The organism is Deltaproteobacteria bacterium HGW-Deltaproteobacteria-4, from assembly GCA_002841765.1.
Taxonomy (GTDB): domain Bacteria; phylum Desulfobacterota; class Desulfuromonadia; order Desulfuromonadales; family UBA2197; genus UBA2197.
In genome coordinates this window covers 42,304-156,797 of record PHAV01000011.1, presented here as the reverse complement: position 1 = coordinate 156,797, position 114,494 = coordinate 42,304, and the positions used below count along the sequence as shown (strand labels likewise).

General features: G+C 58.5%; 97 protein-coding genes, 1 tRNA gene and 2 pseudogenes (1 of these 100 running past the window's edge). 43 read left to right on the top strand and 57 right to left on the bottom strand.

Annotated features, from left to right (window positions below):
• Nucleotides 1-167: 167 nt before the first annotated feature.
• Together CVU69_09445 and CVU69_09440 are read right to left on the bottom strand one after the other, a co-directional pair.
• A complete protein-coding gene (locus tag CVU69_09445) occupies nt 168-1,490 on the bottom strand; it encodes a site-specific integrase (GenBank protein ID PKN12151.1) in 1,323 nt (440 codons plus the stop codon).
• 147 nt (nt 1,491-1,637) lie between these two features.
• Nucleotides 1,638-2,102, bottom strand: coding sequence for a single-stranded DNA-binding protein (locus CVU69_09440; protein ID PKN12150.1), 465 nt, complete (start codon nt 2,100-2,102; stop codon nt 1,638-1,640).
• A gap of 167 nt (nt 2,103-2,269) precedes the next feature.
• On the opposite strand from CVU69_09440, the gene CVU69_09435 reads away from it, so the two are divergent.
• From CVU69_09435 to CVU69_09425, 3 genes are all read left to right on the top strand, one after another.
• Nucleotides 2,270-2,740, top strand: coding sequence for an Lrp/AsnC family transcriptional regulator (locus tag CVU69_09435; protein ID PKN12162.1), 471 nt, complete (start codon nt 2,270-2,272; stop codon nt 2,738-2,740).
• 66 nt (nt 2,741-2,806) lie between these two features.
• A complete protein-coding gene (locus CVU69_09430) occupies nt 2,807-4,072 on the top strand; it encodes a diaminopimelate decarboxylase (protein PKN12149.1) in 1,266 nt (421 codons plus the stop codon).
• A gap of 123 nt (nt 4,073-4,195) precedes the next feature.
• The gene (locus tag CVU69_09425; protein ID PKN12148.1) at nt 4,196-5,896 is read left to right on the top strand and encodes a hypothetical protein; all 1,701 of its coding nucleotides are present in this window, start codon (nt 4,196-4,198) and stop codon (nt 5,894-5,896) included.
• Nucleotides 5,897-5,984: 88 nt separating this feature from the next.
• On the opposite strand, the gene CVU69_09420 is transcribed toward CVU69_09425, so the two are convergent.
• The gene (locus CVU69_09420; GenBank protein ID PKN12147.1) at nt 5,985-6,689 is read right to left on the bottom strand and encodes a hypothetical protein; all 705 of its coding nucleotides are present in this window, start codon (nt 6,687-6,689) and stop codon (nt 5,985-5,987) included.
• Between the two features lie 156 nt (nt 6,690-6,845).
• On the opposite strand from CVU69_09420, the gene CVU69_09415 reads away from it, so the two are divergent.
• The gene (locus CVU69_09415) at nt 6,846-9,260 is read left to right on the top strand and encodes a glycoside hydrolase (protein ID PKN12146.1); all 2,415 of its coding nucleotides are present in this window, start codon (nt 6,846-6,848) and stop codon (nt 9,258-9,260) included.
• 75 nt (nt 9,261-9,335) lie between these two features.
• Here the strand turns inward: CVU69_09415 and CVU69_09410 are convergent, their stop codons facing one another.
• Complete coding sequence (locus tag CVU69_09410; GenBank protein ID PKN12145.1) at nt 9,336-9,536, bottom strand: cold-shock protein; 201 nt, start codon at nt 9,534-9,536, stop codon at nt 9,336-9,338.
• A 389-nt stretch (nt 9,537-9,925) separates the two neighbouring features.
• On the opposite strand from CVU69_09410, the gene CVU69_09405 reads away from it, so the two are divergent.
• The 7 genes from CVU69_09405 (at nt 9,926) to CVU69_09375 (ending at nt 15,180) form a co-directional block, all read left to right on the top strand.
• Nucleotides 9,926-11,428: a leucyl aminopeptidase gene (locus tag CVU69_09405; protein ID PKN12144.1), complete on the top strand. Its 1,503-nt coding sequence runs from the start codon at nt 9,926-9,928 to the stop codon at nt 11,426-11,428.
• A gap of 3 nt (nt 11,429-11,431) precedes the next feature.
• Nucleotides 11,432-11,881: an EamA-like transporter family protein gene (locus CVU69_09400; protein PKN12143.1), complete on the top strand. Its 450-nt coding sequence runs from the start codon at nt 11,432-11,434 to the stop codon at nt 11,879-11,881.
• A gap of 73 nt (nt 11,882-11,954) precedes the next feature.
• Nucleotides 11,955-12,335: a phosphoribosyl-AMP cyclohydrolase gene (locus CVU69_09395; protein ID PKN12142.1), complete on the top strand. Its 381-nt coding sequence runs from the start codon at nt 11,955-11,957 to the stop codon at nt 12,333-12,335.
• A 37-nt stretch (nt 12,336-12,372) separates the two neighbouring features.
• Nucleotides 12,373-13,248, top strand: a complete 876-nt coding sequence (locus tag CVU69_09390; GenBank protein ID PKN12141.1) for an ATP phosphoribosyltransferase — start codon at nt 12,373-12,375, stop codon at nt 13,246-13,248.
• 11 nt (nt 13,249-13,259) lie between these two features.
• Entirely contained in the window at nt 13,260-13,568 is a 309-nt protein-coding gene (locus CVU69_09385; protein PKN12140.1) for a DUF2288 domain-containing protein, read from the top strand.
• On the top strand, nt 13,568-14,296 hold the full coding sequence (locus tag CVU69_09380; protein PKN12139.1) for a hypothetical protein: 729 nt from the start codon (nt 13,568-13,570) through the stop codon (nt 14,294-14,296). Before CVU69_09385 ends, CVU69_09380 begins: the two co-directional genes overlap by 1 nt.
• Nucleotides 14,296-15,180, top strand: a complete 885-nt coding sequence (locus CVU69_09375; protein PKN12138.1) for a hypothetical protein — start codon at nt 14,296-14,298, stop codon at nt 15,178-15,180. Before CVU69_09380 ends, CVU69_09375 begins: the two co-directional genes overlap by 1 nt.
• A 42-nt stretch (nt 15,181-15,222) precedes the next feature.
• Here CVU69_09375 and CVU69_09370 read toward each other — a convergent pair whose 3' ends face one another.
• From CVU69_09370 to CVU69_09325, 10 genes are all read right to left on the bottom strand, one after another.
• Complete coding sequence (locus CVU69_09370) at nt 15,223-16,578, bottom strand: 16S rRNA (cytosine(967)-C(5))-methyltransferase RsmB (protein ID PKN12137.1); 1,356 nt, start codon at nt 16,576-16,578, stop codon at nt 15,223-15,225.
• The gene (locus CVU69_09365) at nt 16,565-17,356 is read right to left on the bottom strand and encodes a hypothetical protein (protein ID PKN12161.1); all 792 of its coding nucleotides are present in this window, start codon (nt 17,354-17,356) and stop codon (nt 16,565-16,567) included. The genes CVU69_09370 and CVU69_09365 overlap by 14 nt, the downstream gene beginning before the upstream one ends.
• Nucleotides 17,357-17,386: 30 nt before the next feature.
• Nucleotides 17,387-18,298 carry a methionyl-tRNA formyltransferase gene (locus CVU69_09360; protein PKN12160.1) on the bottom strand — a complete coding sequence of 304 codons (912 nt, stop codon included), beginning with the start codon at nt 18,296-18,298 and terminating at the stop codon, nt 17,387-17,389.
• A 29-nt stretch (nt 18,299-18,327) separates the two neighbouring features.
• Nucleotides 18,328-18,846, bottom strand: coding sequence for a peptide deformylase (def, locus tag CVU69_09355; GenBank protein PKN12136.1), 519 nt, complete (start codon nt 18,844-18,846; stop codon nt 18,328-18,330).
• 24 nt (nt 18,847-18,870) lie between these two features.
• Nucleotides 18,871-20,457, bottom strand: coding sequence for a peptide chain release factor 3 (locus CVU69_09350; protein ID PKN12159.1), 1,587 nt, complete (start codon nt 20,455-20,457; stop codon nt 18,871-18,873).
• Nucleotides 20,458-20,619: 162 nt separating this feature from the next.
• Nucleotides 20,620-22,344, bottom strand: a complete 1,725-nt coding sequence (locus tag CVU69_09345) for a hypothetical protein (protein PKN12135.1) — start codon at nt 22,342-22,344, stop codon at nt 20,620-20,622.
• A complete protein-coding gene (locus tag CVU69_09340; GenBank protein ID PKN12134.1) occupies nt 22,344-22,595 on the bottom strand; it encodes a sulfurtransferase TusA family protein in 252 nt (83 codons plus the stop codon). Before CVU69_09340 ends, CVU69_09345 begins: the two co-directional genes overlap by 1 nt.
• Nucleotides 22,588-23,724 (bottom strand): hypothetical protein, encoded by a 1,137-nt coding sequence (locus tag CVU69_09335; GenBank protein ID PKN12133.1) that lies wholly within the window; start codon nt 23,722-23,724, stop codon nt 22,588-22,590. The genes CVU69_09340 and CVU69_09335 overlap by 8 nt, the downstream gene beginning before the upstream one ends.
• 128 nt (nt 23,725-23,852) lie before the next feature.
• The gene (locus CVU69_09330) at nt 23,853-24,956 is read right to left on the bottom strand and encodes a cobyrinic acid a,c-diamide synthase (GenBank protein PKN12132.1); all 1,104 of its coding nucleotides are present in this window, start codon (nt 24,954-24,956) and stop codon (nt 23,853-23,855) included.
• A gap of 33 nt (nt 24,957-24,989) precedes the next feature.
• Nucleotides 24,990-26,855 carry an excinuclease ABC subunit C gene (locus tag CVU69_09325; protein ID PKN12158.1) on the bottom strand — a complete coding sequence of 622 codons (1,866 nt, stop codon included), beginning with the start codon at nt 26,853-26,855 and terminating at the stop codon, nt 24,990-24,992.
• Between the two features lie 139 nt (nt 26,856-26,994).
• Between CVU69_09325 and hypC the strand changes: the two genes are divergently transcribed.
• The 4 genes from hypC (at nt 26,995) to nth (ending at nt 30,168) form a co-directional block, all read left to right on the top strand.
• Nucleotides 26,995-27,225, top strand: coding sequence for a HypC/HybG/HupF family hydrogenase formation chaperone (hypC, locus tag CVU69_09320; GenBank protein PKN12131.1), 231 nt, complete (start codon nt 26,995-26,997; stop codon nt 27,223-27,225).
• Nucleotides 27,222-28,319: a hydrogenase formation protein HypD gene (locus CVU69_09315; protein ID PKN12130.1), complete on the top strand. Its 1,098-nt coding sequence runs from the start codon at nt 27,222-27,224 to the stop codon at nt 28,317-28,319. The genes hypC and CVU69_09315 overlap by 4 nt, the downstream gene beginning before the upstream one ends.
• A gap of 180 nt (nt 28,320-28,499) precedes the next feature.
• Nucleotides 28,500-29,516: a hydrogenase expression/formation protein HypE gene (gene hypE, locus CVU69_09310; protein PKN12129.1), complete on the top strand. Its 1,017-nt coding sequence runs from the start codon at nt 28,500-28,502 to the stop codon at nt 29,514-29,516.
• A gap of 16 nt (nt 29,517-29,532) precedes the next feature.
• Complete coding sequence (gene nth, locus CVU69_09305; GenBank protein PKN12128.1) at nt 29,533-30,168, top strand: endonuclease III; 636 nt, start codon at nt 29,533-29,535, stop codon at nt 30,166-30,168.
• A gap of 156 nt (nt 30,169-30,324) precedes the next feature.
• Here the strand turns inward: nth and CVU69_09300 are convergent, their stop codons facing one another.
• Nucleotides 30,325-32,724 carry a penicillin-binding protein gene (locus CVU69_09300; GenBank protein ID PKN12127.1) on the bottom strand — a complete coding sequence of 800 codons (2,400 nt, stop codon included), beginning with the start codon at nt 32,722-32,724 and terminating at the stop codon, nt 30,325-30,327.
• Between the two features lie 134 nt (nt 32,725-32,858).
• Here CVU69_09300 and CVU69_09295 point away from each other — a divergent pair, with 134 nt between their 5' ends.
• Genes CVU69_09295 through CVU69_09280 form a run of 4 tightly spaced genes read left to right on the top strand, consistent with a single transcriptional unit; the run spans nt 32,859 to nt 35,391 of the window.
• On the top strand, nt 32,859-33,185 hold the full coding sequence (locus tag CVU69_09295; protein PKN12126.1) for a cytochrome C: 327 nt from the start codon (nt 32,859-32,861) through the stop codon (nt 33,183-33,185).
• Between the two features lie 20 nt (nt 33,186-33,205).
• Complete coding sequence (gene queC / locus CVU69_09290) at nt 33,206-33,898, top strand: 7-cyano-7-deazaguanine synthase QueC (protein ID PKN12125.1); 693 nt, start codon at nt 33,206-33,208, stop codon at nt 33,896-33,898.
• Nucleotides 33,899-33,900: 2 nt separating this feature from the next.
• On the top strand, nt 33,901-34,674 hold the full coding sequence (locus CVU69_09285; protein ID PKN12124.1) for a GTP cyclohydrolase I FolE2: 774 nt from the start codon (nt 33,901-33,903) through the stop codon (nt 34,672-34,674).
• 3 nt (nt 34,675-34,677) lie between these two features.
• Nucleotides 34,678-35,391, top strand: a complete 714-nt coding sequence (locus CVU69_09280; GenBank protein PKN12123.1) for a hypothetical protein — start codon at nt 34,678-34,680, stop codon at nt 35,389-35,391.
• On the opposite strand, the gene CVU69_09275 is transcribed toward CVU69_09280, so the two are convergent.
• The 4 genes from CVU69_09275 to CVU69_09260 form a co-directional block, all read right to left on the bottom strand.
• Entirely contained in the window at nt 35,373-36,035 is a 663-nt protein-coding gene (locus CVU69_09275; GenBank protein ID PKN12122.1) for a hypothetical protein, read from the bottom strand. The two genes, CVU69_09280 and CVU69_09275, sit on opposite strands and share 19 nt — an antisense overlap.
• Before the next feature lie 117 nt (nt 36,036-36,152).
• Nucleotides 36,153-37,073, bottom strand: coding sequence for a diguanylate cyclase response regulator (locus CVU69_09270; GenBank protein ID PKN12121.1), 921 nt, complete (start codon nt 37,071-37,073; stop codon nt 36,153-36,155).
• A gap of 150 nt (nt 37,074-37,223) precedes the next feature.
• Nucleotides 37,224-38,486: a (Fe-S)-binding protein gene (locus tag CVU69_09265; GenBank protein ID PKN12120.1), complete on the bottom strand. Its 1,263-nt coding sequence runs from the start codon at nt 38,484-38,486 to the stop codon at nt 37,224-37,226.
• Nucleotides 38,487-38,554: 68 nt separating this feature from the next.
• Nucleotides 38,555-39,934 carry a glycolate oxidase subunit GlcD gene (locus CVU69_09260; GenBank protein PKN12119.1) on the bottom strand — a complete coding sequence of 460 codons (1,380 nt, stop codon included), beginning with the start codon at nt 39,932-39,934 and terminating at the stop codon, nt 38,555-38,557.
• A 161-nt stretch (nt 39,935-40,095) separates the two neighbouring features.
• Between CVU69_09260 and CVU69_09255 the strand changes: the two genes are divergently transcribed.
• Nucleotides 40,096-40,788, top strand: coding sequence for a DNA-binding response regulator (locus CVU69_09255; GenBank protein PKN12118.1), 693 nt, complete (start codon nt 40,096-40,098; stop codon nt 40,786-40,788).
• Complete coding sequence (locus CVU69_09250) at nt 40,788-42,545, top strand: PAS domain-containing sensor histidine kinase (GenBank protein PKN12117.1); 1,758 nt, start codon at nt 40,788-40,790, stop codon at nt 42,543-42,545. Before CVU69_09255 ends, CVU69_09250 begins: the two co-directional genes overlap by 1 nt.
• On the opposite strand, the gene CVU69_09245 is transcribed toward CVU69_09250, so the two are convergent.
• The 7 genes and pseudogenes from CVU69_09245 to CVU69_09215 form a co-directional block, all read right to left on the bottom strand.
• Nucleotides 42,546-42,893, bottom strand: a complete 348-nt coding sequence (locus CVU69_09245) for a stress response translation initiation inhibitor YciH (protein PKN12116.1) — start codon at nt 42,891-42,893, stop codon at nt 42,546-42,548.
• A gap of 52 nt (nt 42,894-42,945) precedes the next feature.
• Entirely contained in the window at nt 42,946-43,194 is a 249-nt protein-coding gene (locus CVU69_09240; protein PKN12115.1) for a hypothetical protein, read from the bottom strand.
• A gap of 150 nt (nt 43,195-43,344) precedes the next feature.
• On the bottom strand, nt 43,345-43,677 hold the full coding sequence (locus CVU69_09235) for a transcriptional regulator (protein ID PKN12157.1): 333 nt from the start codon (nt 43,675-43,677) through the stop codon (nt 43,345-43,347).
• A 63-nt stretch (nt 43,678-43,740) separates the two neighbouring features.
• Nucleotides 43,741-44,151, bottom strand: coding sequence for a putative toxin-antitoxin system toxin component, PIN family (locus CVU69_09230; GenBank protein PKN12114.1), 411 nt, complete (start codon nt 44,149-44,151; stop codon nt 43,741-43,743).
• Entirely contained in the window at nt 44,148-44,411 is a 264-nt protein-coding gene (locus CVU69_09225; protein PKN12113.1) for an AbrB family transcriptional regulator, read from the bottom strand. The genes CVU69_09230 and CVU69_09225 overlap by 4 nt, the downstream gene beginning before the upstream one ends.
• 104 nt (nt 44,412-44,515) lie before the next feature.
• The gene (locus CVU69_09220) at nt 44,516-45,412 is read right to left on the bottom strand and encodes a hypothetical protein (protein PKN12112.1); all 897 of its coding nucleotides are present in this window, start codon (nt 45,410-45,412) and stop codon (nt 44,516-44,518) included.
• A gap of 64 nt (nt 45,413-45,476) precedes the next feature.
• A pseudogene (locus tag CVU69_09215) lies at nt 45,477-48,946 on the bottom strand (SAM-dependent methyltransferase).
• A 250-nt stretch (nt 48,947-49,196) separates the two neighbouring features.
• Here CVU69_09215 and CVU69_09210 point away from each other — a divergent pair.
• The 7 genes from CVU69_09210 (at nt 49,197) to CVU69_09180 (ending at nt 54,685) form a co-directional block, all read left to right on the top strand.
• A complete protein-coding gene (locus CVU69_09210; protein PKN12111.1) occupies nt 49,197-49,511 on the top strand; it encodes a hypothetical protein in 315 nt (104 codons plus the stop codon).
• A 130-nt stretch (nt 49,512-49,641) separates the two neighbouring features.
• Entirely contained in the window at nt 49,642-50,640 is a 999-nt protein-coding gene (locus CVU69_09205) for a protein sphX (GenBank protein ID PKN12110.1), read from the top strand.
• A 108-nt stretch (nt 50,641-50,748) separates the two neighbouring features.
• Nucleotides 50,749-51,651 (top strand): phosphate ABC transporter permease subunit PstC, encoded by a 903-nt coding sequence (gene pstC, locus CVU69_09200; GenBank protein ID PKN12109.1) that lies wholly within the window; start codon nt 50,749-50,751, stop codon nt 51,649-51,651.
• A 2-nt stretch (nt 51,652-51,653) separates the two neighbouring features.
• A complete protein-coding gene (gene pstA / locus CVU69_09195; protein ID PKN12108.1) occupies nt 51,654-52,568 on the top strand; it encodes a phosphate ABC transporter, permease protein PstA in 915 nt (304 codons plus the stop codon).
• 58 nt (nt 52,569-52,626) lie between these two features.
• Nucleotides 52,627-53,415 carry a phosphate ABC transporter ATP-binding protein gene (pstB, locus tag CVU69_09190; protein ID PKN12107.1) on the top strand — a complete coding sequence of 263 codons (789 nt, stop codon included), beginning with the start codon at nt 52,627-52,629 and terminating at the stop codon, nt 53,413-53,415.
• Nucleotides 53,416-53,478: 63 nt separating this feature from the next.
• Entirely contained in the window at nt 53,479-54,147 is a 669-nt protein-coding gene (gene phoU / locus CVU69_09185; protein PKN12106.1) for a phosphate transport system regulatory protein PhoU, read from the top strand.
• A gap of 118 nt (nt 54,148-54,265) precedes the next feature.
• The gene (locus tag CVU69_09180; protein ID PKN12105.1) at nt 54,266-54,685 is read left to right on the top strand and encodes an Rrf2 family transcriptional regulator; all 420 of its coding nucleotides are present in this window, start codon (nt 54,266-54,268) and stop codon (nt 54,683-54,685) included.
• Between the two features lie 2 nt (nt 54,686-54,687).
• Here the strand turns inward: CVU69_09180 and CVU69_09175 are convergent, their stop codons facing one another.
• The 16 genes from CVU69_09175 to proC form a co-directional block, all read right to left on the bottom strand.
• Entirely contained in the window at nt 54,688-55,008 is a 321-nt protein-coding gene (locus tag CVU69_09175; GenBank protein PKN12104.1) for a hypothetical protein, read from the bottom strand.
• A gap of 82 nt (nt 55,009-55,090) precedes the next feature.
• On the bottom strand, nt 55,091-55,972 hold the full coding sequence (locus CVU69_09170) for an EamA family transporter (protein PKN12103.1): 882 nt from the start codon (nt 55,970-55,972) through the stop codon (nt 55,091-55,093).
• Entirely contained in the window at nt 55,959-56,852 is an 894-nt protein-coding gene (locus CVU69_09165; protein PKN12156.1) for an EamA family transporter, read from the bottom strand. Before CVU69_09165 ends, CVU69_09170 begins: the two co-directional genes overlap by 14 nt.
• The gene (locus tag CVU69_09160) at nt 56,852-58,180 is read right to left on the bottom strand and encodes a hypothetical protein (GenBank protein ID PKN12102.1); all 1,329 of its coding nucleotides are present in this window, start codon (nt 58,178-58,180) and stop codon (nt 56,852-56,854) included. Before CVU69_09160 ends, CVU69_09165 begins: the two co-directional genes overlap by 1 nt.
• Before the next feature lie 54 nt (nt 58,181-58,234).
• Nucleotides 58,235-59,143 carry a glycyl-radical enzyme activating protein gene (locus CVU69_09155; protein ID PKN12101.1) on the bottom strand — a complete coding sequence of 303 codons (909 nt, stop codon included), beginning with the start codon at nt 59,141-59,143 and terminating at the stop codon, nt 58,235-58,237.
• A 2-nt stretch (nt 59,144-59,145) separates the two neighbouring features.
• Complete coding sequence (locus CVU69_09150; protein ID PKN12100.1) at nt 59,146-61,542, bottom strand: formate C-acetyltransferase/glycerol dehydratase family glycyl radical enzyme; 2,397 nt, start codon at nt 61,540-61,542, stop codon at nt 59,146-59,148.
• Between the two features lie 36 nt (nt 61,543-61,578).
• The gene (locus CVU69_09145) at nt 61,579-62,385 is read right to left on the bottom strand and encodes a universal stress protein (GenBank protein ID PKN12099.1); all 807 of its coding nucleotides are present in this window, start codon (nt 62,383-62,385) and stop codon (nt 61,579-61,581) included.
• Nucleotides 62,386-62,400: 15 nt separating this feature from the next.
• The gene (locus tag CVU69_09140) at nt 62,401-63,117 is read right to left on the bottom strand and encodes an ABC transporter ATP-binding protein (protein ID PKN12098.1); all 717 of its coding nucleotides are present in this window, start codon (nt 63,115-63,117) and stop codon (nt 62,401-62,403) included.
• On the bottom strand, nt 63,110-63,886 hold the full coding sequence (locus CVU69_09135) for an ABC transporter ATP-binding protein (protein ID PKN12097.1): 777 nt from the start codon (nt 63,884-63,886) through the stop codon (nt 63,110-63,112). Before CVU69_09135 ends, CVU69_09140 begins: the two co-directional genes overlap by 8 nt.
• Nucleotides 63,883-64,824: a branched-chain amino acid ABC transporter permease gene (locus CVU69_09130; GenBank protein PKN12096.1), complete on the bottom strand. Its 942-nt coding sequence runs from the start codon at nt 64,822-64,824 to the stop codon at nt 63,883-63,885. Before CVU69_09130 ends, CVU69_09135 begins: the two co-directional genes overlap by 4 nt.
• Before the next feature lie 4 nt (nt 64,825-64,828).
• Entirely contained in the window at nt 64,829-65,734 is a 906-nt protein-coding gene (locus tag CVU69_09125; GenBank protein PKN12095.1) for a branched-chain amino acid ABC transporter permease, read from the bottom strand.
• Between the two features lie 123 nt (nt 65,735-65,857).
• Nucleotides 65,858-66,988 carry a branched-chain amino acid ABC transporter substrate-binding protein gene (locus CVU69_09120; GenBank protein ID PKN12094.1) on the bottom strand — a complete coding sequence of 377 codons (1,131 nt, stop codon included), beginning with the start codon at nt 66,986-66,988 and terminating at the stop codon, nt 65,858-65,860.
• A gap of 125 nt (nt 66,989-67,113) precedes the next feature.
• On the bottom strand, nt 67,114-68,025 hold the full coding sequence (locus CVU69_09115; GenBank protein PKN12093.1) for a proline dehydrogenase: 912 nt from the start codon (nt 68,023-68,025) through the stop codon (nt 67,114-67,116).
• An 86-nt stretch (nt 68,026-68,111) separates the two neighbouring features.
• Nucleotides 68,112-69,755 (bottom strand): 1-pyrroline-5-carboxylate dehydrogenase, encoded by a 1,644-nt coding sequence (gene pruA / locus CVU69_09110; GenBank protein ID PKN12092.1) that lies wholly within the window; start codon nt 69,753-69,755, stop codon nt 68,112-68,114.
• 261 nt (nt 69,756-70,016) lie between these two features.
• The gene (locus CVU69_09105) at nt 70,017-71,453 is read right to left on the bottom strand and encodes a Fis family transcriptional regulator (GenBank protein ID PKN12091.1); all 1,437 of its coding nucleotides are present in this window, start codon (nt 71,451-71,453) and stop codon (nt 70,017-70,019) included.
• Between the two features lie 178 nt (nt 71,454-71,631).
• Entirely contained in the window at nt 71,632-72,447 is an 816-nt protein-coding gene (gene proC / locus CVU69_09100; protein PKN12155.1) for a pyrroline-5-carboxylate reductase, read from the bottom strand.
• A 295-nt stretch (nt 72,448-72,742) separates the two neighbouring features.
• Here proC and CVU69_09095 point away from each other — a divergent pair, with 295 nt between their 5' ends.
• The 10 genes from CVU69_09095 to CVU69_09050 all read left to right on the top strand — a co-directional run bounded on the left by CVU69_09095 (nt 72,743) and on the right by CVU69_09050 (nt 87,161).
• Nucleotides 72,743-74,215 (top strand): DNA-binding response regulator, encoded by a 1,473-nt coding sequence (locus tag CVU69_09095; protein ID PKN12090.1) that lies wholly within the window; start codon nt 72,743-72,745, stop codon nt 74,213-74,215.
• A gap of 22 nt (nt 74,216-74,237) precedes the next feature.
• A complete protein-coding gene (locus CVU69_09090; protein ID PKN12089.1) occupies nt 74,238-75,434 on the top strand; it encodes a cytochrome C in 1,197 nt (398 codons plus the stop codon).
• 378 nt (nt 75,435-75,812) lie between these two features.
• Nucleotides 75,813-76,532, top strand: a complete 720-nt coding sequence (locus CVU69_09085) for a hypothetical protein (GenBank protein ID PKN12088.1) — start codon at nt 75,813-75,815, stop codon at nt 76,530-76,532.
• A 403-nt stretch (nt 76,533-76,935) separates the two neighbouring features.
• Nucleotides 76,936-78,048, top strand: a complete 1,113-nt coding sequence (locus tag CVU69_09080) for a hypothetical protein (protein PKN12087.1) — start codon at nt 76,936-76,938, stop codon at nt 78,046-78,048.
• A complete protein-coding gene (locus tag CVU69_09075; GenBank protein PKN12086.1) occupies nt 78,045-78,644 on the top strand; it encodes a cytochrome C in 600 nt (199 codons plus the stop codon). The genes CVU69_09080 and CVU69_09075 overlap by 4 nt, the downstream gene beginning before the upstream one ends.
• 14 nt (nt 78,645-78,658) lie before the next feature.
• A complete protein-coding gene (locus CVU69_09070; GenBank protein ID PKN12085.1) occupies nt 78,659-80,626 on the top strand; it encodes a hypothetical protein in 1,968 nt (655 codons plus the stop codon).
• The gene (locus CVU69_09065) at nt 80,626-81,657 is read left to right on the top strand and encodes a 6-bladed beta-propeller (protein PKN12084.1); all 1,032 of its coding nucleotides are present in this window, start codon (nt 80,626-80,628) and stop codon (nt 81,655-81,657) included. The genes CVU69_09070 and CVU69_09065 overlap by 1 nt, the downstream gene beginning before the upstream one ends.
• On the top strand, nt 81,657-83,333 hold the full coding sequence (locus CVU69_09060) for a cytochrome C (protein ID PKN12083.1): 1,677 nt from the start codon (nt 81,657-81,659) through the stop codon (nt 83,331-83,333). Before CVU69_09065 ends, CVU69_09060 begins: the two co-directional genes overlap by 1 nt.
• 384 nt (nt 83,334-83,717) lie before the next feature.
• Nucleotides 83,718-84,116, top strand: a complete 399-nt coding sequence (locus CVU69_09055) for a cytochrome C (GenBank protein ID PKN12082.1) — start codon at nt 83,718-83,720, stop codon at nt 84,114-84,116.
• Between the two features lie 18 nt (nt 84,117-84,134).
• Entirely contained in the window at nt 84,135-87,161 is a 3,027-nt protein-coding gene (locus CVU69_09050; GenBank protein PKN12081.1) for a hypothetical protein, read from the top strand.
• A gap of 535 nt (nt 87,162-87,696) precedes the next feature.
• On the opposite strand, the gene CVU69_09045 is transcribed toward CVU69_09050, so the two are convergent.
• Both CVU69_09045 and CVU69_09040 read right to left on the bottom strand, forming a co-directional pair.
• Nucleotides 87,697-88,371: a DNA-binding response regulator gene (locus tag CVU69_09045; protein PKN12080.1), complete on the bottom strand. Its 675-nt coding sequence runs from the start codon at nt 88,369-88,371 to the stop codon at nt 87,697-87,699.
• Nucleotides 88,372-88,373: 2 nt separating this feature from the next.
• Nucleotides 88,374-89,768: a histidine kinase gene (locus CVU69_09040; GenBank protein ID PKN12079.1), complete on the bottom strand. Its 1,395-nt coding sequence runs from the start codon at nt 89,766-89,768 to the stop codon at nt 88,374-88,376.
• Nucleotides 89,769-90,343: 575 nt separating this feature from the next.
• Here CVU69_09040 and CVU69_09035 point away from each other — a divergent pair.
• The 3 genes from CVU69_09035 to CVU69_09025 all read left to right on the top strand — a co-directional run bounded on the left by CVU69_09035 (nt 90,344) and on the right by CVU69_09025 (nt 95,366).
• The gene (locus tag CVU69_09035) at nt 90,344-90,808 is read left to right on the top strand and encodes a hypothetical protein (protein PKN12078.1); all 465 of its coding nucleotides are present in this window, start codon (nt 90,344-90,346) and stop codon (nt 90,806-90,808) included.
• Between the two features lie 69 nt (nt 90,809-90,877).
• The gene (locus tag CVU69_09030; protein ID PKN12077.1) at nt 90,878-94,183 is read left to right on the top strand and encodes a hypothetical protein; all 3,306 of its coding nucleotides are present in this window, start codon (nt 90,878-90,880) and stop codon (nt 94,181-94,183) included.
• A 169-nt stretch (nt 94,184-94,352) separates the two neighbouring features.
• A complete protein-coding gene (locus CVU69_09025; GenBank protein PKN12076.1) occupies nt 94,353-95,366 on the top strand; it encodes a hypothetical protein in 1,014 nt (337 codons plus the stop codon).
• A 147-nt stretch (nt 95,367-95,513) separates the two neighbouring features.
• Here CVU69_09025 and CVU69_09020 read toward each other — a convergent pair whose 3' ends face one another.
• Nucleotides 95,514-97,757 (bottom strand): tetratricopeptide repeat-containing protein, encoded by a 2,244-nt coding sequence (locus tag CVU69_09020; GenBank protein ID PKN12075.1) that lies wholly within the window; start codon nt 97,755-97,757, stop codon nt 95,514-95,516.
• Nucleotides 97,758-98,161: 404 nt separating this feature from the next.
• Between CVU69_09020 and CVU69_09015 the strand changes: the two genes are divergently transcribed.
• Nucleotides 98,162-100,015 carry a hypothetical protein gene (locus CVU69_09015; GenBank protein ID PKN12074.1) on the top strand — a complete coding sequence of 618 codons (1,854 nt, stop codon included), beginning with the start codon at nt 98,162-98,164 and terminating at the stop codon, nt 100,013-100,015.
• Nucleotides 100,016-100,113: 98 nt separating this feature from the next.
• Here CVU69_09015 and CVU69_09010 read toward each other — a convergent pair whose 3' ends face one another.
• The 9 genes from CVU69_09010 to CVU69_08970 all read right to left on the bottom strand — a co-directional run bounded on the left by CVU69_09010 (nt 100,114) and on the right by CVU69_08970 (nt 107,818).
• Entirely contained in the window at nt 100,114-100,752 is a 639-nt protein-coding gene (locus CVU69_09010) for a hypothetical protein (GenBank protein PKN12073.1), read from the bottom strand.
• A gap of 110 nt (nt 100,753-100,862) precedes the next feature.
• On the bottom strand, nt 100,863-101,573 hold the full coding sequence (locus tag CVU69_09005; GenBank protein PKN12072.1) for a hypothetical protein: 711 nt from the start codon (nt 101,571-101,573) through the stop codon (nt 100,863-100,865).
• A 108-nt stretch (nt 101,574-101,681) separates the two neighbouring features.
• Nucleotides 101,682-102,734 (bottom strand): selenide, water dikinase SelD, encoded by a 1,053-nt coding sequence (gene selD / locus CVU69_09000; GenBank protein PKN12071.1) that lies wholly within the window; start codon nt 102,732-102,734, stop codon nt 101,682-101,684.
• Between the two features lie 198 nt (nt 102,735-102,932).
• Nucleotides 102,933-104,849: a selenocysteine-specific translation elongation factor gene (gene selB / locus CVU69_08995; GenBank protein PKN12070.1), complete on the bottom strand. Its 1,917-nt coding sequence runs from the start codon at nt 104,847-104,849 to the stop codon at nt 102,933-102,935.
• Between the two features lie 25 nt (nt 104,850-104,874).
• Complete coding sequence (locus tag CVU69_08990) at nt 104,875-106,278, bottom strand: L-seryl-tRNA(Sec) selenium transferase (protein ID PKN12069.1); 1,404 nt, start codon at nt 106,276-106,278, stop codon at nt 104,875-104,877.
• 27 nt (nt 106,279-106,305) lie between these two features.
• Nucleotides 106,306-106,400, bottom strand: a tRNA-Sec gene (locus tag CVU69_08985).
• A 40-nt stretch (nt 106,401-106,440) separates the two neighbouring features.
• Nucleotides 106,441-107,022: a sulfurtransferase-like selenium metabolism protein YedF gene (gene yedF, locus CVU69_08980; GenBank protein PKN12068.1), complete on the bottom strand. Its 582-nt coding sequence runs from the start codon at nt 107,020-107,022 to the stop codon at nt 106,441-106,443.
• Nucleotides 107,023-107,168: 146 nt separating this feature from the next.
• A complete protein-coding gene (locus CVU69_08975; protein ID PKN12067.1) occupies nt 107,169-107,576 on the bottom strand; it encodes a VapC toxin family PIN domain ribonuclease in 408 nt (135 codons plus the stop codon).
• On the bottom strand, nt 107,573-107,818 hold the full coding sequence (locus tag CVU69_08970) for a CopG family transcriptional regulator (GenBank protein PKN12066.1): 246 nt from the start codon (nt 107,816-107,818) through the stop codon (nt 107,573-107,575). Before CVU69_08970 ends, CVU69_08975 begins: the two co-directional genes overlap by 4 nt.
• Nucleotides 107,819-108,020: 202 nt before the next feature.
• Here CVU69_08970 and CVU69_08965 point away from each other — a divergent pair, with 202 nt between their 5' ends.
• Nucleotides 108,021-110,693, top strand: coding sequence for a DNA polymerase I (locus CVU69_08965; GenBank protein PKN12065.1), 2,673 nt, complete (start codon nt 108,021-108,023; stop codon nt 110,691-110,693).
• Nucleotides 110,694-110,807: 114 nt separating this feature from the next.
• Here the strand turns inward: CVU69_08965 and CVU69_08960 are convergent, their stop codons facing one another.
• The 3 genes and pseudogenes from CVU69_08960 to CVU69_08950 all read right to left on the bottom strand — a co-directional run.
• Nucleotides 110,808-112,502, bottom strand: a complete 1,695-nt coding sequence (locus CVU69_08960; protein PKN12064.1) for a hypothetical protein — start codon at nt 112,500-112,502, stop codon at nt 110,808-110,810.
• A gap of 113 nt (nt 112,503-112,615) precedes the next feature.
• A complete protein-coding gene (locus CVU69_08955; protein ID PKN12063.1) occupies nt 112,616-113,563 on the bottom strand; it encodes an AEC family transporter in 948 nt (315 codons plus the stop codon).
• A 73-nt stretch (nt 113,564-113,636) separates the two neighbouring features.
• Nucleotides 113,637-114,494 (bottom strand): annotated as a pseudogene (locus CVU69_08950) (C4-dicarboxylate ABC transporter permease) (it continues 267 nt past the right edge of the window).

The following is a 114,494-nucleotide window of genomic DNA, read 5'->3' as shown; positions in this document are numbered from 1 at the left end:
GGAAATCGGCACTCAATCAGTTTACGATCATCTTCGGCGACAGGATGCCGACTTATTAACCGACAAACCCATTTACACAAAATCCTTTACAGGCCCACCACTATAAGAACTCAGTATAGCGGTAACTTTGTTACTGAAGTTCGGCGCAATTGAATTAGCGAGGTTGTTCATTTCTTGGCTTTCCTTATAATAGCACTTTGTTCTTCCATGTCTTGCCTCATTAACTTGTCTGCCTCTTCTTTAATAAACCTCATATTATAGTTTTGAGCAGTTTTTTCATCTACCCATCCATTTAAATACATTCTTACCTGATTCTGTTTTTTTTCGTCCATATGAGTTACTTCTTGGTCTGTTTTTGCTTTTATATTGTTTTCTACGAAACGTTGAGACAGTTTATAGTTGAAGTTATGTCGAAAACCATGTCTTCTTATTTCTTTCACAAGATCTTCTTCATCATAAGTGTCAGCAAGTTCCGCAGTTTTTCTTACGGCGGCTGTCAAAAACTCAATAAAACCTCTAATAGAAAGCGGATCTCCGAGGTGATCACCTTTGCGGTGGGTAATAAAAATATATGGATGCCGATCCGCTCCGGGGGTTAAGGCGCGCTCTTTATCTATGTACTCACGAATCTGCGAGTGAAGTTCACGGGATATGGGGATATCACGCTCTACTGTCTTTGGCACAGGTTGGTAGTGCCTTGGGTCCTCAGGGTCATCGTGCCTTCTTATGACCTTAGCTACATAAGCGTGACGGGGGATGTCATCAAGTTTCATGGCTAATATCTCGCCCCCGCGCATGCCCGTCGAATTCATGAGGTTGAGCATCAACCAGTTACGTCTTTTTGCTGCTTTGTTTTTATACGGATTGTCAGGCGAGTCGAGCTGAACTACATTGAGAAAGGCATCGAAAATCTCTGGTGGCGGTGCTTTGTCGTCGGGATTGAAGGTGCTCTTTTTTCTACTGCCCTTTGGTTTGTCTTTGAGCAGCATTTTCTTCATCTCAGTAATCTGCTTGTTGATCTCTTCGACATTGGGGCGGGTGCGGAGCATCGATGTCGCTATAAAAGCCAAATACTCCACCATGCGGGTGTATCTCGTCCTCGCGGTAGACCCTTCAACCCTTTCAAGGGTCCTCGGCGCCGAGGGGAAGTCATCAATCAGTCTGCGTACTTTAGTCGACTGAGCTTTCTTGCTCCATTTTCTGGCGTCTTCAGTTTTTAAGAGGAAAAAATCTCTGAGTGAGATGGCATCGACAGCAGCTAGGAACTTTCTTTGTCGAAACTCGGAGAAAACGTTCCTTCCTTTTATCTTCTCCCAAAGTAAAAAATGCCTAATGGCGCTAATGTAACTACTAATAGTGTTTTGGCCGCCATTGGGTCGCACGATGACAGTAATAAAGAGCGTTACCCAGAAATCAGGTAGGCCTTCGTCATCCAGGAGGATGGGGTATCTTTCGCCGTCAAAAAATTTAAGTTGCTCGACTTTGGACATCTCAAACCTCCTTTTTTATTTCTACAGAAATATTACTACCAAAATCTGAATATCTTGTCAATCTTTATTTCAACAAAAAAAAGCCCCAACTGCCAGATATTACTGGGATTGGGGCTTCTATTTAAACAAATTATAAATTACTGACGGTCAGAAGGGAATTTCGTCATCCGCATTAAAAGGAGGTTCTTCCTCGTAACTCTGCGAGACACGTGCTGGCGCGGAGGAAGCGGTCTCGGTCGCAGGACGTTTTTGCTGATAGTCACTTCCACGCCCCTCGCCTTCACCCTTATTCCCCATCATCTGCATCTGGTCGGCGACAATTTCCGTGATATAGCGCTTGTTGCCATCACGGTCATCGTAAGAGCGCGACTGAATCTTTCCTTCGAGATAAACCTGTTTTCCCTTGTGTAAAAATTTTCCACAAATTTCAGCTAGTTGCCGCCAAACGACAATGTTGTGCCATTCGGTTTTTTCCTGCATCTGGCCATCCCGACCCTTGAATCGCTCGGAAGTCGCCAATGTGAAAGTAGCAACGGCATCTCCAGACGGGGTGTAACGTAACTCTGGATCTTTACCAAGATGACCGACGAGTATAACTTTATTGACCGCCATAAAGGGCCTCCGCAGGGGGATGATTAAGCTCAAGCACTTTAGCGAAAAGGGTCGGGAGAGTAAAGTTTTTTCCTGAAACGGGGAGACGAAAGGATAGAGCAGGAGTAACAATTCTTGACAATCACGATACAAATGGATATAATTCTGTCCATATGCATACTTTAAGAATAAACGACGAAATAGACCTGCAAATACTGTGCATTCTTCAAGATAAGGCAAGAATTCCCAATGCCGAGGTCGCCCGCCAGGTGGGGATGGCGCCATCGGCGGTCCTTGAGCGTATTCGCAAGCTTGAAGAGCGCGGTATCATTGAGGGCTACGAGGTTCGGCTCAATCCCCATCCTTTCGGCCAGGGATTGGCCGCCTTCATGTTTGTTGAAGTCGATCCAACCGCCAACGGCACTCTCGGTAAACGCCTGGCCGCTCTCCCCGGTGTGCAGGAGGTCCATCAGGTTGCCGGCCCTGACGGCTACCTGGTCAAGCTGCGCGCCGCCCATCCCCGCGCGCTTGGCCTAATCATTCGCGATCAGGTGCAGACCCTCCCCGGCGTCCGTACCACCCGCACCCAGGTTGTCCTCGACACGATTAAAGAGACGCGGCGGATTGCCCTTGAAAGTCCAGTTGACCAAGTTATTTAAAATCGTGCTAAATAATTTCACACAAATAACAAATAAAATCTAACCAAGTTAAAGGAGCCAACCGCCATGCCGATGTCCCAATCCTTCAAAGATCGCCTCTTCCCGATCCTGCCGCAGCTTGCCGAACATTACGGCACCCCTTTTCATATTTATGATGAAGTCGGCATTCACGCCACGGCCGATCGCATTAATCGCGCCTTTGCCGGCATCCCCGGTTTTCGCGAGTATTACGCGGTCAAGGCCCTCCCCAATATCCATATCCAGCAGCTGATGTTCGACCTCGGCTTCGGCTTCGACTGTTCGTCGATTCCCGAGCTCATCACTTCCCGTCAGGTCGGCGCCCGCGGTGAAGATATTATTTTTACCTCCAACAATACCAGTCGGGAAGAGTACCTCTTTGCCGAAGCTGACGGCGGCTGCATCCTCAATCTTGACGATATGAGCTTCATCCCCAAGGTGCCGAATTTTCCGGAACTGATCTGTTTCCGCTACAATCCAGGGCCACGACGAACTGGCAACATCATCATCGGCAATCCGGTGGAAGCAAAGTACGGTGTTGCCCATGAGCAGCTGGTTGACGCTTATCGTCAGGCCCGGGAGCGCGGAGCATCACGTTTTGGCCTGCATACCATGGTCGCCTCGAACGAGCGCGATTATACCTACATGGTCGAGACGGCGCGGATGCTCCTTGAACTGACGGCGCTACTGAAGAGCGAACTCGGCATCGAGCTCGAATTCGTCAATATCGGCGGCGGTCTCGGCATCCCTTATCGCCCGGAACAGGAAGGGCTCAACCTTGAAGCGATGGCGGCGGAGATTACTGAACTCTTCAGCACTTTCCGGCAAAAAAACGGCTTTGCTCCGAAGATGCTGATGGAGAGCGGCCGTTTCATTACCGGCCCGCACGGCGCCCTAGTAACAACGGCGATCAATGCCAAAGAGACCTACCGTCACTACGTCGGCGTTGATGCCTGCATGTCGGCGCTGATGCGGCCGGCTCTTTACGAAGCTTATCACCACATCGACGTCCTCGGGAAAGAGGATCTCCCCAAGAGTGAGATCTACGACGTCGTCGGTTCCCTTTGTGAAAATAACGACAAGTTTGCCGTGCAGCGCGAGTTGCCGCCGATCGTTGACGGCGATCTCCTCGTTATTCACGACACCGGTGCGCACGGGCATGCCATGGGCTTTCAGTACAACGGCCGACTGCGCCCCAAGGAGCTCCTGCTGCGGACCGACGGCAGCGTCGCCTTAATCCGCCGCGCCGAGACGGTGGAGGATTATTTCACCACCTACAACTTCACCCCGGATGTCTTCACCGCCAAGGGGTAGAGACTAAAGAGGGACGGCAAAAGCCGTCCCTCTTTGTTGGCGGTCGTATCGGCTTGGTGGTACAAATTTAAAACTATTCTTTCCCTGCACAACACCAGAAACAACAAGGAGTTTTTCCCACCAATGATCCGCATCTTACGCCCTGCTGCCAGCTATCGTGGCGATTTAATTCTGGATGAACGCAACAAACCGCTAACGTCACGCGATCTCAATCTTCTCCCCTTTGCTGAGCGTCTCAATCTCATTCAGGCGACGCGCGGTCGGCAAAAACACCTGTTGCTCCTGGATGCGCCCGACCCGGAAGCTTTAGTGCCGCAGTTGGCGGTACAGGACTTTTATCTATTGGTGCGCGAGGTCGGCATCGAGGATCTTGAAGAGATCGTCGCCCTGGCGACGACGGAACAGCTTACAGCCCTCATCGACTTTGACGGCTGGCCCGGCGATCAGCTCAATGGCCCGGCGGCACTGCGCTGGCTGGAACTCCTTCTCAATGTCGGCGACGAAAAGTTTTTAGCGACGCTGCATGAGATCGATCTCGACCTGCTGATCCTGATGCTCGCCAAGCAGTTCACTATCCTGCACGCACCAGGTGATATCGATGATGAAGATCTGAATTTCGAGGTGACGCGCGGGAATGGCGGGTATGTTTTGGATTACGTCAACGAGGAAGAGAGCAAGGCGGTGACGCTCTTGCTCGACACCCTTTATCGTCTCGATGCGTCCCACTTCTATCTGGTCATGGAAGGAATTCGCTGGGAGACAGAAGCCCAACTCGAAGAGGATGTTTATAACGCCCGCTGCGGCCGACTGCTTGATCTCGGCTTTAGCGTGCCCCACACCGCTCTCGCTGTTTACGCCCGCATCGATTGCAAGAACTTCCCGGCAGTGGCGGCGCGGCGCACACCAGCGACGAACTATGACGACGCGCCGGTACAGGCTCTCCGCCTCCTCGAATCGGCGGCACCGGGTGGACTCCTTGCCGCAGTCATGGAACAGGGAATCCGTGAAGATGTCGCCAATGATCTGGTACTGCTGATCAACAAGGTCATCAGTGCCGACCGCATTAATCCGGGTGAGGACAAAGAACTGCGCTCCGCGACCGAGCGGGTCTACGCTATCCTCAATCTGGCGCTGGAGAACCGCTGCGGCCAGGATGTCGCGGCAGCCGCGCAACTTCTCGCCGAGCACTACCCCGAAGATCTCTTTCGTTACGGTTTTTCACTCACCTTGGCATTGCAGCAGCAGGCCAAAGCCCTGACCACTTCCCCCATCGCCCCGTTCCTCGATGGCCCATTCCGCGCCGGAGTGGAGATCCTACGCCGCGATCGCCCCGGTTTTTATGAAGGGATCAGCAAGATAGACCGCACCGGTGAGCGCTTCTTTGCTTCTCAGGCCGATCTAGATGTCGCGCAAAGGTGGCTGGCCGGCATCGAAGCCCAGCAGCACTTCTTCCTGGCGGTCGCCCCCTTTACCTTGCCGGCCACCGAAAGCTTCGATCTCAGTGGTTGTGAGCCGGAAACGTTAGCCGACCTGACCTTGAGCGATCTCTTTCTCACATCGTTGGCCAACCTTCTTCTCGGCAACGCCTTTGCCCCGGAGCCACTGCCGGCAGATTCCTTGCCGACGCTGCACCAGCGCATCACCGTAGACGGGCATCTGGATGCAACTCTGCGGACCGATACGACCCACCGTTTTGACGAGAAGGTGCCCGGACTTGGAGCCTTTGTCAATTGGTGTCTTGATCTCTGGGCCGAAGGCTTCTGCACCGTGGACGTTGAAGACCTCGACCCGCGCTATGTCGAAGGTCTGATCGTCAGAAGGTAAACGAAAAAGGTGGGTTTCCGCTATTGGAAATCCACCTTTTTTGCCCCTGATCCTGCTGTCTCTATTTCACGATGATCTCCCTGGTAATTTATTGCACCTCGGTAATGGCAATATTATCAAAAAAGACCTGTTTTTCACCGTCCATATTGCCGTCGCGATACAAGATCAGATGGATCATCCCGGCCTGGGGCGAGGTGGTAAAACTGAAGGAATAATTTTGCCAGTCAAGCCGGCTCTTCACTCCTTTACCGGGGAAAGAACCGCTCTGATACTTCTTGCTCAACACCTCGGTGAATTGCTCACCGATCCAAAGAAATTCCGTGTATTCCAGAACGCTGATCCCGGCGCCTCCCCCCTTGGGCAACTCGCCTTTAAAATCGAAACTGACATGGTAACGGGTCGCCGGCTTGACGGCAAGGGGAGCAAAGAAAGAAATCGAACTCATTTCCTTGATTCCGTGAATAACCCAGCCATGGCTATTGTCGCGGCCACTCTCAGGGCGCATTCCCGAGGTCCGCTGAATGTGGTCGATATCGGTCGTCCAGACGCCAAGGGACTCACTGTCGTCATCTGTTGGACGGTAAGCACCCACGCGGGCAAAGAGACTGAATTGCGGTTCCCTTTCAAAGGTTTCGGTGACCGGAATGGCAGGCGGGGTCGGCTCCGCCTCCGCCCTGGCTGCTTCCGGAACCTTGACAGCAGCCGGTGACAGCTCTACAGCTTTCTCCTCAGATTTACAGGCTAAACAGGAGAGACATAAGACGATGGTGACTGCCGTGACGATAGAACGCATAAAAAAGTGACCCCTAGGAGATAATGCCGGCGATTATAAAGAAGATGAATTTAAACTTCCAGAAAAACCCTTTGCGGTGCTGCCGCAGGGCACAACTGGCCAAAATCAAAAGAAGAGTGTAAAGTTTACAGCAAGATTTTAAAAAGAGAGCTGAACATGAAGAATTTTATCTGCATCCATGGGCATTTTTATCAGCCCCCCCGTGAAAATCCCTGGCTGGAAGCGATCGAGGTGCAAAGGAGCGCCGCCCCGTTTCACGACTGGAATGACCGCATAGCCGCAGAGTGCTATGCGCCAAACCGGGCCGCACGCCTCCTTGACAACAAAGGGAAGATCACTTCTCTCATCGATAATTATCGACATATCAGCTTCAACTTCGGCCCGACCCTCCTTTTGTGGCTAGAGCGCGAAGACCCGGCAACCTACGCCGCCATCCTTGCTGCCGACGCTGCCAGCTTTCAACTTCATAAAGGTCATGGCGCCGCCATCGCTCAGGCCTGGGGGCACATCATCCTCCCCCTGGCCAATCAGCGCGATAAAATGACGCAGATTCGCTGGGGTATCTCCGATTTTACGACACGCTTTGCGCGTCCCCCCGAAGGGATGTGGCTACCGGAAGCAGCAGTCGATATCGAATCTCTGGAATATATGGCTGCGGCCGGAATCGCCTTTACCATCCTCTCCCCCTTTCAGGCCCGTCGGGTCCGGAGGCTCGCCGAAGCGGCTTGGCAGCAGGTTGACAATGGAACAATCGATTCACGCTATCCATATCTTTGCCCCCTCCCTTCAGGACGATCAATTGCTATCTTCTTCTACGATGGATCCCTCGCCCGGGCGGTCGCCTTTGGTGGTTTATTGAACAGTGGCGAAGCCTTCGCCGCGGCGCTCAAGGCCGGACTTCACCCTGCAAAGAGCGAACAGCTTGTTCACCTGGCCACCGATGGCGAAAGCTATGGACACCACCACAAATTCGGCGAAATGGCCTTGGCGCGGGCTATTGACCACATTCATAACGACAGATCCGCAGAACTCACCGTCTATGGGGCTTTCCTGGCCGCGCATCCGCCGCAAATGGAGGTGGAAATCCTGCCGATGAGTTCGTGGAGCTGCGCCCATGGCGTTGAACGCTGGCGCAGTGACTGCGGCTGCCATATCGGTACCGATCCAACCTGGAATCAAAAGTGGCGTGCCCCTCTGCGCGACGCTTTCGACCATCTGCGCGATCAACTCATTCCCCTTTTCGAGAAGTGCGCCGCCGAGATTTTTGCCGATCCCTGGGCCACGCGCGACGCATATATTGATGTTATTCTTGACCGCTCCACCGCTCATGTCAAAAGCTTTCTCGACAAAGCTGCCAAACATGAACTCACGCCCCGGCAAGAGCAGCAGGGGCTCGAACTCCTGGAAATGCAGCATCATACCATGCAGATGTACACGAGCTGCGGCTGGTTCTTCGACGAAGTCTCCGGTATCGAGACCGTTCAACTCCTCACCTATGCCGCCCGGGCCATTGATCTGGCCCGGGCGGCCTGTGGCGTCGACCTGGAAGAAGCATTCCGCGAAATGTTGCGCCAGGTCCCCAGCAACCTGCAACGCTGGCGTGATGCCGAGGCCATTTATGCGGAAGTCGTCATGCCGCAGCGTATCGATCTGCGCCAAGTGGCGGCCAACTATGCGATTGCCGTTCTCCTTGGCGGCAATCCGGCAGAAGAACTCTATTGCTACACGCTCCACTGCGAACATCAGCGGCAAAGTAATGGCCACCGGCTGCACATGGTGACCGGCAGGATCAAGATCCACTCCCGAATCACCTGGGAAGAGAAAGAATTCACTTTCGCCGCCCTGCACTTTGGCGACCTGAATATTCTTGCCGGGGTACGGGATGATGCTCTGTTATCGGAGCCGCAAGAGAAAGCCGTTCTTCAACGCCTTCTTGATCATGGCGATCAGCAGGAAGCTGCGGTCGAGTTGAAAAGCCTCTTCGGTGCGCACCTCTACTCTCTGACCGATCTCTTTATCGATGAACGGCAGCGGACCGTCTACCAGATGATCGGCGTCCAGGTCGGAAAGATTCTTGAAGAGTTCAGACATATTTACCGCGATCACCTCAGCCTCCTGCACTTTTTGCACGAGAATGCCCTGCCGGTACCGCCGCCCCTCTCCGCAGCTGCAGAACAGTGTCTCAATGAAGGGATCCTCCACTATCTTGGAAGTGACGAGCCATTTTCCGGACGAATCCGTGAAAAGGTCGAGAACGCCAAAACCTTTGACCTGAAACTTGATCAAGCGTTGCTGACCCATGCTGCAAGTCGGCGCAGTCACTTGCTGCTCCTTGCGCTGGCCGCAGCCCCGAATGATCAACAACGCCTGACGCAAGCGATCAAGGATCTCGATGAACTGCTCACCCTGCCATGGCCCATCGATTTATGGCAGGCGCAGAATATTTATTTTGATATTCGCCAGCAGGCCGTGCCGGCCAAACCTACCGAGGTGAAAGAGAATATTGCAGCCGAAGAAAACTGGTTGAAACAATTCGAGAAACTTGGCGACATCATCGGCATCAGCCCCTGAAACTTCTCTGTGCAGACTAAAAAAGCCCCGCAACCTGGTGGTTGCGGGGCTTTCTGCTTCAAAACCTGGTGCTGATCAGATTTTACGGACGTTGGCGGCCTGCGGGCCTTTCTGTCCTTGGGTGACGTCAAAAGCAACGCGCTCACCTTCAGCCAGAGACTTGAAACCGTCAGAACCAATGGAGGAGAAGTGCACGAAAACATCCGGGCCCCCATCCTGCTGAATAAACCCAAACCCCTTAGCATCATTGAACCACTTAACTGTACCTTCAGCCATTTTCTACTCCTTTAGTCCTTCGGTGGAACCGTTCTTGAGACCTTGTCCGCAGACCCCGACTTGTTTTCGAAAACCGGATCCTTATATCCGGCTCCATCCATCGGCCAACCTGAGGCTTTAGCCTAGTTGTGTTATGTTATAAAACATAAACAAAACAAAAAAACAAGTCCTTAATTATCGACTCTGCATTTTTTGCAATCTCTGCCAACAAACGAAAATTGTTACCTATAACATAGTTTTTTTATTTTACCAGATACGTTCCTGTTTTTTGAAAATGGGGAAAATCAGGGTTGCCGCAACGAAAAAAGCGATGACTTCCCGTGTTGTCAATCTTTGCTTTTGCCATTACAATGGGCAACCTTTTTTAAATGTAAACACAGGAGCTCTCCATGAAGATTTTCACCGAGGCAGCGCAGCTACTCAGCATCAACACTCCGATTTTAGTTATCGGCCTCCATGAAGAGAAGAGTCTCTCTCTCCGGCATCAGGAAATCAACGCAGCTCTCGACGATGTTCTGGGTCAGGCAATCCGTGAGCAGGAATTTTCCGGCAAGCTCGGCGAAACCCTTCTGTTACACAGTGGCAAACGCCTGGCCGCCCGGCGCATCCTCTGCGTCGGGCTCGGTCAGGAGAAAAATTATGACACAGCGCAAGCACGACAAGCGATCGCCAGCGCCGCCGAATTGGCTCAGAAAAAAAGGATCCTGACCCTTGCCCTTGATCTCGACAGCTTCGTGAACGCATCCGTCGCTCTCACCCAGGCGGCGGCGGCGGCCACCGAAGGAATCGCCCTGAGTGCTTATCGCTATGACGATTTCCGGCGCGACAGCGCCAAGGATCTTGCCCCCTTGTTGAGTGAAGCCCTCCTGATCTGTGCCAGCGCCGACGAGCAAAACGATGTTCAAGCGGCCATCACCGCGACGCAGATTATCTGCGCCAGTGTCTGTCTTGCCCGCGATCTCGTCAATGCCCCGGGGAACGTCAAATCACCACAAGATCTTGCCGAACGCTGCCGCACAGAAGGAGAAGCCGCCGGCTGCACCTGCACCATCCTCCATCGTCAGGCCCTGGAGGAAGAAGGGATGGGAGCGCTCCTCGGTGTCGCCCAAGGGAGCATGCGCGAGCCCTGCCTGATCATCCTCGAATATCGCGGCGCCGGCGCTAAAGCGCCGCTGGCCCTGGTCGGTAAGGCGGTCGTCTTCGACAGCGGCGGTATTTCCCTGAAACCGGCGGAAAAGATGGATGAGATGAAGATGGATATGGCGGGAGGGGCCGCGGTTCTTGGCACCATTACCGCAGCGGCGCGTTTGCGCCTGCCGATCAATCTCGTGGCACTGATCCCGGCGGTGGAGAATCTCCCTTCCGGACACGCCATTCGTCCCGGCGACATCCTGACCTCCCTGGCCAAAAAGACCATCGAAGTTCTTAACACCGACGCCGAGGGCCGGCTGATCCTCGCCGATGCCATCACCTATGCGCAACGCTACCAGCCCGAGGCCCTTATCGACGTCGCCACCCTGACCGGTGCCGCCATCGTCGCCCTTGGCCACCACGCCAGCGCCATTCTCGGTACCGATCAGCCGCTGATCGACGCCCTTATTGCGGCCGGAGACCGCAGTGGTGAGCGCCTCTGGCAGCTCCCCCTCTGGGACGTTTACGACCAACTCCTCAAGAGCGATGTCGCCGACATCAAGAATAGCGGCGGCCGGCCGGCCGGCACCATTACCGGCGCCGCCTTTCTCAAGGCCTTTGCCGGCGAAAAACCCTGGGCCCACCTCGACATTGCCGGTACTGCCTGGGAAGAGAAAGGGCGGCCCGGTACCCCCAAAGGGGGGAGTGGCGTCGGTGTCCGCTTGCTGATCGACTTTTTACGGATGCGGGCGGAGCAATAGGAGATGAAGGCCAGCCTGTTCGCTGCCATTCTCGCTGTTCTGGCCGGCATCGGTCTACCGACCCAAGCCGGGATCAACGCCCAACTCAGCCTCTGGACGCGTTCTTCGATTACCGCCGCCCTCATCTCCTTTGCGGTCGGCACCCTGGCGCTAGGCATAGCCACCGTGGTCACAATAACTCCCCTCCCCCTCTGGTCCAGTGCCGCTGCGCTACCGTGGTGGATCTGGAGCGGCGGCGTGATGGGGGCCTTCTTTGTCGCGGCTTCGACCTTTATCGCTCCCCAGCTTGGCGCGACCACCATGCTCGCCCTGATCCTCGCCGGCCAGATTGTCGCCTCGGTCCTCTTTGATCATTTCGGTGTCCTCGGTTACCCGCTCCACCCCCTGAATCTGCAGCGCAGCCTCGGCTTGCTCCTGCTCATTGCCGGCGTGGTCCTGATTCGCAACTCCTGAATAGACGGATTGACAGCACTTTGTCCCTGTGCCATAAAAACAGACTCATATTTTAAACAACGGAGGTCAGCTTGTGATTAAAATCGATTTTGCCAAAATGGGGGGATTGATCCCCGCGATTATCCAGGATTACGAAAACGGCGAAGTCCTGATGGTCGCCTTTATGGATGAAAAGACCCTGGAATATACCATCCGTGATCAGAAGACCTGGTTCTTCAGCCGCACCCGCAACAAATACTGGATGAAGGGGGAGGAGTCGGGGAATACCCAGGATGTCATTGAAATCCTCACCGATTGCGATGCCGACACCGTCGTCATCAAGGTTCGCCAGAACGGTCCGGCCGCCTGTCACACTGGCAATCGCAGCTGTTTCTATGTGCGCTGGGAAAATGGAGAATGGGTCGAGCACAGCAAGCCGCTCTTTGATCCGAATGAAGTCTATAAAAAAGCCTGAATTTTCTGATCATCATTTCACTCTAAGGATTTCAAATATGTCCAACATTCTCAAGTTTGGTATCCCCAAAGGGAGCCTCGAAGAAGCGACCGTCGATCTCTTTAAACAGGCCGGCTGGAGTCTCGGCATCTCTTCGCGCAGCTACTTCCCGACCATCGACGACGAAGAGATGAAGTGCAGCCTGATTCGTCCGCAGGAGATGGGGCGCTACGTCGAACGCGGCACGATCGACGTCGGCATTGCCGGCCGTGACTGGGTCAGGGAGAATAACTCGAACGTGGTCGAAGTCTGCGAAATGGTTTACTCCAAGGTGTCGCGACGGCCGGTACGCTGGGTGCTGGTGGTCGGGCCGGACTCCAAGGTCGAACGTCCCGAAGACCTCGCCGGCTGCACCATCTCCACCGAATTGGTCGAATTCACCAAACGTTACTTTTCCGAGCGCAATATCCCGGTGACCGTCGAATTCTCCTGGGGGGCCACCGAAGCCAAGGTCGTCGAAGGGCTGTGCGACGCCATCGTCGAAGTCACCGAAACCGGCTCGACGATTCGCGCCAACAACCTGCGCATCGTCTGCGACCTGATGTCGTCCGTGCCGGTGATGATTGCCAATCGCGACGCTTGGATCGATCCGTGGAAGCGGACAAAGATCGAAGAGATCGCCACCATGCTGCAATCGGCTCTGAGCGCGGAAGGGATGGTCGGTCTGAAGATGAACGCGCCGGCCAATCGCATCGATGAGATTATCGCGATCCTCCCCAGCCTGAAGAATCCGACGGTTTCCCACCTCTACAAATCCGACTGGGTCTCGATCGAAAGTATCCTTCCCGAAAAACAGGTAAGGCAGATCATCCCGGCGCTGATGAAGATCGGGGCGCAAGGGATCGTCGAATACCCCCTGAGCAAGATTATCTGAGCGAAGACGTGATGACAGAGTATACCGAAAATTCACCTCTGGGGGTTGAACTCGTGGCCTGGCACTGGGTGCGGCCGCATCAGCAGCGCGACGCCCTCTGGGTGGTGACAGCAGGACTGGATCTGGAAATCGTCGGCGCAGCCCTGACGCGAGATAATGCGGCAGCGGTGCGGGCCTGGCTGGCGGACGGTTCTTTATGCAAACCGGACAAGGAACAGCTTGAACGTTGGGAGAACAATCCCCTCCACACCTTGGCGATGCTGATTGTGCAACCCTTTGTGCTGGTCCAGGAAAGAACCGTAAACCAAGGAGAAGTGTGATGGACGACAAGAAGAGTTTTTCCTGCACCAGTTGTAACGCCATCCGCGAAAAGACCGGGACAACACATTGCTGGAGTGACCCGGCGAAACGGGGAAACGCACCGGCCTACTGCCCTTCGACCAATGAAGGGGAAGTGATCGCCGATTCCTTTGCCCGTTATCAGGGTGACGATGACGATGCCCGCCTGGCACGGGTGGCGGCGATCGTCGAAGGTCTTTGCTACCAGCCGATCCCCGGTTCCGAGACCGTCAATGCCCGCTGGACAAGGGTCGAGGACACTATTGCCCTGATCCGCCTGATGGGCTGGTCGCGGATCGGCATCGCCACCTGCATCGGCCTTCTCGAAGAGAGCTCCCGCCTGACGGAGATCCTTATTGCCCAGGGGTTTACTCCGGTCTCCCTGTGCTGCAAGTCCGGGAGCATCGATAAGCTCGAACTCGGCATCGGAGAAGAACACAAAGTTCGTCCCGGCACCTTCGAGCCGGCCTGCAACCCCATTGCCCAGGCCCGTCTCCTCAACGAAGCCCAGACCGATATGAATATCATCGTCGGCCTCTGCGTCGGCCACGACATGCTCTTTGCCAAATACTCCACAGCCCCGGTGACAACACTGGTAGTCAAGGACCGCGTCACCGGCCATAATCCGGCGGCGGTCCTCTATGGGCAGAGTTTCTACTACAAGCGCCTGCAGAAAGAGAAGCTGATTCTCCCCGCCGGGCTGGAATAATGGCGGAGATCCCGCCTTATCCACAAAGTCGCCCCTTGATTTTAGCTGATAAAGAGCGCTTCGATCGGCTCTTTGGCCAGCTGCAACCGCGCATTTCCGAGCTGACCTTTGCCGGGCTCTACCTCTTTCGTCATGCCCACACTTACCGGCTGACGATGGTCAATGACGCCCTCGTTATCCTTGGCCGCAGCTATGATGGTACTCCCTTCTTCTTTCCTCCTCTGGGCGGCGATATCGCCGCCGCCCTCGACCGCCTCTTTGCCGATCAACCTTTCCTCTACGGGGCAGATGAATCCTTTGTCGCTTCCTATCTGACCGGTCGCCCCTGCGAAGTGGTGGCCGACCGCGACAACTCCGACTACCTGTACCGGCGCGAAGATCTCGCCGAACTGCAAGGGAAGCGTTATCACAAAAAGAAAAACCGGCTGAACGTCTTTCTCAACCACTACGAATACACGGTTGTTCCCTACAGCTATGAATATCGGGAAGGTTGCCGGGCACTACTGGCAGCGTGGCGGGAAGCGCGGATGCTGGAAGGTGAGAATCTTTCCCTGGAACGGGAGGCGCAGGCAACGGCCGAAGCCCTCGAATATGCCGGGGAACTCGGATTGGCGGGATTAGTCGTGCTGGTGGAGGGGGAAGTGAAGGGCTTTGTCCTCGGGGAACGATTGAATCAGGGTACGTCGGTCTGTCACTTCGAAAAAGCCGACCCGCAGATGGAAGGATTATCACAACTGTTAGACCGCGAGTTTAACCGCCTCCTCTTCACCGACTGCACCTATGTCAACCGCGAACAGGACCTCGGCGACGAAGGACTGCGGATGGCCAAGAGCTCGTATCATCCGGTTGAACTGATTGCAAAGTATCGGGCTACCCCCCTGTAACCACGGTGCCAAATCTTCGTTTTCCCCCCTCCCCTCACGCTCTTACCCCACCCGCCGCAAGCGCACCGCCCAGAAGGCATCCATGCCCTTATGACGCTGCGGGAAGGTCGCCAGCGCCCCCTGCTCGTCAAAGAGTTCGCTCCACTCCGGAAAGAAGCTGCGCAGATCGTCACGGGCAAACTCGGGATGTTCAGATAGGAAGGGCGCAATAACGTCCTGCGTCTCTTCCGGGGTCAAGGTGCAGACCGAATAGAGGAGAATCCCGCCGACCTTGACCATCTTCGCGCAGCTGCGCAGTAAGCGCCCCTGTTCGGCGGCCATCTCGCTGATCGACTCGGGGCTGCGCCGCCAGCGGATCTCGGGATTGCGGCGCAGGACGCCGAGGCCGCTGCACGGGGCATCGAGGAGGACGCGGTCGAAACGGCTGGCAGCGAGATCTTTGGGGGGGGCGGTGAGATCACAGGCGCGGGTGGTAATTCCCTGCGCGTCGAGCCGTCGCGCGCCGCCGGCGACCATCTGCACCCGCTGCGGATGGAGATCACAGGCGAGGATGGTGGCGCGGTTGGCGGTCAGGGCGGCGATGTGCGTCGTCTTTCCGCCCGGCGCGGAACAGGCATCGAGGATCTCATCGCCGGCCCGGGGGTCGAGAAGGCGGGCGATCAGCTGACTCGCTTCATCCTGTGGCTGGAACCACCCTTCATTATGCCCGGAAAGGGGAGAGGTGCCGCGCTCGCGGATAATCACCCCGTCGGGACTGTAGGTGCAGGCCTCGGCCCCATGCCCGTCCTCGGCCAGGGCAGCAAGGAATTCAGCGCGGCTGATCAGCAGGGTGTTGACCCGCACCGTAAAGGGGGCGGGAGCAAGCATCGCTGCAGCGAGTTCGATGGCTCCTTCCGCCTCGTACTCGGCCAGCCAGCGCGCGGCCAGCCACTCGGGGAGAGAGAGGACGTCGATGAGATGACGCAACGGCTCGTGCTCCGGATCCGGCCAGGGGATCTCCCCCTGCGTCCGGCCCAAAGAACGGAGGATACCGTTGATGAAGCCGGTGGCCCGTTCGAGCTGCGCGGCCCGCGCCAGTTCGACCGCAGTATTCACCGCCGCCGAGACCGGGACGCGTTCGAGTTGCAGCATCTGGTAAGCGCCGATGCGCAGGATGTTGCGGATCTTCGATTCGATCTTTTCGAAGGGCTGATGACAAAGGCGGCCCAAGGCAAAATCGAGCCGGCCGCGCTGGCGGAGGACACCATAGACGAGTTCCGTTGCCAGCCCCTTGTCACGGGGATCAAGGTGAGTGAGGCGGGTCAAAGCAGCATCAAGGGCGAGATCGGCATAAGCGCCCTGGTCGACGCGGGTCAAAACATCGAGGGCGATAGTACGGGCGTCACTATTGGTTTTCATGAGGAAAGACACAATCCGGGGAAGGAGGGGAGCAAAGGAGATACTCATCAAGGGTGGCTTCAAGCTCGGCGAGCACGACCCGGGTATTGATACAAGGGCCGTTCGGACGCTGATTCAGGACGCCGATCACCGGCAGCGGATAAGCATCGCGAATGCCGGTGGTGAGGTCGCGCTCGCAGGCCACGGCGATAATCAGTTGCGGTCGGCGCTCTACGATGATTTTGCGCGCCAGGGTGCCGCCACTGGCAACAGCGATATCGATCCTCCGGGCCTGAGCCAGTCCGGTCAGTTCACTGACAGCACAACGACCGCAGCGCTGGCATTTATCGACATCACCGGTAATTTTGATCGCACAATCGAAGAGTTGAATGCAGTGCGGCAGAAGCAACAGGGTCCGGCTCGCCGGCACCCGCAGCTTCTTGGCCTGGATCAGCTGATTGTTCAGGGCGATGAACGATTGTTGCAGGGTGTCACGGCGGATACCGAGGAGGCGGCCAAAAGCGATGATGGCCGGAAAGAGATAACGCACAACGATCTGCCGCAAGGTCTGTGAGAAAAAGAGATCGCGACCGGTGAGAAGGGTGAGGATTAAAAGGAGAAGGCCGCCAATGAGGAGGCCGGTCAGGGTCACTACAACGACCGTAAGGAGAATCGGCAGCAAAGGGTGGAGATTGAGCAGTCCGCCGCTCGGCACCCACAGGGCCAGACCGGCAGCGACGACAACCAGCACCGCAACCAGAGACAACAGGCCAATAAAGAGCCGCTTGCGCGGACGCATCGTGACGCTGCTGATGTTCGAATCGTTCAACTATGACCCCAGACGACTTCCCACCGGCAACGGACAGCCCCGGAGAAAATCGGCGGCCGCCAAACGCTTCTTGCCGGGGAGTTGCAGCTCCCGCACCGCCAGAACACCACTGCCGCAAGCGATGCGCACGGCATCGGCCGCCGGCGCAAGGATTGTCCCGGCTTCACCTTCTCCGGCTTCGACCCGGGTCAAAAAGAGCTTGAGGGGTTCACCGTTTAACTCGGTATAGGTCCCCGGCCAAGGGGACAGACCACGGATACGGTTATGAATCTGCTGCGCGCTCTGGCTCCAGTCGATGCAGCCATCCTCCTTCTTGAGCATCGCTGCATAGCAGGTTTGACTGTCATCCTGCACTTCGGGATGGAGTTCGCCGCGCAGTAGCAGCTGCAGGGTCGCCGCCATCGTTTCACCGCCAAGCATGCAAAGACGATCGTGCAGTTCGCCGGCAGTTTCATCCGGGCCGATGGCCAGGGAGCGCTTGAGGAGCATCGGCCCGGTATCGAGGCCGACATCCATGAGCATGGTCGTGATCCCGGTCTCGGTTTCGCCGTCGATAATCGCTTGATTGATCGGGGCGGCACCGCGATATTTGGGGAGGAGGGAGGCGTGGACATTAATGCAGCCGTAGCGGGGAATCTCCAACACGCTCTTGGGGAGGATCTGCCCGAAAGCGACGACGACGATCAGGTCGGGAGCAAGCACTCGCAACCCTTCCACCACCTCGGGGGCCCGCAGCTTCTGCGGCTGAAAGACCGGAATTCCGTGGCGCAGTGCCATCTCTTTCACCGGCGGCGCCGCCAAAGCCTGCCCCCGCCCCTTGGGGCGATCGGGCTGGGTGTAGACGCCGACAAGGTTGAGACCGGCCTTGAGCAAAACATCGAGGGTCGGGACGGCAAAGGCCGGAGTCCCCATGAAGACGGTACGAATCGTCGCAGGATCGATCACAACTGCTCCTCTTGCTGTTCCATGATTTTGCGGTATTTACGGCGGAAGATGCCGCGTTTGAGCGGGGAGAGGTGGTCAACAAAGAGAATGCCGTCAAGATGGTCGATCTCGTGCTGAAAAGCGACGGCCAGGAGCCCTTCGGTGGCCAATTCACAGCGCTCACCTTGCAGGTTCTGGAAGGTCACGGTGATCGCTTCGCTGCGCGGCACGTTGGCGTAATAACCGGGGACAGAGAGGCACCCCTCCTCTTCGCAACGCTCGCCACTACGGGCAATGATCTCGGGGTTGATGGCAGCGATAAGGCGCGGCGCTTCATCCTTGGGGGAGCAGTCGATGACAATGATCCGCTGGCTGATGCCGACCTGCGGCGCCGCCAGGCCGATGCCGGGAGCGGCGTACATGGTTTCGGCCATATCCTTGACCAGTTGCTGCAAGTCCGCGTCGAAGGTCGCCACCGGCTTGGCCGGCACCTTCAGAATCGGTTCGGGGTAGTGATAGATGCGCATGAGTGACATGATTATTCCCTAAACAAGTGGCGGCTAATTGTGTTCGCGGGTCTTATGGAAGACGACATCCGGCCACTGTTCGGTGACATAACCGAGGCGCCATTCTGACGGAGCGAGATAGGTCAGATTCCCCTCGGCGTCGTGGGCAAGGTTGGCCTGACACTTCTTTTCAAAGTCGGCGAGCTTCTTCTTGTCGCTGCATTCGATCCAGCGGGCGGTGGCAAAGTCGATCCCTTCATAGATGGCGTCGACGCCATACTCCGCCTTGAGTCGCGCCACCGTCACATCGAATTGCAGGACTCCGACGGCACCGAGGATATAGTCGTTGCCGAGGAGGGGACGAAAGACCTGCACCGCCCCTTCTTCGGAGAGTTGCAGCAGCCCCTTATCCAGCTGTTTGGCCTTAAGGGGATTCTTCAGCCGCACGCGGCGGAAGTGTTCCGGAGCAAAGTTGGGGATGCCGGTGAACTTGAGGAGTTCCTTGTCGGTAAAGGTATCACCAATCTTGATGGTGCCGTGGTTGTGCAGGCCGATAATATCGCCGGCCCAGGCCTCTTCGACATTGGCGCGATCCTGCGCCATAAAGATGGTGGCGTTGCTGAGGATGACATCCTTGGCAATTCGGTGATGGCGCACCTTCATCCCCCGGCTGAACTTGCCGGAACAGATGCGCAGAAAGGCGATGCGGTCACGGTGCATCGGATCCATATTTGCCTGGATCTTGAAGACGAAACCGGAGAAAGCTTCCTCTTCCGGAGCCACGATTCGCGTCGTTGTCGGCCGCGGGATCGGTGCCGGCGCAATCTCGACGAGAGCATCAAGGAGCTCCTCAATGCCGAAGTTATTGATACCGCTGCCGAAGAAGACCGGCGTCTGGTTCCCCTTGAGATATTCCTCATGATTAAAAGGATTGGCCGCGCCTTCAAGAAGTTCGATATCGGCGCGCAGCTCATCAGCCTGAAAGCCGAGAAGTTCATCGACCTTCGGATCGCTGAGGTCGCTGATCACCACTGCTTCATGATACCGGGTATCGGTGCCGGGGCTGAAGAGGCGCAGCTCCTTGCGATAAAGATTGTAGACCCCCTTGAAACGCTTGCCCATGCCGATCGGCCAGGACATCGGCGCGCATTCGATCTGCAGCGTTTCTTCAATGTCGTGGAGGAGATCGAGGGCGTCGCGCCCTTCGCGGTCCATCTTGTTGATAAAGGTGATCACCGGCGTGTTACGCATGCGACAGACCGTCATCAACTTCTCGGTCTGGGTCTCAACCCCTTTGGCGCTGTCAATGACCATCAGGGCACTGTCGACGGCGGTGAGGACACGATAGGTATCTTCCGAGAAATCCTGGTGGCCGGGAGTGTCAAGGAGGTTGATCTCACAATCGCGATGGGTGAACTTCATCACTGAAGTCGTCACCGAGATACCGCGCTCCTGCTCGATGCTCATCCAGTCACTGGTGGCGTGGCGGGCAGCCTTGCGAGCCTTGACCGCGCCGGCCATCTGGATGGCGCCGCCGAAGAGGAGGAGTTTTTCGGTGAGAGTGGTCTTGCCGGCGTCCGGGTGGGAGATAATGCCGAAGGTGCGACGCTTTTGAACTTCTTGCTGCTGGCTGCTCACGATGATGGCGATCCTGGAAAACGAAAGGCGAAACGACAAAAAAAGCGGGCCGGCAATCGGCCCACGAAACAAGCTGGATAATAACGGAAAAGCAGGGGTGCGGTCAAGAAATAGACGGGAATTGCGGATTAAACATCTCGGGCACGCCACCTGGCTTCTCCCCCCTCAGGAATCGCCTTCCCCGACAAGAGGCAGAGTAAAACTGACCATCGTCCCTTGACCGGGGGCGCTCTTGACCGAAATCTCGCTGCCGTGACTCGCAATCAGCTCCTTGACGATCGTCATCCCCAATCCGACCCCCTGCACGGCGGTCATAGAAGCATCGACGCGATAAAATTTATCAAAAATCCGCTCGATCTGCTCTACGCTCATACCGATCCCTTCGTCACTGATGGAGACGGTACAGTGCTCTGCGCCGGATTCAAGACGAACGGTGATAGTGCCGCCCCTGGGGGAATATTTGACAGCATTACTGAGGAGATTGTCTAAAACCTGGCCGATGCGACGCTGATCAGCATAAACGACAATCGGCGTGGCAGACATGTTCAGTTTGAATTGATGCCGCGGCGAACTATGGCGGAAGAAATTAAGACTGGTCTCGACCAAAGGACCAAGAGACAGCGCCTGTTGCACCAGGTGGATGACCTGCCCGGCTTCGATTCGACTGATGTCCAAAAGCTCATCGATGAGTTCCGAGAGCTTCTCGGCTTTATTATGAATCAGCGCCACAAACTCACTCCGCTCTCGGTTTGAAAAGGCTTGCGCATCAAGGAGGAGTTCAGAAAAACCCAGGATCGAGGTGAGGGGCGTGCGCAGTTCATGGGCGGCGGTAGAGACAAACTCACTCTTCATCTGCTCCAGTTCCCGTTCGACGGTGACATCACGTAACGTCACAACGCTGCCACGCACCGAGTCATCAGCCGTGTGCAATAACGCCAACCGGGCCTGGTAGCGGCGGGAAGTTTCCCCTTCCTCCTTTCCCAGGATACAATCGAAGGATCTTCCCGCTTCATTGCGCTGCACCGCCGCTTCCCAGCGCGCCACCAACTCATTACCAGGAAAGAGTTGCTGCAACGTTTGCCCAAGGACCTCTTCAGCGGGGCGATGCAGCATCTTCAGGGCGGCCGGATTGGCAAGAAGGAGGGTGCCGAGCGTGTCGGTCACCAGCATCCCTTCGTACACCGAACTGACAATGGCTTCGATATTTTGCTGGGCCTCGACCGCCTGGATGAGAGCGTGGCTAAGTTCCTCTTCACCCCGCTTCCGCTCTGTCACTTCGTGGTAAACGATCACCACCTGCTCGACATCCCCATGCCGGTCTTTGACCGGCATGCCGACGACATCGAAATAGCGCTGATCAAAAGCCCATTCCCGGGTGCGTTCACTCTGTCCCGTGGCCATGACCTTGGCAAAGACGCAACCGGGAGCAGGGACTTTATCCTGGCACATCAACGAAACACAGGTGTGGTTGATGATCCTCCGCTTACGCGAGAAGAAGAGTTCTTTCTGGCGCCGATTACAGGAGATAATCCGTCTTTCCCGATCGAGGACGACGATACCGGCGCCAACGGCATTGTAGATCGCGGCAATTTCATCACGCGCCAAACGGAGGTGATCGTTCGTTTCCTGCAGGGTTTGCAGAATCTGCGCAAAGCTGTCACTAACAATACCGATCGGATCAAAGGCAATGAGTCCGGCATCATCCAGCTCTTCAGCGCGCAATGGCAAGGTACCGATAACCCCCATGAGTTGATCGACTTTGCTGCGCAGATAATGGACCAGATCACTATCGCGCTGACTGAGCGCAGCATTCTCGCCACACAAGCGCTCAACTTCCGCGCCCAGTTCCGCGCTGCTTTGTGCTGGCTTCTCCTGCCCTGTGGCCAGCATCAGGATTTTCTAGCACAAACCTGAATCAGATAACCTTCCTCCTCCTTGCGAACCATGGCGTCAAACCCCATATTACGCACCGCATTAGGGATGGTCGCAGTCGCGAAGCGGTTATCGGTACGGATGTCAAGTTGCATGTCGCCGCGATGAAGTTCATCCTGTAAACGGTTCACTTCGCGCAAAGCCAGCAACAGCGTGGAAGGACAAACCTGTCCATAGACATCGAACTTTTCTATCTTGACTTTATTCATGTATCATCTCCTTAGATTTTTCCGGTAAAACCCAGCGGACCAGCAATCTCCCCCCCAGCCACGCCCCCGGCAAGAGTCCTAACAAAAAAAGATAACTCTGCACGGAAAAGACCGGCAAGCCTCCCCATAGATGCCAGATATTGCACCCCGTCGCCAGTCGCGCTGCCAACCCCATGAGAATGCCACCCAACAGAGCAGAAACTGTCTGCGGCCACGGCGCCCCCCGCGACCAGCGCCATTCGTCCAGATGCCAGGCCGAAACGGCCGAGCCAAGAATGATGCCGAGAATCAAGGGATACTGGAGCACGGCAATGCCGTCAAAGCTCGGACCGGGACCCGCAGACAAGGTTCCCGGCACAAAAGGAAAGACAATCGGCATCTGCGTCTGAAAGAACGGTGTGGCAGACAAATGCCCCGGTACCAGCAGCAACTCAAGGTATGCGGCAGCCTTGGCATAAGACGTCGTCACCCCCAGGGGCTTTCCATAAAGGATGACTGACAGCGTCCCTACCCCGGCCAGCGCCAACGCGGCATAAGGGGGAGGAATATAACCGTCCAGCTCCCGCCAGCCAGGAAGCGGAGCAAAGGCCTTGGGCCATCGCCAAAGGAGAGTACCGGTCACCAGCACCAGTACCAGAATAAAGGGCCAGAGAGGGAGTCCGCTCCATTGCGGCAAAGTCACCGCCTGCTGCCCGAGGGTGGCCATCCCCTTTAAATCACTCCAGAAAGGGTGAATTTCCGCATACAGGGCGCTACCGGCAATCATTCCGACCAAGGCCCAAAGCGCCAAACGCGACCCGGCACCGAGGCGATAAAGAGTGCCGACAACACAGCCGCCGGCCAGCACCATCCCGATGCCGAAAATCCCCCCACCGAAAACGGTGACCAGCGACGGCACACCAAACGCCGGCAGGGCAAAGGGCTGGGCACCGGTCAAAAGCCGGACGAGCTCAAAGAGGACGGCACTGACAGTGACCAGAAGCAACAGCGCCGACAGCATGGTTGTACTGCGAAAAAGGAAAAAATCACGAAATGCCGCCGTCATGCAGAAGTCGCTACGCTGCATGATCGCCCCGGCGATCATGCCGAGGAAGAGACCGAAGATCATTGTCACCAAAACAGGGATCATTGGCTGCTCATGCTCAACAAAGAAATACCCTCCTTAAATAATGTAGAATACTATTATTTCATCACGCTGACAAGACCTTAAAATAAACACATAAAGAAAAAAATCACCACATCTGATTCGGGGAGAATCTATGTCGACGTCATTTGCTTCAGGATCGTCTGCAGATCAAAACGCTTCGGAGCCATGGTACGGATCAAGGAAATCTTCTCAACATCTTCGCCACTGAGCTTGGAGACGAATTCATGCAGCGTCAAAAAGAGTTCCGACATTTTCTTCGAGACCCGCAGATAAGGCAGGCCACTCTCGGCGAGGATCAACTGGGTGATCGGTGCAATCCCGGAGATACCGGTGATGATCAGACCAACGAGACGATCGCGATATTCCGGGCGATGCTGATAAAGGTTGGCAAGGGTGACAATCAACTCGTTGCGCGAATTGGTCACAAGCAGGAGAGTATTCGCCTTGATCTGATCGACCATGCGCTGCGTCGAGCCGGCCCCCAGATCGACATGATGGATAATGCGTGTCAAAGCAATCTGGTCACCGTGCACTTGGGCGTTAAGGAGCTTGGAGACCCGTTTCAGGGTCGGATTGGCCAGGGTCGGCAGGTAATCGAAACCGCCAACGACAGTGAAATCAGCAGCGACAAAGGCAAGCCGGAGATATTCGAGGCTCGTTTCACGATGACTGATATGGAGTTTGTTGGCGACCAGCATCCTTACCCGGGCCCCGCATTCGCGATAAAGAGCGAGATTGAGAGTCACCGCATCGACGACACTGCCGATGCCGCCGCCGGTGATCATCAGCACCGGAGCATCGAGGAGGGCCGCCACCCGGGCGTTGCTCAGACCGAGGACAGCGCCGACGCCGCTATGTCCGGCCCCTTCGATCACCAGCAGGTCGCACTGCGCTTCGAGCTGTGCCACCGCTGACAAGATCGCATCTTCCAGAGCGGCGACCGGAAGTTCTCCACGGATGGCCCGCTGCGTCATCCCTGGCGTGACTACGACCGGGCACATCAACTCCAGCTGCGCCTCGAGAGCAAAGACCTGGGCAACCGTCAGCGCATCTTTATCGATCTGACCGCCGGAATAATCGACCGGTTTCGGTCCGACCGGCTTGATAAATGCGATCCGCATGCCGGCGTTACGGGCCAGATGCAGCAGCGCAATACTGGTCGTTGTTTTGCCGGCATTCTGATCTGTGGCCGAAATGTAGATCTTTTGAGCCATCGCAACACGTCCTTTGCCAGAGGTAAATAGATCTCAAGCTTGAAATACGACTCCTTCATGACCGCCGGCGGGGTGCAAACCGTCATAAATACGCCGGGCCGATTTGACGCCGATCCCCGGAGCAGCCGCAAGTTCTTCGATGGTCGCGGCGCGCAACTGGCGCAGGCTGCCAAAAAAGCGCAGGAGCTCAAGACGGGTCTTGGGGCCGACACCGGGGATCTGCTCCAGCTGCGAGCCCAGCAACCTCGCCTTGCGCTTTTGCCGGTGATAGGTAATGGCAAAGCGATGCGCTTCATCGCGCAATCGCTGTAACATGCGCAGGGCCGCCGAACCGGAAGGAAAGAGGATCGGCATCTGGCTGCCAGGGCGAAAGAAGCGCTCCTGACTGCGCAGGGTGGCATTCCCGGCGACCTTTTCCTGCCGCGCCTTGGCAATGGAGGCAATCTCAATCGGCACCGAAAGCCCCTTGGTGGCGATCAACTCACTTAAAATCCCTAACTGTCCGCGGCCGCCATCGACGAGAATCAGATCAGGAAAAATCCCTTCCTGCTGCGCCCGGTCGAGGCGCCGGCTCAGAACTTCATGCAGGGAGGCATAATCATCGGCGTGCCCGTCCAGGGTCTTGACCTCATAGCGCCGGTAGGCCTCCTTCGCCGGCAAGCCGTCGATAAAAACCACCATCGAACCGACGACGCTCCCCCCCTGCATATTCGAGATATCAAAACACTCCATACGCGCCGGCACTCTTTGCAGCCCCAGCCGGACGGCGATCTCCTGCAGAGTCGTCATCGCGACTTCCGCCGGCCCCTTTTCGCCAAAGTGCTCCCGGGCATTTTGCACCGCCAACTCGACAAGATCGCGTTTATCGCCGCGCTGTGGGACGATCAGACGAACCCGGCTTCCGCTCTTTTCTCCCAGCCATTCACTCAGCACCTCGCTACTGGCGCAGGGCGAGGGGAGAAGGATCAAAGCCGGCGGGGTATTGCTGTGATCATAAAACTGCTGCAGCACCAGACCTAGCAGCTCAGGTTCTTCCATGGCGCTGTGCAGACGGTAGCTACGCCGGTCGATGAGGCGGCCACGGCGGATGATCAGGACGACGATGGCACATTCACGCCCGTCCCCCCACAGCCCGAAGACATCACAATCGCCGCCGCCATGCGCGACGACCTTCTGTCGCTCTACGGTTGCCTTGATCGCCCCGATCCGGTCGCGCAGCAGCGCCGCTTCTTCGAAACGCATCGCCCGGGCCGCTTCCCGCATCTGCCCCTGCAGCAGCTTGAGCACATCATCCTCACGACCGGACAGAAGGGCGATGGCACCGCGGACCAGCCCGGCATAATCCTCCCGGCTGATTTTGCCGTGGCAGGGACCGCTGCACTGCCCGATCTGAAAATAGAGACAGGGACGCTGCCGGCGCGCGCAATAGTCCGCCGAAAGGCGGCGCAAAGGGAAGATGCGATAAAGCTGCTTAAGGGTCTCTTTGACCGCCGTCGAAGACGAGTAGGGGCCAAAGTACAGGGCGCCATCGGCGATGACCTGGCGGACGATGCGCAGTCCGGGATAAGGCTCACGCAGATCGATCCGCAATGAGACATAAGTCTTGTCGTCGCGCAGATCGATATTGTAGCGGGGGCGGTGTGCCTTGATCAGGGTGTTCTCCAGGATCAACGCTTCCTTCTCAGTATCGGTGACGATGGTCTCGATGGTTGCAGTCCGTGCCATGAGGAAACGGATCTGCGGACGGTTGTCCTGCTCCGGACGCAGATAGCTGCGCAGGCGGGCCCGTAGATTCTGCGCCTTGCCGACATAAAGGACGACGCCGTCCTCCCCCTTCATCAAATAAACACCGGGGCGGGTCGGATAATCTTGCGGCGAAAACTGCTGTTTTGGGCTCATCATCTAACCGCCTGTTGACTTGCTGTTGCCACCTGCCGATAATAGCCATCCTTGGCGTACAAAAGCATTTTATACCGCAACCCGGCCCGCCCGCGCAAAGTTTTCGCGGCGGCACCGGCGAAAAAGATGGAGATGAATTATGTGCCTGGCCGTACCGATGCGCGTCGTAACCATTGATGGCGAAGTGGCTATCTGCGAAATCGACGGAGTCCGTCGTGAAGCAAACCTGATGATGATCGACGGTGTCACAATCAACGATTATGTCCTCATCCACGCCGGTTTTGCCATCGAGAAGCTCGATGAGAAAGAAGCGGAGGAGACACTGCGACTGATGCGCGAAGTCCTGGCCCGGGGAATCCTGCCGGAATGAAACACAGCAGCGAATATCGCGATCCGGTCATTGCCGCTAAACTCCTCGCAGAAATCACCGAACTGGTTGCCGACTATCCGGGAGTCATGACCCTCATGGAGGTTTGCGGCACCCACACCATGGCGATTCATCAACACGGTATCCGCACGCTGCTGCCGCCGCAGATCCGGCTGATCTCCGGACCCGGCTGTCCGGTCTGCGTCACGCCGATTCATTATGTCGATCATGCCATCGCCCTGTCGCGGCGGCCGCAAACGATCATCGCCACCTTTGGCGACATGATGCGCGTTCCCGGCTCCTCCAGCAACCTGTTGCGGGAAAAAGCCAAGGGTGCCGATGTCCGTATCGTCTATTCCCCCCTCGATGCCGTCGCTCTCGCGGAAAAGAATTCATCGGTCGCTATCGTCTTTCTCGGCATCGGCTTCGAGACCACCGCCCCGACCATTGCCGGCTCGATCCTTGAGGCGCAGCGGCGCGGCCTGAACAACTTCTTTGTCCTCGGCGCCCATAAAACCATGCCGACACCGATGCAGGTCCTGGCCGCCGACTCCGAACTGCAAGTCAGTGGCTTTCTCGCTCCCGCCCATGTCAGCACCATTATCGGCGCCGATGCCTACCAGTCGCTGGTCGCAAACTGCCACATCCCCTGTGTCGTCACCGGGTTTGAACCGCTCGATGTCCTGCTCGGCATCAAGATGCTTTCCCGCCAGATCATCGCCGGCGACGCCAAAGTCGAGATCGAGTACAGTCGACTGGTGCGCCCAGAAGGGAATCGCAAGGCGCAGCAGCTCCTGGCCCAGGTCTTTACCCCAAGTGACGCGCGCTGGCGAGGCATCGGCATCATCCCGAACTCCGGCCACGACTTCCGGCCGGAATATGGAGACTTCGACGCCGCCGTACAATTACCGGTGACGGTGGAGGAGTCGATCGAGCCGGCCGGCTGCCGCTGCGGTGACATCCTCAAAGGGAAGATCGCGCCGCAGGATTGTCCCCTCTTCGCCCGGCGCTGCACGCCGCAGGATCCGGTCGGCGCCTGCATGGTCTCCAGTGAAGGAACCTGCGCTGCCGCCTACAAATACGGCGATCACGATTGATCCTGTAAAAAGCATATCGCACACGGATAAAATCTGATTTGACGGATTTTCACGGATTTAATCAGCCCCAACATTCGTCCCAAACTCTATTGCCTCGATTTATCAGATTTTATCCGTTTCATCCGTCAAATCCGTGTGCAATGCCTTTCCGGGTTAATATCCCCTTTTACGGAGCCCCTCTTGCTAAAAACAGATGTCATCCTCCTCGGCCACGGCAGCGGCGGCAAACTCAGTCACCAACTCCTCGACGAAGTCATCATCCCGACCCTCTCCGGCGTAACGGGCAAGGATCAGAACGACGCCGCCATCCTGCCGCCGCTGAACGGACGTCTCGCCTTTACCACCGACAGCTACGTTGTCGATCCCCTCTTCTTCCCCGGTGGCTGCATCGGCGATCTGGCCGTGAACGGCACGGTCAATGATCTCGCCATGGTCGGCGCGCGGCCCCAGTGGCTGAGCGTCGGATTGATCATCGAAGAAGGTTTACTGGTCGACGATCTGCGGCGGGTTCTTGTCGCGATGCGGCGCGCCGCCGATCAGGCCGGGGTACAGATCGTCACCGGCGACACCAAGGTCGTACCGCGCGGCAAAGGAGATAAACTTTTTATCAATACTGCCGGGATCGGCGTCATCGAAGACGACTGCGACATTCGCGGCAGCAACGCCCAACCCGGCGACATCGTCCTCATCAACGGCACGATCGGCGACCACGGCATGGCGGTCCTCGCCAGCCGCGAAGGCCTCGAACTCGCTTCCGAGATCCGCAGTGACAGTGCCGCCCTCAACCATATCGTCGCCGAACTGATCAGCAGCATCGGCAATGGTCTCCATGTCCTGCGCGATCCGACCCGCGGCGGCGTCGCCACCACTCTCAAGGAGATCGCCCTGCAATCGCAGATCGACATCACCCTCGATGAAGCCGCCATCCCCGTCGATGCCGCCGTGGCCGGCGCCTGCGCCATCCTCGGCCTCGATCCTCTCTTCGTCGCCAACGAAGGGAAACTCCTCGCCATCGTCACTCCGGAGTGCGCCGAATCCGCCTTGGCGATCATCCGCCGCCATCCCGAAGGGGCGCGGGCGGCGGCCATCGGCGTTGTTGCTGCCACGGCGCCGGGGAAAGTCTTCATGCGCACCGTCATCGGCGGACGCCGCAGCGTGGAGATGCTCGCCGGCGAACAGCTGCCGCGTATCTGCTAACGTGAAGAAATCCTCTTTGGCGCGAGCCGCAACCACCATCCTCGACCGACTGGCAGAACTTTATCCGGCAGCTGAGTGTTCTTTGACGCATCGCTCCCCCTTTGAGCTCCTCATTGCCACCATCCTCTCCGCCCAGTGTACGGACGTACGGGTGAATCTTGTCACCCCCCGTCTCTTTGCCCGCTATCCGGATGCCGCCGCCCTCAGCTCGGCAAATCTCGCCGAGGTCGAAACATTGATCCGCTCCACCGGCTTTTATCATGCCAAGGTCCGTCATCTCATTGGCTGTGCCCAGGGGCTGATTGAACACCACCACGGCGAGGTTCCTGCCACCCTGCGCGAGCTGACCGCCCTCCCCGGCGTCGGCCGCAAGACCGCCAATGTCATCCTCGGCACCGCCTTCCAGATTCCGGCAATGGTCGTCGATACCCACGTTGCCCGCCTGGTACAGCGCTTCGCCTGGACGCGCGCCAAAGATCCCCGCCGCATCGAAACCGAGCTTTCGGAGTTGCTGCCACCCGACTATTGGATCGCCACCAGCCACCTCCTGATATTTCATGGCCGCGCCTTCTGCAAAGCCCCGACTCCGGATTGCTCGTCCTGCCCGATCTTCACCCTTTGTCCCCGGCAGGGAGTAACAAAGAGTCGCTAACAAAAGAGCCCGCTACCGGTTAATGGCAGCGGGCTCATAGCGACAGTTCATTACCGCAAAGACGCAAAGGTCGCAAAGAAATATTATAAACTCTTGCACGAACGATTTGATTTACCTGACACTCTTTGCGTCTTTGCGGTGAAAATTCCCCTCAATTTATTCATCCAGATCCATGCGATTAAAATCCCGGGCTTTCGGGCGTTGCGCTTCTTCTGAAGTCTCGGTCGGGGCGGTGCCGGGGGCAAAAGCTTCAATATTGAGGTCCGCACTATCAGGAGCCAGAAGACCGGTGCTTGGATCGATATTATAAAATTCGATGGTATCGGGGATGGTAAAGGGGAGCGGTTCCATGCTGCGCGTCGCCTGCTGCATGAAACTCACCCAGCCGGGGAGGGCCGCTTGTCCACCGGTCTCGCCACGCCCCAGGGTCTTTTCCTGATCATAGCCGATCCAGGTAACCGCGACGAGCTGCGGGACAAAGCCTCCGAACCAGGCATCCTTGAGATCGTTGGTCGTTCCGGTCTTGCCGGCCACCGGGCGGGCAAGTTCCTGGGCGCGCCCCCCCGTCCCTTCACGTACCACGCTCTCCATCATATTGGTAATCAGATAAGCACTCTCCGGCGTCATCACCCGCTCTGCGGTCTGGGGATGAATGATCGCCGTTGAGGTCAGGGCATCGGCCGGATCGATCGATTCAAGGATGCGCCCGTCCCGATCAAGAATTCTGGTAATATAAACCGGTTTTTGGCGAATCCCGCCACTGGCAAAGACGCTGTAGGCCGAGGCCAGCTCCATCGGCGTCAGGGCCGAAGAACCAAGAGCAAAGGTGAGATCGCGGGCGATGGGCGATTCGATGCCGAGGTTCTGGGCATAAGCGATCGCGTAATCGATGCCGATCGCTTCGAGAATACGGATCGTGACAATATTGTTCGAGACCGTGAGCGCCCGCCGCATGGAGGTCGCTCCTTCATATTCGCGGGAATAGTTTTGCGGCTTCCAGGCGACAAACTCCCCGGCGGGATTATGACTGTTAAAGACCAGGGGCGCATCGAGAAAGATCGACGACGGCATGTAGCCCTTGTCGATTGCGGCGGCATAAATGAGCGGCTTGATCGCTGAGCCGGGGAGGCGGCGGGCCTGGACGGCGCGATTGAACTGGCTACGGTTAAAATCGTAACCGCCGACCAGCGCCTTGACCCAGCCCCGGCCCGGATCGATCGCCACCAGGGCCCCTTCGGCTAACGGCTCCTGATCAAGGGCAAGTTTCCATCGCCCATTGTCGACCTCCAGAACCCGGACAAGGATGACTGCGCCGGGCGGCAGCAGGGTGGCGGATGATGTGGCGGTACCGGCGGCCTTGGCCGAACGGCCCACTCCCCGGATCGGCGCCGCCCAATTGGCGTCCTTGAAGGCGATCACCACCTCACGACTGCCGACTTTGGCCTTGATCCCCCGCGTTGTCACTTCGCTAACGACGGCCTTGAGCTGCTCGCCGGCCTTAACGGGATTTCCCGCGATGGCCTTCTCCTGTGCCGCCAAAAAAGCCGGTTCTTCCGCCAGTGACAATACCTGCAGCGGCCCGCGATAACCACGACGGCGGTCATGCGCCAGCAGATTCTCCCGCACCGCACTCTGGGCCGCCTGCTGCATCTCCAGATTCATCGTGGTGTAAACCTGCAACCCCTCGGTGTAGAGGGTCTCGCTGCCGTAATTTTCCTCCAGATAGCGACGAATTTGCTCGGCAAAGTACGATGCGCCGATAGCATGGCCATTGACGCGGGGATGGATGGTCAACTTTTCCGCCAGCGCCTTGTCCGCCTCGGCACTGGTGATATACTTTTCCCTGACCATCTGTCCCAGCACATATTTCTGCCGTTCCCGGGCTTTCGGGAAATTCTGGTACGGGGAGTAACGGCTCGGCGCCTGCGGCAAACCGGCCAAAAGAGCGCATTCGGCAAGGGTCAACTCTTCGACATTCTTGGCAAAATAGTTCTCAGCCGCCGCCTGCACCCCGTAAGAACCGTGGCCAAGGAAGATCTGGTTGAGATAAAGATAAAGAATCTCCTCCTTGGTGAGCGCATTTTCAATCCGCCAGGAAAGGATAGCTTCCTTGAATTTACGGGAGAATTTCTTTTCCGGGGTCAGGAGGAGGCTCTTGGTCACCTGCTGGGTAATGGTACTCCCCCCCTGCACAATGCCGCCGGCCATGATATTCTTCATCGAAGCACGAAGAATCGAGGTAAAATCGACGCCGGAGTGCTGGTAAAAATTTGCATCTTCCGCCGCAATAAAGGCCTGAGTCAGCTGCTTCGGCAGCCGGGAAATCGGGACCAGTATCCGCCTTTCCCGGGAAAATTCGGCAATCTGCGTCCCGTCATCGGAAAAGACCCGGGTGACGATCGGCGGGCGGTAGTCCGCCAGGCTCTCGACTTTGGGCAGGGTACTATCGATATAAAAATAAGCGCTGACCAGAGCAATCGCCACCAGCCCGATCAACAAAGTAACAACAACGAGAATGATCTTGAGCGGCCCGGCGATTTTGTACGAACGTGTCATGGAGACTCCAGAAAAGATAAGAAGGTGCGCATTCTAGCAACAAGTGCCGTTTTTCAGCAACGGTTTTACAGTTTTCCTCATACTGCCCACTGTGCTATACAAGACAAAGCAGTTGTCTGCAAAAGGAGAAAATCATGAAAGTGTTTCTATTTACTGTTATTTTAGCAGTCATCACCCTCAGCGGCTGTGCCATGTTCCGGTCCTGGACATCGATCCCGCCACCGGGCGGCTGCGATCGCTGTCATACGGTGGCGATCAGCGCCAATTGGCGCGCCACGATCGCCCCGGTGCAGTTGACGGGACAAGATGGCAAGCCTCCCTGGCAACAGAAAGAATCAGTCCTCCCTGTCGAAACCTCGCCGATCGAGCAGCAGCTCTTATCGGATGAGCGCTGCTTCCGCTGCCATAACGAACCGGACGGCAGCCATCGCGAATACCGCGGCAAATATCACCATCGCTAGACAGAGAAAGATTTTCACCTATGGAACGAAAAGCCGTCGTCCTCTACAGCGGAGGGCTCGATTCGACCACCTGCATGGCGATCGCTCAGGAGCAGGGATTCAGCCCTTATGCCCTGAGTTTCTCTTATGGACAGCGTCACGCGATTGAACTCGACAAGGCGCGGGAGAATGCGAGCAGGGTCGGTGCCTGCAAGCACCTCGTCATCGACTTCGATTATCGCCTGATCGGCGGCAGCGTCCTGACCACGGAACAGGCAGTCCCCAAGGACGGCGTGATCGCCGACACCATTCCGACAACTTATGTCCCGGCCCGCAACGCAGTCTTCCTCTCCTTTGCCCTTGGCTGGGCCGAAGTCCTCGGCGCGGCCGACATCTTCATCGGCGTCAACGCCCTCGATTATTCCGGCTACCCCGATTGCCGGCCCGAGTTTATCGCCGCCTTTGAGACCATGGCGAACCTTGCCACCCGCGTCGGGGTCGAAGGGACCACGCAACTCCGCATTCACGCTCCGCTCATCCTCCTAAGTAAAGCCGATATCATCAAACGCGGGCTGGCCCTCGGCGTCGATTATCGCCACACCCACTCCTGCTACGACCCGACCCCCGCCGGCCTTGCCTGCGGTCTCTGCGATTCCTGTCGCCTGCGACTGAAGGGCTTTGCCGAAGTCGGGATGCGCGATCCCATCGACTATGTCGCGGGGGTGAATGGATGAGTATGCCCGATCTGCAAAAGAGCTTCGATCCACGCAACATCCCCATTGACAAGGTCGGGGTCAAGGATATCCGCTACCCCATCGTCGTCCTCGAACGGAACAGCAGCTATCAACATACTGTCGCCAAGGTCAACATGTACGTCGATCTCCCCCACCACTTCAAGGGGACGCACATGAGCCGCTTTGTCGAGATCCTCAACCTTTATCACGGCGAGATCAGCGTCGATCGCATCGACGCCATTCTTCAGGAGATGAAGGATCGCCTCGAAGCGAGCCGTGCTCATCTTGAACTCGAATTCCCTTACTTCATCGAAAAAGCGGCGCCGGTCTCCGGAGCCCGCGGTCTCATGGAGTACCAATGCCGGATGGTCGGCACCCTCGGTGCAACGCAGGACTTCGTCCTCGGGGTCAGCGTGCCGGTGACATCCCTCTGCCCCTGTTCGAAAGAGATCAGCGCCCGCGGCGCCCACAACCAGCGGAGCCTCCTCACCGTCAACATCCGCTATCACGGCCACGTCTGGATCGAAGATCTCGTCACCTGGCTGGAAGAATGCGCCAGCTCACCGGTCTATTCGGTCCTCAAACGCGAAGATGAAAAGGCGGTCACCGAGCAGGCCTACGATCATCCGATGTTCGTCGAGGATATTGTCCGGGCAGTGACGGAGAAACTGGCGGCGGTGGAAGAGATCTTCTGGTTTCAGGTCGAATGTGAAAATTTCGAGTCGATCCACAATCATTCCGCCTATGCTCTGGTGGAAGTCGGCGAAAAAGCCTGAACTGTGGATAAACCTGTTAAAAAAGTGGAGAACTCCCGATTTTCCACCACTTCCTCCCCTTTATGGCAAGCCCGGCCCGGCACTCTCGGTATCTTTGCCAAGGAGCCACGGCCGGGACAAGTGAAGACCCGCCTCTGCCCTCCCCTCTCATTTGCCGAAGCCGCGCAGATTCACCACCTCAGCCTCCAGCAGACCGTCACTGCCCTCGCTCCCTTGCAGCCGCTGCTCTTTTATAGTGGTGATATTACTTACTTTCAGAAGAATTTCCCGGGCATCCCTCTCCTCCCCCAGGGCGAAGGAGATCTCGGCGAGCGCATGGCACAGGCCCTCCTCACCCTCCATTCTCGGGGCGACGATTGTGCCCTTCTCGTCGGCAGCGACGCACCTGATCTCCCCCTGCCGCTGATTATCGCCGCCTACGCCGCCCTGGCAAGCGCCGCCGTCGTGACAATTCCGGCGAAGGACGGCGGCTACGTGCTCATCGGCGAACGCGGGCATCACCCTCCCCTCTTTCACGAGGTGGAGTGGAGCACATCTGCGGTTCTGGAACAAACCCGTGCCATCTGTATGGCACAGCAACTATCCTATGCCGAAATCGGCAGTTGGGAAGATGTCGACAACGCAGATGATCTGGTGCGGCTCTGCCGGCGGGCCCCGACCCTGGCGGTCAGCACTTATGCCGCGGGCATTTTACGAAACTACGGAATAAGTGGTTGATCAGGATCAAGGAGAAGGCGGCGCGGCTGCAGATCGCTGAGGAGGGAATAAAGAGTTTCGCCGGCGGGATCGTCCAACAGATGCACCCAGCCGCCGATGTGAACCAGATGGCCGGGATCACTCTGCAGCAGCGAGCGGATCATTGTCGCCAGATGGCGATCGCGCGGCCCGATCCCTTCCTTGCCGCGGCAGCTTTGCAGGAAGGCACTGCGCTGTTGGGCATCCGGGGACGCGAGAAGCTGGCGGGCCAACGCATAGCGGTAGGTATTGTCAGGGGGCGCCGCAGCAGGGGAAGAAACAAGCCGCTTTAAATGTGACAGGGAAATGAGGCGCTCTTCGATCTGACGCAATTTGGCCAGAGAACTATCCGCCTGGTCGATGGCCTGCACCTTTATCCCTTTTTCTCCGGCATAGGCGCAAGCGACGCTAAATTCATAAGGCAGGCCGAGGAGAGTGCGAATCTCGACGATGGCAGAATGCTCGCCAAACCCGGCCGACGGCGGAGAGTCTCCGGCCAGGCGCTCGAGAATCATCTCCAGACGGCGCAGCAGCAGGACACCATACGTTTGGCGGTAGGCAACGACGTCCGGGGAGATCTCCACCGTGAGCCGGTCCGGTTGCAGCTGCGCGAGGAGGGCAGCCAACGACGCGGCGCTACGAGGATCATGGTGGACGGTGCCGATCAAGGTCAGAGACGATACGGACGGGGGGAGGATTGTCGTCAGAATAAAACCTCCTGACTATTGATGCCGGTCCTGAGCTCAGTTCGCAATCACCACGCAATTGCGACCGCCTTGCTTGGCGCGATAAAGGGCGTCATCGGCGCGCTTGAAGAGATCTTCCCCGCTGGTACTGCCGACAGCAGGGTAAAAAACCAGGCCGATGCTGACAGTGATATGCACAGCATCAAGCGGGGCAGGGAAAGACTGGTTGCTGATCGACACTCGCAGTCGCTCAGCAAACTGTGCCGCCGCCTCGACACTGCTAATCTGCGCCCAGATCAAGACAAACTCCTCGCCGCCATATCGCGCTCCGATGTCATAGGGGCGAATGTTGGCATGGATGATATCCGCCACCGTCCTGAGAACCACGTCCCCTTGCTGATGGCCGTAATCATCATTGACCCGTTTAAAGTGGTCAATATCAAGGATACCCAGTGCCAGAGGCTGACCGGTGCGCCGGGCTCGTTCCAGCTCCCTGGCCAGTGACTCCTCCAGATAACGACGATTCGGGAGCTGCGTGAGAGGATCGGTCAGGGAGAGGGCCTCCAGCTGGGCATTACTCCGGCGCAGATCGTCCTGCAGTTGCTTGATCTTCAGATGCACCCGAACCCGCGCCACCAGTTCCGCAGCATCGAAGGGCTTGGTGATGTAGTCGCTTGCCCCCTGCCCCAGTCCCCGGATTTTATCCTCCCTCTGACTGTTCCCGGTGATAATAATGACGGGCACATCCCGAAGACCTTCATGGGAGTTGACCATCGCCAGCACCTTGAAACCGTCGAGACCCGGCATTTCAAGATCGCAGAGAATGAGATCGACGGGGTTTTCCAGGGCCGCCTTCACACCGGCAATGCCGTCCTCTGCTTCGACAATCCGCAAATCAGGGACGTGTTCCGTCAAGGTCTGGCGGATCTGCTTACGTATCAGTTCAGAGTCATCGATAATCAGGATAGTGCAACTCATAACGGCCTCAGGTAAAGAATCTTATATTTTTAACACTTACAGCCATCCAGATAAAGATAAAAAGGGAAAACGACAGGTTCAACTAAAAAACGCAAAAAGCGCGGTCCTCCGAAGGGAAGACCGCGCTTGCTTTTATTTCTATGGAGAAGGCTACTCCGCCGGTAATGCCGCCACCACCAGCTCCAGCAGATGCACGGCCCGGGCCTGCTCGCCAAGATGATTGATACTGTCCTGCAGCTGCATAATGCAGCCGGGGCAGTCCGTCGCCACCAGTTCGGCGCCACTTGCCTTGATATTGACCGCTTTCCTTGCACCGATCTTCTTGCTGTGCTGGTAATGATAAACCGAGTAGGTCCCACCAAGGCCGCAACAGCTGGCGGCGCCGGCCATCTCGACAAAATCGACCTGCGGCAGGCTGGCGAGGATCTGGCGCGGCTCTCTGGTAATTCCCCGGGTGCGCAAATGGCAGGGATCGTGCCAGGTGACTCTGGTGCGCTGCGCCGCTTTGGGCAGGGCGGCGAGCTTCTCCGCCAGCCCCTGCTGCACAAGGAAGACGAAGATGTCGATACATTTCTTCCCCTGCGCTGCGTATTCCTCCCCCATCTGCGGATGGATCTTGCCGAGGCCGGCACTGCACGAAGCGCAGGCGGTGACGATCTGATCGACGGGAGTGCGGGAAAGGGCGCGGAGATTCTCGGCGGCGAGAGCTTCGACCGTCGCCCCGGCGCCGGCGCTGACCGCCGGCAGACCGCAGCAGACCTGATCTTTGGGAATAATGACGGTGACGCCGATGAATTTGAGGACCTTGAGCAGTGCCTCGCCAATCTCCGGATACATGTAGTTGATGCCGCAACCGGTGAAAAAAGCGACGGTCGGCCGGCCGGGGTCGCCGGGGATCACTTCCGGCACGCGCTCGCGGAAGGGTTTGGCGGTAAGAGGTGGCAAGGTCCGCCCCTCTTCCAGATAAGGGGCGGGGAAACGCAGATGCAGACCACTCTTTTCCGGAATCTTCTTGAAAAGGAGCTTCGCGAGGGCACCACTGGTCTTCGCCGCCAGATTCATCAGTCGCGGGCGGCTGAGAAGGGCTGCCACCGCGGTGCCGACGACAGTCAGGCCACGCTCTTCGACAATCCTCCGCCGCGCCGCCGCGACGATCTCGTCCGTCGGCACCTTGTTCGGACACTGCGCTTCACAGCTGCCGCAAAGGAGGCACTGGGAAAGATCTTCAAGGACCTTCCCTTCCGCCTTGACCTCGCCGGTGATAAGTGCCTGACAAAGGGCCACCTTCCCCCGCGCTACCCGCCCTTCGCGCTTTTCAGCGGCAAAGACCGGACAATGCGCCCGACAGGCGCCGCATTTGACGCACTGGTTGATCTCTTCCTGATAGGCTTCCAGATCTTTGAGTTTGGCCATGGGTGTTGTTGCCTTTAATCGGACCGATCCGTCCGATCCGATCGGTCGGATTCGGCGCCGAGCAAAACTTAATCGAGAAAAATCTTCCCGGGGTTGAGGATATTATTCGGGTCAAGGGCCTTCTTCAGCGTCTTCATGTACAGCGCCGCTTCCGGCGTGATCTCCAGCGGGATATACGGCGCCTTGGCGATGCCGACGCCGTGCTCGCCGCTCATCGTCCCGCCGAGTTCCAGCGCGCCTTTAAAGACCTCTTCAATGGCGTGATGCGCCTTCTCCAGTTCCCCCGGCACCTTCTTGTCGATCATGATATTGACGTGGATATTGCCGTCGCCGGCATGACCGAAGTTGACGATGGGGAGGCTGAACTTCTCAGCGATGGTGTCGATCTTGCGGATCATCTCCGGCAGTTTACTGCGCGGCACGCAGATATCCTCGTTAAACTTGTCGGGATTGACCTTGCGCAGACTTGCCGAGACCGAGCGGCGGATCTGCCACAGCGCCTCGCTCTCGGCCGGAGTGGTGGCGATGCGGGTTTCGACGACGCCCAGGGGGCGGATGATTTCAGCGATTTTGTTTGCCTGCTTGTCAAGGAGGTCGCGATCGCCATCGACCTCGATAATCAAAAGCGCGCGCGCCGCCAGCGGGACATCGAGACCGGTTGCCTGGCGGACGCAATCGATGGTGCGGCCATCCATGAATTCGAGGGTGGTGGGGATAATCTTGTGACGGATGATCGCCGAAACCGCCTGAGCGGCGCCGTCGATGGAGTCGAACATCACCAGCATCGTCTTTTTCGCTTCAGGCAGGGGGAGGAGCTTGATAACGATCTTGCTGATGATCCCCAGGGTCCCTTCCGAGCCGCAAAGGAGCTTGGTGAGATCGTAGCCGACCACCCCCTTCATCGTCGGGCCGCCGGTGGTGATGATATCGCCGGTCGGGGTGATGACTTCGAGACCGAGGATGTAATCCTTGGTCACCCCGTACTTGACACAGCGCGGCCCGCCGGCACATTCGGCAACATTACCGCCGAGGGTCGAGAACTTGAGCGAAGCGGGATCAGGGGGATAGAAGAGTCCGACCTTCTCCACGGCAATCTGGAACTGTTCGGTCACCACCCCCGGCTCGACGACGGCAATGAGGTTCTCTTCGTCGATCTGCAGGATGCGATCCATGCGTTCGGTGGTGAGGACAATCCCGCCCTTGGTCGGCAGCGAACCGCCGGAGAAGCCGCTGCCGGCACCGCGGGGGAAGACCGGGATAAGCTCGGCATTCGCCAGCTTGATGATCGCCGCGATCTCGGCGGCGGTGGCGGGGTGCACGACCACTTCGGGGAGGAACGATTGCTGGGTGGCGTCGTAGCTGTAGCAGAGCAGATCGGCCGGTTCGGTGGCAACCTGGTCCTTGCCGACAATCGTGATCAGGGCTTTAAGGATGCGGGATTCAAGCATGGGGAAGGCTCCGTAAAATTGCGTCATATGTCGATATGCTGAGCAGAATAGTCAGATTAGCATAAGAAAGGGGACAATGGGGAGGAGAAAAACGGAAAGAGAAGCCAACCTGCCTTAAAAAAATTCACACAATTGTCACATTCGTCAGGTAAGATGCTCCCATGAATCCGACAACCGCCCCCCGTATCCTCATCGTCGAGGACGAAACTGATCTCGCCGAACTCATCGCCTTCCAGCTTCGTCAGGAAGGCTACCAGGCCGAAATTGCCGGCAACGGCCGCCTCGGCCTTGAAAGAGCCCTGGCGTCTCCTCCCGACCTGATCGTTCTCGATCTGATGCTGCCGGAGATGCTCGGCAGCGAAGTCTGTCGCAATCTGCGCAAAGAGAGCAAGACCGCAACGACGCCGGTACTGATGCTCACGGCCAAAGGGGAAGAGATTGACCGGGTCGTCGGCTTTGAAGTCGGCGCGGACGACTATGTGGTTAAACCCTTCTCCCTGCGCGAACTGCTGCTGCGGATCAAGGCGCTGTTGCGGCGCAGCCAACCGCTGGCAGCCAGCGGCGGACTGCTCCACTTCGGGCCGCTCAGCATCGATCCCCTGTGTCACGAGGTGCGGGTCGGAGACGAAATCGTCGTCCTGACCGCCATCGAGTACCGCCTCCTCACCACTTTGGCCGAACGGCGGGGACGACTGCAGAGCCGCGATCAGCTGCTGACCGATGTCTGGGGCTACAACTACATCGGCGACACCCGCACCGTCGATACCCACGTTACCCGCCTGCGCTCCAAACTCGGATCGGCCGGCGAACTGATCCGCACGGTACGCGGCTTCGGCTATAAACTGGAGATCTGATGCGCTTCTCGATCCGCTGGAAACTCCTGGCCACCTACCTCCTCGTCCTGCTCGTCATGGGCGGCACCCTCTTTGTCTACCTCGACCGCACCCTCGAACAACAACTGACCGAAAATCTGCGGAATTCCCTTTACCAGGAAGCGGAACTCACCGTCCTCTTCAGCGACCCGGCATCACTCTCGCCGGCGCTGGTTCGCGAGATCGCCGCCCGCACCGCTTCCCGCCTGTCGATCATCGCCGCCGATGGCACGGTACTGGCCGATTCGCAGGTCGCGGATGTCGATCTGGCAGCGGTAGAGAACCATCTGAGCCGCCCTGAAATCGCTGCCGCCCTGCAAAACGGGCGCGGCAGCACCGTGCGTCACTCCGCCACCATCGGCATTGACATGCTCTATGCCGCCGTCCGCCTCGACCCGAAGACCGCAAAAAAAGGGGTTCTCCGCCTCGCCCTTCCTCTCCAGGCGGTCAAGGAAGCGCAGACATCTCTCCGGCAAAGCCTGATCCTCGCCTTTCTCCTGTCCGGGTTGCTGGCCGGCGGTCTCAGCCTTCTGCTCATCCAGCTCTTCAGCAACACTTTGCACAACTTGAGCGAAGGAGCCAAACGTTTCGGTTCCGGCGATTTCCGTCGCAAACTCAGCATCACCGGCAACGATGAAATCAGCGACCTGGCGCGGGTGATGAATACCATGGCCGAGAGTCTCAATCTGCAAATGGCCAATCTCGAAGCGCAACGCAACCGGCTTGACACCATCCTGCGCGGCATGGGCGAAGGTCTCCTCGTTGCCGATCGCTCAGGAATCGTTCTGCTGATCAATCCGGCTTTCTGCTCTCTCTTCCGGGTCACCGCCGACGCCGTCGGACAGCCCCTCATCAACCTTTCAAGACACCCGACCCTGCATGAAACCTTCCGGCGGGTACTGACCGGCCGCAGTGAAGAGTCCGGAGAATTCGTCCTTGATGGCAACACCACCCTCCTCACCCACTGGGTTCCCCTTCTCGACAATAACGAATTGATCGGCGTTGTTGCCGTATTTCACGATATCAGTGAGCTCAAACGCCTCGAAACCATTCGACGCGATTTTGTCGCCAATGTCTCCCATGAACTGCGCACCCCGGTCACCGTCATCCGGGGTTATGCCGAAACCCTGGGCAGCGGACTGATCAGCAAAGATCCGGCCACCGCCGAGCGCTTTGCCAATGTCATCAAAAACCACGCAGAACGGCTCACCTCCCTGATCAGCGATCTTTTGACCCTGTCGCAACTCGAAGTCCAGGGCTTCACCCTGACGCTTGCCCCCTGCGATCTCAACGAACGTTTGCAGCACTGCTGCGAACTGGTTAAACCGAAGGCGGAAGAGAAAGAGATCAGCATCACCATCTCCCCCCTGCCGCCCGGGAAGATCCTGGCCGACGCGCAGCGCCTCGAACAGATCCTCTTTAACCTTCTCGACAACGCGGTCAAATACACCCCCAACGGCGGCGCCGTGACCATCAATGTCAGCAATGAAGGAGAGCTGATGCGCATTGCCATCGACGACACCGGCCCCGGCGTCCCCGAGGCTGCGCAACAGCGCATCTTCGAGCGGTTCTACCGCGCCGATGCCGGGCGGAGCCGAGAAGAAGGCGGAACCGGCCTCGGTCTGGCGATTGCCAAACATCTCGTCGGCCTGCATGGCGGCAGTATCGGCGTCACCAACCGCCGCAAAGGCGGCAGTTCCTTCTTCTTCACCCTGCACCGCGCACCGTCCGGCAGCTGACTACCCCCCGGCACGTTTGGCGGCAAAGCCGCGCTTGAGCAGCTCGCTCAGCAGCACTTCAGCATGATCCCCCTGAATTTCGATATTCCCGGCCTTGATCGTGCCGCCGCAGCCGCAGCGGCGCTTGAGTTCGCCAGCCAGGGTGGTCAGCGCCGCCTCAGTTAAAGGGAGGCCGCAGATGACTGTCACCGTCTTGCCGCCGTGCCCCTTGCGTTCGCAGCGCACGCGCACCTTGCCGTCGCCGATCGGGGCGGCAACTTTTTTACATTGGCAGCTGGCGGTCGGCTGGCCGCAGCCGGGGCAGAGACGGCCGTGTTCGGAGGAGTAGACCGGTCGGGAGTTGGACATGGGGCGAACCTTAGTTCCTGTCTGGTTAGGTTAGGTGGAAAGAAATTCGTCGTTAAGCAGGCGGGGCACCCTGAATGTCGCGCACACGCTTGAACTCCTTCAAAAAATCGACGGCTGGGCGAGTGCGGCCTTCCGCAGACTCGGCCTCGGCCGGGGCAAGAAGACGAGCGAGGTTGGCGGCTTGCAGGTTTTCGACGGTCTTTTCGGGGATAATGCCCTGATCTATTCTTTCAGTTTGGGCAATAAAATCGGCAAAACATTCTTCTTCGTTCTCAATTTTTACTTTGAAATCCCTGTTCATTCGCTACCTCCGGTCGTTCGGGCGTAGGGTTAACCAGCCCCCTTTTTGTTTGCGCGCCAAATAAAGTGGCGCGCAACGACAATAATCTGGCGCGATTCACTTTGTTGTGGCGCGATTCAGGGCTGGCCGGGCAGCTAACCCGACCTACGACTATTGCACGTCAAGTTGCGGCGGCGAGATTCCCAGTGCTTCGGCCACCTTCTTCAGGGTCGTGCTCCGTGGTTTTGCGTCGGGCCTTTCGAGTTTGGCCAAGACAGCCTGGCTGACCCTCATGCGGGTGGCAAGTTCCGCTTGGGTGATGCCGATATGTTCGCGCCAGGCCCGGATCATCGGCACGTCGTTCAGGATATGAGCCTTGACAACCTCTTGCGGGATGCCGCTGGCACGGGCCGCCTCAAAACTGGTGAAGCTGTATTGCGCCTCTTCCGGCTCGACTTTCTCGCCGTTAATTGTCGCATCACAGATGGCGGCAAACTCGTCCATGGTCTGTTGGTGTGATTTGATGACGATGGTTTTAAAGGTCGTCATTGTCGTCTCCTTCGCGGGTCAGGAAGTGGCAAGATATTCGTCCAGAAAGTCACGGGGTTTAAGCACTCGGATGTCCCGAAAACCGGACACGTCGAGCAAATGCTTGTCGCCGCTCACGATCACATTGCATTTGCTGGCCAGCGCGCAGGCAAGAAATTTGTCATCATCGGGATCGACGCATACCGGTTCAGACAAACTTTGGGCCTGCACCATCTCTGCCTTGATGGTTACCAGGTCCAGAATCTTCCCCAGATCAATGGCAGGAAACTTCTCGGCCAACGCCGCTCCCACCCGCTGGTATTCTTCAAGGATTTCCGGGGAGATGACCAACTTCAGTTTACCGTCGTGCCAGGCTTTAAGAATTTGATAGGGAGGTCCCGTGAAAAAGATGCCGGACACAAGGACGTTCGTATCAAGGATGACCTTCATTGATGCTTCCGCACCTTGGCGATGGCGGCAGTGATGTCCGACTGCTTCAGCCCGACTTCTTCCCCTTGTCGACGCGCCTCGGTAATCAAGGTGTCAAACTCATTCATGGATGGCGGGGAGATCGCCTTGAGGATCACCACGTCGTTCTCGCCGACGACAACGAATTGCGCGCCGGCCTTTAAATTGAGTCGTTTGCGGATATCTTCAGGAATGACGATTTGACCCTTGGATGACATCTTGGTTGTCGCTAGATTTGCCATGGGATGGCTCCTTTATGGTTCTTGTATTCTTACTGGTAAGATCATAGCGCGGTCAGGTGGGGGTGGCAAGGGGGATTTTGCTTTTATCGGGAGAGCACCCAAGCTCAGTCGCGCCGCGTAGCGGTATCGGTTGTCGCGACGTGTAAAGCGTTTTTCTCGGCACGGTGCGTTGCGACAAATGAACTGATCGCCGATTCAACGTCTTCTCTACTACGAAAATGTAGCCTGTTTATATGCTTAGACCATTCGTTTAGAAGAGTACGCCTCACATGAAAAGTCAGTAGAATTCGTATTTTTGCGAAGCGCACCAATTCTGCGCCTTCAACGAAGAAATGCAGACGCATGAAAAGGTTCTCGTAGGAAACAAAAAGACCGAGCGCGAACAGAAAAGGCAACAAAACGAGCGTCATCAAAGGGGGGAGTGCAAAGTCTCTTAATGTGCCGACAGATGCAAATGTCTGAAACTGATTAGTAATTTGCAGAACTGCTGATATTGCTAACACAAATACGAATAGAGCAAGCACCCATTCAATAAGAGTCTTGGCGGGCTTGAATTCAGGCTTTGATTCGGAAACCGCAAGCAGTGCAGCCAAAAATGCAGTAACTGGTACGATGACAAGCTCTGCCCAAATGCTGAATGCGTAAAGGTTGATGATGAACTCAAAAATTGCTAACAATTTTAGCTGATTGATAACTGCATTACGAAAGTAATGTGCGGTGCCAACCATCGAGTTAATTCTAAATAGGGCGACAAACGCAACTGATGCTGTCCAAAAACAGGTTGTCGTTGCGTTTGAGAAAGTCCACAGCCCCACAAAATCTAAAACAACTATCATGCTGCCGATATAGGCAAGCATAAGCACGACAGATAAAACAATCGGACGGACCATTGCCGCTCGGATTACACCAATGAGCCCGTTGCGTATGCTAGGTATTGCGACACACCACAGCAAGCCGATTGCGAGCCATATCAATAGAGCTTGTTCTCGTGAATTAGGCATTGATGCGAGGGCTCCGCTTCTCTCATTACCCGTCGGGTTACGCTTCGCTAACCCGACCTACGATTTACGCCACAAAACTCCCCGGTTCCACTTCCCGCACCTGCCCCAACGCTGCCAAAGTTTCGAGCAACTCGCCAACCTTGTCGGCACGGGCGCGTTGGAAGGTGCGGGCGATGGTTTCGGCGGTGCTGGGGGCGGCGGCGCTGGCGAGGGCGGCGCGGACGGCCTGGACCTGTTCAGGGAGGGTTTTCGGCCAGAGGAGTTTGGCTTTGGGGGCGATTTTGACGGCGTCTTCTTCGCCGAGGTTGAGGTCGTCCTGAATGGTGATCTGCGCGCCGTGCGGCTGCTGGTATTCGGGGCGCAGCCAGCGGATCAGGCCTTGCTCTTCTTCCCGGGCCCGTTCGCGGTTGAGGGCGACGACCTTTTCGAGGATTTCGGCGTCGCTGAGGGTGGCGGGCCAACCGTAGGCGGCAAAGACGGCGGCGTCGAGTTCGTCGTGCAGCTGTTTGAGGATGGCGACCAGCCCTTGTTCGTGGCTGGTCTTTTCTTTGGCGGTGAGCGGTTCGCCGCTGCGCAGCTTCTCCAGCACGTTGTACATACCGGTCAGGGTCAGGTCGGGATGGAGCGCCTGCTGGCGTTTGCGGTGGGCGTCGAGCTGCTCGGCGAGGGCGCGGATGGTCTGCTTCTGCTCGTCGCTGGCGGCGGGGAAAGGGAAGGGTTCGAAGCAGCGGGTTTTGTTGTAGCGGGGGTCGTTGCCGACTCCCAGATTTCCACCAGCCGCCAATGCCCAAACGACGTGGATGCGGCTGGAAAGGACGCCGAGATGGAAGGCGTCGTCGCTGGCAATAGCGATCAGCATGTTGTCGGGGAGAATACTCTGGTCGAGAAAGACAAACGGCCGATGTTTGGCGGTTTCCACCGTAGCAATGTAACGAGACAGACCCGCCAGAGCCTTTCTCATAACCTTGCGCGGCTCACCAAAGAACCACCAGTTGTCACGGTAGCTGGCCCGGTTGTTCTGGTCCCTCTCCGGTTTTACGCGCTCCAGGAGCACTTGGTAGACCTCTGGGAAATGGTTGCGGACTTCACTATCGGTCAGGCCGAAAAGGTCGATGACCATTACGCCGCGCGAAGTGGCGGTCAGATCGCGACCGTTCAGATATGGTCGAATGTGCGCTTCCAGGCCGGGAATGCGGCCAAGGCCGAGTTTCTTCGCTTCTTCGGGAGTCACAATAAAGCCGGCTCCAAAGAGCTGAACGCCCCGGTTTGCCAAGCCTTCGTTTGCTTGAAGCGGCCCGGCGCCAACAACATTCGCCCCCGCTGTCAAATCTGCGTGCAGAATTCCCCGCTGGTGGAGAGTTCGACAAAGACCCCTTCTCCAGCACCTTCCAGCTCCTGAACGACCGTGACCAGTTCCCCTTTGCCATCCGCTTGCGCCGCTCGCCCGACAGTCATGGCAATCCGCACTGCCGCGCCATCTGCCGCATCGACCCAGGGATGATCCGGGATAGCAAAAGCCAACGAAAGAGCCGGTTTGGCGTCCAGCTGCTGCTGCACAATCTTGCGGTTGAAGGTCTGCGACAGGCTGTTGGTAGTGATGAAACCGAAGCGACGCACTTTGCCAAGCCGCGTCAGTTCGGCCGCTTTGTGCCACCAGTACATGACGAAGTCGGAAGTATCCGGCACTTCCTTCCAGACGCTTCTCAAAGCTTCGACGTAGCCATCGCCAAGTGCCTGCCGCATGGGAGACGCCCCAATAAACGGCGGGTTGCCGACAATGAAATCCGCCGCCGGCCATTCCGCCTGACGCGGATTCAAATAACGCAATACCGGCTCCTGCGCGCTCTCATCCGGCACCTGCTCCCCCGTCACCGGATGCGTCTTCGTCGTCCGCCCATCCCAACGCGTCACCACCTGCCCATTTCCATCGACCACCGGCTCCACCCCGTCATAAGCCAGCACCGCGTCGCGGCACTCGACATTGTGGAACTTCTTGATCACCGGCTCGGGCGGCAGCACATGGCCACGGGTGCGGAAATGCCACTGCAGATAGCCGATCCACAGCACCATGTCGGTGATGGCGGCAGCGCGGGGATTGACCTCGATGCCGAGGAGCTGGTGCGGGTCGACAGTGAGGCCGGCGAGCTCCAGCGTTGTCTGGTCCTCGCCGAAGCCTTCGAGGGCATTGAGAACTTCCCCCTCCAGACGCTTGAGATGTTCAAAGGTGACATACAAAAAGTTGCCGCTGCCGCAGGCGGGATCGAGAATCCGCAGCGAACAGAGCTTGTGGTGAAACTCCTTGACCAGAGCGATGGCGCCGCTACTGTCTCCTTGCCCGGCCAGCGTCACCCCCGCAGCCAGCACCGCATCCCAATCGGCACGCAGCGGTTCGACCACCGTCGGCAACACCAAGCGCTCGACGTATTCGCGCGGCGTGTAGTGGGCGCCAAGATGGTGGCGTTCGGTCGGGTTGAGGGCGCGTTCGAGCAGGGTGCCGAAGATCGCCGGCTCGACATCGCGCCAGTCGGCCTTGGCGGCTTCGATGAGGAGGTTCAACTGAAGCTCGCTGATCGGCAGCGCCTCGGTCTCGGCAAAGAGGCCGCCGTTGAAACGCAGCAGCTTTTCGCGCAGCACCGGGGAGAAACCGCCGTCGCGCATCGTCGCCCACAGTGACTCGATCAGTGGCGGAAAGTTGCCGATATCGCCGCGCAGACTCTCGAGCAGGGCGGCGAAACTGCGGGCCGGAATCAGGCCGACATCCTCGGCAAACATGGTGAAGAGGGAGCGCTTGAGAAAGTTGCCGACCCGCTCCGGCGTGTAGCCCGACGCCTCCAGCGACTTGGCGAGGCGGGCAAGCTTGGCGGCAATTTCGCGCGTCGCCTTGGCGCTGCGTTTGGCGGGATCGAGGGCGTGGGGTTTAGTCCAGACCTCGCGCAGCAGGGTGCGAATCTCGGAATTGACGAGATCGGACAGAAGGATGCGGTGCGAGCGCGGATCAGGGAAAGGGAGGTAGGATTTGCCGGTGCAGGAGAATTCGCTGTAAAGCTCGATGGCGTGGCCGACATCGACGATGACGAGAAAGGGCGGCCAGCCCTCGGCAACCGGAAGGGCGCGGGCATACTGCTCGGCCTGTCCCTTGGCCTTGAGCATCGCCACATCCCAGCCTTTGGTGCCGCGCACCGCCGTACCGCGCCGTCCGGAGAGCCAGTCGCTGGTCTCCTCGCGCAGGAGCAACGGCTGTGATTCAGTGGCACGATCGCTCCCCTGCTTGGCTTCCAAAACGAAACAGCCGTGCTTGTAGAGATCGATGCGGCCGATGCTGGTCAGGCCGGTGCCGTGGCGAAAGGTGACGGAGCGCTCGAAGACGTAGGAGTTGTCGCGGTCATCAGGGCGGGTGGGGTCGGGGCGCGGAACGCCCAAAAGATCGCAGAGTTCGGAGAGGAAGAGCTGGTAGTTGGCGCGTTCGGCGGCGCCGGAGTTTTCCCAGCGGCGGATGAAGTCAGCGGCGGCGGTGTCGGTCGGTACTTCGGTCATATCTTCCCCCGGAAGAGATTTCATCAGAAGAGGGGAATTTAACAAAAATTTCGCATCTTTGCCAGCACGATTAGCTCCCCAGGTTTAGCTCCCCTCCTTTCTTAAGGAGGGGCTGGGGGTGGTGAGGTTTAAGACTACCACCCCCCGACCCCCTCCTTGAAAAAAGGAGGGGGAGATAAAGACCAGCGCCCTTCTTTCCCTCTTTATCGCCACCATCTTCCTCGCCGTCCTCGCCGGCACCGCCTGGACCATGTACGACCTGCGCCTGATCTTCATGCACGGACTGCACGACGCCTTCAAGGCCATCCTCATCGACATGCTCATTGTCCTTTCCCTGGTCGAAATTCTGCGCACCGCCCTCGCCTATCTGTCGGAAGGACGGGTCAAGGTGACCTACATCATCGACACGGTGTTCGTCGTTGTCCTCACCGAAGCGATGTCCTTCTGGTATCGCGAGATGGATTGGGACCGCCTCGGCATGGTGATTACCCTCGTCCTTTCCCTCGCCTGCATCCGCATCGTCGCCGTCCGTTTCTCGCCGCGGCGGATACGGGACGAGCTGTAAATTTTTTCAGCTTCAGACCATAAATTCACGAAAAAGTTGTACAGCTGTCACACAACTGCAACATTTGTCGGCTATCCTTTTCTCACCTAGAGACGAGAAAGAAAAGATGCCCTCACCCAAGGAGACGCAAATGAAACGCTCAAAGAAGATGTTACCGGCCCTGCTTGGTCTGCTCCTGGTCGCAACCCTGGCGCAGGCCGAGACCAAAACTGTCAAAATCGACGGGTCGAGCACTGTCTACCCGGTGACCGAAGCCGTGGCTGAAGAATTTCAGATCGCCAACAAAGGGAAGATCAACGTCACCGTCGGCATCTCAGGCACCGGCGGCGGCTTCAAGAAGTTCTGCCGCGGCGAGATCGACATTGCCGACGCCTCCCGCCCGATCGTGAAAAAAGAGATGGATGCCTGCCGCGAAGCCGGGATCAAGTATATCGAGCTGCCGATCGCCTACGACGCCCTGACCGTGGTCGTCAATCCCAAGAACGACTGGATCAAGAGCATAACCGTCGATGAACTCAAGAGGATCTGGGAGCCGGCCGCGCAGAATACGATCACCACCTGGAATCAGGTCAATCCGGCCTGGCCGAAAGAGCCGCTGAAACTTTACGGCCCCGGCGCCGACTCCGGTACCTTCGATTACTTCACCGAAGCAACGGTCGGCAAAGCGAAATCGAGCCGCGGCGACTTCACCGCCAGCGAAGACGACAATGTCCTGGTCCAGGGTGTCTCCCGTGATAAAGGGGCTCTCGGTTACTTCGGCTTTGCCTACTACGCCGAGAACAGCAAGAAACTCAAAGCGGTGCCGATCGTCGAAAAAGCCGGTGCCCCGGCCGTGACACCGAGTTTCGACACCGTCAAGGATGGCACCTACCAGCCCTACGCCCGGCCGATCTTCATCTATGTCAACGTCGCCTCGCTGGACAAGCCGGAAGTGAAATCCTTTGTTGACTTCTACCTTGCCCAGGCGCCGGCCCTGATCCCGCTGGTCAAATATGTGCCGCTGCCGGAAAAGGCCTACGCTCTGGCCAAAGCGAACGTTGCCAGGAAGAAGGTCGGTACCGGCTTTGGCGGTGTCGCAGAAGTGGGGGTTTCCGTCGAAGAACTGCTGCAACGCGAAGGTAAAGAGTAATCCTGAGCCTGACCGGATTCATTCCCTGCAATAGAGCAGGGCGCCACCAAGGCGCCCTGCTCTATTGCCGCTTCTCCCAACTAGCGTCAGGACGAAAGCGAAATCTCCATGAAAAGTAGTCACCCCCGTGCCCGAAAACGCCGAATCAAAGAGCGACTGATCGAGACCGGCCTCCTTGCCGCGGCCTGTTCGTCGGTGGCGGTCACTTTTGCCATCATCTTCATTCTTCTCAAAGAATCGCTCAACTTCTTTGCCGAGGTACCGCTCATTGATTTTCTCACCGACACCCAGTGGACACCGCTCTTCGACGACGCCCACTTTGGTATTATCACCCTGATTAGCGGCACCGTCACCACCACCCTGGTCGCCCTGTCGGTCGCCGTCCCCCTCGGTCTGACCATTGCGATCTACATCAGCGAGTTCGCTTCGCCGCGCCTGCGGGAAACAATCAAACCGATCCTGGAGATCCTTGGCGCGGTGCCGACCGTGGTCTTCGGCTACTTCGCCCTGATCGTCGTCACCCCGCTGCTGCAGAAGATCTATCCAGATCTCCCCGGCTTCAACATGCTCTCGGCCGGTCTGGTCATGGGGATCATGATCGTCCCCTACATCAGCTCGGTGAGCGAAGATGCCATGCGGGCGGTACCGATGCAGCTGCGCGAAGGGGCATATGCCATGGGTGCTACCCGCCTGCGCACCGCCCTGACCGTTGTCGTCCCCGCCGCCTTCTCCGGTCTGGCGGCCGCCTTGACCCTCGGCAGTTCCCGCGCCGTCGGTGAAACCATGGTCGTCGCTGTTGCCGCCGGCATGCAGCCGAACCTGACTCTGAACCCCCTGCAACCGGCAGCGACGATCAGCTCCTTTATCGTCCAGGTCTCCCTCGGTGACCTGCCGCACGACAGCATCGGCTACAAAACCATCTTTGCCGCCGGCCTGACCCTGCTTTTGATCACCCTGGTCTTTAACGTGATCGGATACTGGCTGCGGCAGAAATTCCGCGAGGAATACTGAATATGAATCTTCCTGAGACGCAGACAATCATCCGGCGACAGCGCCTTTACGAACAGCTCTTTATCCTCCTCGGTCTTGTCGCCCTGCTGGTGGCGCTGCTGACCCTCCTCGCCCTCTTTACCCGCCTGGCGATCGACGGTATGCCGCGCCTGACGCCGGACTTCTTTACCTCTTTCCCGTCACGTTTTGCCGAGAAGGCCGGTATCCTCTCGGCCTGGGTCGGCTCCTTCCTCGTCATGTTTGTCACTGCCTGCGCCGCCATCCCCCTTGGCGTCAGCGCCGGTATCTACCTGGAAGAATACGCGCCGAAGAATCGCTGGACGGCGATCATTGAGATCAACGTCATGAATCTCGCCGGCATCCCCTCCATCGTCTTCGGCCTGTTGGCGCTGGGACTCTTCGTGCAGACCTTCGGTTTCGGGCAGAGCATCCTCTCTGCCGGCTTGACCCTGGCGCTGCTGATCTTACCGATCATCATCGTCGCCACCCGCGAAGCGCTGCGCGGCATCCCCGGCGGCATCCGCGAAGCCGCCTACGCTCTGGGAGCGACGCGCTGGCAGATGATTGCCGATCATCTCCTCCCCTACTCTTCCGGTGGTGTCCTCACCGGCGTGATCATCGGCCTGTCCCGCGCCATTGGCGAGACCGCCCCGATCATCACCATCGGCGCCCTGACCTTTATCGCTTTTCTACCGACATCACCCTTTATCGCTGAATTCCCCTTTATCTCTTTCCAGTGGGTTCTCGACCCCTTTACCGTCATGCCGATCCAGATGTTCAACTGGACCTCACGACCGGAAGAAGCCTTTCAGCTTAATGCTGCTGCGGCCGGTGTCGTCCTCCTCGCCATGACCCTGTTGATGAACGGTATCGCCATCTGGCTGCGCTATCGCATCCGCAAGTCGATCAAATGGTAATTCCTGTAGGGGCAATTCACGAATTGCCCTGCCCCCGAATAACGACAAAGGATCAATCATGACATCTCAACCCGCAGCAACTCCCCCGGAACTCAAAGCGCAAGCGCGTGATCTCAACTTTCATTACGGCGCGTTTCATGCCTTGAAGAACATCACTCTTCCGGTCTACAATGAAAAAATTACCGCCCTGATCGGTCCTTCCGGCTGCGGCAAGTCGACCTTTTTGCGCTGCTTCAACCGCATGCACGACCTGTATCCCGGTAACCGTTACGGCGGCGAAATTCGTCTCTTCCCCGACGATGTCAACCTCCTTTCGCCGGATGTCGACCCCATCGAGGTGCGGATGCGGGTCAGCATGGTCTTTCAGAAGCCAAACCCCTTCCCCAAATCGATCTTCGAGAATGCGGCCTACGGCCTGCGGGTGCGTGGGATGAACAAGAAGGCCGAACTTGAAGAGAAGGTGGAGACGGCGTTGATCAACGCCGCCCTGTGGAACGAGGTCAAGGATCGCTTGCAGGAGCCGGCCTTCAACCTCTCCGGCGGCCAGCAGCAGCGTCTTTGTATTGCCCGCGCCCTGGCGATCGAACCGGAGCTGGTCCTCTTCGACGAGCCGACCTCAGCCCTTGACCCGATCGCCACTGCCAGCATCGAAGAGCTGATGCTCGAACTCAAGGAGAAGGTCTCGATCCTGATCGTCACCCACAACATGCAGCAGGCGGCGCGGGTCTCGGATTACACCGCCTTTTTGTACCTCGGCGAGGTCATCGAGTACGATGACACCAAGAAAATCTTCACCAACCCGGAGAAGAAGCAGACCGAGGATTACATCACCGGCCGGTTTGGGTGATGCCAGCCATGGTTATCATCATTCCCATATGTCCTATAAGTCCTACCAGACCAAGGAGCCACCATGGAACGTGAACATACGATCAAACAATATGATATTGAACTCAGAGAGATTCGCGAGCAGTTGCTGGAGATGGGGGGGAAGGTCGAGCTGATGATCAGCGATGCGATGAAATCGCTGGTGGAGCGGGATACCGCCCTGGCCGAGGCAACGATTGCCTTCGACCACCAGATCAATCGCATGGAGGTGGAGATCGACGACAAATGCCTGCAGGTCCTGGCGCGACGCCAGCCGGCGGCCCGCGATCTGCGCTTTATTACCCTGGCGTTAAAAATCGTCACGGACCTCGAACGGATCGGCGATCAATGCCGCAACATCTGCAAGCACACCCTCCACCTCAACAAAGAACCGGCGCTCAAGCCCTATATCGACCTGCCGCGCATGGCGGTGGCCGCAGCGACGATGGTGCGCGAAGCCCTTGATGCCTTTGTCCGGGCTGATGCAGACCTTGCCCTCAAGGTCTGCGGTGACGATGCCTTTGTCGACCAGCTCAATTCCCAGATTCAGCGCGAACTCCTCACCTACATGATGGCCGATCCGACCACCATCACCCGCGCCATCCGCGTCAACTCTGTGGCCAAATGTCTGGAGCGGGTTGCCGATCATGCCACCAACGTCGCGGAGATGGTCATCTTCATGGTCAAAGGAAAGGATATCCGCCATACCGCCTGACCCTGACGCAGGAGCAGACCGGGGTCTGCTCCTGCGTATGACCCGGAAGTTTACATTGACAACATGCTGACAGCTCAGGTAATAATACCGCTCAGGTCATCAATCTTGGGAGGTTTTTGTGATTATTACCCGCGCAACAGAATACGCAGTTCGAGCCGTGCTCCACATGGCCAAGCAACCCAAGGGAGAGGTTGTCTACAAAAAGGATATCTGTGCCGCCCAGGACGTGACCCCGGCCTTTTTAACCAAAATTCTTCAACCGCTGATCAAATGCGGCATCGTTGCTTCGCAGCGCGGCGTTGGCGGCGGTTTTTATCTGGTCAAAGACCCGTCCGAGATCACCCTCTTTGATATCATTGCTTCCCAGGAAGGGCCCCTTTACATCAACCAGTGCCTGATTGATAAAGATGAGTGCGCCCGCCACACCTCCTGCCCCGTACATGGCGTCTGGGCTGAGATCCGGGACAATTTTTCCTCCATCCTCCGCAACTACACCTTTGCCGAACTGATCCGCCGCGAAGAAGCCGGGGAGTTTTAAACTCAGCGCAAAACCAGCCAGAGAAACAGACCAACAGCCAGAAGAATCGCCATAACGATTCCCGCTTTACTCCCCCCCTTTTTTTCTTCCACCACCGGAATCTCTTCAAGGGCCGCGACGACCGGAAAGCGCTCGATCACCGAACGGACGTGCGGCGCCTTGAGCAGATCGGCGCTCAAATCCATCCCGGCGTGATGCGCATTCTGGTGGTTGCCTCCTTGCCAGTACGAACTCGCCGTCACATCAAAAACCTTCCCGTTTACCGCCACATAAGCCTTGCGCCCCTCTTGACCGTCAAAACGCGCCAACTCTGCTTTTGTCATTGTCCCTGCCCTTTCCTGATGAAATTTCCTGCGCCTTCATGAATTTTTTTTAGCACGCAGGCGATAAAAAGGCAACGCCAGCTCAGCGTCGCCAGCGGCAGTTGCGCAACAGCAGTCCGGCGACAATCAGCCCCAGACCGGCATAAGTGGAGGGGTAGATCTCCTCGCCGACGAGGAAATGGATGAAGAGCAGCGACAGGAAAGGAGACAGGAAGATGAGGTTGCTGATCTGCGCCGCGCTCCGGGCGCGCTGCAGGGCCGCCAGCCAGAGGACGTAGGTGATCCCCATCTCAAAGGTGCCGATGTAGAGAGCGCCGAGGAGACCGGCGAGGGGCGGCAGCGTCAGCGGCGCGAAGAGCAGGCAGTAAAAAAGGACCAGAGCGCTGCCGCAAAGGAAGTTGAGAAAGAGCGCCACCACCGGATCGCGCTGGTCGCGGGCGCTGTAGAGCCAGTAAAGGGACCAGATCACTGTGCTGCCAAGGGCGAGGGCGACGCCGATCGGACTGGAGAAGTGCAGGCCGGCAAGGTCGCCACGGGTGGCGATGACCACCACACCGGCATAGCCGATCAGAATGGCGACCAGCTCTCCGGCGGTCGGCCGCTGCTTGAGGATCGGAATCGACAAAAGGGTGAGAGTGATCGCCCAGGTATAGTTGAGGGGCTGCGCTTCCTGCGCGGGGAGGAGTTCAAAGGCGCGAAAAAGGATGAGATAGTAAAGGCAGGGGTTGAGCCCGCCGAGAAGGAGGGAGAAGCGCAGCTCGCGAAGGGGTGTGGCACGCAGGGTGGCCAACTTCCCCTGGAACAGCAGAATTCCCCCGAGGATGAGCGTCGAGACCACCGAGGCGTAAAGGAGAAGATGCGGCGGCGGCAGGTAGCGGAGGGAGAGTTTGAAAGCTGTCGCCACCGTCGACCAGATCAGGACGCTCGCCAGCGCCAGCAGCAATCCCTGTTTATGCCGTTCCATGCGCTCTTTCACGGCGCCCGCTCCACGCCAAAACGACGAGGCCGCTGAAGATCAGTACGATCCCGGCCAAAGCGATCGGTGTCAGCGCTTCGTGCAGGAGGGTGACCCCGAGAAGAGCGGCGGTCAGGGGTTCGGCCAGCGACAGGGTGACGGCGGTCGAGACCGGCACCGCCAGCAGGCCGCGGGCAAAGAACCAGTAGGACAGGGCGGTGGCGATGACACCGAGGTGGAGGGCTACCGCCAGGCCGCGCGGTTGCAGCAGCCAGGCAAGTTCACCGGTGAACAGGAAGGGGGAGAGGAGGAGGGCGCCGAGGCAGAAGACGACCGCGATCACCGCATCCGGCGAGCGACCGGGGAGGAGATTCTTCACCGCCAGAGTATACGCTGCGTAGGAAGCGCCGGCTCCAAGGGCCAGAGCAATACCGAGAGGATCGATCTGCACCTCACCGCCGCTGCTGAGAGCGAGCAAAGTACAACCGCCGATCGCCAAAGCCGTGGCCACCAGCCAGCGCCGCGACAGGACCTCGTTGTGCAGCAGTCGACCGAGGATTCCCGCCGCGACCGGAGCACTGCCGATGCCGACAATGGTGCCGACCGCGACGCCGGTCTTGGCAACCGCGGCAAAGAAGGTCAGCTGATAAAGGGCGGTAAAGACCGCCGCCGCCACGGTCGAACGCAGCGGCCATTTGCCGCTGCCGGCAAAGGCCCGCCGGCCCAGAGCAAGGGCCAAAAGGGTGAGCCCGCCGATTGCCAGCCGCAGCGCGCCGACGGTGAGGGGCTGCGCCCCGGCCGGGGCCAGGGCCTGGGCGGTGCCGGTCGTTCCCCACAAAACCCCCGCCGCCAGAATCATCCAGGCACGATTACCACTCTTCGTATCCATCATTTCACCCTTCCCTGATGTTCTTGCAAAACAAGCCGCTGCGGCCGGAGCAGCAGGGAGATCCCGAAGAGCCGTCCACAGACCAAAGCGATGCCGGCGGCGACAGCCCCGGAGAAAGGGGCGAAGCGCACCAGGAGGAATAGGAGGGAAAAGATCCCCGCGACCTCCAGAGCGGTTGCCACCGAGATCGGCGTCGTCACCCGCGCTTCCAGGAGGACGGTACGCTGCAACGCCTGAATCATCGTCAGGGCCGGCAGGATGGCCTGAATACAGAGAGGCGCCACGGCAAAGGCAGCCAGAGCCGGCGGCAGACCGGCGACCTCTTCCAGCCACAGGGTCGAAAGCGGGGTAAAGGCGATGAGCAGCAGGGGCAGGGTCGCGCCGACCCCGAGCATCCAGCCAAAATCCCGCAACTTGCGGTAGTTGCTGAAACGCTCCCCCATCAATGCCAGCGCTACCTCCTGATAAGAAAGACCGATAGCCCGAAAGACAAAGGTCAACGAGTTGACCACCGGCGTCACTGCCAGCGACTCGACGGGAAAGAGCGCGCGGCACAAGAAGAAGGTGATCAGCGGCTGCACGCTCAGCGCGAGGACCGGGGTCATCGCCAGCGGAAAATAATAAGCACTCAAGGCCCGAAAGTTCATGGTGCCGTGCGGATGGGGCTCGCTGCAGGCACAGACCTTGGAGATCGCCGTGGCGGCGAGGCAGCGGATCGCCAGCGCCTCGGTCACGACCCCGAGGGAGAGAGCGGCAGTGCCGATCCGGGCACCGTCAAAAGGCGAAAAGTGAAAGAGGAGGAGGGCGCTGCCGGCCATACTGGCAAAACGCAGGGCGGTACCGATGACGACGCGGCGGGTCTGGCCGTTGCGAATAAGAATCCCGTGCCAGAAACGCCGCATGCCGATGGCCGCCGGCCAGGGGAGCAGGAGAAGGAGAGCACCATGCGCCCGCTGCGCTACCTCCGGAGTCAGGCCGATCAGCCCGAGGGCCAGACGGTCGAAGACCGGGGGGAGACACAGCAGCAGCAACAGGGCAGTGACCCCGAAGCAAAGGAGGAGGGAGAAGTTGCGCAACTGGCGATAGCTCCCCCCTTCGCGTACCAGCGAGGTCGAAGCGCTCATCAGCATCAGGATCGGCGCTTCTGTGACCAAAGCCAGCGCGTAGGCGATCCCGTAGGCGGCGAGATCGATAGCTGGATTGCCCATGCGGGCAATGATCGCCGCGATCAGCGGTCCCTCCGCTGCCATCAGCAGCCAGGCGCCGGCGAGCGGATACCAGAAGCGGGCAATGGTGCGGAAGGTCAAATCCGGCGCAATGGGGTTCATGTCAGAAGAACTCGCTGCAGGAAAAAGTGGGCGACGGCGACAAGGGCGCTGCTCCTACCCCCCGAATGTTGCGGTCAGGCCGTGGGCGGCAAAGATAGCGATCACCCCTTCAAGGTCGGCGGTCGTCGGCGTGTACATCCCGGTCAGGTCGCGTTCCTGACCGAGCTTCAGATCCTTGCCCCGCGCCACGTCGTGGAAAGGGAGGAGGTTGACTTCCTTCTTCTCTCCCGCCAGTCCGGCGACAAAACGCGCGGTCGCCTCGATGTTGTCGTCGTCAAGATTGACGCCGCCGATGAGGGGGAGGCGGATCTGCACTGCTGCGCCGATGACCGCCAACTGTTGCAGGTTGGCAAGGATCAGAGTGTTGTCGACGCCGGTGTAGCGGCGGTGCCGTTCGCAGTTGATCAGTTTCAGGTCGTAAAGAAAGAGGTCGGTGTGAGCGGCGATCGTTTCGACGACCTCCCAGGGGGCGAGGCCGCTGGTATCGACGGCGCGATGAATCTGCTGCCGGCCGCAGGCGCGAAGAAACCCCCGCAAAAAGGGGGCCTGCAGCAGCGGTTCGCCGCCGGAACAAGTGACGCCGCCGCCGGAAGAGTCAAAGAGGTGGCGCTCCTTTTCGAGGAGGGCAAGGAGCTCGGCAACGCGGTAGGACCGCCCCGACAGCTGTGTCGCCAGGGTCGGGCAGGCCGCGGCGCAGCGACCGCAGAGGGTGCAGAGCGCCGGGTCAGTGACTATCCCCCCGCTGCTCAGGACACAGGCTCCACCCGGACAGCCCTTGACACACACGTCGCAACTGATGCACCGGGCAGCGGCATGAAGCTTCTGGATCTGCGGAGCAATGCTCTCGGGGTTGTGACACCAGCGACAGTGGAGCGGGCAGCCTTTGAAGAAGATCGTCGCACGAATCCCCGGACCGTCGTTGATACAGTAGCGCTTGATATCGAAGATCAGCCCCGATTCCATCCTCAGAACGATTCGTTTTCAGTGCGCTCGATCACTTCCTGCTGCAGATCGGCGTTCATGTCGTTGAAATAGTCACTGTAACCGGCCATGCGTACCAGCAGATCCTTATAGTCTTCCGGTGTCTCCTGCGCCGCCTTGAGGGTAGCGGTATCGACGATGTTGAACTGGATATGGTGGCCGCCAAGGGTAAAGTAGCTGCGCACCAATTGGCCGAGCCGGACGATGTCTTCGTCGCGCTTGAGCAGGTCCGGCAAAAAGCGCTGATTGAGGAGAGTCCCGCCGGACAGGGTCTGATCGAGCTTGGTCAGGGAGCGGATCACCGCCGTCGGGCCGTGGGTGTCGGCGCCGTGCGACGGCGAGGTGCCATCCGAAATCGACTTGCCGGCGAAACGACCGTTGGGAGTGGCCCCCAGCATCTTGCCGAAGTAGATGTGGCAGGTGGTCGAAAGCATATTGAGATGAAAACTCTCCCCCTTGACGTTCGGCTGGCCGTCGATGGCAGCGAGAAGATCGTTGTAGACCTGCACGGCGATGGCGTCGGCATAATCGTCGTCGTTGCCGAAGCAGGGGGTCTTGTTGACCAGCGTCTGCCGCAGAAACTCTTCGTTGGCGAAGTTGCTGGCCACGGCACTAAGCAGACGCTGCAGGGAGAAGGTCTGCGCCTCAAAGACGTGCTTCTTGAGAGCGGCCAGACTGTCGGTGATTGTCGCGAGGCCGGTGCACTGGATATAGTTGGTGTTGTAGCGCGGCCCGCCGTCGTAGTAATCCTTGCCCTTGCGGATGCAGTCGTCAATGACGACCGAGAGGAAGGGGGCCGGGGCATATTTGGCGAACATGCGGTCGATATAGTTGCTGACCCGCACCTTGGTGTCGACGATGAAGTGGAGTTGACGCAGGAAAGCAGCGTAAAGATCGTCGTAGCTGGCAAAGGTCAGCGGGTCACCGCTGGCGATCCCGGCCCTTTGGCCGGAGACCGGATCGATACCGTTGTTGAGGGTAATTTCCAGGATCTTCGGCACACTGAGGTAGCCGGTCAGGACGTAGGCCTCCTTACCGAAGGCACCGACCTCGATGCAGCCGCTGCACCCCCCTTCGCGCGCATCACGCAGATCCTTCCCCTGGCGCAGCAGCTCGACAATGTAGACATCGGGATTAAAGATCGACGGGTAACCGTGCCCCTGGCGGATCACCCGACAGGCGGCATGGAGAAAACGGTCGGGAGTCCTGGCGCTGATATGGACGGAACTCCCCGGCTGAAGGATGTGCAGCTCTTCGATGACTTCGAGCATCAGGTAGGAAACGTCGCTGACCCCGTCCCGGCCGTCGGCGGTGACGCCGCCGATATTGATGTTGGTGAAGTCGTTGTAGGTGCCGCTTTCGCGGGCGGTGATGCCGACCTTGGGGGGGGCGGGGTGGTTGTTGACCTTGATCCAGAAGCAGCACAGGAGCTCTTTGGCGGCTTCGCGAGTCAAGCTCCCGGCAGCGATCTCCCGCTGGTAGAAGGGGGCGAGGTGCTGATCGAAATGACCGGGATTCATGGCGTCCCAGCCATTAAGTTCAGTGATGGTGCCGAGATGGACGAACCAGTACATCTGGATCGCTTCGTGGAAGGTCTGCGGCGCATGCGCCGGGACGCGGCGACAGACTGCGGCAATCTTGCGGAGTTCAGCGGCGCGTTGCGGGTTCTTCTCTTCTGCCGCCAGAGATTCGGCGAGGTCGGCGTGGCGCCCGGCAAAGAGGATGACCGCGTCGCAGGAGATCTCCATCGCCTTGAGCTCCTCGAAGCGGTCGGTCGCTTCCGGATCGTTCAGGTAATCGAGGTCGGCAATCTGCGCAGCGATCTCCGCCTTGAAATCGAGCATCCCCTTTCGGTAGATCTTGCCGTCGAGGGCGGTGTGCCCCGGCGCCCGCTGCTCCATAAACTCGGTAAAGAGGCCGGCCTCGTAAGCAGCGCGCCACTCCGCCGGCACATGGCTGAAGATCCGTTCGCGGATTGTCCGTCCCTGCCAGTAGGGGATGACTTCCCGTGCATAGGTGGCGATATCGGCTTCGGCGATGGTGTAGCGTTGCTGCTCGCGGCTGTTGAGGACGCGGAAGTCCTCGACGCTGTGGCAGGTCAGCTCAGGGAAGGTCGGCACCGCCTTGGGAGCCGGGCCGCGTTCGCCGACGATCAGTTCGTCAGCGCCGAGATAAAGGGTCTTCTTCTCGCAGTGGTCAAAAAAATTACGGGCGCGCAGCACCGGGATCGAATCCTTGCCATAGTTCTCCCGGTAGAAAGCGGTTTCGTGCAGAGCGCGCTCGATAGAGAGGCTCGGTTCCGTCGTGACACTGAGCTGGCGCAGGCGCTGGATGCGCGGATTCATCCCCGGCAGTGCTGACGAAGCGGTGGTGTGATTCATGGGCTATCCATCCCCTTTTGGCAGGAAAATTTTACCTCAGTGCGACAGCAGGGTCGGGACGGTCATGCAGCGCAGGAGATGGCGGCCGACTTCACCGAGGGAGAGCTGCCCGCCGCGACGGCTCTGCGAATAGACACCGAGAACGATGAGGTCGGCACCGTGATCGCTGGCATAGTTGAGAATCTGGTCACCGACGCCGATAGCGTCAGGATAGAGGGTTCCACTCTCGGCGTTGATGCCGTGCCGCAGCAGGTGCTCGGCAAGGTTGCCGCTGAGGGGCTGGATGTGATCGTCACCGCGCCCCGTCGGGGCGGAGACTGCGGCCACCGCTTCGGCCCGATGCAGTAAAGGCAGGGCATCGTTGATCGAGCGCGCCGACTCCGGGCCGCTGCGCCAGGCGACCATGATCCGCCGGCCGATAACGGAAAAATCCCCGACATAAGGGACGACCAGGACCGGGCGGCCGCAACCGAGAATCACCCGGTCGGGGAAATCGTCGGGAAGGGAACAGCGATCTTCGTAGTCAAGCTGACCGATCACCAGCAGATCGCGATAATAGGCATGAATGATAACCGCCTCGGCGATAGCGAGACCGGAGGTGGCCGGGACGTGAATCCACTCGGTCGAGAGACCGGCGTTGGCTGTCGCCGCTTCGAAGAGCTCGCGCGCCGCCAGCGGCGCATCGGCCGTGGTCGAGACGCAGAAGGGGAAGAAGGAGTGATGCTCGACAAAGATGCCGGCAAGATGGGCATTGTGCTCCTGGGCGAGACGGATTGCGAGGTCAAGGCGGGCGGCGCTGCACTCGCGTTCATCGATGTGGACGAGGATATCCTTGATAGCCATGATCTTCTCCCTGCCTTACTTGTGCTTTCCCAGGTACGCTTCCTGAATCTTTTCCGACGCCAGTAACTCTGCCGCCGGACCACTCATGACGATCTTGCCGACTTCGAGGACATAACCACGATCGGCGAGTTTGAGGGCGGCCTTGGCGTTCTGCTCGACGAGAAGGACGGTGACGCCGGCATCGGCGATCTCGCGGATCTGCTTGAAGATCGCCTTGACCAGGATCGGGGCGATGCCGAGACTCGGCTCGTCGAGGAGGAGGAGTTCCGGCTTGCTCATCAGCGCCCGGCCGATGGCGAGCATCTGCTGTTCACCGCCGGAAAGGGTGCCGGCGAGCTGCTTGCGCCGTTCCTTCAAGCGAGGAAAGAGTTCGTAGATCCATTCCTGGGTCTTGGCATCGACACGCTTCTGTGTATAAGCGCCGAGCAGGAGATTCTCCTCGACAGTGAGGATACCGAAGACCTTGCGCCCTTCCGGCGAATGGCTGATGCCGAGGGAGACAATCTTGTGCGCCGGCAGGTTGTTGAGGTCATGCCCTTTGAAGAGGATCTCCCCGGCCTTCGCCTTGACCAGTTGGCTGATGGCGCGCATCGTCGTCGTCTTGCCGGCACCGTTGGCGCCGAGCAGAGTGACGACTTCGCCCTTGTGTACGTCGAGGGAAATCCCCTTGATGGCGGCGATGCTGTCGTAATTGATTTCCAGATTTCTGATCTCGAGCAGCACGTCACTCATCGTCGTCCTCACTCCCCAGATAGGCTTCGATCACCTCGGGATTGCGCTGAATCTCGGTCGGGGTCCCTTCCGCGATCTTCCCGCCGAAGTTGAGGACCGTCATATAATCGGTGAGAGCCATCACCAGCTCCATGTCATGCTCGATGAGGAGGATCGTCACCCCCATGGTCCGGATGCGCCGGATTGTGTCCTGCAGTTCCAGGGTTTCGCTGTCATTCAAACCCGCCGCCGGTTCATCAAGAATGAGGAGTTGAGGTTCCGCCGCCAGTGCCCGCGCCATCTCCACCTTGCGCTGCACGCCGTAGGGGAGACCGCCGACCGGGGTCGCCGCCTCGGCGCTCAGGTTGAAGAACTCCATGATCTCCCGGGTCTTGAGCCAGTTGGCCTTTTCGTCCCGGGCCGAAAAAGGGGTATGGATGATGCCGTGCCACATCCCCTGGCGGCTGCGGATATGGCGGCCGGCCATGATATTTTCGGCGACGCTCATCTGCGGAAAGAGACGGATGGTCTGGAAGGTGCGGACGATGCCGAGGGCGACGATGCGGTGCGGCGCCAGACCGGTGATCTCGGTGCCCCGCCACAGGATCCGCCCCTCTTCGGGTTTGTAGATGCCGGTGATATTGTTGAAGACCGTGGTCTTGCCGGCGCCGTTCGGGCCGATCACCCCATAGATCTGCCCCTCCTCGACAATCATACTGACATTGTCGACCGCGACCAGTCCGCCGAAGCGCTTGGTGACATTCTCAAGAATCAGCTGCCTGCCACTCATGACCGCTCCTCATAAAGATACTTGGGGAGTTTGCCGAACTTCGCCGGAAAGATGCCGCGCGGCCGCAGGATCATGGCGATGATCATGGCAAAACCGAAGACAAAGTAACGCCAGGTCGAAAACTCGCGGAAGATCTCGGGGACGACGAACATCAGAAAGACCCCCGTGAGCACGCCGGGGATCGACGAACCGCCGACGATGACGATGGCGAAGAAGAGGACCGACTGCATAAAGTTAAACGCCTCGGGGCTGACCGCCGCGTACTGGATGGCGTAGATCGAACCGGCGAGACCGGCGATACCGGCGCCGACCGCAAAGGCAAAGATCTTGTAGACACGGGCATTGATGCCGATCGCCGTCGCCGCCAGCTGATCTTCCCGCAGATAATGCAGAGCCCGTCCGGTCTTGCTGGTATCGAGGTTGTACATGATCCAGAAAGTAAGAAGAAGGGTGAGCAGCGCCAGATAGTAGATAGCGGTCTGGCTGCTGAGATCGATCCCGAAAAGCTTGAGGCTATCGATGCCGAAGATACCGTTCGGACCGCCGGTGAGGCCGAAGATGTCATTTTGCAGAGTCTGCACCAGCACGATGTTGAAACCGATGGTGGTGACGAGGAGATAATCGCCGCGCAGATGGACGATCGGTCCGGCGATGAGGACACCGAAGATGATCGGCACGATCACCGCCATCGGCAGGGTCCAGACGATCGAAATCTTCCAGGTGCTGTTCATGATCGCCGTGGTATAAGCGCCGAGGCCGAAGAAGAGGGCCTGCCCCATGTGAAACATCCCCCCCTTGCCGAGGATGATATCCTGGCTGAGCGCGACGATCGAGAAGATCAGGAAGGTAATGCCGACCGCCAGCCAGCGCGGATCGAGGAGCGCCGGCAGCAACAGCATCACGGAAATAAATGCGATATAACCGATACGATTACGCATGGGATCAGACCTTCTCCGCGACGCGCTCGCCCAGAATCCCGGTGGGACGGACGATGAGGATCGCGATCAGCAGAATAAACGTGTAGGCATCGGCCCAGGTGCTGGAGACGTAGCCGGCAATAAAAGCGTTAAAGAGGCCGAGGAGCATCCCGCCGAGCATGGCGCCGGGGATGTTGCCGATACCGCCGATGATCGCGGCGATAAAAGCGTTGAGCCCGTAGTTCCAACCCATGTTGAAGCTGATGCCGCGGTAGTACAGCGCGATGAAGAGACCGCCGATAGCGCCGAGGGCCGAACCGATTATAAAGATGGTGAGGATAATGCTGTTGACATTGATCCCCATCAGCCGGGCAGTATCCTGATCGATGGAACTGGCGCGGATCGCCGTACCGATACGGGTCTTTTCGACAAAGAGATACAGGGCGACCATGAGCAGACAGGACAAGCCGAGGATCAGGACCTGAATAAAGCTGATCATGACGCCGCCGATCTCCCAGGTGATCGCGGGGATGAGGTCGCCGGGGAAGATCAAGGGGCGCGGCCCCCAAAGGAGCATGATGCCGTTCTGGATCACCAGGCTGGCACCGAGGGCCGAAACCACCGCACTGAGACGCGGCGCCGAGCGCAGAGGACGATAAGCGACCCGCTCCAGGGTGACGCCGACGATCGAGACGATCAGCACGGTCGCGGCGAAGACAATGATGACACCGCTCCAGGTGATGGCAGCCCCGCCATGGACGATCTTGCTATAAACGGCCAGACCGACAAAGGCGGCGAAAGCGACGAGATCGCCGTGGGCGAAGTTGATCAGCCGCATTACCCCGTAGACCATGGTGTAACCAAGGGCCACCAGCGCATACATGCTGCCGATCGTCAGGCCGTTGACCAGCTGTTGGAGAAAAGTTTCCATAATCGGCACAATCCCATGGGAGAATTTTAAACCCGGAGCTTCCCGGATAAGACTTCAGGAGCCGACGCGCAGTCGGCTCCTGAAGGTATACCATCTTAGCTATCCGTTCAACATCTCTGCTGATTACTGCTTGTGCGCGACTTTGTAGCTGCCGTCCTTCTGGATCTCGAAGGCCATGTAGCTGCTGCCGACGCGCTCGCCGTTTGCGGCAAAAGCGAGAGGACCGGTGATACCGGGATAAGGGGTTTTCATGTTGTGCAGGAAATCGGAGGCCTTCTTGGTGTCGGTGCTTTTGTTCTGCTCCATGGCGTAGAGAAAGACACGCATGCCGTCGGCATTGAGCAGGGTCCAGATGCTCGGCGGCATCTCGTTGTACTTGGCCTTGTAAGCAGCAAGATATTCCTTGGCCACCGGGTAAGGGAGCATCTCCGGGGTCGGGACGTTGACGATATAGGCCCCGGCCGCGGCCGGACCGGCGAGCTTGACAAAGTCGGGGTTATCGTTGGCATCGCCGCCGATAAAGTCGGCCTTGATGCCGAGCTGCACCTGCTGCGAGCGGAGGAGTCCACCGTCGGTATAGTAGCCGGCAAAGAAGATCGCGTCCGGTTTCTTCGCCTTGATGTTGGTCAGGACCGGGGTAAAGTTCTGGGCATTCGCCTTGATCTTCTCATAAGCAACGACGTTGCCGCCGGCCGCCTTGATCGCGGTGATCGCCGCATCGGCGAGGCCGGTGGCGTAGCTGGAAAAGTCAGAAATAACAACGATATTCTTGTATTTCTTGTGCTTGACCATGTAGTCGGCAACATAGAATCCTTCAGCGCTGTTCGGGAAGGAGTTGCGGAAGAAAGTCCAGTAGCCGTTCTTGGTCAGAGAATCGCTGGTGCCGTCGGAGGTCTGCAGGACGCCGGCGTCGAAGTAGGTCTTCTGGGCCGCTTCGGCACAGGTCGAGGTGTAGGAGCCGATCACCATCTTGACCCCCTTGTTGACCAGATCCTTGGCGCAGATCGCCGCCTTCATCGCCGTCCCTTCATCGTCACAGGAGATAACTTCGATCTTCTGGCCGAGGACGCCCCCCTTGGCATTGTACTGCTCTGCCAAAAGTTTCACCGCTTTATCGATCCCCTGCCCTTCGCTGGCATACTCGCCGGTGATCGGGGCCTGCACGCCGACCTTCAGGGTTTCGGCGCCGGCAACTCCGGCCAGACAGAAACAGGGGACGGCCACAACCGCCAACAACTTAGTCCATCTCTTCATGCGCTCTTCTCCTCTTTAAGTGGATTGATCCCTCCCGGCCAGATGCCGGGGGCAGGGACATCGGGAATTATGACCTACTTTTCAGTCAAAGAAAAGTGAAGTTTGGGCCCGCTGAAAAAGCACTGTTAACCACCCGGCTTCATCCCGAGCATCTGGCGCAGGGCATGCCGGGCGATATCGGGATTCTCGCGCAGCCGGCGCTTCGAGTAAGGGAGCCAGGCCGCACCGTAAGGGACATAGATACGCAGGCGGTGGTCGGCATCAAGGATGATCTGGCGCAACTCTTCATCAACGCCGAGGAGCATCTGGAATTCGTACTGATCGCGCCGCAGTTCGTACTTGTCGATCAGCTGCAACGCCTCAAAGACGAGTTTTTCGTCGTGCGTGGCAATGCCGACGTACCCCTTTTTGGCAAGGATCTTGTCAAGACAGTGGACGTAGTTCCGGTTGATCGTCGCCGGATCCTTGTAGGCGGCCGTGCGCGGCTCACGATAGATCCCTTTACAAAGACGAAAATTCATCGGCGCGTCGCTGAGCTGGTCGATATCGGCCGGGGTGCGGCGCAGATAGGCCTGAAGGACAACCCCGACATGGCCGGGGAATTCGGCGCGCAGCCGGCGATAAAAGTCGAGGGTAGCGTCGGTTGTGGGGATATCCTCCATGTCGATCCGTACAAAATTGCCCAGTTCTTTGGCGCGAGCGACGATCTCACGGATATTGGCGAAACAGAACTCCTGGTCAAGGAGGAGCCCCATCTGCGTCGGCTTGATCGAGAGGTTGGCGTCGAGCCCTTCGGTTTTGATCGCCTGAAGCACGGCGAGACACTCCTCCTTGAAGCCGGTGGCTTCATCTTTGCGGGTGATGAACTCGCCGAGGACATCGATGGTCGCCATCATCCCCTTGCCGTTCAGTTCGCGGGTGACGCGGACGGCATCATTAAGGACTTCGCCGGCAATGTAGCTGCGGGCGAAGAAGCCGACAATCGGGCCGGGGACGTGCATGATCGTCTTGGAGACGAGAAAATTAAAGAGAGACATAGGGTGACAACCTCGTGTGCGAGTCAAAAAAGCCCCCTCTTCCCCAGAAGGGGGAGAAGAGAGAAGAGGGGGAAAGAGAAATCAGCTTACGGTTCGGCCATGAAGGGGTAGTCGATCGACTCGGGCGGAGCAAAGTTCTCTTTGATCGTCCGCGCCGAGGTCCAGCGGAAGAGGTTGAGAATACTCCCGGCCTTATCGTTGGTGCCGGAGGCGCGGGCGCCGCCAAAGGGCTGCTGTCCGACAACCGCGCCGGTCGGCTTGTCGTTGATGTAGAAGTTGCCGGCCGCATTCTCCAGCTTCTTCAGCGCCAGCGAGACCGCTCCCCGCTCCCGGGCAAAGACCGCGCCGGTGAGAGCGTAAGGAGACGTCTGGTCGCAAAGCTCCAGAGTCTCTTCGTACTGCGCATCCTCGTAAACATAAAGGGTCAGCACCGGGCCGAAGATCTCCTCTTCCATCGTCTTGAAGTGGGGATCGCTGGTCACAATCACCGTCGGCTCGATAAAGTAGCCCTTGCTGTCGTCACAGCCGCCGCCGATGAGAATCTCGGCATCCGCAGCGCTACGGGCAAAGTCGATGTAGGCGCGAATGCTGTTAAAGGCTTTCCTGTCGATGACCGCATTAAAGAAGTTGCTGAAGTCGCAGACATCACCCATGCGGATCGAGGAGACGACCTCAACCAGCCGGGCACGAACCGCCGGCCAGAGGGAACGGGGGATATAAGCTCGGGACGCGGCCGAGCACTTCTGCCCCTGATACTCGAAGGAACCGCGCACCAGACCGGTGACCACCGCCTCGACCGACGCCGAGGCGTGCACCATGATGAAATCCTTGCCGCCGGTCTCGCCGACAATGCGCGGATAGGACTTGTAGTTGGCAATATTTTCGGCAATCGTCCGCCACATCTCGTGGAAGACGCCGGTACTGCCGGTGAAGTGGATGCCGCCGAGATCGCGGTCGGCAAAGCAGCGGGGGCCGACGACCGGTCCGGAACCGGGGACAAAGTTGATCACCCCGGCAGGGAGGCCGGCCTCTTCGAGAAGCTTCATGAAGTAGTAGTTGGAGTAGACCGCCGTTGTCGCCGGTTTCCAGACCACGGTATTCCCCATGATCGCCGGGGAGGTCGGCAGATTGCCGCCGATGGCGGTGAAGTTGAAGGGGGCGACAGCAAAGACGAAGCCTTCGAGGGGACGGTGCTGGAGCATGTTCCAGATCCCCGGCGAAGAGTACATCGGCTGCTCGCGATAAATCTGCTGAGCAAAGTAGACGTTGAAGCGGAGGAAGTCGATGAGTTCGCAGGCCGAATCGATCTCCGCCTGATAAGCGCTTTTGCTCTGGCCAAGCATGGTCGCGGCGTTGAGCAGGAAGCGGTACTTGCCGGCGAGGAGATCCGCCGCCTTGAGGAAGATCGCGGCGCGTTCTTCCCAGCGCAGCTCCGCCCACGCTGCCTTCGCCGCCATCGCCGCGGCAATCGCCATCTCCACTTCCTTGGCGCCGGCGAGGTGACAGATCGCCAGGACATGGCCGTGATCGTGCGGCTGCACCACCTCGATGGTCTTGCCGGTCCGAACCTCTTTGCCGCCGATGATCAGCGGGATCTCGATACGCTGGGACTTGAGCCGGGCCAGTTCCGCCTTGAGTTTGACCCGCTCGGGGCTGCCGGGGGCATAAGCGAACTGCGGTTCATTAACCGGAACAGGGATATTGATTGTGGCGTTATTGAAGAGATACACGTGACACCTCGCAGGTTGGTTGTTGTCGATACAAGACAGACATAGCAACAGGCGCGCCAAGGGCGGCAGCTACCGAAAAAAACCGACGATAGCACGCAGAACAAAGCATAGCAGGCAGGGGATATTTGTCCACAACCTCCTATAATTATTTATTTTCAGTAGAAAGCTGACAAATCGGCAGGGGCACAGCAGGACGAAGGGAGAGATAGAGAAAGGGGCGGGCTTGTCACGATTTTATTCAGAAATGAATAGTCGGGGAGTTCAGACCCCGCTCAATCTGATCCCGTACTTTTGCAGGCGGCGGGCCACGGTCGGCTGGCTCACCCCCAGCGCTGCCGCCAGGGCGGCCTGGCTGGCATGACGGGCCACGGCGCGCAGCAGCACGGTCCGTTCGATACTGTCGAAGATCTGCGCCAGAGTCATCCCTTCCGGCCAATCGAGGAGATCACCCTCGACGCCACTGACCCGCTCGACAATCGTACTCGGCAGATCGCTGAGATCGACGAGTTCCGTCTCGGACATGACCACCAGCCGCTCGCAGATGTTCATCAATTCACGAACATTTCCCGGATAGGGGTATGCCAAAAGCGCGTCGGAGGCGGCGCGGGTCAAACGTTTGTGAATGCCGTGGCGCTCGCCGAAGAGGTCGAGATAATGCCGCACCAGCGGCAGGATGCAGTCCTTGCGCTCCCGCACCGCCGGTACGACAATCGGGATGACATTGAGGCGGTAGAAGAGATCGAGGCGAAAACGCCCCTGCTTCACCATTTCATCAAGATCCCGGTTGGTGGCGGCGAGGATCCGGACATTCACCGTCCGCCCCCTGGTGTCGCCGAGGCGGGTGATGCGGCCGTCTTCGAGAAAACGCAACAGCTTCACCTGCGACGGCAGCGGCAGCTCGGCGACTTCATCAAGAAAGAGAATACCGCCGTCAGCGAGTTCCAGATGTCCCGGCTTACTCCCCTGGGCGCCGGTAAAGGCCCCCTTTTCATAACCGAAGAGCTCCGATTCGATCAGCGACTCAGGGATAGCGCCACAGTTGATCTTGATCAGCGGCTGGGTGGAGCGCCCGGAATATTTATGGATCAATTCGGCAAAGAGCCCCTTACCGACCCCGGACTCGCCGAGGATAAGGACGGAAGAAGCGGCCGGCGCCACCTTTATCGCCTGGTTGAGCGCCTTGATCATACTCGGGCTCTTGGCGATAATTTTCTGCGCCTCCAGCTCCGCCTGCTGCATCTGCAGCATCTGCTGGCGGAATTCATCCTTGATCGCCCCCTGCTCTTCGAGCTGGCGCTGCAGGGCGTCGATGCGGGTGATGTCGCGCTCGCTGACCACGACGCGGATCACTTCGCCGCAGCCGTCAAAGACCGGCGTGGCGATGGAGATGAGCTTGCGGCCGTCCTTGTTCTGCAACAGGCTGACGACACTCTTGCTCTGCAGCGCTTCGTAAGCAGCGGAGCGGTCGATGAAACCCTCGCGCATGAGATCGACCATGTTACGGCCGACGATCTCATGCGCCGCAACGTTGTGAATCCGCTCCGAAGCCGGATTCATGCGGATGACGTTGGCCTGCGCATCACAAACAAAGAGCCCGTCCGACGAGGAGTCGATAATGGTGTCATGTTCGCGGCTCAGCTCCTGCAAGTCGCGCAGCGGGCCGGCCGGGAGAGAACAGCTTGGCTGGGTATCATTCATGCGGATAATCCTTGAGGCAATGGGGAGACCAAAAAGACTATACACAAATGAATAGACTTATTCAATACTGCATAAATTATGACAAAGAAAAGGCCGCTCCAGTGTCGGGCGGCCTTTTCTTTGATGAATTCCTCACTGACTCGCCCAGGGCGACCCACCGGGTCGCCCCTACGGGATCCTACTTCTTCTCCCCCAGCTCACGGGAACGGCGGGCGGCGCAGGAGACCGCCTCCATCAAGGTGGCGCGCAGCCCTTTTTCTTCCAGCACCCGCACCGCGGCGATTGTCGTCCCGGCCGGAGAACAGACCTTGTCGCGCAGCATCGCCGGATGTTCGCCACTCTCTTTAAGGAGGTGGGCAGCGCCGAGGACGGTCTGGATCGCCAAAGCCAGGGCGGTATCGCGGGGCAGCCCTTCCTGCACGCCGCCATCAGCCATGGCTTCGATGACCGTAAAGATATAAGCGGGGCCGGAGCCGGAAAGGCCGGTCACCGCATCGAGCTGCTCTTCACTAACGAGACGGACGATACCAAAGGTTTCAAAGAGACGCCGGGCATAAGCGAGATCGTCCGGGCCGGCAAAACGGCCGCGGCACAGGCCGGCCGCCCCTTCCCCGACCAGGGCCGGCGTGTTGGGCATGGCGCGCACCACCCGCGGCGAGCCGCCGAGAATCCCTTCGAGCGTCGACGTCGCCACTCCGGCGAGGATCGAGATCAACAGCTTGTCCGCTGTGAACTCAGCAGCAAAAGGGCTGAGAACTGCATCGACGATCTGCGGCTTGATCGCTAAAACGATGATATCGCAACCGCGCACCACCTCCAGATTCTCTTCGGTGGCGGCAACACCGTATCGTTCCGTCAAAAAGCGGCGGCGCGGCTCGCTCGGGTCGGAAATAATGATCTCCGCCGCCGGATACCCCCCCTTGATCAACCCCTTGACAAAGGCCTCCGCCATATTGCCGCCGCCGATAAAACCGATCCTGCCGTAACTGCGCATCGTCATTTTTTCCTTTCCTGCCCTGCTCCTGAATTTGACCTTTATGTAAAGCGTAACCTGCCCGACTGTCAAGGAAATCAGCAAAGGGGCAGAGATAGCTGCAGAGCCCTTTTCCCTAACACCAAAGCATATGGCAGCATTGACCCAAAGGGGGGCCCATTAGCTTTACTTATAGACATATAAGAATAAATAGTTTAGACAAAATTCCTAGTTCGGTTTAATATTTGCAGGATTTCTTTATCGATCCGGGATTACTTTTAGTCCCACCGGCCTTGGAGAGCGCAAGGAGCGCAAGATGATAGAACAACGCATTCTCGCTGTTGATGATGAAAAGCTCATTCTCTGGTCACTGGTCACCACTTTGAGCAAGGTTGGCTACACTGTTGAAGGGGCCGGTTCTGCAGCCGAGGCCCGGAGCAAATTCAAAGCATTCCGGCCCGACCTCGTCCTCCTCGATCTCCGTCTGCCGGACGGTTGCGGCCTTGATCTGCTGCGTGAGTTCCGCGAAAAAGACGAAGATCTCACCGTGATCATGATCACCGCCGATGCCCATGCCGACACCGCGGTGCAGGCGCTGCAGTTCGGGGCCGAGGATTTTATCGGCAAACCCTTCAACCTCGAGACGATGAAGCATACCGTCCATCAGGTCTTCGAAAAGAAACTTTTGCGCAAACAGGTCGACAGTCTGCGCCGGGGATTGCGGAAAAAGAGTGAGAGCGACCAGTTGATCGGCAACTCCCGCAAGATGATCGATCTGGTCAAAATGGTCCACGGCTGCGCCAAAAACGATTGCCGCACCGTCCTCATCCTCGGAGAAAGCGGCACCGGCAAAGAGTTGGTGGCGCGCGCCATCCACCAGTACAGTGCCCGCGCCGATGATCCCTTTCTCGGCATCAACTGCGCCGCCATTCCGGAAAATCTCCTCGAAAACGAACTCTTCGGCCACGAAAAGGGGGCCTATACCGATGCCTCGAACCGGCAGAAGGGGATCTTCGAACTCGCCGAAGGCGGAACCGTCTTCCTCGACGAGATCGGCGACATGCCGCTGGCGATGCAGGCGAAGATTCTCCGGGTCATCGAAACCAAACATTTCAGCCGTCTCGGCGGCAAGGAAGATCTCCAGGCCAATGTGCGCATCCTCGCCGCGACCAACCAGGATCTCCCGGCCATGGTCCGGGCCGGCCGCTTCCGGGCCGACCTCTTTTACCGCCTGAACGTCATCAGCCTCCCCCTCCCCCCCCTGCGCGAGCACAAGGAAGATATCCCCAAGACCGTCGACTACTTCATCTCCCGCCTCAATGAAGAGTACGGGCGCAATGTCGAGGGGATCTCCGCCGAAGCCCTGGAAGATCTGATGCGCTACGACTGGCCGGGGAATGTGCGCGAGCTGCGCAATGCCGTCGAGCGGGCGATGATGCTCGAGAACTCCCGCCAGCTGAGCGCAAATTTTCTCCCCTGCGAAATCCGCCTGAACGCGCTGGCGACGTGCGAGGAAAGGACCGCGGCGGTCAGCCAGACCCAGTCCGGGCGGCTCATTTTGCCGCAAGACGGGATCAGTCTCGAAGAAGTCGAAAAGGAGTTCATCCTCCAGGCGCTGGAGCGCTACCAGGGGAATCAAAGCAAGGCCGCCCGCTGTCTGCACATGAGCCGCGACACCCTGCGCTACCGGATGAAGAAATTCGGCATCGGCGAAGACGAGCCCCAACATATTAACCCGCGCAGTGCCACAGCGGACGAATCTTTGTCCGGATATCGGCAGTGCGGCTGAGCCGCGCAGCTGGAGAACATTCATGAACGTTCGTCCCTCCCTGCTCCTGCCGCTCCTCCTCCTGGCGCTGCTGACCACCCCCCCGGCCCTGAGCCGGGCGGCAGATTGTCTGACCGCCGGCTGTCACCCTCAACTCGACGTTCAGAAGAACCAGCACCAGCCCTTTGCCGACCAGGAATGTGACGCCTGCCACCGCCCGCTGCCGGGGGCCCATCCGGACAAAAATGTTGCCAACTTTGAACTGGCCGCCAAAGGAGCAGAGCTCTGCTGGCAGTGCCACGACGATGCCCCGGCCCGCCAGGCCTATCTGCACGGCCCGGTGGCGGTCGGTCAATGTACTGCCTGCCACGATCCGCACCGCTCCGCGGAAAAGAAGCTCCTGAAAAAACCGGTACGCCAGCTCTGTCTTTCCTGCCACGTCGATTTTCGCGCCATCGACCAGGCCAAAGTCACCCACCCGCCGGTGCGCGAAGAAGCCTGCACCGCCTGCCATCAACCGCACGGCTCCCCTGCGCCCAACCTTTTGGCCAGCGAACAGCCCGGCGTCTGCATCAAGTGCCACGACCGCATCGGCAGCACCATGGAGAAGGCCAAGACCAAACACCCCCCCCTTTATGGCAAAAACAGCTGCGGCGGCTGCCACTCCTCCCACTATTCCGATCAAGCCGGGCTTCTGGCCTTTGACCAGCAGACCCTCTGCCTGACCTGCCACGGCAAGGGGGGAAGCGGCAGCAGAAAATTGCGGAACATCGCCGCCGATCTGGAAAAAAAGAAGTTCCTGCACGGTCCTGTCCAGGAAGGTCAATGCGACGCCTGCCATGCACCGCACGGCTCCGATTCCTTCCGTCTCCTCAACGGCCCCTATCCGGACAGCTTTTACGCCCCTTACAAATCCGGCAGCTACGATCTGTGCCTGCAGTGTCACGAAAAGAACCTGCTGCGCTATCCGGAAACCTCCATCTACACCAAATTCCGCAACGGCAAGCAGAACCTGCACTACCTGCATGTCGCTGATCCGCGCAAAGGGCGTTCCTGCCGCGCCTGTCACGAAGCGCACGCCAGCGAGGGCGAGAAGCTGATCAGCCTCGAAGGGAGCAAGTTCGGCGACTGGAAAATCCCGGTGCGCTTTGCCAGCACCCCGAGTGGCGGCAGCTGCGCCCCCGGCTGCCACCGCGAGCTCGGCTACGACCGGGAAACGCCGGTCGACTACGCCAAATAAACAGAAAACCGGCCCTGCCCCCGGCTGGGCAATTCATGGCAAATCCCCCACCTGGATTGATGAGTCGGGGCAAATGCCCCAACCAATAAGAGAGTAAAGGCCCGACCAATTCTACGGCACAATCAGCAACTACTTGATTTTGAAAGAGTTAATATGGCAACCATTGTATCAGCCGAGCCTGGCATCATGGTTGCAATAAAAAAGTTCCGATGCCGGTTTCTTTTGGGGAGAAGCTGGCATCCCTTTCCGACCGGTTGTGCTGATCTTTATTGTCTGCACCGTGGGCCGGGAAGGAAGATCCGGAGAGAAGAGCCAACGCACGTTTAAACAGACGAGTACCATCACAATGCGAAACTAAATCTTCTGGAGGAACTATCCGTGAAAAAAATTCTTTTGACTGCCCTTATCCTGTCCTTCGCCAGCAGCGCGTTCGCCGGCGTCGTAGGCTCCAAACACGACATTCCCGCAACGTATCCCACCGCTGCCGGCGTGGCTGCTGAAGCGGCCAGCAATGGCTTGAACCAGACCCGCATCTGCGGTTACTGCCACACCCCTCACCATGCCAATCTCGATGCCGCCGACCAGGGCCTCCCCCTGTGGTCGCGTGCAACTGTCGATGCCGGCACCTACGCCAACTATGACTCCTTCACTCTGGATGGCGGCTTAAGCGACGCAGGCATCGGTTCTTCCTGGCTGTGCCTTTCCTGTCATGACGGCTCGACTGCCGTCGATGCCCACTACAATTTTGCCGGCAATGCCCTCCTCACCGGCGACGGCTATGGTGATCCTGCCATCGGTGCAGCCGGCGACCTGACCAACGACCATCCGATCGGCGTCAACATGGTTGATGCATTCGCCGCAGAGCAGACTAATATCCTTAATCCCCTAAGTAGCGGCCTGTTCGATCCGACCACGCAGGAATTCTTAAACAACACGAAAGTAGCAGGCATGACCATCGATAAATTCCTCTATAACGGCGAGTTTGTCACCTGCGCTTCCTGTCATGACGTACACAACAAGGACGTCGTAGACGGCCCGTACATGCTTTACGCAGCTTACGGCGATTCGGACATCTGTCTGTCCTGCCACAACAAGTAAGCTCAGCTTCAGACATTGCTTGACCCAAAGCCGCCGGCGATTGCCGGCGGCTTTTCTATAAGCAGATGCACGCGCCTCCGCCGCTATAGAATTTCTCACGAGGATGGAGGGAGTGTTCGGTTTGCCAGGCTCATTAATTCTTGATTTCCATTAACTTTTCATTGTATATAAAGTTTCGCATGTTCCTGCTCCAGCTTGATCCTTCGCCATCGCCCTGGCACTCCGCCCGGGCACAACGCCAAAAACGGGGCCACGCTGTGGGAATGAACAGTTGGGATCCGGCCAAAAGAACAACAATTTCGGCGCTCTTTCCCCTTGCAAGGCAAAACGGGCAACGACTATCATCGTCCCGGTTCAGTATGTATGGCAATCGACCTCCAGCGATGACAGGAAGGAAAACCCGATGATCTTCACCCCTCCTCCAAGAAAAAGCACGGCCTTATTACCGTCACTCCTGCTACTCCTTTTCCTCACGGCCTGCGCCCCCGCGGTCAAGCCGCAGCTCGAAGTCTTCTGGCCTCCGCCGCCGGATGAACCCCGTATCCAGTTTTTGACCGGCTTCAGCGACGCCAAGGATCTCCAGGGCAAGGCCGCATTCTCACTGATTTCCCTGGCGACGGGGGAGCAACAGGAGTTGCTCATTGATAAACCCTTTGGTTTGGCAGTCGGGCCGGGGAAGATCTATGTTTCCGACACCCCCAAGGGCAAGGTCTGGATCATCGATCTCGAAAAGCGCAGCATGGCGCCGCTGCCGGGTAATTTCAGCCGGGGCAAGCTCTCCAAACCGACCAATCTGGCTCTCGACGCTGAAGGCAACCTGTATGTCGCCGATACCGGTCGCAAGGAGGTGGTGCTCTTCGACCCCCAGGGCAACTACCTCAACGCCTTTGGCCCCCGCCAGCAAATCACCATGAAACCGGTCGACATGGCGGTGGATGGCGAGCGCCTATACGTTGCCGACATGGACGCCAGCGAGGTAAAAGTACTCGACCGGCGCAGCGGCAAGCTCCTCGACACCCTGAAAGGAGATGAAACTTCTGCCACCGACTTTATCTCCATGCCCCTTTCCCTGGCGGTCAGCACCAAAGGAGAGATCCATGTGACCAACGGCGGCACCGGTCGGGTGCTGCGCCTCGACCGTGATGGCCATGTCCTCCATGCCTTTGGCGGCATGGGCAGAAGCTGGGGCGCCTTTGCCCGGCCCCGCGGCATCGATGTCGATGACGAAGGGAAGCTGGTTGTGGTCGATGCCGGCCATGGCAACGGCCAGATCTTCACCAATGACGGTCAACTCCTCATCTTCTTCGGCGAGCCCGGCCACCCCGGCGGCTCGATGACCTTGCCGGCCGCGGTCGTCATCACCCGTGACAACCTCGACTATTTCCGCCCGTTCGCTGCCCCTGATTTTGAGCTGGAGCAGTTGATCTTCGTGACCAACCAGTACAGCGTCAAATCCAAGGTTGGCGTCTACGGCGTCGGCAAGATGAAAGATTCTGCCGCCAAGATCAGCCCATGAAGAAGCCCGCCCGCCGGGTCAGTAACGGCCGGCGAGCGGCCCTGCTTCTCTGCCTTTGTTTGCTGCCGCTCCTCTTTGGCTGCGACGCCGGCCGCCGCCACTGGGTGCTCTCCACCCTCTTTGACGGCTTCCCCCGCCTCCCGCCGGCCGAGGAATATTGTCAGGATTACGCCAGCCAGCTCGCCATTGCAGCGCCGGGCGATGCCGCCGGCGACCCCCTCCCCGGCCAAGGCAAAAGCAAAGGTTCCCAACATCTCCCCTTTGCTGAAAAGCGCTGTAACGATTGCCATGCCTTCGAAAAGCCCGGCGGCCTGCTTCTACCCGCTCGGGAACTCTGCTTTCTTTGTCACGTTGATTTCATCCAGGGGTCAGCTGTGCATGGTCCGGTGGCGGTCGGCGATTGCCTGGCTTGTCATCACCCTCACAACTCCGCCCACCCGACCCTTCTCCTGCAGGACAAGGACAGCCTGTGCAGCAAGTGTCATCAGGAAAAGCGCCTCGCTGGTCGCATGCACTCGCAGCTGCAGGAAAAGGGTATGCACTGCAGCGACTGCCATAACCCCCATTTCGGCCAGACCGAATACTTCCTTGAGTAAGGAGAAGGAGCGCATTGCGATTTTACCGCCCCTCTGCCTTGCTTCTCCTTTTTTTTTGCCTTTGTGCCGCCGACTGCCTGGCTGCACGCGGCGCACTGCTGCGTCTGGGCGCCCTGCAGCAATGGCTCGATCTCACTTACGAGTATGACCATAAGGACCGCAACAGTTCGTCCGACGAAACTGGTCACCGTTTTGAAGAGCGCTTCACCTTGCAGGGCAAGTATCTGATCATCGGGCCGCGCTTCTGGGAGGGTGATTTCAAGCTCGGTCTCGGCCTCGAGCAGGAGTGGTCCGAACAGGCTTCGGGCCGACGCCAGGAAGAGGACAGCCGCTTCATCGACTACCGGGTGAACGGAATTATCCTATCCCACAAGCCGGTCGGGGGCGCTTTCAACGCTTCGTCCCGAACCGTGCGGCGCGATCAGCTCAATTCCCCTGACTACGATCTGCGCACCGACCGCTACGGGCTCTCCCTTGCCGTGCGCAACAAAATTCTGCCTTCCCGCCTCGATTATTTCCTCACCACCGCCGAAACCGACGGTCTCGGCCGCGACCGCAGCACCACGACGAATCAACTGCGGATCCTGACCCGCCATTATCAAGGCCCCAGCCGCAGCGAGCTAAGCGTCCGTTTTGCCCGGGTCAGCACCGACTTTTCCGGGGCAAGTGAAGCGCTGACAACCAGAACCTCCGATCTCAACCTCGACAACGAGCTGCAGTTCGGGTCGCTCCTGCGGCCGGCGACCCTCGACTCGCATCTCTTTTACCAACTCGAAATGAGTGAAACCGAGAAAAAACGCCTTGCCTGGACGGAAAACCTCGATTGGCGCCTCGGTCGCGCATTGACCAGCGGGGTGCGTTACAGCTTGACCAATATCGAACGCACCACCTCCGGCGTACTGCAGGACAGTACCGCTCATGCCGCCAATGCCTTTATCCAACACCGGCTGATTCAAAGCCTGTTCAGCCGGCTGCAGCTTACCGGGCAGAAACTTGAGACCAACGACGGCCAACAGGACGACTGGCGACTCGGTCTTGATCTATCCTATCTCAAAAAGCTCAGCCGCCAGTACACGCTGACCCTGGGCCTTGGTGGCAGCTATGGCATCACCGATCGGCAATTTGCCACTGGACTGCGCAGCGTTAGCGGGATCAGCCTGGTCGTGCAGGACGTGGATAATTTCCTCCCCGATAGCGCTATTTTAACGGAAACTATAGTGGTGCACAGTGCCGATGATCCCGGCACCGTTTATCTCGAAGGGGCCGATTACCAGCTCCTGGTCAGCGATACCCTGACCGAGATCATTATCCCGCCGGGGAGCATGATCGCGACGGGGCAGGTCCTCTCCATCGACTATCAGCACCTCCTCGACCCGACGATCCGCTTTGCCACCCGCACCTTTAAGAGCAACGCCTCCCTCAATTTCCAGGGGAATCGCCGCCAGCTCTTTTACCAGTTCAGCAAATCCTGGCAGGAGCGTCTCTCCGGGGAGGCCAGCAGTCTGACCCTGAGCGATAACTGGACCCTGCGCGCCGGGCTGCGCGGCCAGGAAGGGCCCCACCGCTTCAGCCTGACCTACGGGATACTGCGAACCGAGAGCAACGCTTCCGACTTCATCGAAGGCCTTTGGAATTACACGCAAAAGATTCTGCAGGGGCAATGGGGGGTGCAACTGAACGATACCTACACCTGGTACCAGGAGGTGCCGGGAAGTCATCGGGGAGATTACCAGAACAACAGCTTCCATGCCTCGACCTCCTACCGCCAGAACTTCGGTAACCAGTCGCTGAGCGGCCGCGCCTTTTATATCAATGCCCAGGGGCGCAACAGCAGCCGCGAAAAACTCGGCATGGAAGTAGATTATACGGTCGTCTATGGCAAAAGCCGGCTCTCGCTCCTGTCCGGGGTCGACTGGCGCCATGAGAATGGTCGCGATACCCGCTCCGAACGCCTGATGCTGCGCTTGCGGAGGTTTTTCTGATGCGAACTGTTCTTCTCTGGATGCTTGCCGGTCTGCTGCTGACCTCCTGCCTGCGCGGCCCCACCCCGCCGGGCGGTGCCGGGACAGAACTCCTCTGGCCCCCCCCGCCGGAATCGCCTCGCATCCAGTGGCTGCAGGAGATCCGCACCCCCGGCGATCTTGACATCAAGCCGGGCTTCTGGCGCCGACTCGGCAACCTCGCCTTCGGTGCCCGGGAAGAACAGCTGGTGCGCCCTTACGGCATCCTTTCCGACCCGCAGGGACGGCTGCTGGTCGCCGACACCGGCGGCAGGACGCTGGAAATTTTTGATGTCAAAGCCGGGAAACACCATCGCCTCGGCCGACAGAACGGGCCAATGCTCCTCTCTCCCCTCGGCTTGACCAGCGACCCGCAGGGACAGATCTACCTCACCGACTCCACCGCCGGCGAGATCTACCGCCTGCAAGCGGACGGCACCCTGAATTCCTGGGCCACCGGACTGCTGCGCCCCACCGGCATCGTCTTCAACCCGCGCACCCGGCTTATCTATGTCACCGACACCGCCGCCCATCAGATCGTCGCCTTCAACAGCCAGGGGGTGGAGATTTTCCGCATCGGCAAGCGCGGGGCGAAGGTCGGGGAATTGAACTTCCCCACCGATCTGGCGGTCGACCATGAAGGGCAGCTCCTGGTCACCGACGCGCTCAACGCCCGCATCCAGATCTTTTCACCGGAAGGCGCGCCGGTCAGCGCCTTCGGCCAGGCCGGCGATGTCCCCGGCACCCTGGCCAAGCCCAAGGGGCTGGCGGTCGACAGCGACGGGCATATCTACGTCTGCGATGCCCAACAGGATCAGGTGCAGATCTACGATGCTGCCGGACAATTTCTCCTCTCCTTCGGCCGCAGCGGCCAGGGCCCCGGCGAGTTCTGGATGCCCTCCGGAATCTGGATCGATGCCGGGGACCGGATTTATGTGACCGATGCTTTCAACCGGCGCATCCAGGTCTTTCAATATCTGGAAGCGCCACGCACCAAAGGGGACAACAAGTGATGAAAAGGTCTCTCTGCGCCGCGAGCGCCCTCCTGCTACTCCTGCTACTCCTGCTACTCCTGCTCGTCGGCGCCCCCTGCGGCCGCGCTGAAACGATCCTGTTCTCGCTGCACAATCTTTCCAGCAGCGGCCCGGGCGAACCGGGGGTGAGTCAAGCCACCGATCAGGACCAGGTCTGTGTTTTCTGCCATGTCCCCCATCACAGCTCCCAGCCGGTGCCGCTCTGGTCCCGCCCCGACCCCGATCCGACCGGCAGCAAATATACCCCCTACAGCTCGCCGGGGACGGGGTTAGGCGCAGCCCCCGGCCAGCCCCAGGGCGGTTCCCGACTCTGTCTCTCCTGCCATGATGGCTCTATCGCCCTGGGGATGCTGGCCAACGGGCCAATCTCCAACCTCGGAGCTCTGCCCGCCGGACACCGCGCCAACCTGAGTGCCGACCTCTCCGACGACCATCCGATTTCTTTTCCCTACACCGCGACGCTGGCTGAAAATGACGGAGAACTCGCCTTCCCTGACGAGCTGCCGGGCGAGTTCAAGCTGGAGCACGGCGTTAATCTCGAATGCCGTACCTGCCACGATCCGCATAACAACTCCTTTGGTAAGTTTTTGGTGAAGAGCAATGAAGCCTCCGGCCTTTGTGTCACCTGCCACCTCAAGGAAGGCTGGGCTAGCGCCACGCATGCTGTTGATGCCCTGGCAGTCCCGGCCTGCGCCAACTGCCATCTCCCGCATCATGCCGGCGGCTCCTGGCTGACCAAAGGCAGCGAAGAAGAGACCTGCCTGGTCTGCCACCGGGAAAGTGGCGGGGCCGCTGATATTGAAACACTGGTCCTCAACGCCAACTCCGCACATCGCGTCATCACCAGCACCGGGGTACATACGCCGTCGGAAGATCCCACCACGGCCGCGCCCCATGTCGAGTGCAGCGATTGTCACAATTCTCATGCCGCCAACAACGACGCGCCGCTGGGTGCCGGCATGGTTTCCGGCCGTAACCGGGACGTCAAGGGGGTCGATGCTTTAGGCGCCCTGCAGGAAGTGGCCACCTACGAATACGAAATCTGTTTCCGCTGCCACGCGCAAAACGCCTTTGATCCGGGCACCGCCATCGCCCGGCAGATCCAGCAGGTCGACCAGGCGCAGCGCTTCAGCGACCAGAATCCTTCTTTTCACCCGGTTCTCGCCCCCCGCAATGCCGGCATCCCCGGGCTGCTGAGCCCCTACACCTCGGCCAGCGTGATCGCTTGTACCGACTGCCACAATAGCGACAAGGGGAAACGGGCCGGCTTCAGCGGCCCGGACGGGCCGCACGGCTCCGATTACGCCCCCCTGCTGATCGCCGAATACCAATCCGGGAATGGGCTCCTCCCCTACGTACAAGACAACTTCGCCCTCTGTTTCCGCTGCCATGATCCCCTCGATCTCTATAACAGCAGCATTTCAGGGTTTGTCGACCAGCACAGCAATCACGTCCAGCAGCAGGGGATCTCCTGCTCGGTCTGCCACGATCCGCACGGTATCCCCTGGCAGGATGTAACTAACGACAGCAATCACCAGCGGCTGATCAATTTTGACACCGACGTGGTAACCGATCCCGCTGCCCGCTTCGACCGAGGGCTGCGCAACTGCTACGTCGGCACCTGTCACAGCGACGGGACAACAAGAAGTTACTAAAGGGGGGAGATTTTGCGGGTTTTATCACCCAGCACTGGGGCAAACCACCCAGTCCTCCCCTCTTTTTACCGTAAAATAAATTCTAATAGCTCCAGTAAAATCTTTAATAGCTTTCTAATCTATTGATTTTTATCTTCTCTTTCCCCTCATCACGACCCTTCCCCCTCTTACCGCCAAATCAGGCATCTCCCGTGCATAAGTGCAGGACTGGCTATTCTCTTCACTGTAGTACCTGATTCTTCCGACTGCATCCCCAAAATGGAGCCGGAGACAAAGAACCAGGGTAGAAGGTTCAACGGCATCGCTGCATAATGCGTGATTCCGGCAACATCCCTTCAATCGGCCGACCTTCAGGACGACCGGAACCAGCCAAAGGAGAACGAAATGATTCGAAGTCTAAAAAAAGGGGCGCTGTTCGGCGCTGGTCTGCTGCTCTTGGCAGGACCGGCCCTCGCCGCCACCCCTGCACACGATAATATCGTGTTGAAGAACTGGAACAACGAGGTCATCACTGACCTGGCCGGCACGACCGACAATGCCTTCAGCTTTAAAAATTCCTGTTTCGGCACGGCCGGCTGTCACGGCGATGCAGCCGCACCCGCCGACAGCAAAATGAAGTTCACCTACAACGATATCGAAAAGCACTCCTATCACACCCAGTTGGCCGCCAACGACCAGTACGGCTTCAACCCGATGAACCCCGATGGTAATGCTTGGGAATCCGGCCCGAGCCCGAAAGGGAAGAACTGGGTGCAGGGCCAAGGCCACATGGGAGCTTGGTGACCACCTTCCGCTCGCCAGTTGGCGAGACTTTTTCAAGATGGCGCTGCCACCACTTATGATGCCACCATTGCCAAGTATATCTCCGTACCGTTTGGCTACATGGCTGCTCCGACCACTGCTGCTCCCGCTGGCACAGTCAACCCCGGCGGCGCTTATGAGCCGTTTAACTTCGTCACGACAACCAAACTGCTGCAGCAGGCCGACATGACCGCTGCTGCCAATGCCTTCGATTGCGGCGAGTGCCACGTCGGCGGCGGCACCATGGAGTATCTCCCCGGCAGCCGCGTTGCCCTGCGCGACATCGAAACCAGCGCTGACGTCCCCGGTGGCGCTTTGGCCGGTAAAGTCACCGCCTTCAACTACTTTATCGACCAGTATGATGTCGACGGCGACGGAACCAAGTACGAAGCCCAGCATATCGACTACCGCCAGACCGGTGTCGTGGAGATGGACTGCTTCATGTGTCATCTTGACGGCTACGAGTTTGAGGACCGCAAGGCAGCCATTCGTAAAGCCAAGTTCGGCGCCACCCTCGCGATCGGCGCCGGCATCGCCAGCTCCGCCACCCTGCCCGCTGACTATGGCACGGACGGCTACGGCACCTCCGTCGTCTACGATGCCAGCAAGCTGGTCGCGGTGAAGGCGGAAGATAACGTTACGATCACCGGCTACAAGCTCGCCCCCGCTGTGGTCAGCAACCTCCGCGCCACCCCGCCGACCGCCAACTGCAGCAGCTGCCATATGGATGTCCATGCGGTCGAGTGGAAGAAGCGCGCCGATGGCTTCACCAGCAACACCGATGTGCACTACAACATCGGCTGCATGGGCTGTCACGAGCGCACGGACAAGTCCGTAGGGACGATCGGTACCAGCGGCGACTTCAGTTCCGCCAGCACCGATAGAACCAAGCTCAGCATGTGCGATCCCGCCAAAGGCGGCGCCTCGCCCTTTGAAGCCCTGGCACAGCAGCTTGACAACATCGGTTTCAAGAACTGCGTCGGCTGCCACAGCCCCGGTGCTAAAACCTACAGCACCTTCGGTGCCAAAGATCCGACAGCGGCACACACCAGCAAAGGGCTGACCTATCACCTGCCCTTTATCTCTTGTGAAGCCTGCCACATCAAGAAGACCAATGCCACCACCGGCGGGCTCATCGTCGACGGCACCGGCGTTGACCACGAGGGCCGGGTTGCCGACCACGAGCACAATGCGGTCTTAGGTGGAACCGGTACCACAAACTTCAGTCACGACCGCTTAGTCTTCGATAGCAACGATGTCGGCATGACTGATCGCATTGCGATGATGTGGAAGAACGACGGCAAACTCCACCCGGTCAATCTCCACACCTCCTTCTTCATCCGCAGCAAGAACGACAAAGATTATGATTTCAACTTCGATGGTCGTAAAGGTGGTGCTGACAGCATCATGCAGACCCACATGGCCGAAGTCACCGGCTGGAATGCCGATAACGCCCTCTTCGCCGATGGCGTCGTCACCGAGTCAGAGATCGATGCCCTCTTCGCAAAAATCCAAGACCCGTTGACCGGACGCTTCGGCAGTGCGATTGCAGCCAACAACCTCAATGGCCAGGCAGCTCCGGCCAGCGGTATCATTCCGAGACTCTCCTTCATGACCGTGCCCTTCAAAATGGCCCACAACGTCGTCCAGTCCTATCAGGCCTGGGGCGCTGGCGGCTGTAGCGATTGCCATGGCGAGAACAAAGGCTTCTACAACAAAGCCTACGACATGACCGGCGGCTACCAAATGGGCTGGAACAAATCCACCCAGATGTCGCCAATGACCAAGGTTAACGGCAACAGCCAGGCGACCTACAGTCACCCCAACGTCAAGGACAAGTTTACCGGTCGCTCTATCGCCGTCGATCCTCTCTCCTCGACCGGGATGCGGAATGACGTCGACCGTTCGGAATTCCTCTGGGAAAACACCTTCATGGCCCTGGATAAAACCTGGGTGAATGAAATCGTCGGTGGCGCCATCACCTTCCCGTCTGCCACCACGGGCTCCTTCGGTGGCAGCGTACTGAAGCTGCAGGTCAAAGCTTCGGCGGCGGCGGCCGATTCTACAGCTGTAACCCGCACCTTCTGGTTCAGCACCAACCCGTCCACACCGGCCGCAGTGGTCTCGACCATGGGAGCTTTCGCCACTAACGCCAACGGCTTCGGATTCACCATCGCCGTGAACACCGCCGGAACCGGCATCACCATTACGGCGGTGGGTGACACTGTATTCCGCCTGGACGACGGAGCCGACGGCATCAACTTCGGCCTCCCGCAGTATATCGCAAAGCCGAGAACCCCGAGCACGTACAATAACTATGCGGCCGTCTTCGCCGCTGCCAACGCTGGTGCCACCCAGGCTACCACCCGTGCCCAGTGGGTCAACTACCTCAACGCCCTCGGTACGGCTGTCGCACCACAAGCCAGCATCTCCGTCGTCGGTGGGTCAACTGCTGTCTCCCCCGACTTCGCCAAGACGGTAAAAACCGCGGTCCAGGTGACCAAGGATGAGCCCGTCACCCTCGTGGCCAATACACCGGTTGCGACTGGCACTGTAACCTACAGCTGGTACTGCAGTGACAATGGCGCGCTCATTGCTGAAGGTGCCACGGCCACCCGCACCTTCACTCAGATTGGTACCTTTCTGTGTACCCTGACCGCGACCACGACTTCTGGCGTGACTCGTGAAAACATCTACGTCAAGGTCGTTCCCCCGTATGTTGCTCCGGAAGACCAACCGGTTCGCTGGGTGGCGGGTGCAGGCTTCGCCGGTAACCTTACTGTGACCGGGATGCCGACCCACACCAAGATCACCGCTGCCTGGGGTGATCTGACCGCTACCACCACCGATGTCGGTGCTGGCAACCATACGGTTGCTCACACCTTCAATCCGGTCAGCAGCCGTCTGGTGGATGTGGCAGGGGTTGCGACTTACCGTTACCCGGTGACCGTCCGCGTCTACAACGGTACCACTCAGGTGAAGACCATCAGCCTCAAGGTGGATATCGCCAAACCAGTAACACCTTAATAGATTGAACTTATCCTTTTGAACTGCTATGGCCCGGGAATTTATTCCCGGGCCTTTTTTTATTCTTTCGGGGCGAGAAGGATCGGGGCGAAAAACATTTTGCACACGGATAAAATCTGATGGGACGGATTTCACGGATTTAAAACCCTTCAAAGCTTTAGCTCCTTCGGTTGATCTCTCTTTTATCCGTTACATCCGTGTCATCCGTGTGAAATGTTTTTCTGATTGTCGCGTTGATGAACAGTAACGCGACATTCATTATGGTTTCTCGCAGAGCTGCAGAGAGCACAGAGAAAAGCAATTTAGACGCTGAAAAATCGGATAACTGCGGATTAAGAAAGATAAAATTGAGACAGGATTTCACCAGGCGGGTCAGGGGGGGACAACACAATGAACGACTTGATTGATTGATCAGATTTTATCCGAACTTATCTGCGTCCAATGCTTTTTTCAGATTTTCTGCGCGTCCTCTGCGCTCTCGCCAGAAGTAGGCGCCTTGAGGCGAGTGAGCAAAGCGAACGGGCGAGAGACAACACTATTCCTTCCAGCTATCAAGATCGATGATGCCGATGCGGGCAGCATACCGCACCAGATCAAGACGGCTGTGCACCCCGAGTTTTTTCATCAGATTGGCACGATGATTCTCCACGGTCTTGACCTTCAACCCGAGATAAACGCCGATCTCGGTGCTGGTCGACCCTTCGACCACCATGCGCAGAATCTGCTGCTCGCGGTTCGTCAACAGGTTGTAGCCGTCATCCTGCGAGTTGCCGGCACTATTCTCCTCCAGCATCATCCGTGCGATTACATCCCCTGACAACTTGCCGTCGACATAGAACTCCCCGCGGTAAACCGTGTCGAGAGCGTCGACCAGACTGGCGGCACTGCTGTCCTTGAGGAGAAAACCGTGCGCCCCGGCCCGATAAGCACCGACCACGATATCGACCTTGTCATGCATGCTCACCATCAGGATGCGGATCGCCGGAAACTTCTGGCGAATCTCCCGGGCCGCCTCGATACCGTTGACGTCGGGCAGGGTGATATCGAGAGTGACAATCTTCGGCTGCACCTCGGCCAGCAGCTTGAGGGCTTCGGCAAAGCTGCCGGCCTCGCCAACCACGACATATTCGGTACTGCGGGCGATGAGGCTCTTCAGCCCTTCACGAAACAGGGGATGATCATCGATCAGGACCAAACGTTTTTCTGGCATGGTTATTTCTCCTTGTCCCGGACATCCGACGCCAGCGGCACTTCAAAGAGCAGACAGGTCCCCTTGCCGGGCTGGGTGCGGATGTTGAGGGTGCCGCCAAGCTGCTCGGCCCGTTCCGCCATCCCCACCAGCCCCAGCTGCTGCCCGCCAGTGCGCCGCTTCAGGAGGTCAAAGCCCTGACCGTCATCTTCGATGCGCAGACAGATTTTCGGAAAAGAGGCGGTCAGGCGGATGGTGACCCGCGACGCCCCGGCATGCTTGACGATGTTGTTGAGGGCTTCCTGGACAACGCGAAAAAGGATGATTTCGACCGCACTGTCGAGCTTGAGTTTATTCATCCCGGCGGTACGGAACTCGATGGGCAGGCCGTTGACCTGGTCGGTCTTGCGGCAATGGCTGCGGATGGTCTCGACCAGACCGAGCTGTTCGAGGGTGGTCGGGCGCAGTCCGGCCGAAAGGTCGCGCACCGCCTCGATGCTTTGCTGCAGCACATTGGTCAGGCTGTCGAGGCGCGGCTGCAGATCCGTACCCGCGGTTTGGAGATCCTGGCACAGGGTCTCCATGCCGATCTTCAGGGCATTGAGCCGCTGTCCGACATCGTCGTGCAGCTCGCGGGACAGGTGCTTGCGTTCGTTCTCCTGGGCACTGAGTAAGCGGTGCGACAGGGCACGAATCTCTTTTTCCGCTTCTTTGCGGAAGGTGATATCGCGCGCCACCGCCAGCTTGGCCGGGCGATTGACCCCGGGCATGCGGATCGCCATCTCGATAACCGAAAACCAGGCCTGGGCGCGCTCGTTGAAATACTCCTTGTGCACCGGTCCGGGACATTCAAAGACCTTCTCGCGGCTGCAATCCGGGCACGGTTCGCCGAGACCGCGACAAAGCTGGTAACAGAAGCCGCTGTCGATCTCTCCGGCGAGCCCTTCGCGCATCTTGCTGTTGGCGTAGATAATCCGAAAATCGTCAGTGACGACGTAGACCCGGTCTTCCATTGCGTCGAGGACCAGGCGCAGGGTTTCCTGGGAGATGAGCATGGCGTTGGCGATCAATTGGCATTCGGTCTGGTCGTTGAGCAGGCCGAAGATCGCCGGCCGGCCATCGACGCTGATCCGGCGGGCAAAGATCTCCAACCAGATCGGCACCCCGTCGGTGCGGGTCGACATCTGTGCCCAGGAGATCTGCGGCTCTTCGTTGATCAGCAGCTTGTCATGCACCGCCTTGAAAAATTCCGAGGTCTTGCTATCGGGATAGACGGCGGAGAAGAACGGTTTCCCGACCAATCCGTCGATGTCGTGATAACCGAAAAAATGTCCGCACCGGCGATTCAGATACAGCAGGCGATCGTCCTGAACGACGTAAATCCCGTGGGACAAAGTGTTAACAATTTGATCGAACATAATCGCGTTGCTCCCGCAAGGGTGATCGTGTGGCAACAAAGACAGGCAAAGAAACGCGTTATTCTCGACTCTAACCCTCCGGCATGTCAACCTTTTTTCTGACACACAAGCGAACCGGATTGCAGCGTTGGGGCATTTGCCCCAGCAAGGGCGAAATCCCCCAACCATCCATCGCTGACAGCCAAACTTCTCTGGTCGATTCTGCCCAGCGCTTTCTGAGGTGAACCACCCAGCTGATAATGGGTGGACCCTGCGGCCGACGCGTCAACTACCAGTTCCCCGAAATAAAATCATCCGAACAATCGCCATGAAGTCAGCATGTTAGGATCTGTTTTTTTGCAACTCCCTGTTTTTAGTAGAAAATTTCTCCGCCAGAGACCTCCCCTGATTAGAGTTTTGGCATCATATTTGCTGGTCATGTGAATGGCTCTTCTGTTCCAAAACCGCTTCAGGTCCTGCCAGTTTGCGCCTGACTGCTCCCCCCCAAGGGGCAGGCCGGGATGAAGGCAGGATCAATGGCGGTCCAACGTTTCTTAGCGTCCCACTCTATTTTTCCCACCGAAAGGACAGCACAAATGGAACGCAAAACAAGTTACTGGCTCCGGTCGGTCGCGGTTTCCGCCGTGGCTCTGACCATGGGAGCGGGGGTGGCCCTGGCAGCCCACCCTGACATTCCGCTGATGACCTACGAAGAGCTGGCTTACCAGTTCGGCATGAAAAGCATGGAGACCGGCGCCGGAGCCATGCCGGTCATGGTTCAGAACAACACCATGGGTCAGCCGGCCGGCTTTCCCTACAGCCCCAAGGCCACCTGCGGCGATTGCCACAACGGCGGACTAACCAAAACCTCCGACGGTAGTGCCATCAAAACGGCGGACGGCAACGCCATCACCACCGCACTGGTCAGCTACATGGATATGTCGTCCAAAGCTTTCCATTCGGAGCTCGGTTCCCAGACCTGGGTCGACGATACCAACGCTACCGCCCCCCAGCCCGGCAAGCCCTGGTCACAGACCACCGGCATGTGGGGCAAGTGGTGACCACCCTCTCTCCGCCAGGTGGCGGACTTCAGAGCAACTGACAATCTTGACGACTACGGTACCAACTCTGTGTTTGATGGTGAGACCTACGCAACCGAAGCTGATTTCCTTGCGGCAGTCGACCTCTCGGTCTGGGACATGGCCACCAACTGCGCCAGCTGTCATATCGGCGGCGGTCTGGTTGAATTCGACCGCACCGGCACACGCCTCTCCATGCGCGGCATGGCCCGGCAGATGATGCCCCCCGCCGCCGAAGGTACAGGACAATACAATGCCTACGACTTCTTTGTTGAGGAGAAGTTCAATTCCGCTACCGGCGCTAATGAATCTTTCGTGCAGCAGGCCCCCTGGGGAATGCCGGCCACGACCGACTTCAAGCCGGTGCGCTACGACACGGAAGGAAACCCCGTCAACGCCGTCATGCCGGCGATGATGATGCCCGAAGGCTGGCCGGTCTCGCCCTGGTTCCAGGCAGACAACCCCTGGGTTCAAGGGGGCATGGCCGTCGCCGGTCAGGCAATGATGCCGAACGTCCGGGAGATGGATTGCCTCTTCTGTCACATGGAAGGGTACAATAATATCATCAGCTCGGTGGCCACCCAGATGGGCTACCTGGTGGCGGCACCCTCGCTCGGCTCGGGGCTGATGAACATGTTCACCTTTGCCTACGATCCAAGCAAGATCACACAGGTTACAGGTCCGATGGGGACAACTGCCTGGCTTAAAGGCAGCACCCTCGCCAAGATCAAACCTGAGCCGCCGGAAGCCAACTGCCGGCAGTGCCATATCCCGACGACCATGGCCAACTTCTCGGATATGTTCGACAAGTTTTTGGCAGCGTCGCCGATGTCTTACAACCCGGCTAGCCCGAATGCCAGCGCCATCAACGGCATGATGATGCCGAGTTACGACCTGAACTCGCCCTTCCTCCCCCCGACGGGCACCTCTCCGGCAGTCTATCTCAATCCGGCGGCGGGATGGTTGTACGGGAGTGGTGCTTCGGCTGCCGGCCCCTTCGGCATCTTCCCGATGGCCCTCGATATGAGCAAAGACATCATGGCCACTGCTATGTCAGGCGCCCCGGTCGGCGGCGGCACCCCCGGCATGATGGGGCCGCTCCTTTATGACGGCATGGATGCTCAAGGCAACATGGACCAGAATGCCCTGAAAAAAGCCACCATCCCCTTCCCCCGCGCCGACTTCTTCAAGCGCGGCGACAACTGGGATGGCGTCCAGGACGATGTCCACTACAACCTCGGTTGCGCAGGCTGCCACTTTAACACCGAAAGCCTCAATCCTGATCTGAACCAGTGCGATCCAGGGCGCGGCTTCTCCTTTATGGGTGGCATCGAGAACGGTGCGCCGACCGCGCTCAACGCTCCCGACACCCGCTCGACGGTGAAACGCTGTCAGGACTGCCACATCACCGGCAAAAACTACGATGGAGTAGCCATCCAGACCTTCGGAGCACAAAACCCGACGGCAGCGCATACCCGCGCCGGCTTGATCAGCAACCAGGTGCAAGCGATGCAACTGAACGGTGCTGGCGCCGAAACCGCCTTTTTGGGCAACCATCTCGACATCATCGCTTGTCAGACCTGTCACGTCAAAAAAGCAAACATGGCAGTTCGCGCCCTCGATTCATCCTCGGGGAACCGCTACCCCTCGATTATCGGCATTCAAAGCCAGTACGGCATGATGTCGATGTTCACCGATCCCATGCCTGATCACAGCATGCAGTTCACGCCGACCGAGTGGAAGCCCCTGTACATGTGGGACGAACGCGAGCAGAAGAGACTGCCCAACGGCGACGTCAATCCTGCCTGGCGCCGGGAGATTATCCCCGTCAACATGATTACTGCCGCACTCTGGGATGCCTCGATCGACCCCACCATCGACGCCAACGGCGACGGTGCCGAGGCCTATAACGAAACAGCTGCAAATCCAATCAGCATCCTCTGGGATCCGCAGATCTCGCGCAACATGAAGGCGGGGATGCACTTCGCCCCGGGTCCCTTTGCCACCATCCCTGTCGGTTTTGGCCTCCCGGCCGATGGTTACGCAAGCGCCTATAATCCGGATTTCAGCTTCTCCGGCGCCTTTGACTACGTCGGCATTTACGGCGGCAACATCATCCTCACCAACCCCGACGAGATCGCCGCTTACAAAGCAAATCGGGTAGCTAACGGAGATGCTTGGGCTACCACCCAGCTCGTCTACTATGGTGGCAATCCCTTCCAGATCGAACACGGCGTTGCTCGCGTCAGCGGCACCGCCCTTGGCAAGGGCGGCTGTGCCGACTGTCATGCGCCGAACACCGGCTTCTTCAGCGGACCCTACGACATGACCGGCACCGCCATTCCGGCCTTCGGCTCGCAGAATGTACCTGCACCTTTCGCACAAATGGGCATGACCGGTAACGAAAACATGATGCAGCGTCCGGCGGTCGATATCGAAATCGCCGCCAAACCTGTTGACCTGCGGACCGGCGCGGAAGCTAAAGCCAAGAACACCGGCAAGGTTCTCGAAGTCAAATTCGAAGAGAAGGGTACCTGGGACAGCGCAACCAAGACCTTCACCCCCGCTGCTGATGGTGAGTACATCCGCACCACCGACCTCAACCGCAGCGAATACCTTTACCCCCATCCGGAGCACGGGGCGACCTGGGCCGAATACTACGGCTACACTGCTGCCCCGGACCTTAAAGGCAACACCTTCACCTCTCTCGAAGAGCGCATCCACTACCTTGAGAGCATCGGTGCGGCTGTCGCACCACAAGCCAGTATTGCTGTCGTCGGCGGGTCAACTGCTGTCTCCCCCGACTTCGCCAAGACGGTAAAAACTGCGGTCCAGGTGACCAAGGATGAGCCCGTCACCCTCGTGGCCAATCAACCGACTGCTCTTGGTGCTGTGACCTACAGCTGGTACTGCAGTGACAATGGCGCGCTCATTGCCAGTGGTGCCACGGCAACCCGCACCTTCACCCAGCTTGGTACCTTTCTGTGTACCCTGACCGCGACCACGGATACTAGCGTGACTCGCGAAAACATCTACGTCAAGGTCGTTCCCCCGTATGTTGCTCCGGAAAACCAGCCGGTTCGCTGGGTGACGGGTGCGGGCTTCACCGGTAACCTTACTGTGACCGGGATGCCGACCCACACCAAGATCACCGCTGCCTGGGGTGATCTGACCGCTACCACCACCGATCTCGGTGCTGGCGACCATACGGTTCCTCACACCTTCAAGGCGGTCAGCAGCCGTCTGGTGGATGTGGCAGGGGTTGCGACTTACCGTTACCCGGTGACCGTCCGCGTCTACAACGGTACCACCCAGGTGAAGACCATCAGCCTCAAGGTGGACATCGTTAAACCCTAGATTGAACTTATCCTTTTGAACTGTTATGGCCCGGGGAGAATCCTCCCCGGGCTTTTTTTCCGACCAGGCCTGACCCCAGGTACAATCTAATTGACATTATTTCCGATAATATATAAATATTCCTGAATAAATAGCCCGGTCCGAACCTTCTGCCGGACACCCGGCAGGGATGATTTTTTTCACCAAAGCCCCCATCAATGGAGTTTTTGAAATGAACTGCATCCAGAAAACCCTCTTCCTTTCCATCGCTCTCCTTTGTTTCGGTTTCGGTCCTTTCAGCAGCAGCGTCTGGGCAAAGGATGACCTGGTCGCCAAAGTGGGACAGGTGCCGATCACCGCTCCCGAGGTGATGCGGGAGTCGGAGAAAGTCCTGCCCCGGTCGGCCGGCTTTCACGGCAGTCTTAGTGAAGAAAGGCTGCAGGCTGCCCGGCAAAAGGCACTGGATAATTTGATCGAGCGCGCTTATATGGTCCAGCACTCTCTGGACGAACAGATCAAAATCGACAAGAAGGAATTCGACCAGGCATACCATTCGATTCGGGACAAATTCAAATCGAACGACGAGTTTAAAAAGGCTTTGGGAAGCGAATCTCCCGATCAGTTCCAGGAGGCACTGCGACGCGAGTTGTTGGCCAAAAAGGCGCAGGAAAAGGCCGTGGAGGAAAAGATTCGCGTGACTCCGGTGGAGGTGCTGAGCGCCTACGAAGAGAACCGCAACATGTATACCCGTCCCAAAAGCTTCCGCGCCAGCCTCATTCTGATCAACGTCGATCCGGCGGCTCTGCCTGAAAAGAAAGAGGCACTGCAAAAGAAAGCCGAGGATGTTGCAGCTAAAGCGAAAAAGGGTGAGGACTATTTCAATCTCGCCTACTACAACTCGGATGACCGGACCCGTTTTGTCGGCGGTGATATCGGCTACATGCATCAGGGGCAGCTCATTCCTGAACTGGAAGAGCACCTCTTGAAAATGACGGTCGGCGAGGTCAAAGGTCCGATCTCGACCGATTACGGCTACACCATTATCAAATTGACCGAGTCGCAAGAGGCTCGGCAATTGGCCTTCGAAGAAGTCCAGGACAATATCCGGAAAAGGATCGAGGACGAACGGCGCAAAGCCCTCTTCGATACCTGGATGCAAGCTCTCAAGCTGAAATATCCGGTTCGCCATTTTGACAAGGACTAGACATCGGTGCCCTTCGGGGGAAGAATCCACATAAAAATAAAGAAGAGCCTCCGGGACTGATACCCCGGAGGCTCTTCTTTATTTTGGAACTTCTTTCTTTTTCTTGATCTTGCAACAGACCCCTTTGGCCGGAATTAGTGCGGCATATTACGAGCCCCCGGCCTGCCGTTGATAAGCGCGCTCGAGATTCTTTCGGAACAGTGCTGCATCAGGGTTGAGCCGTACCGCGGTCTCCAGTTCAACGATGGCCCGTTCGACCCAGCCCTTGCTCAAATAAGCCATGCCGAGATTGTTGTGCGCCAGCGCGTAGCGGTCATCCAGTCGAATGGTCATCTGGTAGTTTTCAATTGCCTCGTCGATCCGCCCCAATACATGCAGCGCGCCGCCGAGGTTGGTATAGGTCGAAGCCCGCGTCGGATTTAACTGAATCGCTTTCCTCCCCGCCATGATTGCTTCATCGAACATGCCCTGGGCGTAAAAGGCCACCCCGAGGTTTTCGTGGGCCTCGGCACTGTCGGGATCGAGAGCCAGAGCCCGGCGATATTGCTCAAAGGCCTCCGGCAACCGGCCCAGCTTGTAATGGGCCATCCCGAGATTGACCCGGGCATCGACCATGTTGGGATTCTGTTTCAACACCCCTTGATATTGCTCCACCGCCTCGTCATACCGCCCCTGGGCATCGAGGGCGACACCGAGATTGACCCTGGTGTGCTGACTGCCGGGATCAAGGCGCAGGGCGGACTGCAGCGCGACAATCCCTTCGTCAGTCCGGCCGCTCTTGAGCAGGGCGCCGCCAAGATTGCTGTACGCGGCGAAAAAGTCGGGAGAATGCTGCAGGCTCTGGCGGAAAAGGTCGATGGCGGCCTGGGTCTGTCCCCGATCGAGGTAGACCGTACCTAACTCGTTGTAACCCCGCCACTTACCGGGAGACTTGGCAATAACATCCTGCCACAGGGTGACCTCACTCCCCCATACCTGGTTGCGCTGGAATGTGGCGACACCGAGAACCAGAACCAGCCCGAGAGCGGTTGCCATAACAGTCCGGGGAGGAAAGCGCCGCGTCATCGCGACTACGAGCGCCGCGACGGCGACAAAGAAGCCGACAGAGGGGAGATACAGCCGGTGTTCAAAAATCACGTCACGGATCGGGATGATGCTTGATTCGACGGACAGGGTGAGGAAGAACCAGAGCAGGCCGAAGGCTGCAAGCCGGGATTCGGGATTCGGGACTCGGGAAGCGAAAAGCGGGATCCGGAATCCGTAGAGATAAAGGGCGACAAGAAAAATTGCGAGTAGCAGCAGAAAGGAGAGAAAGACCGGCGGCTGGAGAAAGCTGCTATAGATCGGATAATCGTAGTCGAGGTTCTGATTGACCGGCAGCACCAGCAGGCGCAGATAGGTGACGATGACCCTGAACTGGGTGAAAAGGTAATCTGAGCGACTGATCAGCTCGGTCTCGCGGCTCATGGCGCTGACATCCGAGAGGAGTTCGCCCCACGGTTTTCCGGACCGCATCAACCCCGCCGGAATAATCATCAGGGTGGCGAGGAGAGGGAGAAGGAAGAGGATTTTTCGTTTGAGCCCCCCCGGAAAGAAACTGAATTCGTAAAGCGCCACTACCAGCGGCAGCGTGAAGGCAATCTCCTTACTCCGCATCGCCAGAACGGCAGAAAAGAGGGCGCCGGCGTAAAGCAGGGCCGGCAGCAGCCATGGGACGGCGGAGGGGGGATTGGTCGGCTCTTCGCTCTTCAATCTTCCCCAGGCATACAGGACCAGCGTCAGCAGATAAAACAGGGTTGCCAGAGAGGCCATCCGCTGGACGATGTAGGTGACCGCCTGGGTCTGGAGTGGATGGGCGACAAAAAGGAGGGCGGCGAAAAGTGCGATCCAGGGTGCGAGGGCAGCCAGGGGGGTGCTGCGCAGCTGCGGGGTGCGGGCGGTGAGCCGCACCAGAGCGTAAACCAGTAGGGAACAACCGAGATGAACCCCGAGGTTGAAGAGATGATAGCCGGTGACGTCGAGGCCGCCGAGACGGTAGTTCAAGGCCAGGGTCAGGTGGCTGACAAAGCGCCGGGGGTTATAGCGGTAGCCCTCGCCGGACAGGAAACGCTGCCAGTCCTTGATGATCGGACTTTCGATAATCGAGGAGAGATCGTCAAAGATAAAAGGGACTTTGAAGGTGTTGGCATAGACCGCTATCCCCAGCACCAGTATGAGCAGGAGGTGCGCGGGCCAGGTGGCCGCGAACGGAACCTTTTGTGAAACTTCCTGACGAACCTCTTGTTTAACCTCTTGTTTAACCTCTTGTTGAACCTTTTTTTTTTTCATGATCAACAACGTGCCTCCCAAACCGGCCCAAGCAAATTTAACTCCTCCAATAATGCGGGACATTCTGCCTTAAAAACTGTAAATCGTCCATGATATCGTGCAGGCGCAGCCAAGAATATTTCAAATTCACGGTTGACCGCAATGACACCCGCAACAAATGGGGCAAATGCCCCACCAGAACCACCCTTGACGGACACTTCCTCTATTTTATGGTTGATTTCCCCCTCTGAAAAAAGCATTATAAATTGTTTTAATCATATAAAATAATATTTATCAGTTAAATCAATAAGTTTCAGATTCAGGCATATAATGTGCTTGCTTATTGCTTCACTTGTCGCCAAGAGAGATAAGTTAACTATCTTTTATTTTTCAGCCTGTTAGCGGTTTTCCCCCGACAGAACATTTCGGACAGACCCGACATTCCAGGTTTCCAGACACACCCCCCCCAAAAAAGAAGGAGAAGCAGCATGCAGAGATGTAGTTACTGGACAAAAATCAGATCAGGGATTGCCGTCGCAGCCCTTTGCCTCGGATTGACTGCCGTTGCCGAGGCAGCTCCTTTCGGATACATTGCCGACAGTTATGACGGTTGGGTGACGGTCATCGATCTGGCTAACGACACCGCAACCAACAAAGTCCTTGTCGGCAATGCACCCATCGGAGTCGCCGTTACCCCGGACGGCAGCCAAGTTTACGTGGCCAATCGCGGCAGTGACAGCGTCTCGGTGATCGAAGCCGTCAGCAATGTCGTAGTGGCTACCATCCCCGTCGGCAGTCAACCCCAGGGGGTCGCTGTCAGCCCCGACGGCAGCAAAGCTTTTGTGGCCCACTACGGCAACCCCGCCCTCGGCGCCAGAACCTACCTGTCGGAGATCAACACCGGCGACTACAGTGTGACCAAAACGATCGAGACCTCAGCCCAGGCGATCCAGCCTTTTGCTGTCATCACCAACCCGGCCGGAACCCGCATCTACATTTCCAATAATCTCTCTGACTCTGTTTCCATTGTCAATGCCACGACCTTCACCCTGGCAAGCGAAGTGTTTGTCGGCGATTACCCCATGGGGATGGCGATTACCCCGGACGGCTCCAAACTTCTGGTGGCTAACAACGGCGGCAATTCCGTTGCGGTGATCAACACCGCCGACAACTCGGTGGCGTTTATTGCCATGATGACCGGCGCCGCTCCCTGGGGGGTCACCATCAACCCGAACGGCTTAACCGCCTATGTGACCAACGCCTACCTTCCCGAGCAGGCCATCGACGCCGTGGCGGTCATCAACCTGACAACCAACGAGATCACGACCAGCATCGCCGTCGGCAACAACCCGCGCGGCATCGAAATCAATAGTGACGGCACCTTCGTCTATGCGGCGAACCGCTTGAGCGAAACCGTCTCGGTTATTGACACCGCTCTGAACGAAGTCGTCAAGACGATTAACCTCCACACCTTTAGCGGCGGCACGCTCGGCGGACTGGAAGGCATTGATCTCGGCCCGGTGCCGAAAGGGATCCTGTCTGTGGTAAGCTCCCTGCGTTTCAGCGATTTGATCGTCACTAGCACCTCGTTTCAGACGGTGACGGTGACGAATCGCGGTATCCTTGACCTGGCCCTGGGATCCATCAGCGCTGTCAATCCCTTGGCCGCGCCCTTCTCCCTCAGCGAAAATGGCTGCTCCAATCAGATCTTGGCACCCGGCGCAACCTGTACCTTCAAAGTGAATTTTGCACCGACAGCCGTCGGAGAATTCTCGGACAGCTTCGACATCCCTTATCTCGACCCGGCGGCCGGCACCGCCACTGCCAGCGTCGCGGGCTACGGTCTGTCCGCCAACAACCAACGTCCCGGTAAGCCTGCACTCATCTCTCCGACTGATGGACAGATCGGGGTCGCCCTCACCCCCACTTTCTCCTGGACAGAGGTCACCGATCCGGATGGGGATGTTGTCAACTACTCGATTGTCTGCTCGACATCCCCCGATTTTACTGCCGGCACACTCGTGACACTCCACTTCGGTGAGCAAAAATCGCTCTACGCCGGCCTGGGGGCCGCGGCCCTGGCCCTCTTCGGAATCGGCGCTGCCGGTAATCAGCGGAACCGTAAAAAACTGGCACTGCTGGTTAGCCTGCTGATTCTCGCCAGCGCCCTGGTTTCCGCCTGCGGAGGGGGAGGTGGCGGCTCCTCCACCTCCCCGATCGGTGTGGAAGGCACTCTGACAACGCCTCTCACCGCCAACACGAAATATTACTGGAAAGTGGTGGCTGACGACAGCAGGGACTCGAATACTAGCGATGTCTGGTCATTCACCACGAAACCGTAACCTGAAATAAAACAAAGAAAGCGGGCCCGGGAAATGTATATTCCCGGGCCCGCTTTCTTTTATCCTGATTGGCGTCAACCTACTGTAATTTTGAGTGATCAGAAGTGGTAGCGCAGACCGGCGGTGGCAGCATGACTCCGGTATTTGAGTTCTACCTTCTGAAACTGCAGCGTAACCTTATCGACGCTGGTAAATTCGGGATTGAGGGTGGCGAAGTAGCGGTAGCCGAGATCAAAGACAAGGTTTTTAGTGATGTTAAGGCCGACTCCGACGCCTCCCTGATAAGCGAAGACGGTATCCTCAGTCTCGGAGAAGGAAATGCCGAGACTGAGTTCTTCATCGAAGGTCACCCGGGCCATCCCGGCGCCGACCATGAAATAAGGGGCCGCACCGGAAGTCACGGGATAATCGGCGTAGGAATTGAGCATCACGCTCAAAGCCGTCATGCTACCGCCCGGTTCGAAGGGCTTCCCCTCAAAGGTGATCTCTTCGATATCATTCTGGCGATAACTGACTTCCGCTTCGATTCGCCCCTCGGGGAAGGTGAACCCGAGAGCGCCGCCGGCCTGGGTGCCGACCTTGAAATCCGTATCCTCTATACTCCCGCCCCATGGCGTCTTTTGCAGCAGACCGCCGCCGGCCTGGGCACTCAGGTAAAAGAGATCCCCGGCCCGACTGTCGGAAGCGGAACCGAGGCCAAGGAGCAGGCCGCAGAGCAAAATCGAAATCTTCTTCATGAATTCTCCCGCCGAAAAGGTCTTGCTGTACAAAAATAGGGTCAAACCGGGGGTCAATTAAAAAACCGCCCGATCATGCGACCGGACGGTTTTGTTTACCGGGGGGTGGATTATTTGACGTTGACCAGCTCGACATCGAAGAGGAGGACAGCGTTAGGACCGATGAGCTGTCCGGCGCCACGCTCGCCATAAGCGAGATTTGCCGGGATAACCAGTTCCCACTTGGCCCCTTCCTGCATCAGTTGCAGGGCCTCGGTCCAGCCGGGGATGACGCCGGCCACCGGGAAGGTCGCAGGCTCACCGCGCTTGTAGGAGCTGTCGAACTCGGTGCCATCGATCAAACGACCGCGATAATGGACGGTCACAGTGCTCTCTTTGGTCGGGTTCTTGCCGGAACCGGCCTCGATCACTTTATACTGCAGGCCGCTCGGCAGGACAGTGACCCCTTCCTTCTTGCCATTCTCGGCCAGAAAGACTTCACTTTCCTTGATATTCTTTGCAGTTAATTCAGCCGTCCGTTTCTCCTGGGCCGTCTTCAACTCGGCTTGAAACTCCACCATGGTCTTCTGGGTTTCTTCCTCAGTCATCAACACTTTGCCGCCACCCATGGCGTCGCTGACCCCTTGGGCGAGGAGGTCGGTATTGACTTCGATGTGCTGAGCCTTGAAATCACGGCCGATGTTAAGACCGATGCCGTAACTGACCCGCTCGGTCAGAGTCTTCAGCTCGGTGGCTCTGCTTTTCTGTTCCTGCGCTGTGCAGCCGCTGGCAACGAGCAGCAGGCAGAGGGTGGAGGAAAGCGCTAAAATCTTGCTCTTCATGGATGAATCCTTTCACGGGGTTATTGGGATGAAAAACATATAAGAAATACACTTTTTCGGCGCTGATTGTCAAGTAATCATCTGCGAATTTAAAGCGTTGGCGCGCTGCTATACCGTCCCCCGCACTACTCGCAAACGTCCGCCGGGGGCAGCATGGACCTGCCCGATCACCCAGCCTTTCGTCCCTCTTGCGGTCAGCGCTGCCAGCAGGGCAACAAGCTCTTCTGCTCCTACCGCCATCAGCAGTCCGCCGGAGGTCTGCGGGTCAGCGAGGATGTCGAGGACTTCTGCCGGCAGGCTCTGGCCTTCCAGCACCCGCGACAGATAATAGTCCCGGTTGTTGTAGCTGCCGACCGGCACCAGCCCCATCGCCGCCATCTCCCGAACCCGGGGATAGACCGGGAGGGCCGCAGCGTCGATCTCCAGCAGTACGCCGCTCGCTTCGGCGAGTTCGAGGGCATGCCCCATCAAACTGAAACCGGTGATATCGGTGCAGGCGTGCACACCGACTTCGAGCATCGCCTCGCAGGCGGCCCGGTTCAGAGTCTCCATACCGATGATGGCGGCGCGGATCTCGGCTTCAACCAGAACTTCCCCCTTGAGGGCGGTGGCGAGGATGCCGGTACCGAGAGGCTTGGTCAGGACCAGAACATCGCCGGGCCGGGCGCCGACGGTACTCACCATCTTCGCCGGATCGACCAGGCCGGTCACTGCCAGTCCGACTTTGGGCTCTTCGTCGTCAACAGTGTGGCCGCCGACGATAACTGCACCGGCTTCCTTGACCTTTTCGACCCCGCCGCGCAGGATCTCAACAAGGATGCTGCGATCGAGGCAGGCCGGAAAGCCGACCAGAGAGAGGGCGGTCAGCGGCCGGGCGCCCATGGCGTAGATGTCGGAGAGGGCGTTGGCGGCGGCGATACGGCCGTAGCTGAGCGGATCATCGACGATCGGCGTGAAGAAATCGACAGACTGCACCAGTGCCAGATCGCTGTTGAGGCGGTAAACCCCGGCATCGGCAAAGGGGATAGCAGCGGAGAGGAGGTTTTCATCCTCGAATGTCGGAAGTTGACGCAGCACCTGCGCCAGCGGCCCGGGGGCCAGTTTGGCAGCTCAACCACTGGAGCGGGAGAAGCTGGTCAGGCGGATCGGTTTTTCGACCATGGGTACCTCCTTTCGGGGAGTTGGTGAATGGTGAATAGTGAATGGTAATCAGTAAAATCTTAGGGCGGCTTTCGCCCGCTTGCTTCGCTCGCTCGCCTCATGGCTATTCACTATTCACTATTCACTATTCACTATTCACTATTCACTATTCACTATTCACTATTCACTATTCACTATTCACTATTCACTATTCACTATTCACTGCCCTTCCGGCAGTTTCCATGCGACCCGGACATCGCCGCGGCGCATGGTGTACTTGAGGGCATCGCAGTGTTCGAGGAAACTCTGCACCTGTTTGCGGGCGCTGTTGATCTGATCGCGGAACTCGGCGAGGGTCAGGGTCTGGTGGGCGGCAAAGTGGGCGCGGAGCTTGGCCATGGCCTGCTGATAGGTGTCTATGTGGAAAAAACTCTCGTCGTTGAGCCGCACCAGACGGCCGGTACTGAAGAGGTAGGTGAGAAGCGGTTCTGTCTGGGCCGGGTCGTATCCGAGACGTTCAAGCATCTCCTGCCTGTTCTTTGCTTGCGCCCCCTCCTCGCGGTAGGCCGCTTCGATCCGCTCGACCGTGCGTTGCTCGTTAGCCGAAAGGGTCGGGGCAAAGCCGGGACGGGCCAGAAACTCACCCTGCTGGACAAGATCCCCGGCGGCCAGAGCTTCCGCCAGCAACTGATCAAAGGCCTTCGCTGCCAGGGCCGGCGGCAGAACGCTCTTCAGCGTGGCGTGGGGAATGCCGGGGAGGAGCGGACTGGCAGCGTGAAAGCGGTCGGTCTCCTCGCTCATTTTGAGGCGCCAGGTGCGCATCGTTTCGACGACCGCCCACTGGTCAGCGAGGCGGACCACCTTCCCTTCGCTCTCCAGTTTCTCCAGATGACCGACAATCCGCTCCTGTCCCATGCCGGAGATCAGTTCGAGATCCTTGAGCCGGGCACAGCCCTGATCGAGGAGCTTTTGCAGCAGAAACGACTTCTCTCCCGATTCGAGTTCGGAGAGGGCAAGCATCACCTCGTCGCGGAAGCGGCGATGTTTGACGGGATTCGGGTCGATCACGACACCGCCGCCGATGGTGGTCATCGGCGAATAGGAACGGACAATGAAACGGTCGAGGCGGTGGGCGACCAGAGGGCGATCGAGGTGGATCTGGACAATGGCGCTCTCCCCGGGCTCGAGCAGGTCGCGGTCGAGCAGCGCCACCACCCCGACCACCCGGGCGGTGCCGAGGTAAAAATGGATCGGATCGCGAAACTTGAGGGGCCGGGGCGCCGAAGGGAGGAGGGTGAGGCGGACGTCGAGGCGCTCGGTCTGTTCGAAGATCCCCGGGGTGCCGACGACGGCGCCGCGCTGCAGCCGCTGACGATCGAGGCCGACCAGGTTGAGGGCGACGCGCTGCCCGGCCGCTGCTCCCTCCATCTTCTTGCCGTGGACCTGCACCTCGCGCACCCGCACGCGCTCGCCGGGGGGGAGGACCTCCACCGAGTCGCCGACCTTGATCCTGCCGGTGAGGAGGGTACCGGTGACAACCGTACCGAAGCCGGCAACGCTGAAGTGGCGGTCGATGGGGAGACGCAACGGCCCGTCGGCATCCTTGGGGGTACTGCTCTTCAACTCCTCACGGATGGTCTTCACCAGTTCGGGGATACCGGCACCGCTGAGGGAGGAGACGCGGCAGAAGGGGGCGTCCTTGAGAAAAGTTTCCGCCACCTCCTCGCGGATCTCTTCCTCGACCAGATCGATCCATTCGTCGTCAGCCAGATCACATTTCGTGAGGACGATGATGCCGCGCGGCACATCGAGCAACTGCAAAATCTGCAGGTGCTCGCGGGTCTGCGGCATCGAACCTTCCATGACGTCGACCACCAGCAGCACCAGGTCGATACCGCCGACGCCGGCGAGCATGTTGTGAATAAAGCGCTCATGGCCGGGGACGTCGACAACACCGGCTAAGTCCCCGCCCGGCAGGCGGAAGGAGGCAAAGCCGAGTTCGATGGAGATGCCGCGCTCTTTTTCTTCTTTGAGCCGGTCGGTCTCCTGGCCGGTCAGCGCCTGAATCAGGGCGGTCTTGCCGTGGTCGACATGGCCGGCGGTGCCGATAATAAAGTGACGGGGGGTTGTGCTCATAATGTCGCCAAGGAGGGGGAATTCATCACTTATCCCCGCAGAGGGCGGCGGTCACGGCCTGCACCAGATCGTTCTCTTCGCTTTGCGCGACCGTACGGAGATTGAGGAGCAGTCGGCCCTCCTGAATGCGACAAACCAGCGGCAGCCGACCGCTGCGCAGGCGGGCGGCCAGAGCATCGACGGAGAGGTTCTGCGGCGTAATCGCCAGAGCGAAACCGGGGAGCTGGGTCAAAGGGAGCGCGCCGCCGCCGACGGTCGAGGTCTCGGCCACGACTTCGATGCGAGCGGTCTTTGCCACAACGGCGGTCAAGCGGCGGGCGAGCCGGCGGCTGCGATTCTTGAGTTCGGTCGGGGAGACCGCCAGCATGCGCAGCACCGGGATCTCCGCCAAAGCCCGCTGCGGATCAAGGTAAAGTCGCAGCGTGGCTTCGAGCGCCGCCAGGGTCAGCTTGTCGCTGCGCAGGGCGCGGGCCATGGGGTGTTTGCGGATCTTTTCGATGGCGGCGCGGCGGCCGACGATAAGGCCGGCCTGGGGGCCGCCGAGGAGCTTGTCGCCGCTGAAGGTGACGACATCAATCCCCGCAGCCACTGCTTCGGCGACGGTCGGCTCGCGGGGGAGCCCGAAGGGGGAGAGATCGAGGAGCATGCCGCTGCCGAGATCTTCCATCACCGCCAGACCGTGCTCGCGGCCGAGATCGACCATCTCTGCACCACTGACAGCGGCGGTAAAGCCGACGATGCGGTAGTTACTGGTGTGGATTTTCAGCAGGAGTCCGGTGTCGGCATTGATGGCTTCGCGATAATCGCGCAGGTGGGTCTTGTTGGTGGTCCCGACTTCGCGCAGCAGCACGCCGCCGGCGGCCATGACGTCGGGGACGCGGAAGGCGCCGCCGATCTCGATCATCTCGCCGCGCGAAACGATCGCCTCTTTCCCTTTGGCCAGGGCGGTCAGGGCGAGGAGGACCGCGCCGGCGTTATTATTGACGACGGTCGCCGCCTCGGCGCCGGTCAGACGGATCAGCAACTCTTCGATGTGGCTGAAGCGATGGCCGCGTTCGCCGCTGATCAGGTCGAATTCGAGATTGGAGTAGCCGCGGGCCACGGCCGTGACCGCCGCCAGCGCTGCCGGGGCGAGGGGAGCCCGGCCGAGGTTGGTATGCAGCAGGGTGCCGGTGGCATTGAGGACCGGCCGCAGGGCGGGCTCGGTCTTCCTTTGCGCCAGGACCGCGGCGCGGTCGGCGATAATTGCCGGGGAGAGTTCGGGGGATTCTCCGGCGAGGACCTGCCGGCGCACTTCGGAGATGGTCTGCTGCGCCGCTTCGACGAGGAGGAGATGCGGGATATGACTGACGAGATCGCGCAGAGCCGGCTCGTTAAGGAGCCGGTCGACAGCGGGGAGTCGGCGCAGAAGCGTGTTAATGTCGTTCATGGGCAGGCCGCCAGGGGATGGGAAATATGGCGGGAGTAGATGGGAATCGAACCCACCAGGGACGGGATACGCCCCTCACCGGTTTTGAAGACCGGGCGCGCCACCAAGCTACGAACTACTCCCGTAAACTTTCAAGAATCGATGGAATTTTGCGACAGGGGATCAAAGCGGGATGATCCGTCCTGCCTTTTGCATGGTCTCGGCAATATCGAGCATGTTGGTGACCCGGCCGACTGCCAGCTTCTCCTTGAGGTGAAAGAAGTCGAGACAGAGTCCGCAGGAAGCAATGTCCGCCCCCATGCAGGCGAGTTTGTCCAGGGCTTCGAGGGCCTCGGAGTCGGCGGTGGTGAGCTTCACCCCGGCATTAACGAAGAACAGAACATCCGGGACGCTCTCCAGTTCAGTCAGGGTGAAGAGGAAGTTCTTCAGCAGAAGTCGTCCCAGCTCGTCGCTGCCCCGTCCCATGACCTCGGAGGAGATGACGGCGACGGTCTTTCCCTGCACTGCCAATCCTGCCGCTGCGGCCGGTTTCTCCCCGGGATGAAGCTCCAGGGCAAAGCCTCCTTCGGACGCTTCCAGACGGACGGCATAGCCCAGACTGGCGGCGAGCCGCGCCACGTTCTCCCGGCCGCTGCTATCGCCGACGAGAATGGTGAAGGGCACACCCGGTTCGGCAAGGAGCAGCTTGCGGGTTTCGACGACAGGATATGGGCATTTTTGGGCACGACAATCAACTATTTTCATCGCTCCCCACCGTCACTCCAGGATTGAAAATCCCGTGGACTATATTCGTTTGCGCAGCGTTTTGCAAGAAAACTTATCGAAAACTTATTGGATTTTTAAGATTGTACTCTGCTCTTTTTCAAACAAGACACCGGTCAACTTTTGCGTCAGAGATTCGGGACACAATCAAAGCCCTGCTCTTTGAAATGACGGTCAAAAGTAAAGGCAGACCTTATAGCCGCATGGCGCATAACTTCGAACGAAACACAGTCTACGAGGCTGAGCTTCTTTCTGTTGGCTGCCAGCAAGGCACTGGTCGCAGCGGCATGAATTGGTGCATCGACCCACCGGATCGAGAGGAGCGGTACGATGTCTTCCTGAAAGATTCTGATGGCCTGAAGCCCCAGCCGATTCTGCACCAGGGCAAAGGTTTCAACCAGAATATAGTTACTGGTCACCAACAGAGAAGCGGATGCCAGTATCTCTCCCCAAGCGCTCTTAGCCGAAGAGTGATAGTCATCATCGGCGTCAAGGACGGCGAGAAAGGCAGAGGTGTCGATGAAGATGCTCCTCATTTGTAGACCTCGACAAGATAGTCGTCATGCTTGGCGGACAAATCGCCATGCCCGGAATGAAACTGTCCGGCGGCCGCCAGAGCCCGTTGCCGCTGCTCCTGAAGATTCGCAGCATCGGACGACGCGGTGAACATATCGATCGCCCGACGGATCAGCTCGGCCATCGAGGTCTGTTGCCGCGAGGCAAGATTTTTAAGGGCTGAGACTTGCTCTTCCGGTAATTGGATTTGCGTTCTGATCATGACGTGCCTCCAGTGATTACACTTTTTTAAAAATGATAACAGTCTTTACCGGAAACGTCAAAAAATAAACCGACCACCCCCAGCCCTTTTAGTCCGAAGTTGGGTCCTCCTCAGACAGGAAGGGAGTCAACCAGACAAAACCTTTTTACCTTTTCTGCCGCCTGTGAAATACTCCGCCCATTCAATTTCAGCGAGGCTCCTTATGTCTGACCAAAGCAAACGTCTGTATCTGATCGACGGCTCCAGCTACATCTATCGCGCTTATTACGCCATCCGCCACCTCTCCAACGGCAAGGGCTTTCCGACCAACGCCATCTACGGCTTTACCACCATGCTCCTCAAGATCGTCCGCGACGAGCAGCCCGACTATCTGGCGGTCGTTTTCGATCCACGCGGTCCGACCTTCCGCAAAGAGCTTTATCCGGCATACAAGGCGAACCGGATCTCGATGCCGGATGATCTCGTGCCGCAGATCCCCAGGATCAAGGAGATCGTTGCCGCCTTCAATCTGCCGGTTCTGGAAGAAGTCGGTTTTGAAGCGGATGATCTGATTGCCACCCTGGCGAAACGCTTTGCCAGCGACGAACTGGAAGTAACAATCGTCACCGGCGACAAGGATCTGATGCAGACCGTCACCCCGCAGGTGCGCCTCCTTGATACCATGAAGGAGAAGATCACCGGCATGGACGAAGTCGCCGAACGGTTCGGCGGTCCGCCCTCCTGCGTCATCGAGGTACAGGCCCTGGCCGGCGATTCCTCCGATAATGTCCCTGGTGTCCCCGGCATCGGCGAAAAGACCGCCGTCAAGTTGATTCAGGAGTTCGGGACGGTCGAGAATCTCCTCGCCAATACCGACCAGCTCAAGGGGAAGCAACGCGAAAACCTCGAAAACTTTGCCGACCAGGCCCGTCTCAGCCGTCAGCTGGTCACCCTGATCGACGATCTGCCGATTAACTACGACCTGGAATCGCTGGCGCCGCGCGAACCGAACCGCCCTGCCCTCACCGAAATCTTCAAGGAACTGGAATTTCACAAACTCCTCAGTGCCTTTTCCAGTGCCGAACGGAGCGACAGCAGCAACTACCGCTGCGTGTTGACCCTGGCCGACCTGGATGAACTCGTCGCCGAGTTGGAAGCGGCTCCGGCCTTTGCCTTCGACACCGAAACGACCGGCCTCGACCCGACTCGCGCCGACCTTGTCGGCCTCTCTTTTGCTACCCGCAGCCGGAGTGGCTGGTACATTCCGGTGCGCCATCATTACCTCGGCATGCCGGAACAGCTCGATGTAGCCGTCGTCCTCGATCGTCTCCGTCCCCTCTTGACCGATCCTGCCCGCCTCAAGATCGCCCAGAACGGCAAATTCGATGCCCTCGTCCTGCGCCGCGCCGGGGTGCTGGTCGTCGGCCTGAATTTCGACACCATGCTCGCTTCTTATCTCACCAATCCCACCGCCAAGTCGCACGGCATGGATGCCCTCGCCGCCGAACTCCTCGACTACAAGACCATCGCTTACGACGAGATGACCGGCACCGGCAAGAACCGCGTCTGTTTCAGTGAAGTCGAGATCGAGAAGGCCACGGTTTACGCTGCCGAAGATGCCGATGTCACCTGGCGCCTCTACGAATACTTCGCTCCCCGACTTTCTGAAAGCGGTCAGGAGCAACTTTTTTATCAGGTGGAGATGCCCCTGTCCGTTATCCTTGCCGAGATGGAGTGGACCGGCATCCGCGTCGATGCTGACCTCCTGGCCGGCCTTTCCCGCGAGATCGAAGGGAAACTCGTCCGCCTGGAGCACGAGATCCACGAGCTCGCCGGCACGACCTTCAATATCGCTTCGCCAAAGCAGCTCGGCGAGATTCTCTTTGACAAACTGCAGCTCCCCAAAGGGAAGAAGACCAAGAGCGGCTGGTCGACCGACGTCGATGTTCTCACCGATCTCGCCGCCGAGCATCTCATTGCCAGCCGCCTCCTCGATTACCGCACCCTCGCCAAGCTCAAGGGGACCTACACCGACGCCCTGCCGAAGCTGATCCACCCCGAGACCGGGCGGATTCATACCTCTTTCAACCAGGCGATCGCTGTCACCGGCCGCCTCTCCTCCAGCGATCCGAATCTGCAGAATATCCCGATCCGCAGCGAAATCGGCGTGCGCATCCGTGAAGCCTTTATCCCCGCTCAGGGAAATCTCCTCCTCTGCGCCGACTATTCGCAGATCGAACTCCGCGTTCTCGCCCATCTCGCCGACGAGCCCTCCCTCAAGGAGAGTTTCCTCCACGATGAGGATATTCATCGCCGCACCGCTAGTGAAATCTTCGGCATCTTTCCGGAGCTGGTGACCAGCGAGCAGCGCCGCCAGGCCAAGACCATCAATTTTGCCGTCCTTTACGGCATGGGCGCCTTCAGCCTTGCCAAGGACCTCGGCGTCGACCGCAAGACCGCCCAGCACTTTATCGACAGCTACTTTGCCCGCTACAGCCGGGTCAAGGACTTCATCGCCGCCAAACAGGCCGAGGCTCGGCAGCAGCTCTACGTCACCACCATTCTCGGCCGGCGCTGCGCCGTCCCTGATATCCACAGCAGCAACGGCGGGATTCGTTCTTATGCGGAACGCAACGCCGTCAACTACCCGGTTCAGGGCTCAGCCGCCGACATCATCAAGGTGGCGATGGTGAAGATCTTTAATCGTTTAGGGAAGGAAGGGCTGGCAAGCCAGATGCTGCTGCAGGTGCACGACGAACTCGTCTTTGATGTGCCGTTGGCGGAGGTGGAGATCATGCAGAGCCTGGTCAAGGAGGAGATGGAAGGGGCGATGGCGCTTTCGGTACCGCTGACGGTCGCGATCGGAGTCGGGAAGAACTGGCGGGAGGCGCATTAAGGCGTTAAGGGGACCACCCCCGACCCCTCCTTAAAAAAGGAGGGGAGTTGAAAGCTTATTGTCCCCCTCCTTTTTCAAGGAGGGGCTAGTAGGGGTGGTGATTTCTCAGGGGATTCACTTCCTCCGCCGCAGCGCGCCATAACGATCGGTTAGCTGCTGCAGCGACCGGGCAATCTCTTCCAGGGCCTGAATCTCGCGGTCAATGATGGCCGTGCGCTCGGCATTTCCTTTGAGTCGCTCTTCCGAAGTGGCAAAGTGTTCAAGAACCTTTTCGCTGACCTCGAGCTGAAAACCGACCGCAGAGTTGATCGCCGTAAATTGTTCGCCGCGTTCGGCCAGACCTGTGTCAAAAGCCTGTTTGGCGGTGATCTGCTCTTCCATGCCGCGCGTCATCAGGTCTGAAGCCCCCTTCATATCGATGACACCGTGCTGAATCCGCTCGATGGCGATCTGCTGTTCCTGAATCGCCCGGGCAATCGCCCGCACTGAACTCGTCCCTTGCGCCGCCCCGGCGATAAGGGTGCGGGTGCGATGCTGCTGTTCTTCGGTAACCTTGACAATGGCGGCTGTCGTTGCTGCGGCGTCGGCAGAACTGGCGACGATCTTGCGCAGGGCGTTGCCGGCACTGCGGGACTGGGCCTTCCCGGCCCCGATCCTTTCGCCGGTGGCAGCGACGGCGGCGGTGACTTCGTCGCTCTCCACGGCAATCGCCTGTACAATCCCGCTGATCTCCTCGGCGCTCTCGCGCGTCCGGCCGGCGAGGTCACCAATCTCTTCCGCGACCACTGCAAAGCCCCTCCCTTCGGCTCCAGCCTGGGCGGCGATGATTGCGGCATTGAAAGCCAGAAGCTCGGTATCCGAGACCAGCGCCTTCATCACCTTGATGATCTTGTTGACCGCCGCCGCCTGAGCTGCCAGACGCTGCATGGCGAGGCGCGCTTTCTCCCCTTCGCGGTCAATCCGGTCCATTTCACTGATCGCGGCATCGACAACGATCAATCCCTCTTCGGCATCGTCCCGCAGCGACTGCGCGGCCTGGGCCCCCTTCTCGGCCTCGTCACGTATCCGTGCCATCGATTCATCGATCCCCCCGAGATCACGCGCACTCATTTCGACTGAACGGGCAATCTGTTCCGATTCGCTGGCAACCTGACGAATACTCCCGGTCATCTCATCGACAGTCGCGGTCGTTTCGAGAAAACGGTCATTCGAACGATCCATGGCATGTGCCATCTCCTGCAAGGCCGCGGAGAGTTGCTGGGAGATCATCACTTCCCCCCGGCTGCGGCGCAGGAGGAGCTCCATCTCGGCAGCGATCTGGCGTTGTTTTTCATTCAGGGTTATGACGCTCCCCCGGGCTGCGTGGGCAGCGCCGATCCCCAGCTGGGTGCGCGCAGAAAGGAAACTGCTCGCCTCTGCCAGCGACTGATAATGGGGGATGAAGGTATCGATAAGGGTCATGAGGTTAAGAATGTGCGCACGAATCGACTCGACACTTTTTTGCAAGGAGGATTCCAGCTCTTCCGTACTGCCGTCGGCAACGATGGTCTCCTCGGAGATTAACTGCAAAAGCTGGAGATGCTGGCGCAGCTGACGCCGCAAGGAAGAACGAATGGCAAGATAAAGGATCGCGCCAACCGTCTGCCCCATGATCAGGCAACTGACCACAAACGGCCAGCCATAGGCCTTGGGACCGACCATGAATGCAGCGATCGGTGGAAAGGCGACGCCGGCGATCAGCCCGACGCTTATCGTGAGGATTAAGAGTCGCCGTGAAAAAGACGAACTGCTCTCGGACTCTGCTGCCATGGATCCTCCCAACTTAAGTGATTTCCTGCAGAACAGAAGATATTATGATCGGTCCCGGCATGCAAGAGGATAATTTTCATACTATTTTTAGTAAGCAAATCCCCGGGGGAGGCTCAGGCCCCGAGAAAATGGAGGAGGAAGAGGGCGACGCTGTAGGTGACTGCGGCGGCGAGGGTCGAGAGCATGATGATCGAGCCGGCGAGTTCGGCATCTCCGCCCATCTGGTCGGCCATAATGTAGGTGGCGGTCGCCGTCGGCGTGGCAGCGAGGAGGACACCGATACCGAGGTCCATGCCGCGCAGCCCAAAGAACCAAAGGAGGCCGGCAGCACAGAGGGGGACGATGACCAGTTTGATCGCGGTGGCGAGCCCAGCCCGCCACAGGTCACCGCGCAGGCGCTGCGGGGTAAAGCTGCCGCCGATGGCAAGGAGGGCGAGGGGGAGGGTCATACTGCTGGCGAGATGGAGGCTGCTGGCCAGCAGGCGCGGCATCGGCAGTTGCAGAAAACTCCACACCAACCCGGCGAGGGAGGCAAGGATGAGAGGATTCAAGAGGAGCGCCCGCCGCCAGTCGCCGCTGGGGTGAGTTCCTTGCGTTCCACGATGCGGCAGCAGCAGGGCAAGGATAGCGAACCAGTTAAGGACCGGGACGATAAAGCCCATGACCATGCTGGCCTTGGTCAACCCTGCTTCGCCATAGGCATTGAGGACGATCGCTAGGCCGACATAAGCAATATTGCCGCGAAATGAACCCTGGGAAAAAGCGCCGGTCACCGCGGGCGGGTAATGGCGCAGCCGTGCGAACGCATACGAGATTAAAAATCCCGCAACAATCGCCAGAGCTGAAGCACTTACCAGGGCCGCATTAAAGTTACTGCTGAAATCCGCGGTGGCAATTTTATAGAAGAGGAGGAGGGGGAGACAGACGTAATAAACGAGACGGTTGGTCTGACGGAGGAATTCACTATCGATGAGGCCGAAACGCAACAGCACCCAGCCGAGGCCGATGACGACAAAGACCGGCAGAACAATCAGAAGAATTTCCACGAAGGGCAGCGCCATCTGGGCTCACTTAGTTATTTTGACCACCCCCGTCCCCTCCTTAACTAAGGAGGGGACGGGGGTGGTAATCGACCTACTTGAACAACAGGTTCGGCAGCCAGAGAGAGATCGCCGGGACATAGGTGATCAGCATCAGGAAAGCCATCATCACCAGAATCCACGGCGCGCAGGCCTTGGTCGTCTCGGTCAGGCCGAGATGGGAAATCCCCGAGGCGACATAAAGATTGAGTCCGACCGGCGGGGTGATCATGCCGATCTCCATATTTACCACCATCAGCACCCCGAGATGAATCGGGTCGATCCCGAGCTGCATCGCCATCGGGAAGAGGAGGGGGGCGGTGATGAGGAGGATCGAGGAGGGCTCCATGAAGTTGCCGGCGGCAAGAAGGAGGAGGTTGACCATGATCAGAAAGCCGACGGAGCCGAGGCCCAAACCGGTGATCCAGGAGGTCAGCTCCTGGGGGATCTGCTCCGAGGTGAGGAGGAAGGAAAAGAGCACGGCATTGGTGATGATGTAAAGGATCATCGCCGACATATTCGCCGAAGCAAGAAGGGTCTTCGGCACGTCCTTGAGTTTCATATCTTTGTAGATAAAGACGGCAACGATAAAGGCATAGACTGCACTCATTGCCGCCGCTTCGGTGGGGGTGAAGATGCCGCTATAGATGCCGCCGATAACGACGACGATCAGAAAGAGCCCCCACATGCACTCGCGCATCGAACGTAGGCGCATCGTCCAGCTCGCTTTCGGCAGCCGCGGATAGTTACGCTTTTTGGCGACAATCCAGGTCACCGTGAGCAGCAGCAGCCCGAGGAGGAGGCCGGGGATGACGCCGGCGATAAAGAGCTTGCCGATGGAGGTGTTGGTGGAGACGGCGTAGATGACCATGACGATCGACGGCGGGATGAGGATGCCGAGGCCACCGGAGGT

Coding starts and splice junctions, on each gene's coding strand:
- CVU69_09010 (PKN12073.1), bottom strand. CDS start 100,752: ATGAAGAAGATTTCGATTTTGCTCTGCGGCCTGCTCCTTGGCCTCGGT.
- CVU69_09140 (PKN12098.1), bottom strand. CDS start 63,117: ATGAGTGACGTGCTGCTCGAGATCAGAAATCTGGAAATCAATTACGAC.
- CVU69_09420 (PKN12147.1), bottom strand. CDS start 6,689: ATGCGTTCTATCGTCACGGCAGTCACCATCGTCTTATGTCTCTCCTGT.
- CVU69_09220 (PKN12112.1), bottom strand. CDS start 45,412: ATGCCTAATTCACGAGAACAAGCTCTATTGATATGGCTCGCAATCGGC.
- CVU69_09205 (PKN12110.1), top strand. CDS start 49,642: ATGAAACGCTCAAAGAAGATGTTACCGGCCCTGCTTGGTCTGCTCCTG.
- CVU69_09370 (PKN12137.1), bottom strand. CDS start 16,578: ATGAAAACCAATAGTGACGCCCGTACTATCGCCCTCGATGTTTTGACC.
- CVU69_09235 (PKN12157.1), bottom strand. CDS start 43,677: ATGGACGAGTTTGCCGCCATCTGTGATGCGACAATTAACGGCGAGAAA.
- def (PKN12136.1), bottom strand. CDS start 18,846: ATGTCACTCATGCGCATCTATCACTACCCCGAACCGATTCTGAAGGTG.
- CVU69_09390 (PKN12141.1), top strand. CDS start 12,373: ATGTCCAACATTCTCAAGTTTGGTATCCCCAAAGGGAGCCTCGAAGAA.
- CVU69_09025 (PKN12076.1), top strand. CDS start 94,353: ATGATTTTTTTCACCAAAGCCCCCATCAATGGAGTTTTTGAAATGAAC.
- CVU69_09410 (PKN12145.1), bottom strand. CDS start 9,536: ATGGCTGAAGGTACAGTTAAGTGGTTCAATGATGCTAAGGGGTTTGGG.
- CVU69_09405 (PKN12144.1), top strand. CDS start 9,926: ATGAAGATTTTCACCGAGGCAGCGCAGCTACTCAGCATCAACACTCCG.
- hypC (PKN12131.1), top strand. CDS start 26,995: ATGTGCCTGGCCGTACCGATGCGCGTCGTAACCATTGATGGCGAAGTG.
- CVU69_09020 (PKN12075.1), bottom strand. CDS start 97,757: ATGTCCCGCATTATTGGAGGAGTTAAATTTGCTTGGGCCGGTTTGGGA.
- CVU69_09075 (PKN12086.1), top strand. CDS start 78,045: ATGAAGAAGCCCGCCCGCCGGGTCAGTAACGGCCGGCGAGCGGCCCTG.
- queC (PKN12125.1), top strand. CDS start 33,206: ATGGAACGAAAAGCCGTCGTCCTCTACAGCGGAGGGCTCGATTCGACC.
- CVU69_09125 (PKN12095.1), bottom strand. CDS start 65,734: ATGGAAACTTTTCTCCAACAGCTGGTCAACGGCCTGACGATCGGCAGC.
- CVU69_09245 (PKN12116.1), bottom strand. CDS start 42,893: ATGTCCAACTCCCGACCGGTCTACTCCTCCGAACACGGCCGTCTCTGC.
- pstA (PKN12108.1), top strand. CDS start 51,654: ATGAATCTTCCTGAGACGCAGACAATCATCCGGCGACAGCGCCTTTAC.
- CVU69_09360 (PKN12160.1), bottom strand. CDS start 18,298: ATGGGGACTCCGGCCTTTGCCGTCCCGACCCTCGATGTTTTGCTCAAG.
- CVU69_09225 (PKN12113.1), bottom strand. CDS start 44,411: ATGGCAAATCTAGCGACAACCAAGATGTCATCCAAGGGTCAAATCGTC.
- CVU69_09330 (PKN12132.1), bottom strand. CDS start 24,956: ATGGCTCAAAAGATCTACATTTCGGCCACAGATCAGAATGCCGGCAAA.
- CVU69_09445 (PKN12151.1), bottom strand. CDS start 1,490: ATGTCCAAAGTCGAGCAACTTAAATTTTTTGACGGCGAAAGATACCCC.
- CVU69_09115 (PKN12093.1), bottom strand. CDS start 68,025: ATGTCTCTCTTTAATTTTCTCGTCTCCAAGACGATCATGCACGTCCCC.
- CVU69_09255 (PKN12118.1), top strand. CDS start 40,096: ATGAATCCGACAACCGCCCCCCGTATCCTCATCGTCGAGGACGAAACT.
- CVU69_09175 (PKN12104.1), bottom strand. CDS start 55,008: ATGACAAAAGCAGAGTTGGCGCGTTTTGACGGTCAAGAGGGGCGCAAG.
- CVU69_09165 (PKN12156.1), bottom strand. CDS start 56,852: ATGGATACGAAGAGTGGTAATCGTGCCTGGATGATTCTGGCGGCGGGG.
- CVU69_09005 (PKN12072.1), bottom strand. CDS start 101,573: ATGAAGAGCAAGATTTTAGCGCTTTCCTCCACCCTCTGCCTGCTGCTC.
- proC (PKN12155.1), bottom strand. CDS start 72,447: ATGCGCAGTTACGGCAGGATCGGTTTTATCGGCGGCGGCAATATGGCG.
- CVU69_09295 (PKN12126.1), top strand. CDS start 32,859: ATGAAAGTGTTTCTATTTACTGTTATTTTAGCAGTCATCACCCTCAGC.
- CVU69_09015 (PKN12074.1), top strand. CDS start 98,162: ATGCAGAGATGTAGTTACTGGACAAAAATCAGATCAGGGATTGCCGTC.
- CVU69_09400 (PKN12143.1), top strand. CDS start 11,432: ATGAAGGCCAGCCTGTTCGCTGCCATTCTCGCTGTTCTGGCCGGCATC.
- CVU69_09170 (PKN12103.1), bottom strand. CDS start 55,972: ATGGAACGGCATAAACAGGGATTGCTGCTGGCGCTGGCGAGCGTCCTG.
- CVU69_09040 (PKN12079.1), bottom strand. CDS start 89,768: ATGTTCGATCAAATTGTTAACACTTTGTCCCACGGGATTTACGTCGTT.
- CVU69_09150 (PKN12100.1), bottom strand. CDS start 61,542: ATGAATCACACCACCGCTTCGTCAGCACTGCCGGGGATGAATCCGCGC.
- CVU69_09345 (PKN12135.1), bottom strand. CDS start 22,344: ATGCTGGCCACAGGGCAGGAGAAGCCAGCACAAAGCAGCGCGGAACTG.
- CVU69_09240 (PKN12115.1), bottom strand. CDS start 43,194: ATGAACAGGGATTTCAAAGTAAAAATTGAGAACGAAGAAGAATGTTTT.
- CVU69_09145 (PKN12099.1), bottom strand. CDS start 62,385: ATGGCTATCAAGGATATCCTCGTCCACATCGATGAACGCGAGTGCAGC.
- CVU69_08965 (PKN12065.1), top strand. CDS start 108,021: ATGTCTGACCAAAGCAAACGTCTGTATCTGATCGACGGCTCCAGCTAC.
- CVU69_08990 (PKN12069.1), bottom strand. CDS start 106,278: ATGAACGACATTAACACGCTTCTGCGCCGACTCCCCGCTGTCGACCGG.
- CVU69_09415 (PKN12146.1), top strand. CDS start 6,846: ATGAAGAATTTTATCTGCATCCATGGGCATTTTTATCAGCCCCCCCGT.
- CVU69_08975 (PKN12067.1), bottom strand. CDS start 107,576: ATGAGGAGCATCTTCATCGACACCTCTGCCTTTCTCGCCGTCCTTGAC.
- CVU69_09270 (PKN12121.1), bottom strand. CDS start 37,073: ATGAGTTGCACTATCCTGATTATCGATGACTCTGAACTGATACGTAAG.
- CVU69_09090 (PKN12089.1), top strand. CDS start 74,238: ATGAACGTTCGTCCCTCCCTGCTCCTGCCGCTCCTCCTCCTGGCGCTG.
- CVU69_09135 (PKN12097.1), bottom strand. CDS start 63,886: ATGAGTGGCAGGCAGCTGATTCTTGAGAATGTCACCAAGCGCTTCGGC.
- CVU69_09375 (PKN12138.1), top strand. CDS start 14,296: ATGGCGGAGATCCCGCCTTATCCACAAAGTCGCCCCTTGATTTTAGCT.
- CVU69_09080 (PKN12087.1), top strand. CDS start 76,936: ATGATCTTCACCCCTCCTCCAAGAAAAAGCACGGCCTTATTACCGTCA.
- CVU69_09120 (PKN12094.1), bottom strand. CDS start 66,988: ATGAAGAGATGGACTAAGTTGTTGGCGGTTGTGGCCGTCCCCTGTTTC.
- selB (PKN12070.1), bottom strand. CDS start 104,849: ATGAGCACAACCCCCCGTCACTTTATTATCGGCACCGCCGGCCATGTC.
- CVU69_08960 (PKN12064.1), bottom strand. CDS start 112,502: ATGGCAGCAGAGTCCGAGAGCAGTTCGTCTTTTTCACGGCGACTCTTA.
- CVU69_09230 (PKN12114.1), bottom strand. CDS start 44,151: ATGAAGGTCATCCTTGATACGAACGTCCTTGTGTCCGGCATCTTTTTC.
- CVU69_09385 (PKN12140.1), top strand. CDS start 13,260: ATGACAGAGTATACCGAAAATTCACCTCTGGGGGTTGAACTCGTGGCC.
- CVU69_09325 (PKN12158.1), bottom strand. CDS start 26,855: ATGAGCCCAAAACAGCAGTTTTCGCCGCAAGATTATCCGACCCGCCCC.
- phoU (PKN12106.1), top strand. CDS start 53,479: ATGGAACGTGAACATACGATCAAACAATATGATATTGAACTCAGAGAG.
- CVU69_09035 (PKN12078.1), top strand. CDS start 90,344: ATGGAACGCAAAACAAGTTACTGGCTCCGGTCGGTCGCGGTTTCCGCC.
- CVU69_09060 (PKN12083.1), top strand. CDS start 81,657: ATGAAAAGGTCTCTCTGCGCCGCGAGCGCCCTCCTGCTACTCCTGCTA.
- CVU69_09365 (PKN12161.1), bottom strand. CDS start 17,356: ATGCGTCCGCGCAAGCGGCTCTTTATTGGCCTGTTGTCTCTGGTTGCG.
- CVU69_09130 (PKN12096.1), bottom strand. CDS start 64,824: ATGCGTAATCGTATCGGTTATATCGCATTTATTTCCGTGATGCTGTTG.
- pstB (PKN12107.1), top strand. CDS start 52,627: ATGACATCTCAACCCGCAGCAACTCCCCCGGAACTCAAAGCGCAAGCG.
- CVU69_09315 (PKN12130.1), top strand. CDS start 27,222: ATGAAACACAGCAGCGAATATCGCGATCCGGTCATTGCCGCTAAACTC.
- CVU69_09210 (PKN12111.1), top strand. CDS start 49,197: ATGTACGACCTGCGCCTGATCTTCATGCACGGACTGCACGACGCCTTC.
- CVU69_09095 (PKN12090.1), top strand. CDS start 72,743: ATGATAGAACAACGCATTCTCGCTGTTGATGATGAAAAGCTCATTCTC.
- CVU69_09045 (PKN12080.1), bottom strand. CDS start 88,371: ATGCCAGAAAAACGTTTGGTCCTGATCGATGATCATCCCCTGTTTCGT.
- CVU69_09260 (PKN12119.1), bottom strand. CDS start 39,934: ATGCTTGAATCCCGCATCCTTAAAGCCCTGATCACGATTGTCGGCAAG.
- CVU69_09160 (PKN12102.1), bottom strand. CDS start 58,180: ATGAACCCCATTGCGCCGGATTTGACCTTCCGCACCATTGCCCGCTTC.
- CVU69_08970 (PKN12066.1), bottom strand. CDS start 107,818: ATGATCAGAACGCAAATCCAATTACCGGAAGAGCAAGTCTCAGCCCTT.
- CVU69_09300 (PKN12127.1), bottom strand. CDS start 32,724: ATGACACGTTCGTACAAAATCGCCGGGCCGCTCAAGATCATTCTCGTT.
- CVU69_09055 (PKN12082.1), top strand. CDS start 83,718: ATGATTCGAAGTCTAAAAAAAGGGGCGCTGTTCGGCGCTGGTCTGCTG.
- CVU69_08955 (PKN12063.1), bottom strand. CDS start 113,563: ATGGCGCTGCCCTTCGTGGAAATTCTTCTGATTGTTCTGCCGGTCTTT.
- CVU69_09065 (PKN12084.1), top strand. CDS start 80,626: ATGCGAACTGTTCTTCTCTGGATGCTTGCCGGTCTGCTGCTGACCTCC.
- pstC (PKN12109.1), top strand. CDS start 50,749: ATGAAAAGTAGTCACCCCCGTGCCCGAAAACGCCGAATCAAAGAGCGA.
- CVU69_09380 (PKN12139.1), top strand. CDS start 13,568: ATGGACGACAAGAAGAGTTTTTCCTGCACCAGTTGTAACGCCATCCGC.
- CVU69_09440 (PKN12150.1), bottom strand. CDS start 2,102: ATGGCGGTCAATAAAGTTATACTCGTCGGTCATCTTGGTAAAGATCCA.
- CVU69_09425 (PKN12148.1), top strand. CDS start 4,196: ATGATCCGCATCTTACGCCCTGCTGCCAGCTATCGTGGCGATTTAATT.
- CVU69_09155 (PKN12101.1), bottom strand. CDS start 59,143: ATGGAATCGGGGCTGATCTTCGATATCAAGCGCTACTGTATCAACGAC.
- CVU69_09340 (PKN12134.1), bottom strand. CDS start 22,595: ATGAATAAAGTCAAGATAGAAAAGTTCGATGTCTATGGACAGGTTTGT.
- CVU69_09335 (PKN12133.1), bottom strand. CDS start 23,724: ATGATCCCTGTTTTGGTGACAATGATCTTCGGTCTCTTCCTCGGCATG.
- CVU69_09265 (PKN12120.1), bottom strand. CDS start 38,486: ATGGCCAAACTCAAAGATCTGGAAGCCTATCAGGAAGAGATCAACCAG.
- yedF (PKN12068.1), bottom strand. CDS start 107,022: ATGAAAATAGTTGATTGTCGTGCCCAAAAATGCCCATATCCTGTCGTC.
- CVU69_09285 (PKN12124.1), top strand. CDS start 33,901: ATGCCCGATCTGCAAAAGAGCTTCGATCCACGCAACATCCCCATTGAC.
- CVU69_09250 (PKN12117.1), top strand. CDS start 40,788: ATGCGCTTCTCGATCCGCTGGAAACTCCTGGCCACCTACCTCCTCGTC.
- CVU69_09430 (PKN12149.1), top strand. CDS start 2,807: ATGCCGATGTCCCAATCCTTCAAAGATCGCCTCTTCCCGATCCTGCCG.
- CVU69_09105 (PKN12091.1), bottom strand. CDS start 71,453: ATGAATGATACCCAGCCAAGCTGTTCTCTCCCGGCCGGCCCGCTGCGC.